The sequence below is a fragment of the Bacillus sp. Root920 genome (assembly GCF_001429445.1).
GTDB lineage: Bacteria > Bacillota > Bacilli > Bacillales > Bacillaceae > Bacillus > Bacillus safensis.
On sequence record NZ_LMJV01000001.1, the window covers coordinates 173,015 to 288,357 of the forward strand.

Annotated in this window: 95 protein-coding genes, 2 pseudogenes and 1 riboswitch (2 of these 98 running past the window's edge); of the genes and pseudogenes, 62 read left to right on the forward strand and 35 right to left on the reverse strand. The window is 41.9% G+C overall.

The features are described from left to right. The 3 genes in view from ASE42_RS00680 to ASE42_RS00690 are tightly spaced (at most 13 nt apart) and all read left to right on the forward strand, a layout consistent with a single transcriptional unit that may run on beyond the window. On the forward strand, positions 1–4,529 hold the 3' end of the coding sequence (locus ASE42_RS00680) for a non-ribosomal peptide synthetase (protein WP_056765100.1). 5,605 nt of this gene lie to the left of the window's left edge; only the last 4,529 of its 10,134 coding nucleotides appear in the window; its start codon lies off the left edge, out of view; the stop codon is at positions 4,527–4,529. A 13-nt stretch (positions 4,530–4,542) separates the two neighbouring features. After that, a complete protein-coding gene (locus ASE42_RS00685; protein WP_056765102.1) occupies positions 4,543–12,738 on the forward strand; it encodes a non-ribosomal peptide synthetase in 8,196 nt (2,731 codons plus the stop codon). A gap of 6 nt (positions 12,739–12,744) precedes the next feature. After that, positions 12,745–13,485: a thioesterase II family protein gene (locus tag ASE42_RS00690; RefSeq protein ID WP_034622976.1), complete on the forward strand. Its 741-nt coding sequence runs from the start codon at positions 12,745–12,747 to the stop codon at positions 13,483–13,485. A 30-nt stretch (positions 13,486–13,515) separates the two neighbouring features. Here the strand turns inward: ASE42_RS00690 and ASE42_RS00695 are convergent, their stop codons facing one another. From ASE42_RS00695 to ASE42_RS00720, 6 genes are all read right to left on the reverse strand, one after another. Then, entirely contained in the window at positions 13,516–14,055 is a 540-nt protein-coding gene (locus ASE42_RS00695) for a hypothetical protein (RefSeq protein WP_025092825.1), read from the reverse strand. A gap of 20 nt (positions 14,056–14,075) precedes the next feature. Further along, positions 14,076–14,609, reverse strand: coding sequence for a stage II sporulation protein M (locus ASE42_RS00700; RefSeq protein WP_034622973.1), 534 nt, complete (start codon positions 14,607–14,609; stop codon positions 14,076–14,078). Then, positions 14,566–15,255, reverse strand: coding sequence for an ABC transporter ATP-binding protein (locus ASE42_RS00705; protein WP_024427282.1), 690 nt, complete (start codon positions 15,253–15,255; stop codon positions 14,566–14,568). Before ASE42_RS00705 ends, ASE42_RS00700 begins: the two co-directional genes overlap by 44 nt. Positions 15,256–15,263: 8 nt before the next feature. After that, positions 15,264–16,688, reverse strand: coding sequence for a hypothetical protein (locus tag ASE42_RS00710; protein ID WP_034622970.1), 1,425 nt, complete (start codon positions 16,686–16,688; stop codon positions 15,264–15,266). A gap of 64 nt (positions 16,689–16,752) precedes the next feature. Next, on the reverse strand, positions 16,753–17,052 hold the full coding sequence (locus ASE42_RS00715) for a hypothetical protein (protein ID WP_024427284.1): 300 nt from the start codon (positions 17,050–17,052) through the stop codon (positions 16,753–16,755). 346 nt (positions 17,053–17,398) lie between these two features. Further along, positions 17,399–18,313 carry a DMT family transporter gene (locus ASE42_RS00720; RefSeq protein WP_034622968.1) on the reverse strand — a complete coding sequence of 305 codons (915 nt, stop codon included), beginning with the start codon at positions 18,311–18,313 and terminating at the stop codon, positions 17,399–17,401. Between the two features lie 130 nt (positions 18,314–18,443). Between ASE42_RS00720 and ASE42_RS00725 the strand changes: the two genes are divergently transcribed. Then, on the forward strand, positions 18,444–19,781 hold the full coding sequence (locus tag ASE42_RS00725) for a PLP-dependent aminotransferase family protein (RefSeq protein ID WP_056765105.1): 1,338 nt from the start codon (positions 18,444–18,446) through the stop codon (positions 19,779–19,781). Here the strand turns inward: ASE42_RS00725 and ASE42_RS00730 are convergent. The 3 genes from ASE42_RS00730 to ASE42_RS00740 form a co-directional block, all read right to left on the reverse strand. Further along, complete coding sequence (locus ASE42_RS00730) at positions 19,778–20,470, reverse strand: 4'-phosphopantetheinyl transferase family protein (protein ID WP_025092830.1); 693 nt, start codon at positions 20,468–20,470, stop codon at positions 19,778–19,780. The genes ASE42_RS00725 and ASE42_RS00730 overlap by 4 nt on opposite strands. A 92-nt stretch (positions 20,471–20,562) precedes the next feature. Then, entirely contained in the window at positions 20,563–21,153 is a 591-nt protein-coding gene (locus tag ASE42_RS00735) for a hypothetical protein (RefSeq protein ID WP_056765107.1), read from the reverse strand. A gap of 82 nt (positions 21,154–21,235) precedes the next feature. After that, positions 21,236–21,880, reverse strand: a complete 645-nt coding sequence (locus ASE42_RS00740) for a YczE/YyaS/YitT family protein (RefSeq protein WP_024427289.1) — start codon at positions 21,878–21,880, stop codon at positions 21,236–21,238. Between the two features lie 545 nt (positions 21,881–22,425). On the opposite strand from ASE42_RS00740, the gene ASE42_RS00745 reads away from it, so the two are divergent. The 3 genes from ASE42_RS00745 to ASE42_RS00755 all read left to right on the forward strand — a co-directional run bounded on the left by ASE42_RS00745 (position 22,426) and on the right by ASE42_RS00755 (position 26,546). Continuing rightward, a complete protein-coding gene (locus tag ASE42_RS00745; protein ID WP_056765110.1) occupies positions 22,426–25,596 on the forward strand; it encodes an isopeptide-forming domain-containing fimbrial protein in 3,171 nt (1,056 codons plus the stop codon). Positions 25,597–25,602: 6 nt separating this feature from the next. Further along, the gene (locus ASE42_RS00750; RefSeq protein WP_056765115.1) at positions 25,603–26,163 is read left to right on the forward strand and encodes a class D sortase; all 561 of its coding nucleotides are present in this window, start codon (positions 25,603–25,605) and stop codon (positions 26,161–26,163) included. Between the two features lie 98 nt (positions 26,164–26,261). Beyond that, on the forward strand, positions 26,262–26,546 hold the full coding sequence (locus tag ASE42_RS00755) for an AbrB/MazE/SpoVT family DNA-binding domain-containing protein (RefSeq protein WP_024427292.1): 285 nt from the start codon (positions 26,262–26,264) through the stop codon (positions 26,544–26,546). A 40-nt stretch (positions 26,547–26,586) separates the two neighbouring features. Here the strand turns inward: ASE42_RS00755 and ASE42_RS00760 are convergent, their stop codons facing one another. Genes ASE42_RS00760 through tcyA form a run of 3 tightly spaced genes read right to left on the reverse strand, consistent with a single transcriptional unit; the run spans position 26,587 to position 28,837 of the window. Continuing rightward, positions 26,587–27,330, reverse strand: coding sequence for an amino acid ABC transporter ATP-binding protein (locus tag ASE42_RS00760; RefSeq protein WP_024427293.1), 744 nt, complete (start codon positions 27,328–27,330; stop codon positions 26,587–26,589). Between the two features lie 12 nt (positions 27,331–27,342). Next, the gene (locus ASE42_RS00765; protein ID WP_024424286.1) at positions 27,343–28,035 is read right to left on the reverse strand and encodes an amino acid ABC transporter permease; all 693 of its coding nucleotides are present in this window, start codon (positions 28,033–28,035) and stop codon (positions 27,343–27,345) included. Continuing rightward, entirely contained in the window at positions 28,022–28,837 is an 816-nt protein-coding gene (tcyA, locus tag ASE42_RS00770) for a cystine ABC transporter substrate-binding lipoprotein TcyA (protein WP_024424285.1), read from the reverse strand. The genes ASE42_RS00765 and tcyA overlap by 14 nt, the downstream gene beginning before the upstream one ends. Positions 28,838–29,150: 313 nt before the next feature. Between tcyA and ASE42_RS00775 the strand changes: the two genes are divergently transcribed. Both ASE42_RS00775 and ASE42_RS00780 read left to right on the forward strand, forming a co-directional pair. Then, entirely contained in the window at positions 29,151–29,765 is a 615-nt protein-coding gene (locus tag ASE42_RS00775; protein WP_056765118.1) for a dienelactone hydrolase family protein, read from the forward strand. A 314-nt stretch (positions 29,766–30,079) separates the two neighbouring features. Next, the gene (locus ASE42_RS00780; RefSeq protein WP_024424283.1) at positions 30,080–31,513 is read left to right on the forward strand and encodes an amino acid permease; all 1,434 of its coding nucleotides are present in this window, start codon (positions 30,080–30,082) and stop codon (positions 31,511–31,513) included. A gap of 89 nt (positions 31,514–31,602) precedes the next feature. Here the strand turns inward: ASE42_RS00780 and ASE42_RS00785 are convergent, their stop codons facing one another. The 4 genes from ASE42_RS00785 to ASE42_RS00800 all read right to left on the reverse strand — a co-directional run bounded on the left by ASE42_RS00785 (position 31,603) and on the right by ASE42_RS00800 (position 35,879). Continuing rightward, positions 31,603–33,153 (reverse strand): MFS transporter, encoded by a 1,551-nt coding sequence (locus ASE42_RS00785; RefSeq protein ID WP_024427295.1) that lies wholly within the window; start codon positions 33,151–33,153, stop codon positions 31,603–31,605. A gap of 84 nt (positions 33,154–33,237) precedes the next feature. After that, a complete protein-coding gene (locus ASE42_RS00790) occupies positions 33,238–34,092 on the reverse strand; it encodes an SDR family oxidoreductase (RefSeq protein WP_034622954.1) in 855 nt (284 codons plus the stop codon). After that, entirely contained in the window at positions 34,086–35,183 is a 1,098-nt protein-coding gene (gene uxuA, locus ASE42_RS00795; RefSeq protein ID WP_034622951.1) for a mannonate dehydratase, read from the reverse strand. Before uxuA ends, ASE42_RS00790 begins: the two co-directional genes overlap by 7 nt. Positions 35,184–35,201: 18 nt before the next feature. After that, complete coding sequence (locus ASE42_RS00800; protein ID WP_024427298.1) at positions 35,202–35,879, reverse strand: GntR family transcriptional regulator; 678 nt, start codon at positions 35,877–35,879, stop codon at positions 35,202–35,204. Positions 35,880–36,228: 349 nt separating this feature from the next. On the opposite strand from ASE42_RS00800, the gene ASE42_RS00805 reads away from it, so the two are divergent. The 3 genes from ASE42_RS00805 (at position 36,229) to uxaC (ending at position 40,070) form a co-directional block, all read left to right on the forward strand. Then, positions 36,229–37,395, forward strand: a complete 1,167-nt coding sequence (locus ASE42_RS00805; RefSeq protein ID WP_025093649.1) for a Gfo/Idh/MocA family protein — start codon at positions 36,229–36,231, stop codon at positions 37,393–37,395. Positions 37,396–37,453: 58 nt separating this feature from the next. After that, entirely contained in the window at positions 37,454–38,551 is a 1,098-nt protein-coding gene (locus tag ASE42_RS00810) for a Gfo/Idh/MocA family protein (protein WP_034622949.1), read from the forward strand. An 82-nt stretch (positions 38,552–38,633) separates the two neighbouring features. Continuing rightward, entirely contained in the window at positions 38,634–40,070 is a 1,437-nt protein-coding gene (gene uxaC / locus ASE42_RS00815; RefSeq protein WP_056765121.1) for a glucuronate isomerase, read from the forward strand. A 67-nt stretch (positions 40,071–40,137) separates the two neighbouring features. On the opposite strand, the gene ASE42_RS00820 is transcribed toward uxaC, so the two are convergent. Then, complete coding sequence (locus ASE42_RS00820) at positions 40,138–41,631, reverse strand: peptide MFS transporter (protein ID WP_056765124.1); 1,494 nt, start codon at positions 41,629–41,631, stop codon at positions 40,138–40,140. 262 nt (positions 41,632–41,893) lie between these two features. Between ASE42_RS00820 and ASE42_RS00825 the strand changes: the two genes are divergently transcribed. The 10 genes from ASE42_RS00825 to ASE42_RS00870 all read left to right on the forward strand — a co-directional run bounded on the left by ASE42_RS00825 (position 41,894) and on the right by ASE42_RS00870 (position 52,940). Beyond that, positions 41,894–43,681: a right-handed parallel beta-helix repeat-containing protein gene (locus ASE42_RS00825; RefSeq protein ID WP_056765127.1), complete on the forward strand. Its 1,788-nt coding sequence runs from the start codon at positions 41,894–41,896 to the stop codon at positions 43,679–43,681. 197 nt (positions 43,682–43,878) lie between these two features. Next, the gene (locus tag ASE42_RS00830; RefSeq protein WP_034283773.1) at positions 43,879–45,204 is read left to right on the forward strand and encodes an LLM class flavin-dependent oxidoreductase; all 1,326 of its coding nucleotides are present in this window, start codon (positions 43,879–43,881) and stop codon (positions 45,202–45,204) included. Between the two features lie 17 nt (positions 45,205–45,221). Next, entirely contained in the window at positions 45,222–45,725 is a 504-nt protein-coding gene (locus tag ASE42_RS00835; protein WP_056765130.1) for a GNAT family N-acetyltransferase, read from the forward strand. Positions 45,726–45,747: 22 nt separating this feature from the next. Then, positions 45,748–46,542, forward strand: coding sequence for an amino acid ABC transporter substrate-binding protein (locus tag ASE42_RS00840; RefSeq protein ID WP_024427304.1), 795 nt, complete (start codon positions 45,748–45,750; stop codon positions 46,540–46,542). Positions 46,543–46,566: 24 nt separating this feature from the next. Next, positions 46,567–47,241 (forward strand): amino acid ABC transporter permease, encoded by a 675-nt coding sequence (locus ASE42_RS00845; protein ID WP_024427305.1) that lies wholly within the window; start codon positions 46,567–46,569, stop codon positions 47,239–47,241. Positions 47,242–47,253: 12 nt separating this feature from the next. Further along, the gene (locus ASE42_RS00850) at positions 47,254–48,000 is read left to right on the forward strand and encodes an amino acid ABC transporter ATP-binding protein (protein WP_056765133.1); all 747 of its coding nucleotides are present in this window, start codon (positions 47,254–47,256) and stop codon (positions 47,998–48,000) included. Positions 48,001–48,034: 34 nt separating this feature from the next. Then, positions 48,035–49,192: an amidohydrolase gene (locus ASE42_RS00855; protein ID WP_056765136.1), complete on the forward strand. Its 1,158-nt coding sequence runs from the start codon at positions 48,035–48,037 to the stop codon at positions 49,190–49,192. Then, positions 49,183–50,517 (forward strand): MmgE/PrpD family protein, encoded by a 1,335-nt coding sequence (locus ASE42_RS00860; RefSeq protein WP_056765139.1) that lies wholly within the window; start codon positions 49,183–49,185, stop codon positions 50,515–50,517. Before ASE42_RS00855 ends, ASE42_RS00860 begins: the two co-directional genes overlap by 10 nt. A 313-nt stretch (positions 50,518–50,830) precedes the next feature. Continuing rightward, entirely contained in the window at positions 50,831–51,523 is a 693-nt protein-coding gene (locus tag ASE42_RS00865; protein WP_024425529.1) for a response regulator transcription factor, read from the forward strand. Continuing rightward, the gene (locus ASE42_RS00870; protein WP_034622940.1) at positions 51,513–52,940 is read left to right on the forward strand and encodes a sensor histidine kinase; all 1,428 of its coding nucleotides are present in this window, start codon (positions 51,513–51,515) and stop codon (positions 52,938–52,940) included. Before ASE42_RS00865 ends, ASE42_RS00870 begins: the two co-directional genes overlap by 11 nt. A 38-nt stretch (positions 52,941–52,978) precedes the next feature. On the opposite strand, the gene ASE42_RS00875 is transcribed toward ASE42_RS00870, so the two are convergent. The 5 genes from ASE42_RS00875 to ASE42_RS00895 form a co-directional block, all read right to left on the reverse strand. After that, complete coding sequence (locus ASE42_RS00875) at positions 52,979–53,824, reverse strand: GAF domain-containing protein (protein WP_025093640.1); 846 nt, start codon at positions 53,822–53,824, stop codon at positions 52,979–52,981. Between the two features lie 165 nt (positions 53,825–53,989). After that, positions 53,990–55,366: an aspartate kinase gene (locus ASE42_RS00880; RefSeq protein ID WP_024425532.1), complete on the reverse strand. Its 1,377-nt coding sequence runs from the start codon at positions 55,364–55,366 to the stop codon at positions 53,990–53,992. A gap of 174 nt (positions 55,367–55,540) precedes the next feature. Further along, positions 55,541–56,977: an MDR family MFS transporter gene (locus ASE42_RS00885; RefSeq protein WP_025093639.1), complete on the reverse strand. Its 1,437-nt coding sequence runs from the start codon at positions 56,975–56,977 to the stop codon at positions 55,541–55,543. A 16-nt stretch (positions 56,978–56,993) separates the two neighbouring features. Next, positions 56,994–57,860: a TetR/AcrR family transcriptional regulator gene (locus ASE42_RS00890; protein ID WP_235566654.1), complete on the reverse strand. Its 867-nt coding sequence runs from the start codon at positions 57,858–57,860 to the stop codon at positions 56,994–56,996. A gap of 138 nt (positions 57,861–57,998) precedes the next feature. Further along, positions 57,999–58,373, reverse strand: coding sequence for a hypothetical protein (locus tag ASE42_RS00895; protein WP_117590485.1), 375 nt, complete (start codon positions 58,371–58,373; stop codon positions 57,999–58,001). A 126-nt stretch (positions 58,374–58,499) separates the two neighbouring features. Between ASE42_RS00895 and ASE42_RS00900 the strand changes: the two genes are divergently transcribed. Beyond that, a complete protein-coding gene (locus ASE42_RS00900) occupies positions 58,500–58,811 on the forward strand; it encodes an ArsR/SmtB family transcription factor (RefSeq protein WP_024427315.1) in 312 nt (103 codons plus the stop codon). 31 nt (positions 58,812–58,842) lie between these two features. Here ASE42_RS00900 and ASE42_RS00905 read toward each other — a convergent pair whose 3' ends face one another. Further along, positions 58,843–60,267: a PLP-dependent aminotransferase family protein gene (locus ASE42_RS00905; protein WP_056765145.1), complete on the reverse strand. Its 1,425-nt coding sequence runs from the start codon at positions 60,265–60,267 to the stop codon at positions 58,843–58,845. 109 nt (positions 60,268–60,376) lie between these two features. Here ASE42_RS00905 and gabT point away from each other — a divergent pair, with 109 nt between their 5' ends. Genes gabT through ASE42_RS00920 form a run of 3 tightly spaced genes read left to right on the forward strand, consistent with a single transcriptional unit; the run spans position 60,377 to position 64,472 of the window. Next, positions 60,377–61,693, forward strand: coding sequence for a 4-aminobutyrate--2-oxoglutarate transaminase (gabT, locus tag ASE42_RS00910; RefSeq protein WP_056765147.1), 1,317 nt, complete (start codon positions 60,377–60,379; stop codon positions 61,691–61,693). Between the two features lie 21 nt (positions 61,694–61,714). Next, positions 61,715–63,103 (forward strand): APC family permease, encoded by a 1,389-nt coding sequence (locus ASE42_RS00915; RefSeq protein ID WP_024427318.1) that lies wholly within the window; start codon positions 61,715–61,717, stop codon positions 63,101–63,103. Continuing rightward, positions 63,078–64,472 (forward strand): NAD-dependent succinate-semialdehyde dehydrogenase, encoded by a 1,395-nt coding sequence (locus ASE42_RS00920; protein ID WP_056765150.1) that lies wholly within the window; start codon positions 63,078–63,080, stop codon positions 64,470–64,472. The genes ASE42_RS00915 and ASE42_RS00920 overlap by 26 nt, the downstream gene beginning before the upstream one ends. Positions 64,473–64,516: 44 nt before the next feature. On the opposite strand, the gene ASE42_RS00925 is transcribed toward ASE42_RS00920, so the two are convergent. From ASE42_RS00925 to ASE42_RS00935, 3 genes are all read right to left on the reverse strand, one after another. After that, positions 64,517–65,113, reverse strand: a complete 597-nt coding sequence (locus ASE42_RS00925) for an NAD(P)H-dependent oxidoreductase (RefSeq protein ID WP_034622928.1) — start codon at positions 65,111–65,113, stop codon at positions 64,517–64,519. A 178-nt stretch (positions 65,114–65,291) separates the two neighbouring features. Next, a complete protein-coding gene (locus tag ASE42_RS00930; protein WP_024425541.1) occupies positions 65,292–65,906 on the reverse strand; it encodes a YcnI family protein in 615 nt (204 codons plus the stop codon). A 16-nt stretch (positions 65,907–65,922) separates the two neighbouring features. After that, positions 65,923–67,557 (reverse strand): copper resistance CopC/CopD family protein, encoded by a 1,635-nt coding sequence (locus ASE42_RS00935; protein ID WP_056765153.1) that lies wholly within the window; start codon positions 67,555–67,557, stop codon positions 65,923–65,925. A 507-nt stretch (positions 67,558–68,064) separates the two neighbouring features. Here ASE42_RS00935 and ASE42_RS00940 point away from each other — a divergent pair. The 6 genes from ASE42_RS00940 (at position 68,065) to ASE42_RS00965 (ending at position 74,596) form a co-directional block, all read left to right on the forward strand. Beyond that, positions 68,065–69,507 carry a PTS mannitol transporter subunit IICB gene (locus ASE42_RS00940; RefSeq protein ID WP_024427324.1) on the forward strand — a complete coding sequence of 481 codons (1,443 nt, stop codon included), beginning with the start codon at positions 68,065–68,067 and terminating at the stop codon, positions 69,505–69,507. A gap of 95 nt (positions 69,508–69,602) precedes the next feature. After that, positions 69,603–70,037 carry a PTS sugar transporter subunit IIA gene (locus ASE42_RS00945; RefSeq protein WP_012008933.1) on the forward strand — a complete coding sequence of 145 codons (435 nt, stop codon included), beginning with the start codon at positions 69,603–69,605 and terminating at the stop codon, positions 70,035–70,037. 1 nt (position 70,038) lies between these two features. Next, on the forward strand, positions 70,039–71,160 hold the full coding sequence (locus ASE42_RS00950) for a mannitol-1-phosphate 5-dehydrogenase (RefSeq protein WP_056765155.1): 1,122 nt from the start codon (positions 70,039–70,041) through the stop codon (positions 71,158–71,160). A gap of 99 nt (positions 71,161–71,259) precedes the next feature. Further along, entirely contained in the window at positions 71,260–73,008 is a 1,749-nt protein-coding gene (locus ASE42_RS00955) for a methyl-accepting chemotaxis protein (protein WP_056765159.1), read from the forward strand. Positions 73,009–73,314: 306 nt separating this feature from the next. Then, positions 73,315–74,157: an SDR family NAD(P)-dependent oxidoreductase gene (locus tag ASE42_RS00960; RefSeq protein ID WP_024425546.1), complete on the forward strand. Its 843-nt coding sequence runs from the start codon at positions 73,315–73,317 to the stop codon at positions 74,155–74,157. A gap of 43 nt (positions 74,158–74,200) precedes the next feature. Next, positions 74,201–74,596, forward strand: coding sequence for a MerR family transcriptional regulator (locus ASE42_RS00965; RefSeq protein WP_024427328.1), 396 nt, complete (start codon positions 74,201–74,203; stop codon positions 74,594–74,596). 322 nt (positions 74,597–74,918) lie between these two features. Here ASE42_RS00965 and ASE42_RS00970 read toward each other — a convergent pair whose 3' ends face one another. The 3 genes from ASE42_RS00970 to ASE42_RS00980 are packed head-to-tail and all read right to left on the reverse strand — an operon-like array spanning position 74,919 to position 75,874. Further along, the gene (locus ASE42_RS00970; protein WP_056765161.1) at positions 74,919–75,152 is read right to left on the reverse strand and encodes a DUF2651 family protein; all 234 of its coding nucleotides are present in this window, start codon (positions 75,150–75,152) and stop codon (positions 74,919–74,921) included. Positions 75,153–75,177: 25 nt separating this feature from the next. After that, entirely contained in the window at positions 75,178–75,471 is a 294-nt protein-coding gene (locus tag ASE42_RS00975; protein WP_056765165.1) for a DUF5316 family protein, read from the reverse strand. A 25-nt stretch (positions 75,472–75,496) separates the two neighbouring features. Further along, on the reverse strand, positions 75,497–75,874 hold the full coding sequence (locus ASE42_RS00980) for a VOC family protein (protein WP_025093624.1): 378 nt from the start codon (positions 75,872–75,874) through the stop codon (positions 75,497–75,499). Between the two features lie 184 nt (positions 75,875–76,058). On the opposite strand from ASE42_RS00980, the gene ASE42_RS00985 reads away from it, so the two are divergent. The 8 genes from ASE42_RS00985 (at position 76,059) to ASE42_RS01020 (ending at position 82,756) form a co-directional block, all read left to right on the forward strand. Next, on the forward strand, positions 76,059–76,328 hold the full coding sequence (locus ASE42_RS00985) for an excalibur calcium-binding domain-containing protein (protein ID WP_080652949.1): 270 nt from the start codon (positions 76,059–76,061) through the stop codon (positions 76,326–76,328). A 128-nt stretch (positions 76,329–76,456) separates the two neighbouring features. Beyond that, positions 76,457–77,212, forward strand: a complete 756-nt coding sequence (locus tag ASE42_RS00990; protein ID WP_082580641.1) for a Cof-type HAD-IIB family hydrolase — start codon at positions 76,457–76,459, stop codon at positions 77,210–77,212. A gap of 182 nt (positions 77,213–77,394) precedes the next feature. After that, positions 77,395–78,153, forward strand: a complete 759-nt coding sequence (locus ASE42_RS00995; RefSeq protein ID WP_056765168.1) for a LamB/YcsF family protein — start codon at positions 77,395–77,397, stop codon at positions 78,151–78,153. Positions 78,154–78,179: 26 nt separating this feature from the next. Further along, on the forward strand, positions 78,180–79,397 hold the full coding sequence (locus ASE42_RS01000; RefSeq protein ID WP_025093622.1) for an NRAMP family divalent metal transporter: 1,218 nt from the start codon (positions 78,180–78,182) through the stop codon (positions 79,395–79,397). A 5-nt stretch (positions 79,398–79,402) separates the two neighbouring features. Beyond that, the gene (locus tag ASE42_RS01005) at positions 79,403–80,194 is read left to right on the forward strand and encodes a putative hydro-lyase (protein WP_041106507.1); all 792 of its coding nucleotides are present in this window, start codon (positions 79,403–79,405) and stop codon (positions 80,192–80,194) included. 18 nt (positions 80,195–80,212) lie between these two features. Continuing rightward, on the forward strand, positions 80,213–80,959 hold the full coding sequence (gene pxpB, locus ASE42_RS01010; protein WP_056765171.1) for a 5-oxoprolinase subunit PxpB: 747 nt from the start codon (positions 80,213–80,215) through the stop codon (positions 80,957–80,959). Then, entirely contained in the window at positions 80,956–82,002 is a 1,047-nt protein-coding gene (locus ASE42_RS01015; protein WP_056765174.1) for a biotin-dependent carboxyltransferase family protein, read from the forward strand. The genes pxpB and ASE42_RS01015 overlap by 4 nt, the downstream gene beginning before the upstream one ends. Beyond that, positions 81,986–82,756 (forward strand): IclR family transcriptional regulator, encoded by a 771-nt coding sequence (locus ASE42_RS01020; protein ID WP_024427337.1) that lies wholly within the window; start codon positions 81,986–81,988, stop codon positions 82,754–82,756. The genes ASE42_RS01015 and ASE42_RS01020 overlap by 17 nt, the downstream gene beginning before the upstream one ends. Positions 82,757–82,789: 33 nt before the next feature. Here ASE42_RS01020 and ASE42_RS01025 read toward each other — a convergent pair whose 3' ends face one another. Then, positions 82,790–83,425: an FMN-dependent NADH-azoreductase gene (locus tag ASE42_RS01025; protein ID WP_024425558.1), complete on the reverse strand. Its 636-nt coding sequence runs from the start codon at positions 83,423–83,425 to the stop codon at positions 82,790–82,792. 406 nt (positions 83,426–83,831) lie between these two features. Between ASE42_RS01025 and ASE42_RS01030 the strand changes: the two genes are divergently transcribed. The 3 genes from ASE42_RS01030 to ASE42_RS01040 all read left to right on the forward strand — a co-directional run bounded on the left by ASE42_RS01030 (position 83,832) and on the right by ASE42_RS01040 (position 87,854). Beyond that, a complete protein-coding gene (locus tag ASE42_RS01030; protein WP_056765176.1) occupies positions 83,832–84,464 on the forward strand; it encodes a GDSL-type esterase/lipase family protein in 633 nt (210 codons plus the stop codon). A gap of 88 nt (positions 84,465–84,552) precedes the next feature. Then, positions 84,553–85,635, forward strand: coding sequence for a C45 family autoproteolytic acyltransferase/hydolase (locus tag ASE42_RS01035; protein ID WP_056765179.1), 1,083 nt, complete (start codon positions 84,553–84,555; stop codon positions 85,633–85,635). Positions 85,636–85,766: 131 nt separating this feature from the next. Then, positions 85,767–87,854 carry a BglG family transcription antiterminator gene (locus ASE42_RS01040; RefSeq protein WP_056765182.1) on the forward strand — a complete coding sequence of 696 codons (2,088 nt, stop codon included), beginning with the start codon at positions 85,767–85,769 and terminating at the stop codon, positions 87,852–87,854. A gap of 16 nt (positions 87,855–87,870) precedes the next feature. Here ASE42_RS01040 and ASE42_RS01045 read toward each other — a convergent pair whose 3' ends face one another. Beyond that, the gene (locus tag ASE42_RS01045; protein WP_024427340.1) at positions 87,871–88,479 is read right to left on the reverse strand and encodes a class I SAM-dependent methyltransferase; all 609 of its coding nucleotides are present in this window, start codon (positions 88,477–88,479) and stop codon (positions 87,871–87,873) included. A 156-nt stretch (positions 88,480–88,635) separates the two neighbouring features. Here ASE42_RS01045 and ASE42_RS01050 point away from each other — a divergent pair, with 156 nt between their 5' ends. Together ASE42_RS01050 and ASE42_RS01055 are read left to right on the forward strand one after the other, a co-directional pair. Continuing rightward, positions 88,636–89,505, forward strand: coding sequence for an SDR family oxidoreductase (locus ASE42_RS01050; RefSeq protein WP_024425561.1), 870 nt, complete (start codon positions 88,636–88,638; stop codon positions 89,503–89,505). Between the two features lie 294 nt (positions 89,506–89,799). Next, complete coding sequence (locus tag ASE42_RS01055) at positions 89,800–90,222, forward strand: pyridoxamine 5'-phosphate oxidase family protein (protein WP_056765186.1); 423 nt, start codon at positions 89,800–89,802, stop codon at positions 90,220–90,222. Between the two features lie 618 nt (positions 90,223–90,840). Here ASE42_RS01055 and ASE42_RS01065 read toward each other — a convergent pair. Then, positions 90,841–91,023, reverse strand: a complete 183-nt coding sequence (locus ASE42_RS01065; protein ID WP_056765191.1) for a hypothetical protein — start codon at positions 91,021–91,023, stop codon at positions 90,841–90,843. 13 nt (positions 91,024–91,036) lie between these two features. Beyond that, positions 91,037–91,255, reverse strand: a complete 219-nt coding sequence (locus ASE42_RS01070; protein WP_056765195.1) for a hypothetical protein — start codon at positions 91,253–91,255, stop codon at positions 91,037–91,039. Between the two features lie 158 nt (positions 91,256–91,413). Here ASE42_RS01070 and ASE42_RS01075 point away from each other — a divergent pair, with 158 nt between their 5' ends. Beyond that, on the forward strand, positions 91,414–93,663 hold the full coding sequence (locus ASE42_RS01075) for a hypothetical protein (RefSeq protein WP_235566656.1): 2,250 nt from the start codon (positions 91,414–91,416) through the stop codon (positions 93,661–93,663). Positions 93,664–93,739: 76 nt separating this feature from the next. Here ASE42_RS01075 and ASE42_RS01080 read toward each other — a convergent pair whose 3' ends face one another. Together ASE42_RS01080 and ASE42_RS01085 are read right to left on the reverse strand one after the other, a co-directional pair. Further along, positions 93,740–94,036, reverse strand: a complete 297-nt coding sequence (locus ASE42_RS01080; protein WP_008347156.1) for a DUF3817 domain-containing protein — start codon at positions 94,034–94,036, stop codon at positions 93,740–93,742. Between the two features lie 129 nt (positions 94,037–94,165). Next, positions 94,166–94,840: a GntR family transcriptional regulator gene (locus ASE42_RS01085; protein WP_056766804.1), complete on the reverse strand. Its 675-nt coding sequence runs from the start codon at positions 94,838–94,840 to the stop codon at positions 94,166–94,168. A gap of 153 nt (positions 94,841–94,993) precedes the next feature. Between ASE42_RS01085 and ASE42_RS01090 the strand changes: the two genes are divergently transcribed. From ASE42_RS01090 to ASE42_RS01160, 16 genes and pseudogenes are all read left to right on the forward strand, one after another. Further along, the gene (locus ASE42_RS01090) at positions 94,994–95,821 is read left to right on the forward strand and encodes an AraC family ligand binding domain-containing protein (RefSeq protein ID WP_056765201.1); all 828 of its coding nucleotides are present in this window, start codon (positions 94,994–94,996) and stop codon (positions 95,819–95,821) included. Beyond that, a complete protein-coding gene (locus tag ASE42_RS01095) occupies positions 95,811–96,743 on the forward strand; it encodes a DMT family transporter (protein ID WP_056765206.1) in 933 nt (310 codons plus the stop codon). The genes ASE42_RS01090 and ASE42_RS01095 overlap by 11 nt, the downstream gene beginning before the upstream one ends. Before the next feature lie 98 nt (positions 96,744–96,841). Then, positions 96,842–97,897 carry a tartrate dehydrogenase gene (locus ASE42_RS01100; RefSeq protein ID WP_056765209.1) on the forward strand — a complete coding sequence of 352 codons (1,056 nt, stop codon included), beginning with the start codon at positions 96,842–96,844 and terminating at the stop codon, positions 97,895–97,897. A gap of 72 nt (positions 97,898–97,969) precedes the next feature. Further along, on the forward strand, positions 97,970–100,156 hold the full coding sequence (locus tag ASE42_RS01105; protein WP_056765211.1) for a DNA topoisomerase III: 2,187 nt from the start codon (positions 97,970–97,972) through the stop codon (positions 100,154–100,156). A gap of 197 nt (positions 100,157–100,353) precedes the next feature. Further along, positions 100,354–101,436, forward strand: coding sequence for a glycosyl hydrolase family 8 (locus tag ASE42_RS01110; protein ID WP_056765214.1), 1,083 nt, complete (start codon positions 100,354–100,356; stop codon positions 101,434–101,436). After that, positions 101,417–102,268, forward strand: a complete 852-nt coding sequence (locus ASE42_RS01115) for a GGDEF domain-containing protein (protein WP_056765218.1) — start codon at positions 101,417–101,419, stop codon at positions 102,266–102,268. The genes ASE42_RS01110 and ASE42_RS01115 overlap by 20 nt, the downstream gene beginning before the upstream one ends. Continuing rightward, a complete protein-coding gene (locus ASE42_RS01120) occupies positions 102,258–103,970 on the forward strand; it encodes a DUF2334 domain-containing protein (RefSeq protein ID WP_056765222.1) in 1,713 nt (570 codons plus the stop codon). Before ASE42_RS01115 ends, ASE42_RS01120 begins: the two co-directional genes overlap by 11 nt. A gap of 37 nt (positions 103,971–104,007) precedes the next feature. After that, positions 104,008–105,231 (forward strand): glycosyltransferase family 2 protein, encoded by a 1,224-nt coding sequence (locus ASE42_RS01125; RefSeq protein ID WP_175579069.1) that lies wholly within the window; start codon positions 104,008–104,010, stop codon positions 105,229–105,231. A 4-nt stretch (positions 105,232–105,235) separates the two neighbouring features. Further along, positions 105,236–107,323, forward strand: a complete 2,088-nt coding sequence (locus tag ASE42_RS01130) for a cellulose biosynthesis cyclic di-GMP-binding regulatory protein BcsB (protein ID WP_056765226.1) — start codon at positions 105,236–105,238, stop codon at positions 107,321–107,323. 69 nt (positions 107,324–107,392) lie between these two features. Next, positions 107,393–107,537, forward strand: a riboswitch (cyclic di-AMP (ydaO/yuaA leader). Positions 107,538–107,649: 112 nt separating this feature from the next. Further along, positions 107,650–109,476, forward strand: coding sequence for an APC family permease (locus tag ASE42_RS01135; RefSeq protein WP_024425576.1), 1,827 nt, complete (start codon positions 107,650–107,652; stop codon positions 109,474–109,476). Between the two features lie 67 nt (positions 109,477–109,543). Further along, the gene (locus tag ASE42_RS01140; protein ID WP_056765229.1) at positions 109,544–111,265 is read left to right on the forward strand and encodes a pyruvate oxidase; all 1,722 of its coding nucleotides are present in this window, start codon (positions 109,544–109,546) and stop codon (positions 111,263–111,265) included. 233 nt (positions 111,266–111,498) lie between these two features. Next, positions 111,499–112,512 (forward strand): annotated as a pseudogene (locus ASE42_RS19140) (ribonuclease YeeF family protein); the annotation flags it as partial. 1 nt (position 112,513) lies between these two features. Next, a pseudogene (locus ASE42_RS19145) lies at positions 112,514–113,296 on the forward strand (T7SS effector LXG polymorphic toxin); the annotation flags it as partial. Between the two features lie 2 nt (positions 113,297–113,298). Further along, on the forward strand, positions 113,299–113,550 hold the full coding sequence (locus tag ASE42_RS01150; RefSeq protein WP_024427595.1) for a hypothetical protein: 252 nt from the start codon (positions 113,299–113,301) through the stop codon (positions 113,548–113,550). A gap of 195 nt (positions 113,551–113,745) precedes the next feature. After that, the gene (locus tag ASE42_RS01155; RefSeq protein WP_235566657.1) at positions 113,746–114,198 is read left to right on the forward strand and encodes a hypothetical protein; all 453 of its coding nucleotides are present in this window, start codon (positions 113,746–113,748) and stop codon (positions 114,196–114,198) included. A 349-nt stretch (positions 114,199–114,547) separates the two neighbouring features. Continuing rightward, positions 114,548–115,343, forward strand: partial view of an MFS transporter gene (locus ASE42_RS01160; RefSeq protein ID WP_041105811.1) — the 5' portion only. Its footprint extends 398 nt past the window's final position; the window shows 796 of its 1,194 coding nt (coding positions 1–796); its start codon is at positions 114,548–114,550; its stop codon lies beyond the right edge, outside the window.

The following is a 115,343-nucleotide window of genomic DNA, read 5'->3' on the forward strand; positions in this document are numbered from 1 at the left end:
CAGATGCACGCATTGATTATATGCTGAGGGATACAGGTATTCAGCTGTTACTGACAAAAAATGAATGGCTGAAACAAGTCTCGATCAGTCAAACCGAGCTCATTTGTCTTGATGAGGGGTATGAAGAGTTTTTATCAGAGGCAGAACTCAAGTCTGCTGCTTTAAAACCTGATGGACTCGCTTATATCAATTACACATCAGGATCAACCGGTCAGCCAAAAGGGGTTTTAATTCCGCATCAAGCGGTCATCCGGCTTGTATGCGAAACAGATTATGTCACCCTTAATGAACAAACGCGTATTTTACAAATCGCGAGCTTTTCCTTTGATGCCTTTACGTATGAAATATGGGGAGCCCTGCTCAACGGGGGAAGGCTGATACTGACCGATCGAAATACGATCTTATCAATGGATACACTGGCTGACACGCTGACATCTTACAAGATCACAACAGGATTTCTGACAGTGCCGCTGTTTAACCGATTAACAGAGGAACATCCAGAAGCTTTATGTGGATTCGATGCCTTATTGGTCGGCGGTGATGCTTTGTCAGCTGCTCATATCCGTAAAGCGCTGCCGTATTTACCTGAAGGCCTTTTAAACGGCTATGGACCAACCGAGAATACGACGTTCTCCTGTGTGCATCACATTCGGGCAGTGGATGAGGGGCAGGCAACAATTCCTATCGGTCAGCCAATTGCGTATTCTCAAGCCTATGTACTAGACGACCAGCTACAGCCGGTTCCGCAAGGTGTCATTGGAGAGATTTACGTAGGAGGTACAGGGCTTGCACTCGGATACCTTGGAGATGAAGAAAAAACATCGCAATCATTTATCCCGCATCCTTTCCAAGAAGGAGCGCGTTTATATAAAACAGGCGATATGGGCCGCTGGCTGCCAAACGGCATCATCGACTGCCTTGGAAGAATCGATCATCAAGTGAAAATTCGCGGACACCGCGTCGAATGCGGAGAAATTGAAGCTGCTATGCTGCGCTTTGAAGACATCATAGAATGTGCGGTCATTCCGCATCAGCATGAGAGTGGTCATAAGCGATTGATCGGTTATTTTGTCCAAAAGGGCAGCATGACCACGCAAGACATTCGCCATCAATTAAAAGAAATACTGCCAGATTATATGGTGCCAAGCCTATTAATAGAGCTGGAGGAACTCCCGCTCACACCAAATGGCAAGGTAGACCAAAAACGTCTCCCGCCGCCAGAGTGGAGACAGGAAGAAGTGGACAAACCGGCTGACAGGGCACTCAGTGAGGAAGAGCGTGTACTGGAAAAAGTATGGACTCAGCTGCTCGGTACGCCTTCGATTGGCGTACATGATAACTACTTTGAGCTTGGCGGAGATTCGATTATTGTCATACAAATGGTGGCGCGCATAGCACAGGAAGGCTATGTCATTCAGCCGAGAGATGTATTTGAAAAACAGACGATTTCACAGCTGGCACTTGCTATGAAAAGGTCAGATGCTGCTGCGTTCTATGACCAGTCACCTGTCACAGGAGCTGTTCGTCTGCTTCCAATCCAATCATGGTTCTTTGAGCAATCAATGACAAACCAAGATTATTGGAATTTATCAGCGCATATGGAATTCAAGCAATCCATACAGCTAAAGCAGCTGACACAGGTTCTCTCAAAAATTGTCGATCATCACGATATGCTGAGAGCGATGTATACAAAAACAGCAGATGGATCATGGATTCAAACCATTCGTGCGCCTGGCATCCCCCCTTGTGTCTCCTTCTTTGATTTGACGGGTGTTTCTCAGGAGGAAGCGCTGGAACAAATCCGCATGGAGACCGCCGCCTGTCAAGGAACGTTGTCATTAGAACGGGGAGAAGTCATCAAAGCCATTCTTTTTCACACAAGTGATGGCACGTCTGAACTCTTTATCGCTGCCCATCATCTTGTAATGGATGGAATCTCATGGCGCATCATACAGGAAGACCTATTAAATGGACTGAAGCAGCTTGCGGCAGGGCAGGAAATCGAGCTTGCAAAGAAAACTGCGTCCTATCAGCAGTGGGCAGATGCTCTTTATGAATATGCACAAACCGATCAATTACAAGAGCAGGTTCCTTTTTGGCAAAATATCATCAGTCAAGAGGAAGAGGGTTCTCCTTTTCAAACACCTGCGCTTTTCAATATAGAAGAACATGCAGAGATCCTGTCTATTCAATTGACGAAGGATCAAACAGATATTTTATTAAGACAGGCATCACAAGCGTACCGAACAGAGGTAAACGATTTACTCTTATCAGGACTCACACAAGCCGTTGGAAAGCCGCTGCTCATCACGTTAGAAGGGCACGGACGCGAGGATTTATTTGAACAGATGGATTTGTCACGAACAGTCGGATGGTTTACAAGCTCTTATCCTATTTTTATTCCTTTTATTCAAACCGATATTGAGAGACAAATCAAAGATGTCAAAGAAACCTTAAGAGCTGTGCCGCAAAAGGGAATCGGCTATGGCTTGCTTCAATATATGACAGCATCTCGTTTCCTCAAAAAGGTAGCGCCGCAAATGAGCTTTAATTATCTTGGACAGTTAGATCAAATAGACGGTGAAGCACATCTTTATTTAGCAGATGAACGAAATGGACTTGTACATGATCCAAAAGCAGAAAGACAGCATTTGATCGATGTGTACGGATATGTTGTGAACGGTCAGCTTCAGATGAATTTTATGATAAACCGTGAACTGCTTCAGTATGAAGAGGTGCGCCTGTTACCTGAGCGGTTCAAAGAAAAAATGGAGGATATTTTGACGCATTGTGTAGAGACAAAAGGCGGCTTTACGCCATCTGATTTTCCAATGGTTCAGCTGACGCAAGAGCAAATCGATGAGCTTCCAGACAATGTAGTGGATGTGTATCCACTATCTCCAATGCAGCAAGGGATGCTGTTTCATGCTCTATTAGATCAAGCGTCACAGGCGTATTTTGGTCAAGTGCATATGACACTCGAAGGCTTAACGGACGGCGCAGCCTATGAAAAGGCCTGGAATCTGCTTGTAGAGCGTCATTCGATTTTGCGGACAACATTTGCTTGGGAAGGGCTAAAGGAGCCTGTTCAGTTGATTCAATCAGAAGGAAGCATTCATCTCACTCAGCACGATGTGCGCCACCTGAGTGAAACGGATCAGAAGGAAGCTATCCAGCAATATTTGCAAACAGATCGTTTAAAGGATTTCAAACTAGAAGATACGGATGAACCGCTGATTCGTATTGCTTTATTCCATCGTGATGAAAACACATGCACGTTTATTTTTAGCTTTCATCATATTTTAATCGACGGCTGGAGCTTGTTCAGCTTTATTGAAGAATCCTTTTCTTTGTACCGCTCTCTTGTGGATGAACGGGAGGTGGATCTTCCTGCTGTCCGTCCATATAAAGATTTTATCGAGTGGCTGCAAAAGCAGGATCAAGAGAAGGCGCTAGAGTTCTGGAAAGGTTATATGTCAGGAGTAGAAGAGGCTACACCACTTCCAGGAGACGGCGGGCAGGCTTCGGATGAAGATGCAGGTGTTGATCAGCTAAGTATCAAACTAACGCCCGAGATGCAGGAGAAACTCGAAAAGATGACAGGCGCGCAGAAGGTGACAATGAGCACATTGATTCAAACAGCATGGGGGCTGCTTTTGCATCTTCATTCAGGATCAGAGGATGTTGTGTTCGGAGTGACAGTATCAGGCCGACCGGCGGACTTACCACAGGTTGAAAGCATGACAGGGCTCTTTATAAACACATTGCCGCTCCGTTTGCCGATTACGCCAGAGTGGACCATTTCCAAGCTGCTGGCACATACGCAGGACACAGTTTTTCAAATGCGGGAATTCGAATATACCGTACTGCCAGATATTCAGCAGCTGACCCACATCCCGAATGGAGATTCATTGTTTAACAGCATTGTCGTGTTTGAAAACTATCCGATTGAATCTATCGAGCCATACGGGGTACGCATTTTAGACATTGCAAGTCATGAAGAAACGAACTATGACCTGACCCTTGTGGCAGTTCCGGGAGATACGCTGGAGCTTCGGGTCACATACCGCTTCAATCAATATACAGAAAAGCAAATACAAGCGCTGATGCAGCAGCTGATCCACACACTTGAAGCGATGACAGAACAAATGGAGACACCCCTCTCTTCCTTCACGATCGTGACGAATGAAGAAAAAGAGCGGATAATCACCGATTGGGCGAAAAATGCACAAGTCAACGTGCTGTACCCAGATCAAGAAGAGGTCTATTCAGGTGTGCATGATCCTTCCTGTGAGACGGAAATATATGTCCTGAGCGAAGAGCATCAGCTCATGCCGGTAGGATTTTCTGGAGATATTTTTATCGGTGCAAAGGATATCAAAGCAATTTGCGGGGAGCTTGCCGATTGGATGGAGACGCATAAAATTCCGCATCCATTCAAACATCAAACTGGCGAATACCTCTATCCGACAGGGGATGTCGGCGTTTGGACTGAAGAAAACAAGATTCAGATTTTGGATTGGATGTAGGAGGAGAAGAACGATGCTAGTGAGTAGACGAAAAGGACATGCAGCAAATCATATCGTCAGAATCAACGGAAAACGGATGGATCTTAAAGCATTAGAGCAAGTCATGATGCTTCATTTTCCACTAAAGGAATGTGCAATCATTCCGAAGAAAAATCAAGAAGGCAGTCTATCGCTTGTGCTATTTGCACAGGCGAAGGACGCTTCGTTGACAAGAGAGCATCTGAAGAAAGGTCCGCTTCATCCTCATGAAGTGCCAGCCGCTCTCGTCTTATTACCTTCTTTGCCAAAGACAGAAAGTGGAGCAGTCGACAAAGAGGCACTGCTTTCAATTGAAATCATAGATCAAGAGGAATTAAGAAAGATAGAAGAGCGTACCAAAGCTATAGATGGAGTAGAGGAAGCGGCCGCTTTCATTGAAAGTCAGTCAGAAAAACGCATGCCCTATCATCTAGATGACCTGTTTCCTGATCGACAGCGTACTCAAGGGAACGAACCGATTTCGAAAAGTGAAGCGGGCGAAGCAAAACCATCATCTCTACATGAGAAGCCGCCCGCACTTGTGTATGGCGGAGATGTGATCAAAAAACCAGGCACGCCTGTCACACTGACAGAGGTGCTGATTCGATCAGCCTTTATGTCACCAGACCGCGGGGTGACTTATTTGAAAGAAGGCGGGCGTACGTTGACCCAAACATATCCTGAATTACTAACAAGCGCTGAACGGGTTCTGTCCGGCTTAAGGGCAGCAGGACTGACAAACGGTGATCAAGTGTTACTTCAATTGAAAGACCATCAAGATTTTATCACGGTGTTCTGGGGCTGTATTCTCGGAGGAATCATTCCGACCCCAGTCTCTGTGCCGCCTGTTTATGATGAAGTGAATCAAGGTGTGAATAAGCTGAAGGGCGTGTTTCAGCTGCAAAATGAACCTTTCATTATTACGAATGAAGCAAGTGCTGAGGACATTGCTGGGCTGCGTGAGACATTTGAAGCAAAGGTCATGCCTATCTTAACAATTGAAACATTGCTGGCGTATGAACCAGATGAACAGCATTATGAGCCGGAGCCGGATGAGCCTGTGCTGCAGCTGCTGTCTTCAGGAAGTACGGGTGTACCAAAGTGTATCCGTCATCATCATCAAAGCATTTTATCTAGAATTATGGCCTTTGAGCAGGTAAACGGCTTTACACATGAGGATGTGTCGCTTAACTGGATGCCGCTTGATCATGTTGGTGGAATTGTCATGTTTCATGTACATGACGTCTACCTTGGCTGCCAGCAGATAAGTCCATCCATCGATCAATTTATCGAGCGGCCGATGGTGTGGCTGGATTGGGTAGAAACATACGGTGTCACAAGGACATGGGCACCAAACTTTGCCTTTGCCATGATGAATGAATATGAAGACGACATTCGTAAGGGAAACTGGGACCTGTCCACTCTGACTTATATCATGAATGCAGCCGAAGCGGTTGTTCCGAAAGTCACACAGCGCTTCATGCACATCATGGGACAGCACGGATTAAGCCGTCATGCGATGGTACCTGCTTACGGTATGTCAGAAACATCCTCAGCCATTGTTCAGTCAAAGAAATTTATGCGGAACAGTGAACAGGATGGACAGCTGACGATTGATCAGACCTCGTTAACAAGTGAGATTGAATATGTGACGCACGATCATCCGAACAAGATGACGTTTACAGAAGTCGGCACGCCGATTCCGTCTGTATGGATTCGAATTGTAGATGAGCATCACGAGGTGCTGCCAGAAGATCAGGTTGGGCGCTTGCAGGTGAAGGGTCCAACAATTATGATGGGCTACTATCAAAATGAAGAAGCCAATCAAGAAGTTTTTGCGGAAAACGGCTGGTTTCACACAGGGGATTTAGGGTTTATTCATGAAGGGCGTCTCGTTCTGACAGGTCGAGAAAAAGACATCATTGTCATCAACGGCGCTAACTATTTGAATTATGAAATTGAAGCGGTTGTAGAAGAGGTGGACGGGGTCGAAGTCACTTTTGCCGCTGCGTACGGCATTTATAATCCCGAATCAAGCAATGACACGCTTGCCGTCTTTTTTGTCTCACAAAGGGATTCAATAGAGGAACAAATCGCGATGATTCAACAGATTAGAGAGGCCATCATTCGAAAAATCGGCATAGAGCCTGATCACATCATTCCGGTGAAAAAAGACCAATTTCCAAAAACGGAGAGTGGGAAAATCCAGCGTGCCCAGTTAGGCGCAGCACTAAAAGATGGAGCCTTCCGTGACATTGAACAAGCACTGGATCTTGCTTCTGAAAATGAACAAACACTCCCAGACTGGTTTTTCAAACGCATTTGGGCTAAGGAGCATATCGGTCCAACTCAGCCTTTTACTGATCATGTACTCGTTTTCGAGGATGAAAAAGGGCTGTATCAATCGCTTTACACACAATTTGAGCAAAAGAAACAGCCATATATTTCTGTGAGAAAAGGGCATGAATTTTTGCGTCTGTCCAAAGGGATGTACCAGATAAATCCGAGAATCAAGGGGGATTACGTCAGGCTCATTGCCGCACTTGAAGCAGATGAACTAAAGATCGGACGTATGCTCCATCTGTGGAATGTGTCAGACAAAGAAGACATCGTTGATCCTGCGCAGTTCAAAGAGCTGCATGCCAGCACCAATCAATCCATTTTGTACTTGTATCAAGCATTGAGACAAGCAAATAAAGAGCCCATCCGTCTTGTCGTTGTGACAAAAGGTGGTCAATTTGTGAAGCCTGAAGACGATCTTCATGTGGAGAAAACGCCGCTTGTAGGTCTGCTAAAAACCATTCCGCAAGAATGGGAAGGAGCAGAGGTGTCTCATCTTGATATTGAAGCGGAGAATGCAGAACAGGATGCCAAGCATATTGCGGAAGAATTGTCTGCGATTCATATAAAAGCAGAGGTTTCTTACCGAAATGGGGACAGATTCGTACCAAAGCTGGAAAAAGTCAATATGATCGAAGCGCCTCAAACAGAAGGTTTTTTAGAATATGAAGGTCTTTATTTATTAACTGGAGGACTTGGCGGGATTGGGTTTGAGCTGTCTAAGCAAATGCTCCAATTTGGCTTAAAGCTCATATTGATTGGACGGACATCTCTGGAAGACAGCTTGGAAAAGAAAGAAGCCTTCTCACAGCTTAAAGATGTTGGTGACGTCATTTATATCCAAGCAGATGTGACCAACTTACGTGACGTTGAACAGGCGATTTATGAAGCAGAAAAGCATTTTGGACAATCAATCCGGGGTGTGCTGCATTTGGCCGGTGCTGGTAATGTGTCTGAGCATTTTCAGCAGGCGGACAAGTATACACTGGCTCATACGTCAGAAGAGGATTTCACAAAAGAAATGTCAGGGAAAGCAGACGGAGCATGGGTCCTGCAGGAAGCCTTTAAGTATGATCCGACAGTACCGCTTGTCTTTTTTGGATCGGTCAATGGCTTTTTTGGCGGCACAACATTTGGGGCATACTCTGCGGCCAACAGCTTTTTAGATGGACTCGCGCATGCTCTCACCTTTCAAGAAGGAAGACGAGCGATCTCTTTGAACTTCAGTATGTGGGATAATCTCGGTTTGTCTAAGGGGCATACCGGAGCAGCTCTCACCGTTCGCAAAGGATTTCAATTGATTGGAAAGAAGCAAGGTCTCCATTCATTATGTTTAGGTGTCCGGCTCAATGAAGCGCATCTATTTATCGGTCTGGACGAAGCAAATCCAGACATCGCCGGGTATCTTCAGCCAGCTCCAATACCGGTCTTTGAGAAAAAGCTTTTTTACACCGTTCAGCCTGGCAAAGAAGTGCATGTTGAAGAGATCACGAGCGTCTCAAAAGGCAAATGGGACATTCAGCAAGTAAAGGAAATACCGAAAAAGCAAGATGGCTCTATTGATTATGAAGCACTCAAATTGAATCATGACAAAAACGGACAAAGCCTTGAAAAGCTATTGCCAGAAACGAAGACAGAGCAGCTTCTTGCCGCCATATGGGAGGACATTTTAGATGTAGATCGTGTGTATAAAGAGGATCAATTCTTCGACCTTGGCGGGCATTCACTAAAAGCGACTCAAACCATTTCCCGGATCAATCATGAATTTTCAATGAAGGCGCCTTTAAAAATATTATTTGAAAGTAAGCATCTGGCACATCTGGCGCAAATGGTTGATGACATCAAAGGGGCGCCAGCCGTTCAGGAAGCTAAAATTCCAAAGCTTGAAAAGCAAACAAGCTATGAACTGTCACATGCCCAGAAGCGTATTTGGTTCTTATCCACATTAGAAAAGAGCCATCATTACAATATATTAGGTGCTTGGAAGCTGACAGGACCATTACACGTTCAAGCATTAACAAAAGCGATTGGCCTTTTAACAAAGCGGCATGAAGCACTTCGGGCAGTATTTAAATCACTTGGCGGCAAGCCGGTTCAACTTATTCGCGAAGACCTTCCGCCATCTGTGACTGTGGCAAATTTCTCGTTATTTAATGAAAAAACAAGAGCGAGAAGACTCAAGCAGCTCATTCAGCAAGAGGCAGACCGCGTTTATGATTTAGAAAGAGGACCTCTTGCGCAGTGGACGATAGTAGATATGGGCAAGGAGGAGTATTATCTCCTTTGCGCGCAGCACCACATCATTTCAGATGCATGGTCACTCAGCCTGCTCATTCAGGAATTAGAAGTGGCATATGAAGCGCTGCTTGCAGATGAAACGCCGCAGCTCCCAGCCTTAGAAATCGAATGGACAGACTATGTACATTGGGAAAATGAACAATTAAAGCATCATCAAGAAGACCAAGCCTATTGGCTCAATACGTTACAAGGTGAACTTCCAGTGCTGGAGCTGCCGTTTGACCGTCCTCGTCCGCCGGTTCAAACATTTAACGGTGCTACAGAGCAAATCGTACTGGATGAACCGCTTATCCGCCGCTTGCAGGCTTTGTCCAAGCAGCAGGGCACGACATTGTTCATGACGATGCTGTCCGCGTACTACGTCCTGCTTCACAAGCTGTCCGGACAGACAGATATCATCATTGGATCGCCTATCGCGGGCCGGGATGCCAAGCAATCAGAGCAGCTCGTTGGGATGTTTGTGAATACACTTGCGCTGAGACAGGACGTCTCAACAGCAGAGACGTTTGCCGATCTTTTGGAAAACGTGAAAGAGATGACATTAAAAGCGTTTGAGCATCAGCATTATCCATTTGACAAGCTTGTCGATGACCTTTCGTTAGATAGAGATTTAAGCCGGTCCCCTATTTTTCAGGCGGCCATGGGGTATGTCACCGATTCGCTCGATGTAAACCTTAAAGGGCTGACAAGTGAACATGTGATGGTCCATCATACAGTATCTAAATTTGATCTCACCCTGCATGTATTTGAACAGGAAGAGCAGCTGTCGATTCAGGTGGAATACAATACGGATTTATTTGATCAAGAGACCATTTATCGTTATATGAACTATTATCTCCATGTGCTAGATGGCATGACGGCACAGCCTGAGCGTACATTTGCGGATTATTGCTTAATGGACAAAGCGGAACAGGCGGCGATGATTCTAGGCAAAAATCAAACGGAAACGCCATATCCAAAGCGAACGCTTCAAGAATTGTTTGAAGAACAGGTGCAGCGTGATCCGCATCGTATTGCCTTGTCCTATATGGATGAGCATATGACGTATGAAGCTTTGGATAAGAAGGCGGCAAAGCTTGCTGCTTACTTGCAGTCAAAAGGAATTGGACCAGGTTCCCTTGTACCGATGCTATTTGATCGCTCCTTTGACATGATTGTGTCGGTTCTAGGAATCATCAAATCTGGTGCTGCATATGTTCCGATGTCACCTGAATATCCTGATGCACGCATCCGTCTCATCGTTCGTGATACGCAAAGCGATGTGATCATCACCCAGTCTCATCTTGCAGATCGTCTAGTAGGCTTTACAGGTACAAGGATTATCATGGACAAGCCAATACCAGAAACAAATGCAGGTTATCAAAGAGAATCATCGATCATAGGTGAAGACCAGATCGCCTATGTCAATTACACATCAGGCTCAACAGGTACACCAAAAGGCGTGATGCTTCCTCATGCAGGAGTTGTCCGCTTGGTTAGAGAAACAAATTATATAAAGCTCGGTCCAGATGACAAAATGCTTCAGCTCTCAAACTATGCTTTTGATGCCTTTACATTTGAATTATGGGGGGTGCTGCTGAATGGCGGTCAGCTGATTCTGCTCCCAAAATATGCAGCACTGAATATGGAAGAATTAACGCAATTCATCAAAACGTATCAAGTGACAGCCAACTGTCTGCCAACCGCTTTATTTAATCGACTGGTAGAGCATGATCCGAAAAGTGTGGCAGGCTACCGCACATTACTCGTTGGCGGGGAAGCCATGTCTAGTGAGCATGCACGAAAGGCACTGCCGCATATGGAAGGTGTGCTCGTCAATGCTTACGGTCCAACAGAAAATACGACATTAGCCACAACACATCAAGTCACACACGTGCCAGCAGGCGCAAAATCAGTTCCAATTGGTGTGCCGGTGTCGAACTCAACTGTCGTCATACTGGACGATGCGCTCAATCCAGTACCAGCAGGCGTCAAAGGAGAAATTTATATCGGTGGAACTGGTCTTGCGAAAGGCTACCTTCATGATCCAGAGCAGACAAAGGAGCGGTTTATTGACAATCCTTTCCCTGAACTAAAGGGAGACAAGCTGTATCGTTCAGGCGACCTTGGTACATGGCGATCAGATGGCACCATTGAATACCTCGGCCGAAAAGATCATCTAGTGAAAATTAGAGGCTACCGAATTGAATGCGGAGAAATTGAGACAGCCCTGCTCAAGCATCCGCAAATCAAAGAATGTACAGTCATCGCCAAAACGTATGGCAGCTCAAAACGGCTGGCGGCCTACCTTGTGACAGATGGAGAAAATCCTGTTCCGGGCTGGAAAGCCTTTTTGCAGGAAAGCCTGCCAGGCTATATGATTCCAAGTTACTTTGTCGTACTGGATGAAATGCCGGTGACAACGAACGGGAAGGTTGATCAAAAAGCACTGCCAGAGCCAACAGAAACAATTTCCCTTTCCGATGATGACGACAAACCGGTCACCGAAACGGAGGAGCGGATTGTCGCAGCTTTCAAGGAAGTGCTTGGTGTGAAGCAAGTAGGTATGCATGACTCCTTCTTTGATCTGGGCGGCGATTCCATTATGAGTATTCAGGCTGTGGCCAAATTAAAAGAAAAAGGTGTTCGTGTTGATCCAAAATTGATTTTCATGCACCCGGCGCCTGCGCAATTAGCCGCCCATTTGGACGCAGTGCCAGAAGCCGCTGAGAACGTTGAAAGGTCTCCGAAGGACTACGTGATCGAGCTGAAAAAAGGCGATCCAGCCGAACCGAGAATATTCTTTGCGCCGCCTGCTGGTGGAACAGTGATGGGCTATATTGATGTTGCTAAGCTCATGACACATCAAGGGGCTGTGTACGCCTTGCAGTCTCCTGGCCTATATGAGGATGAAGAGCCGCAATTCCTCCATTACACGGAGCTTGTAACCCTTTTTATTGAAGCTATTGAGACGTTCTACCGTCCGGGCATTGACTATCTCGCAGGGCATTCAATGGGCGGGCATCTTGCCTACGGAATGAATCAGCGGCTCTGCCATGCAGGAAAAGCACCGAAAGGACTCATCATTTTAGATACGGTGCCAGTGCTAAGAGATGAGGCAGATCAGGCACTTCATGCCGATATGAACGAAGAAGAAGTAAAAATGCTCGCACTTGTCCTTGGAATGGGGAACCTGGTCGGCATTCAGCCAGAAGCTTTACAAGGATTGAGCTTCCAAGAAGTGAAGCAGAAAATACTCAAAGAGGCAGAAAAGGATGAAGTTGTTCATCAATTCATGAATGATCAATATTTAGATAAATATTTGCAAATGCAAACGCATAATACGATCATGTCACAAGCCATTGAATTAGAAAAAGAACCATTCCCTGTGCCATTTTATATTGTCCAAAGCAGTGATCACGCAAGCGATTTCCAGAAGAAGTTCGCAGATTGGGAGGCTTATACGAAAGAGTCGTGCTCGTATTACCACATCAAAGGCGACCATGTCACCATGATGAAAAGACCGCAGGCAGATGAACTGGCACGGATTCTTCAAACGATTATAAAGGGGTAAAGACGTATGAATCAGTTATTGAAAACCTTTGAAAAAAAATCAGATCTCATTCAGCTTATTTGTTTTCCTTTTGCCGGCGGATATTCCGCCTCATACCGTCCGCTCTTTGAACAGCTAAAAGACGTGGCCGAAGTCACAGCAGCAGAGCCCCCAGGGCACGGCACCAATCTCATGCCGCTTGAATCAAGCATTGACCGGCTGGCAGAGCTGTATAAAGAAGGACTTACGGACAAATTGAACCGCCCATTTATTCTGTTTGGACATTCAATGGGAGGGCTTGTGGTATACAGACTAACCCAGCTGCTAGAAAAGGAAGGAATTTATCCTGCAGCAGTGGTGATCTCAGCCATTCAGCCTCCGCAAACAAAACGGCAGATGCTGACGCATTTATCCAACGAAGCATTTGTACAGCATATTGCCGAAATGGGCGGGATTCCAAAGGAATTACTAGAGAACAAACCAATGATGGATTACTTTACACCGTCATTGCGTGCAGACTACAAGGCACTAGAAACCTTCCAGCACACAGATCAATCGATTATCAACACACCTGTTTATTTATTCAATGGAAAGCAAGATGAGAAATGCATGCAGGATGCAAGCGGCTGGTTAAAATGGGCAAAAACCATCGAACGCACCAATTTCGATGGAGGCCACATGTACATCAACACACACCTCGAGCCATTTGCAGAGCAGATGAGACAGGTGATTGAGCTTACAGCCAAGCAGCAATTGATCAAGAATTAAGAAAAAACGACCCATCAATAGGGTCGTTTTTTACTGAGGAATAATACTTGAAAACGCTGATATAGCTAATGAAAATAAGAATAATAAAACGAATGGGAGGTAAAATTTATAACTTCTATTTTCTTGATCTTTTAAGTAAGAATAGCACCACACACTAAATGCGACTATAACGAAAATGTTGATGTTCCATAAAAATGGAAGTGTAATCGTGCGTTCAGCATTAGATACCTTAAATAGGTATAAAATAATAACAATCAAGTTGCCTAGTAAAATGTAATAGTAAGCTAATATCCCTTTTTTAAAAATATTTTTATAGGAATCTTTTATTCCAAAAATAATAAAACTTAAAAAAATGACTAATGAAAAAAATAAAACTTCAATCATTGGCTTGAATATTTCTCCAATCACAGCAAGTGAAATACCTATCCACTTACTAACTTCAATTACATCTTGATTCCCTTCAAGTTGTAGCTCTAGTAGATTTTTATTTATTTCATCCATTTTTAATATAGAAAGGATGAAAGCTATTATACCAGAAAGCATACATACTAATAAAATGTGTTTTTTCATAATAGCACCCTTTAACAATATCAAATTTTTATAAAATAAAATTCAATCATCGAAGCAATAAATAATAAGAAAACACCGGTTATAAGCTGACTAGCATAGATTTTCCCTTTTGTTTTAAATGAAATTTTGTTTTTAGATATGATATATCCTATAATCTGTCTTGATATATCAAAAGAGACAAAATAAAAAAGGAACAAACCGACAATCTCCATCGGAGCGTGGAAAATAATATAGTATAATGCTATATCAAATCCATATATATAGGTATACGATATAAAAAATGCACCTAAGAAAAAACCATTTAGAAAAATAATCATGCTAGATAACAAACCTAAACTAACTATTCCAGATATTAATATTAGGAGTGACACAAAAAGATTATTAAAAAAAATGTCTAGATAGCTATGAATCTCAATGTTGTTTTTAAAATCTATACTATCTATAAATGTTGAAGCAAAAATACTTAAACTAAAACCTCCTAAAAATAATATGATAAAAACTGAAAAATTTTTAAGATAATTTTTCAAAAAATTTCTTTTCGAGCTGATCCTCATGAAAAGTCACTCCTGAAGATTTTTTTTCTGAGTGAATAATACTACCATTATCAATAAAAAGGATTTCATCACATAAGTCTGCTGCAAATTGAATGATATGTGTGGAGAGCAAAATGATTTTGTTGGCATCTCTGAAATTTCTTAAATGTTTTTTCATGTCAGCCATGTTAGTAGGATCAAGCCCTGTAAATGGCTCATCTAATAAAATAATGTTTGGATGATGTAATATTGTTAATATAAAAGACATTCTTTGTCTCATACCTCTTGAAAGAGCAGAGGAACGGCGGTGAATTTGTTCTTCTAATCCATATTTGCTCAATAAATCCTTGATTTGTTCATTTTCTAAAGGTTGTTCTACAAGCATAGATTGATATTTTACAAGTTCAAAACAGGTTAAGTTTTCAAATAGAGTTGGATCGTCTTCCATATATCCGACAGAAGAAAAATTTTGCTTACTATGATTTATTAATATTTGACCTTCATCAGGATTTATCAATCCAGCTACCATTTCTAAAATAGTCGTTTTTCCAGCACCATTTTTACCTAATAGTCCGATAATTCTACCCTCTTGGAAATGCATCTCAGGGATCATAACTTTAAAGTTAGACTCTTTGTACTCTTTAATTAGACCTTGAATTGATAACATACAATCCCTCACTCAAATAATGTTTTAAATGATTTGTAGTTTTTGTTGATTGTTCTATCCCAAAATTTAATCATTAAAAATAAAATGATGAATGAACAAGCAGCCATAACAGAATTTGTTAAAATGAAATATACTGTGCTGTATGAGGAAATCACTGATAAAGCTAGAATAAATCCATAACAAATATTTAAAGTCAATTTACTAAGAGAACTTGGAACTTGATAAACAAATTCCCAATTAAAATAAGGAAATACAACAGTAGAACCGACAGTACAAATACCGACGAGAATGCAAGTGTTTATTAAAGTAATCATCACGTAAAAAGGCTGATCTAGTTTTAATACAAAGCTTGAAAAAATGATATATAAAATACAAAAAAACAAGTGTAATATAATAGATAAAATTATCTTATTTTTAATTTTATTTTTCACTAAGTTAGGTAGATTCTGTTTTAAAGGAAGAATGGGTCCATCAATATCAAAAGAGACATATGGTTGTATTGCATTCGATATAATAATCATTGGAAAAATCACACTAAAAATAAACAAAAAATCATTTTCTATATTCAATGTTTCAAGTTGATTTGTATTAACACCATAAAGAATTAGACCAAATAACCCCCCAGATAAGGTTAATATGAATAATAATACTGACCATTGAATAGGAGGATTTCTCATGAGAAGCGTAATTTCATAAAACAAAATATGATTAAACTCTCTAGATGTTCTTTTTCGTTTTTCTTTTAATTTTTTTTGGGAATTAAAAATTGGTACATTACGAACATTTTTCTTCCAATTCATCAATAACAATAAACTAATGAATGTGAAGGTTAAAATAAAATATATTGAATAACTAGATAAAGAATTTGTTAATAAATTGAATCTAAATACAGTGAATACCCATAGAGCAATGAGGCCTGTAGTTATATAACCAATGCTCGATGAAATTGAGAAAAACTTTGGATTAGAAAGTAGCAACAAGACGTGTAATCTAAGTAAGTAACCTAAAATAAAAGAAGTGGCGGCGAGAGCTGCTATTGTAAAAGCTCCCTCATACCCATTTATAATTAAGTTTGCTAAGTAGGACCCTAATATGAAGAATAATACACCCACAATAGTGCTGAAAAACTTACTCATATCTTTGCCGAAAATGTATTGATCAAGATGAACTTTTAAAATAGCCATCTGTTTTTTATCAGAGGAGAAAAGTATTCTCATCAAACTCTTATCAATATTAACTGTAAACATAAATATAAACAGCGATAAATAAATTATTGATAAATTCTTAACGAAAAAAGGAGTTAATATACCTAGTAATAGTGGTGTTATTATGTATAAAAAAGCAAAAAATACAAAAATGAGAGCATTTTTTCGATGATGTCTTCTTAAATCATTGATTAACAAGATTTTTGTATATGTTAAATATTTATGCATTTACAACACTTCCATTTTAAAGGTGTATAGAGAAGGCTGTTACACCTTCTCTATTAAATCTTTTTTAGAAAGAAATAGCGTATTTCACTCCGTATTTTCTAGCATAACTAATGACCAGAGAAGCAATAGCACCAAGTCCAAAAGTACCTAAGACAGCAGCAACAGCACCCACTGTACCTGCAGCATTTAGAATTGCACTAACAGAAGTTATAGCCCAGCCAGGTATTTGAGGATAGTTTGCTACTAGATTTGCAAAAGGTGTAACTGGTTCAAGAGTCAATAAAATCATAGTTGTCAAAGTTAGAGTGAAAATAAGACTCAAGCCTACAATTGCAAAAAATCTATTTTTTAAACTCAATTCCATAATTAACACCCCCTCCCTTGCTTATATGCCCATATTATACAAAAAAAGGATATTTAATAAATGGGTTTTTTATACTGTATTTTATTTCTCTGTAACGAAAGATTTAGTAGTAGTTTGATGGAATATGAGAAAAGGTAGTAAAATCACTCGAGAATTAATAGCCCATAAATCTATTTTTTATATTGATAATGACATTACTTCAGTAACTAGCTATGAAATACAAGGTGAAATCACTTATTATATTAAATATGATATTTAATTTGGACGAAAAAAGAAGCTTATACAAGACTATCAATAATTAATAGGACATAAGAAAAGCGGCTCTTTTTAAAGAGGCCGCTTTTTCTTATGAATGCTGTTTCTTCACCACATTCCCGCCAATCACCCCGCCAATGACCAGCACCCCTCCGAGGAGATGATACCAATCAATCGTTTCGTGTAAAATGAGAACCCCGGCGGCGACCGTGATAAACGCGGATAAATTGTTAAAGATGCTGACCTTTGCCGCTTCAAGCTGCGAGAGTGCATAGTTTGATAAATACGCCGTGAGAAGCGATGAAAGAATACCTAAAAAGAGCATCGACCATACAAAGGATGCTTCTGTAAAAGGACTGAAAAACTGAGGCAATGACCCATTGATCGAATGCCGAATAAGCGCAGCGGCATTAAAAAAGACAAAGCCAAAGAAGGTCATCACAAAGGTGAGTTCGATCACATGGAAGCGTTTTGTAATCACTCTGGCAAACACACTATATGCACTGGATGACAAGGCTGAAAGTAAAATCAGCACATAGCCGATGAAGTGAGAATGCTTGACATCGATTCCCTTCATGACAAAGAGAAGCATCACCCCGCACACAGAAAGAAAGGTAAACAGCACTTGTATCCATGTCGCACGTTCCTTTAAAAACCAGGCTGCCAGCAGCATTGTCAGAATGGGAATCGTCGCTTGAATGATGCCAGCCTCTGAAGAAGATGTATACATCAATCCCCACACTTGAAAAGCAAAGAACAAAACAGGGTAAAGCAAGGAAAACGGTACGATATAAATGAGATCACGCCATTGAATGGATATGCGATACTTTTTTCGTAGAAACGGATACAGCAATAGAGCGGCTGCAAAAGAAACAGTAAAGCGGTGTGCCAATAAATCGATTGGGTTTGCTGATTCTAATGCTATTTTGACAAACAAAAAGGAAAAACCAATGATAGAGGCGTATGCGACCGCGGCAGCATACGCTTTTTGTTTTGACATATTCATAACGTGACTCCTTACATGAGCATGCATGCTTCAAATGAATTGACCGGTTCTGTTCTTCTATCGTAATCGGATCATCTAACGTGTACAATAAGAGAACATGATATCTGTACCGGTACAAGGAGGAAAAGGCGTGAGGAAATATGATCAGCTTGTCTTGAGTTTAAAAAGAAAAATGGATTCTGGTGAGTACAGTGCTGGGATGAAAATTCCATCCATTCGCCACTTAGCGGCTCAATATGCAGTGAGTAAAAGCACTGTCATCAAAGCGCTGGACACATTGGAGCGTGAACATCTGCTGTATTCTGTAGAAAGGAGCGGCTATTATGTCGTGAAAACGAAGCAATCAGCAGGTAAGCAGGACGGCACATGGATTGATTTTGCTTCATCTGCACCTGATCCCGTTGTGTTTCCATATGTCGATTTCCAGCACTGCATCAACCAAGCGATCGATTTATATCAAAATGACTTATTTATTTACGGCACAGCCAACGGCTTACCATCCCTGCTGCCAGTCATTTCAAAACGATTAATGGATTATCAAGTGTTTGCTCATCCAGAACAGATCGTCATGACCTCTGGTATTCAGCTCGCGTTATCCATTTTAAGCACCATCCCTTTTCCGAATGGAAAACAAACCATACTAGTCGAACAGCCGGGGTATCACTTATATCTCCAATATTTAGAGAAAAACCAATTGCCTGTGCGCGGAATTCAACGGACGGAAAAAGGGATCGATCTGATCGAATTAGAACGTATCTTTCGAGAAGAGGAGATTCGTTTTTTCTATACGATGCCAAGATTTCAAAACCCGCTTGGAACGAGTTTATCAAAGCAAGAAAAAAGAGCGATTGCAGCCCTTGCTGAGAAATATGATGTCTACATTGTTGAGGATGATTATCTAGCAGATTTAGAATTCGACACAAAAAGAGACCCGATCTATTCATACGATCAGGCAGGAAAGGTTATTTATTTGAAAAGCTTTTCTAAAATCATTTTTCCGGGGCTGCGAACAGGAGCTGTCGTCTTACCTGAAGAACTGATTACACCTTTTAGCGAACACAAACGGCTGATTGATATCGACAGCTCCATGCTGTCCCAGGCAGCCTTAGAAATCTATTTAAAAAGCGGGATGTTTGAGCGGCATAGAGACAGGATGCGGGCGAGCTATCGAAACCGCTCCAAGCAGCTCGTGGCAAGTTTAAAAAATGATCAGAGCGCTTATCAGCTGGGAGAACAGGAGCCGGCTACCCATACACATGTACGAGTCGACCGGTCGATTTCCATGAACCAGCTCATTCAGCAGCTGAAAAAGGCATCTGTTTCCATTCAGCCAATTGACCGCCATTACCTGAAGACTTATCAAAAGGACCCCATTCTTCAGCTGAACATCTGGCAGGTGAAAGAAGAGCAGATCACACGTGGAGTCGATCTATTAAAGACGGTATTTCAGCAAAGCACGCGTTATTAAAGACGGGACAGCACATCACTGCAAGTGATTTTCTCTACACTTTCAGCCGCAGCAGACTTTCGTGTGCATACCGCCATTTGGTAGGCAGGGTCAAGTGAATAAGTTTGAACAAAGCAAGGTGCTTCATGATCAGGTAATGTCAACGCAGCCTGTCCATCCTCTGACAGACGGGCTGTAAAGGACGAAAGCCCATAGGATAAGCCTTTTCCAGTCAGCTTGATAAAGGCCTCCTTCATTGACCATAGATGAAAGAAATACGCTTCCTGCCGTTCTGCCGGCTGTGAGAGTAAATCCTGATACTCATCCGCTGAAAAAAATCGTTTGGCAATCGCGAGATCAATGGGTTTGATTTCCTCAATATCAATGCCAACAGGTGCATCATCTACTGCGCAAACGACCCAATCGCCAGAATGAGAAAGATTAAAATGAAAAGAAGGTAGCTGCCGGACAACAGGTTTGCCATTGCCCTCAGTTTCAAAAACGATCTGATCCATAGGCAGATCGTACATATCATGGATCGTTTGACGAACCAGCACCTCACCTAACAAGGTTCTTCTTGCATCGATCAAAAAACGAAAGCGTTCAGCCGCAGCACGCTTTTCAGATGAAACAAAGGGTTTCAGCCGCTCTATTTGTTGTTGTGCATCAATTTCATCTAAGTGTTGTAATTGGATAGCAAATATCTTCATAACGAACCTCTAATTTTTTACATTGATTGTACCATTGAAGAGTGCCGCGTAAAAGGGTCCATTAACGTAAAGAGGCAGCGAGCCTCGCTGCTTTACGTCTGTTTCACGATGTGAACACCATTCGGATCAGTTGTATCAACTCCATCATCATCTGTCATGACCACGTTAAGCAGGGAAAGCTGTTCACCTTTTTGCCAGTGAATGGGCTGATGCAAAGGTGATAGCAGCTGATCCACTTTAGTTGTCTGTGACAAATCAGGAACAGCAATTGTCATAGCGTGCAGCGCATCGTTTCCCGTTTCAATGACATCTGTACGCCGCTGTAACTCAAGCCTTAAACGAAGAGGTGTCGAAAGAAACGTTCTCCGTTCCCCAGCTTGGATTGGCCAGTTTAGTTCTTTAGCTTGTGCAAGCAGCTGATCATATTCTTCGTCTGAGACAAGAAAGCCGATGTGATCAAAAAGGACTTTTTTGCTACAGCCAAAAGTGATATTGATCTGGCCTTTTCTCATTTCGATGATTCGAAAGGTCGGCTGCTCTTCTCTAAAATCTTCCCAAGTGAGCGGGGGATGAAAGGAGCCACTTTTTGTGAAACGACCTTTTACCTCAAAGCCTAGCGAACGATATGCTTGCTCTGTCTCTTCAACAAATGGTGTCCAGTAATGATAGTGGAAAAGCTGCATAGGTCTCATCTCCTGTGTGTGAATATTCTGTTTATTTATTTTAGCACAAGAAAAGCCATTCTAATTATAGAATGGCTTGTTCTCATCTAGTCAGGGTTTGAACAGGTTTTTCGGCTGTTTTAGTAATGAGCAGCTCCAGAAGCCGTGTTGATTGAGGCAAGGAGAAACGAAGGACAAGACCTGTGAAGATCGCAGTCAAAATCGTTCCAATGCCAATCGGTCCACCGAGCATCCATGCAAATAAAAGCACTGTTAACTCAATGCCATTTCGAACCCACTGTACGTTCAGTCCCGTTTTTGCTGAGATGAGCAGCATTAATGAGTCCCGTGGCCCAGCGCCAAGATTAGCTGAAACATAAATGCCAACGCCATATCCAGAAACAACAACACCTGTAATAAATACATATAAGGCCGGTAAATATCCGTGCGGCGCAGGTAATATCGCATTAAAGAAATCAATAAACACGCCAATCAGCACCATATTCAGTAAAGCGCCGATCTTTGGAAATGATTTCGTAAAAATAGAAGTCAGTGTCACAATAAGTGCACCAATAATAATGGACCATTGTCCAATTGTGAGTCCAAAATGCTGAAACAGTCCGTAGTGGAAAGCGTCCCAAGGACCAATCCCAAGGATCTTCCCTTTCACTGTCAGCGATAGTCCAAAAGCTAGTACGATCAATCCAACAAAATAAAAAAACCAACGTAAAAGATGTTCCCGCTTCAAAAGCATTCCCTTCTTTCTTAAACACTCGATTTCCATCGTAACATACTCTCACACCCCTTTAAATGGCTTAGCCTAATTGTAATCGCTTACTTCAAAAATAATTTTTTCGAATTGTAAAGGTCAAAACGGCAAAACAAGCAGTATGACTTTCGGATTGTTTTTTTTGACAAACCAAGCCATTAATTTCCTATCTTTAAGAAAAAAAGAAAATAATTCAATATATTTTGCCAAAAAAATAATCTACACCCAATTAAAGAATATTTATCTTTAAATAGAAAGGATTGTATGTAATTCACATCATAAGACCTGTTTATAAAGATAGATATATGAGGGGATTTAAGATGAAAAAAGGCTATTTTTTTGGAAAAAACATAGACAGATCAAATGACGAGAGGTGTATAGTTCTAAAAGTCTATTTTTGTCGAAAATAGTCATTTAGTCATGTTGAGGCATTTCGAAAGTTACTGATATTCTTTACCAAAGTGTGGGAGGTGAACTGGTACATACCTTTATGATATGAAGCAGGGAAAAGAGGAGGTCAAAGAATGAATATATTGAAAAGAACGAGTCAATTATTTCTTATATTGGTGCTGATCGTTGGAAATTTATTAACGGTCTCACCAGCTGTTACGAAAGCCGCTGGGACGGTGGTTGTCAATAACACGGATTCATATATTATTGGGAGTAGACCGCTAGTTCTTCAGCAGCTTGATGGAAATAATCCAACAAATGTAAAAGCTAGTGTACAGGTGAAGGGAATCGATATAGGTGCAGTGAATGGTGTTGCTGTAAGTGATCGAGAAAATGTTGTGTATGCATTTGCGAATAGCACTACCCCTACTCTATATAAAATAAATGCGACATCAGGACAAGCAGAGAGTGTAGCCCAATTACCAGAAGGTGCTTCTAATGCCGTTGTGTATCAAGATAAATATATATATTCTTACGCTTCTAATGGTGAGTATTTCCTTGGAACATACGATTTAGTTACGAAGAAAAAAACGGCCAAAAAAATTGTAGGCTATGACATTGGCTCTGGCGTTGGCGGAGATCTTGTCGTTGATAAGGACGGCTATCTTTGGTTCGCATCAAATGGCAGTGGAGCCATTGCGCAAATGAACCCTGATACAGCAGAGGTCATTCGTGTCATTCCGATTAAAAATGCGGATGGTAAAACGATTGAAGGAGGCGTTCGGGGGATTAGCTTTTTGCCAAATGGACAAATGCTATTACAGTCAGGGTTAAATGAATCCATTGGTCATTCAACTCTTTTTACACTTGATGCGAAAACATTAAGTACAACATATATGGGCACTGTAGGTGATTCATTATCTTACGACTTAGCATCACGAGTAAAGCCAGAATTTGATCCATATCCTCCAGAGCTTGAATCTGAAAAATCAGTTGTCTTACAGAAAAAAGCAGAGGGTAACACAGATGAGAAGCATCCAGAAGTAGGCGACACGTTACTTTATACAATTAAAACAAAAAATACTGTGCAATATGGTATTGTCAAAAATCTGATCATATCTGATAACCTGCCAAGCAGCTTAACGTATGTTTCAGGGTCGCTTAAGGTGGATGGAACAAGCGTAACAGATGCAAAAGATCAAGACAAAGGTGATTATACAAACGGCACTGTTTCAGGTCAAATAGGTGACGTGAAAGATACCGATTGGCACACAGTGACATTTGAAGCGACGGTAGGCAAAGGTCAGGCAGGCAAAGATATTCAAAATACCGCGAATGTCAAAGGGGAAAACACACCACCGGACAAACCAACAACAAACATAGAAATTTACCCGCGTGACCCAAAGCTTGAATCAGAAAAATCAGCCGTCTTACAGAAAAAAGCCGAAGGTAACACAGATGAGAAGCATCCAGAAGTAGGCGACACATTACTGTATACCATTCAAGCCCGTAATGCTGTTGAAGACAGCGTCATTGAAGATCTTGTGATTTCTGACAAGTTACCTCAAGGGTTATCATATGTACCAAATTCTCTACAGATAGATGGAAATCCAGTCACAGATACAAAAGATGATGACAACGGTGATATGACAGACGGAACTGTCATTGGAACGTTCGGTGAAGTGAAAGATGCGAAATGGCATACAGTGACGTTCGAAGTGACGATTAACAAAGGGCAGGCAGGCAAAGACATTCAAAATACAGCCAATGTCACAAGCGGCAACACACCGCCAGATGAACCGACAACGAATGTAGAAATTTATCCGCGTGACCCGAAGCTGACCTCTGAAAAATCAGCCGTCTTGCAGAAAAAAGCAGAAGGTAACACAGATGAGAAGCATCCAGAGGTTGGTGACACTCTTCTTTATACAATTAAAACAAAGAATACGAAAGAAGACAGTCTCGTTGAAAACTTAGTGATCTCAGATGAACTGCCGGAAGGATTGGCGTATGTACCGAATTCACTACAGGTGGATGGAGATACAGTCACAGACGCAAAGGATGACGATAACGGAGACTTTACAAACGGAACCGTTTCAGGACAATTTGGCGACATTAAGGATACAGATTGGCATACGGTGACGTTTGAAGTGACGGTTGAAAAAGGACAATCTGGTAAAGACATTCAAAATACAGCCAATGTCACAGGCGGCAACACACCGCCGGATAAGCCGACAACAAAAACAGAAATCTATCCGCGTGATCCAAAGCTTGAATCAGAAAAATCAGCGGTCTTGCAAAAAAAAGCAGAAGGTAACAAAGATGAGAAACACCCAGAAGTAGGTGATACCCTTCTTTATACGATTAAAACAAAGAATACGAAAGAAGACAGTTTGATTAAAGATTTAGTGATTTCAGATCAATTACCAAAAGGACTGAAGTATGTCACGGGATCTCTTCAGGTTGATGGAGAATCTGTCACGGATGTAAAAGACGATGATAGCGGAGACTACACAGATGGAAAGGTTACAGGTTCTTTTGGTGATGTGAAGGATACGGACTGGCACACGGTGACGTTTGAAGTAACAGTTGAAAAGGGACAGGCTGGTCAAGACATTCAAAACACAGCCAGCGTCACAGGCGAAAACACACCGCCAGAAGAGCCAACAACAGAAACAAAAATTTACCCTCGTGACCCAAAACTAACATCAGAAAAATCAGCGGACATTCAAAAGAAGGCAGAGGGCAACACAGATAAAAAGACACCACAGGTAGGCGATACCCTTCTGTATACAATCAAAACAAAGAATCTTGAAGAAGACAGCATCGTCAACAATCTCGTGATTTCCGATGAACTGCCAGAAGGTCTTCAATATGTCGAAGGGTCATTAAAAGTAGATGGACAAGCTGTTACAGATGCAAAAGATGACGACAACGGAGATTACACAAAAGGCAAAGTAATTGGTCAATTTGGCGATATCAAAGATAACGATTGGCATACCGTAACGTTTGAGGCGAAGGCTGTCAAAGGATCTGAAGGTAAAACCATTCAAAATATTGGAGTCGTGAAGGGTGAGAATGTAGATGAACCAGACAAACCTGAAAACTTAACGACAGTAGAACCACCGAATGTGCCAGAAGTGCCAGCAAATCCAGATCAACCTTCTGATCCACAACAGGATACACCTGGACATCATCTTCCGAATACTGCAACTGCGATGTACAACCTTTTACTAGCAGGATTTGCACTCGTATTAATAGGTGCAGCCCTGATTTTTTGGAATAGAAGAAAAAGAAACGGATAACCAGTCATGTTTCAAAAATTCATCTCAGCGATAATGATCATAGCAGGGCTTTGTCTTGCGATTGTAGGATATTTGAATATCGTTGATGGACAAAAAGAAGTAGATCAGTCATTTCAGTCTGCACAAGCAGCCATTCAGCAAAAGGGGCAAACAGATTCCCCTTTTGCGCCGCAGACTGGTGAAGCGATTGGGCTTTTGCACATCCCAAAGCTAAAAGCTGAGTTACCGATTGTAGAAGGAACAGAAGCAGATGATTTAGCAAAAGACGTTGGTCACTTTCATGACAGTTATTTTCCAAACGAGCACGGACAAATCGTTCTATCAGGGCATCGTGATACGGTGTTTAGACGAACAGGAGAACTTGTGAAGGGAGATCAATTGATTATTGAGCTTTCATATGGACGTTTTGTCTATGAAATCGAGAAAACAAAGATAGTGAAGAAAGATGATCAAACAATTATTACTTTACAACAGGAAAAGGAAGAACTTGTCCTCACCACATGTTACCCTTTTTCCTATATTGGTCCTGCACCAAACAGATATATCATATATGGGAAGCGTATTTAGTCACTGGAACAGCCTGCAGATTAACCGATTTGATCGCTTAATCCCTTCATAAAGAGGGAATCTTTTATATCATATCTAGAGATGCAGGAGGGGGCAATTTGTTAAATAACGATTATGTTAAATATATAGATAAATTTGGAAGAATCGTCCTGCCGACAGAGATGAGAAAACGGTTGAACATTCATCCGCAAGATTTTATGGAGATTTATCGAGAAGAAGACCAAATTGTGATGAAGCCGTATTGGCAGGACAAACCTTGCATCGTAACAGGACAAGTGACGTGTTCCAATAAGGTGCTATCCGGCGGGCTGGTTATCAGTCCAGAGGGAGCGAGACTGCTCCTGCAAGATTTACTGGCACTTCGCCTGCAAAAAGAGATATAAAAAAAGGCTGTCCTCACCACGTGAGAACAGCCTTTTTTCATCATACTGGATTTAATATCCGGTTTAAGAATTGTTTTGTTCGTTCTTCCTTTGGTCGTTTGAAGATTTCTTCCGGGGGACCTTGTTCGACGATGACGCCGCCATCAATAAAAATCACTTCGTCTGCTACTTCTTGGGCAAACTTAATTTCATGTGTGACAACTGCCATGGTCCAGCCTTCCTTCGCTAGATCCTTCATGACCTTTAAGACTTCCCCGACAAGCTCAGGGTCAAGCGCAGAGGTTGGTTCATCAAAAAGCATGAGCTCTGGCTGAATGGCAAGTGCACGGGCAATCCCGACACGCTGCTTTTGACCGCCTGAGAGCTGGAATGGATACAGATCCTTTTTATCTTCCAGACCGACCTTTTGCAAGAGCCGAATGGCTTCCTTTCGAACCGTTTCCTTTGGACGGCGCTGCACCTGAACAGGACCTTCCATCACATTTTCAAGCACTGTACGGTGAGGAAACAGGTGATAATCCTGAAACACCATTCCTGATTTCCGGCGTAACTTCAGGAGATCAGCTGATTTATTTTTTTTCGAAAAATCAATCGAGAAATCATCGAAGGTAAAGGAGCCGCCATTTGGTATTTCAAGTGCATTTAAACAGCGAAGCATCGTTGTTTTTCCTGAACCAGATGGACCGAGAATGGCCACAACCTGCCCTTTGTTGATCGAAAAATCAATCGACTTTAAAATTTCGTTTTCACCAAAGGATTTCTTGAGACCTTTGACTGTTAGCATGTCGTTCCCTCCTTACCTTGCGACATATCGATCAAGTCGTTTTTCAATTTGATGCTGAACGAGCGATAGAATGAAGCAGAATACCCAATAGATGAGGGCTGCTTCCATATAAATAAACAAGATTTGATCCAAGTTCGCCGCAGCAATTTCCTGTGATTTACGGAACATCTCTGCCACGAGAATTTGGGAGGCAAGGGATGTATCCTTCACTAAACTAATAAATGAATTAGAGAGCGGTGGAATCGATACACGCACAGCCTGCGGTAAAATCACGCGGACGAGCGTTTTGCGATGCGTCATTCCGATTGAATAACCAGCTTCCCATTGTCCTTTTGGAACAGACAGGACAGATGCACGGATAATTTCAGACGCATACGCACCTACGTTTAAAGAAAAAGCAATAATGGCACTTGGATATGGATCAAGTGTGATATTAAATGTCGGAAAGAAATAGAAAATAATAAACAATTGCACAAAAAGCGGCGTTCCGCGAACGGCCGACACATAGATGGAGAAAATCCATCTGAGGGCTTTAATCTTAGACATTCTAGCAAGAGCTGTCACAAGCGCGATAAAAATACCAATAATAAAGGCAATGATGGCGAGGGGAATTGTATAATAAATCCCCTGCATCACCATTGGCCAAAAAGATTGCTGAAGAAGATCCCAAGGAATGACGACTCCTAGGATATTATTTTGTAACATCTTCACCAAACCATTTCTTAGAAATCTTAGCAAGTGTACCGTCTTTCTTCATTTCTTTTAATGCGCCATTCACTTTGTCAACGACTTCGCCGCTGCCTTTTCTGAATGCGAAATACGTTTCTTGAGGATCTCCTGTTTCAAATGCAACTTTTAGGTTTTTGTTACCGCTTGTTTTCAAGTAATTCAATACAGCCAATTTGTCATTGAACGTTAGATCAGCACGTCCTTGCTGAATCAATTGAATGGATTGTGCAAGACCTTCAACGCCTTCAATCTTAGCGCCAGCATCTGTTGCTAATTTATTGTAGTTACTTGTTAACGATTGTGCTGCTTTTTTGCCTTTGACATCAGATAGTTTCTTGATGTCGTTGTTATCTGATTTTGTCACAACAATAGCTTGAGATGTCGTGTATTTATCAGAGAAATCATATTGATTTTCACGTCCAGTTTTCCCAACTTGGTTTGCTACCACGTCAAAACGTTTTGCATTCAGTCCAGCAAACATACTGTCCCATTGTGTTTCTTTGAATTCAGGTTTTAAGTCAAGACGTTTTGCTACTTCTGTGATGACTTCTACATCGTAGCCAGTTAATTTATCTGTCTTTTTGTCATGGAAGGTGAAAGGAGCATAAGTTCCCTCTGTTCCGATGGTTAATACACCTTTATCCTGAATGGATTTCCAAAGGTCTCCTGATTCCTTAGACCCAGATTGTTTATTCGCGTTGTCGCTTGCACCAGATCCACATGCCGTGATCAATGCAACACAAACGCCTAAAATAATGGCAAAGAACATTTTTTTCATTTTATTCCCCACTTTTCTTGTTGGTATTTACAACATATGATCTTACAGAGAAGCAACCTAAAAGTAAAGCATTTGAAACTAGCTTGAGCGAATCTCACCAACTTTATGCCCTCAAACGGTCGAACGGACAAACGATAGAACTATACCCAAGTTAAAAGGTGAATAAAACCAATCACAAGTTCAAGATGATTAAGATGATTTGATTGGAGGAACGTTAGATAAACGATTCGGGTAAAATATGCAATGATCATCCCAACGAAATTTTCCAATCGATTCAATTGACTTCTAAGAAACAAAAGGGAAGTGTGAACATTTGCATACATCGAAACAAAAACCTGTCATGATCTTAATACACGAAATATACGGAATAAATGATCATATGAAGAGTATGATCCATTATTTCGACACAGCTGGTTTTGAGGTTTATTGTCCTCATTTATTGGGACAGGCGAAGCACTTCCCTTATGTCAGTGAAAATGAGGCTTACGACTACTTTATGAATAAAGTTGGTTTTGATAAGCCGGTAAAGAGTGTACTGAATCTGGCAAAAGAGTTAAAAACGAAGAATGCCGCGATAGACATATTTCTGCTAGGTTTTAGTGTGGGGGCAACAATTGCCTGGCGATGCAGCCAAAATGATCAGCTGTTTAGAGGAGTTATTGGATTTTATGGTTCAAGGATCAGAGATGACGTCGATCTTGTGCCCGCCTGCAAAACGCTGTTATTTTTCCCGGAGATCGAAGCATCCTTTCATCCAAGGGAGATTGCGAGTGTTTTGGAGAAAAAGGAAAAGCTTTGCGTGACAATAGTAGAGGGTGAGCATGGATTCGCCAATTCATATTCTGCGGCCTTTCACGCTGAATCTAAAAATCGCTGCTTTCAGAAAATAGATGAATTTATCAAAGTGTGTTTGTTAAAAGCAGAATGACTTGTGACTAAAGTGATCATAAGAACTGTCTAAAATGAGACTTGAAAAGAATGAAACGAAACCAGTGTGCAACGATAAAGTTTCAAGCTGGTTTTTTTGTGCAATATTTTAGATATATCGCATCCTATCAAATGACCAGATCCACCACATAGTTGTGCGAACATTACTAAAATAAAGACTTTGAGACAGTGACCATAGAAGGAAGCATATTTATTATAAAAGATGTATAATTAGTAGGTTGTTTTGAAAATGGAATGAATCACATGGAGACATGTTTTGATAACAGAGCATCTTAGAAGAAGGAGGGCATCATTGTGGATGTTGGACAAAATCAGCCTGAACAATTGAAAAGGGCGATGACCTCCCGCCATTTATTTATGATTTCACTTGGCGGTGTCATTGGGACAGGCTTTTTCTTAGGAACGGGCTATACGATTGGACAAGCAGGGCCAGTCGGAGCTGTTCTTTCATATATTGTGGGCGGATTGATCATGTATTTAACCATGCTGTGTCTTGGTGAGCTGTCGGTTGCACTTCCTGTGTCGGGGTCGTTTCATACGTATGCGACGAAATTTGTCAGCCCGGCAGCGGGTTTTGCTGTCGGCTGGATTTATTGGCTCGGCTGGGCAGCAACGGTCGCCCTTGAGTTCTTATCAGCAGGGCAGCTGATGAGGCGCTGGCTCCCGCAAGTGGATGTGTGGATTTGGTGTCTCATATTCGGACTCTGTCTTTTCTTATTAAATGCCCGGTCAGCGAAAGCGTTCGGGGAGTCGGAGTTTTTCTTTTCCACCATTAAGATTATTGCGATTTTACTCTTTATTGGCGTAGGTGGAGCGGCGATGTTTGGGTTTATTGAAACAACAAGCGGTGAACCCGCCCCATACTTCAGCCATTTTGTGAGTGACGGGCTGTTTCCAAATGGCCTGCTCGCTGTTGTGGTTACGATGATAACAGTAAATTTTTCGTTTCAAGGAACAGAGCTGATCGGGATTGCGGCAGGTGAAAGTGAAAACCCTGAGAAAACCGTTCCCCGCTCGATTCATCAGACCGTATGGCGTACACTCGTCTTTTTCGTCTTATCGATTTTCGTCTTAGCGGGTATGGTGCCTTGGAAGGAAGCTAGTGTGCTGCAAAGCCCATTTGTTACTGTGTTTGAGAGAACGGGCATTCCTTTTGCGGCAGACATCATGAACTTTGTCATTATCATTGCTTTATTATCTGTTGCGAACTCTGGCTTGTATGCATCAACGAGAATGCTGTATTCCTTATCGAAGGAAGGAATGGCAGGAAAAGCGTTTAGACGCGTCAATCAGCGCGGTATTCCGATGAATGCCTTACTGCTCACGTTCCTGTTTACAGGGATTTCGCTGTTATCCGGGTTTTTTGCAGAGAAAACGGTATTTGCCTGGATCGTGTCCATTGCCGGCATGAGTGCCCAGACAGGCTGGATCACGATTACATTATCACAGCTGCTTTTCCGTAGAAAATACTTGAAAGCAGGCGGAAAGCTGGAAAACTTAAAATTTAAAACGCCTCTTTATCCGGTGCTGCCAATCATTGCGATCACACTGAATACCATCGTATTGGTCAGTCTTGCCTTTGATCAAGAGCAGCGCATCGGGCTATATGTCGGTGTACCGCTCATGATCATTGGGTATATTGTCTATCACCGCTATGTGAAAAAGCATCAGGCACAAAGTGAGCCACTGAAGCTGCAAATCCATGGAGATGATGAGATCCGGTTTTAAAATATAAAAACACTAAATGTAAGATATTTAAAAACACCTCTGATATCAATCTGAAGGTGTTTTTTTTGAAGTGCAACTAACAACAAAAGTTAGTTCATATCCTGTTTAAAATCTTGTTGTTCAAAATGTTGGCGCTTATTCTGATATCCTACGTTATTATTACCCCAAAGCTTCTCGTAATCCCATCCTGTTAGCGCTTTCAAAACACTTCTTGTTTCATCATCAGCCTGTTCCATTGAACCATTATTCTTTAACCTATTAATTTCATTAATCATAATGGAATGAGTTTTCTTAGATAATTTAAATTTAAATGAAATAACTAAACTAATCCCGACTAGCCCTACAGTTCCGAAAAACAGAATACCTACAATCCCATTTATTGCTGTCGTAGACTGTGTCGTCGCACTTGCAACAAATCCACTTTCCTGTAAAATAACTCCTACCAAAAATGTGGCTAAAGCTGTAGTACTTTTGCGTGTAAACGTCATAATACCTGCAAATATTCCTTCTCTTCTTTTACGAGTGACCATTTCATCTACATCAGGAATGAAAGTGTAAATATTCCATGGTATATAATATAACCCACTCTTTCCGATGCCTAAGATAACAGAGAAAGCATACAGCGCTATAATCATATAAGCTGGTTGTGTGAAGTATAAAAATATATAACCGCTGATACATGTAATAATCGCAATATAAGATATTTTCAAAGATGGCGCAGGACCTATTTTAATCACGAGCCAACCAAACAATATTGTACATACCATTTGAAGTAATGAACCAATAGATAATAAATCGGCTGCCAGCACTGCATCTTTATTTAAAGAAAACACAACAAAGTAGACAAAGACAGCGTTTAAAATATCCATGGCCGTAAACGAACAAATATACATCGTGAGGTGCTGACGGAAACTTCTTATTCTAAAAGTAGATGTTAAGTCAATGATGACTTTTTTGATGGATTCTATAGCAGGTACTTTTTCTACACCATCAGGTTCTATCATGTCTTCTTCTATTTTACGTTCCCATGTTGTTCTATGTGTAATTAATAATGCAGCCATAAAAATAAAGGTGAAGATAATCCCATTGTAAAGAAAAACTTGAGGTGAATCTTTTCCGAATATTTCGAATAATCTGCCTGGAATAAAGGTAGCTAAAAATGTTCCTAGTCCTGAATAGATTAATCTTATTGTTGAGAGCTTGGTCCGTGCATTAAAATCATTCGTCATTTCAGCTCCAAGAGTTTCAAATGGAATTAATACCATTGCTGCAAGGAATTCTAACAAAATATAAACCGTTAAATAGTACCAGTAATTCATATCAGAAATCCAAAGAAGGGAATAAATAATCATCAAAGGGCTTCCAACTAGCAAAAAGAACCTGCGTCTTCCAAATTTTTTCCCAAGTTTTGTACGACCGAAATTATCAGTGATATGGCCCATAATTGGGCTTGCTATCGCATCAATAATACGAGCAATTGCAATAATAGATCCTGCTTCAACAGGGGTAAGACCGCAGTATGTAATGAAAAAATATAACATCCATGCGCCTATTATAGCGAATGCTCCCCCTCCAAATAAATCCATTGTTCCATAACCAATATAATTTTTGAGTGTTAGTTTCCTGTTCTCAGTCTGCATTCTTATTTCTCCTTTCCAAGCCTACTTATAAATTTAAAAAAACATATAAAATAAAGATGTATGACAAGGAAAAAAATAAAAATATTAAACACCTGAATACGCCATAAAACCTCCATCAACAGGAATTGTCACGCCGGTAACAAATGCTGACATATGATCATCAACAAGCCATAATAGGGTACCAAGAAGATCTTCTGGCGTACCAAACCTTCTCATTGGTGTGTTCGAAATAATCTTATGAGACCTCTCTGTATAATCTCCTTCTTCATTTAGGAGAAGGTTTTTATTTTGTGAGGTTAAAAAGAAGCCCGGTGCAATGGCATTTACTCTAATTCCTGCCTCAGCCATATGAACAGCTAACCATTTGGTGAAATTTTCAATTGCTGCTTTTGCCGCGCTGTAAGCAGGCACTTTGGTCATTGGAGAAGGGGCACTCATAGATGACATGTTGATGACAACTGCTCCCTTTTGATGAACCATATGTTTAGTGAAAACTTGTGTAGGAATGAACGTCCCCATAAAATTTAAATCAAATACATTTTGTACACTATCTGTACTTAAATGAAAAAAAGTATTTACCTTAGGATTAGTAAGATCTTCTGTTTGAAATATTTCGTTGGTTGTATTTGCACTGGAGTGGTTACCACCAGCTCCATTTATCAATATTGTACAATTGCCTAATTCCTCTGTTACAATCTTCTCGGCTTGTTCCACACTATCTTTATTCAGAACATCACATTTAATCGCAATCGCTTTCCCACCCATAAGGTTAATTTCTTCGGCTACCTTTTCGCCCTTTTCGACTGTTCTATTTAAAATAGCCACAGACACGCCATGTCTAGCAAGTTCCTTTGCCATGGCGCTGCAAAGTACGCCACTTCCTCCTGTTATGACAGCTACTTTACCAGCTAAATTTTTATTTTCTTGTATGTTTACCATGTAGCTTCCTCCTTTGCTTCTTTTCGTACAGACTGTTTATTTTTTAAAGCATCCCAAGCTCCCCACAAATACATAATTCCAAGTGCTCTATCATAAAGACCATATCCAGGCCTGCATTGTTCATCCCAAATGTGTCTTCCATGATCGGGTCTGCAATAACCTTTGAATCCGCTTTCATAATAAGCATGTATAATGGCTGAAACGTCTACTGATCCATCTTTTGATCGATGCGATGTTTCAACAAAGTCCCCGTTATCATATACACGTACATTTCTTATATGAGTAAATGGTATTCTATCAATAAATTCGTGAATCATAGAAACTAAATCATTTTCTAAATTTGCTCCTAAAGATCCTGTACAGAGCGTTATACAATGAGATGGGCTGCTATTTAGTTGTAAAATTTTTCTGATGTTTTTTTGGTTAGTTACTATTCGCGGTAGACCAAAGACAGGCCAAGGTGGATCGTCAGGATGAATAGCCATTTTAATATCATGAAGTTCTGCAATTGGAATAATCTGATCTAAAAAATATTTCAAGTTGGCCCATAAATCATCTTCTGTTATATTTTTGTAGGCTTCAAAAAGTTGGTGGAGGTGATTTAACCGCTCTGGTTCCCAACCTGGCATGGTTAAACTGGAGTTCTCACTAATTTTATTTACTAATTCTTTCGGATCAATATCTTTAATTCGACTATGTTCATAAAATAGAGCTGTAGATCCATCAGAAAGTGTTTTATTTAAGTCTGTACGGATCCAATCAAAGACAGGCATAAAGTTATAACATATGACTTTAACACCTACCTTTGCTAGCTTCTGAATTGTTTTCTTATAATTTTCTATGTATCGATCTCTAGTTGGAAGTCCGAGCTTAATGTCTTCATGAACATTCACGCTTTCAACTACTTCAATATGAAGGTTATGTTTATCAGCTAATTTTTTCATTTCTAACATTCTTTCTATTGGCCACTCTTCTCCTACGGGCACATCATGCAGTGCCCAAACAATTCCTTCCACTCCTGGAATCTGCTTTATTTGTTCCAGTGTGATCGTATCGTTTCCTTCTCCAAACCATCTGAATGTCATCCTCATCTACCATCACCCCTAATGTTATTTAAAATAATTTGGATATTCTTTCTTCAATAATTCTTTATCAACAAGTGCAATTTTCAAATGCTCTTCCATGATTTTTTCAGCTTTATCAGCATCTTGATCTTGTATAGCTTTGAATATATCCACATGTTGGGAAAGAATATTATCCCAATTATAATCTGTTACTAGCCTTAACATGCGGCTCCTATTAAAGTGTACATTCATCTGTTGAATAACTAACCATGTTTTTTCTTTTTTACATCGTTTGAAAATAGTTCTATGAAACTCCTCATCTAATTCAAACATTTTTTTATAGTCTTTTTTCTTAACGCAAATTTTTTGCATACTTAAATTCATATCTAAATCATTAATCAGCTCTTCCGAAAATTCCTGACAGGCTAGTCTAATCACTGCCTTCTCGAGATGTTCTCGCATAAACCGTGCTTCCTCCACAAGGTTCAAATCAATTAAAGAAACAAAAGTACCTCGTTGAGGATAGATACTTAATAATCCTTCTTGAGATAATTTTAAAAAGCTTTCTCTTACAGGAGTTCGACTAACATTAAATTGAACGGATATTTCTTTTTCAGAAATATTTGTCCCAGGTGGAAGCTTCAGGCTTAATATTTGATCTTTTAGCATATTGTAAACTTGTTCCCTCGTAGAGAGGTTTTGGTTTTTAAAATCAATATTCATTATTCTAATCTCCTTTCTCTAACATACTACCATACAAGTAGATTAGAATGGTAGACATTCATTTCATTTTTCTGAATACTTTCACTGTAAGCATCTCTTGATGATTCCACTATGTAAGCCATAATCAATCATAAAAGTGCGGGATATTAAAAAGAAAATTCAAAAAACTATACAAAATTCAAAAAGATTAAGTTATAATGTTTTTGAGCTACCATACTAGTATAACTAGAATATTAATAAAACGAACGGTACTCTGATCTATCAGCTAGGTGAATTATTCAGTTTTTTGAAAGCGCTATCTCATTATTAGAAGTGAAAATTTATCTTATTGCAGAAGGGAAAGATTGATATGTCCAACATCGCCATTATAGGAACTGGATCTATTGCAACTGCCCATATCGAGGCTTATCTTGCAATGCCTGAAATCAGTAAAATTGTAGCTTTAGCTGATATTTATCCTGAAAAAGCAATGTCTGCAGCAACAAAATATAACCTGGAAGCACGAGTTGTCGCTAACTACCAAGAATTATTGAATGATCCTACGATTGATGCCGTTTCCATTTGTACACCTCCTTATATGCACGCAACCATTGCCATCGATTTTCTTAAAGCAGGCAAACATGTTTTAGTAGAAAAACCTATGGCTTCTTCTCTAAAAGAATGTGACGAAATGATAAAAGCATCTATTGAAAGCCAGAAGCTTTTATCCGTTGTTGCTCAAAACAGGTTTATGACGCCCATTATGAGATTAAAACATGTCCTTGATCAAAACCTAATTGGAAAAATCGCTCATACTCAAGTTGATTCTTTTTGGTGGCGTGGTCATAGTTATTATGATTTATGGTGGCGCGGTACATGGGAAAAAGAAGGTGGAGGTTGTACACTTAATCATGCTGTCCATCATATTGATATGTTGCAATGGATGTTAGGATTGCCGACTGACATTTTTGCAGCAACTAGTAATACCTTGCATGATAATGCAGAGGTTGAAGACCTTTCTATTGCTGTACTTCGCTATGGAAATGGCAGCTTAGCACAAGTAACCAGTTCTGTTGTTCATCATGGAGAAGAACAACAATTGATTTTTCAAGGTGAAAAAGCTAGAGTATCTGTCCCATGGAAAGTAAATGCTCAAATAGCTAAAGAAAATGGGTTTCCTCAAGAGAAAAATGATGAGGATTTAGAAAATCGTATTCAGGAAGCTTTTCATCAATATCCGGAATTACTATTTGAAGGGCATAAAGGACAAATAAATAATTTTTTAATGGCTATCAAGGGTAACCAGAAGCTTTTAATTGATGGAACAGAAGGAAGAAAAACACTAGAACTTATTACAGCCATCTATAAATCTGCAAACCAAGGTGTTCATGTGAAGCTTCCTCTTTCAGCAGACGATCCTTTTTATACACGTGAAGGAATGCTCGCGAACGTTAAGCATTTTTATGAAAAACAAAGCAGTGTAGAAAATTTTTCAGACGATACGATAACCGTTGGAGGAAATTACGAGAAACTATGAGTCTAACGTTATTAAATTATTAAAAATAAACTGGAAGCTAGCTAGAGGAGGAACAATCATGCAGAAAAGTGATGGAATGAATTATGCTCCTAAGGGAAAAAGTGCCCCTGTTGTTACAGAAGGACAATTCGTCATGGCGGCAATAGGTCTTGATCATGGACACATCTATGCAATGTGCAATGGATTAACTGAGGCTGGGGCTACATTAAAATGGGTTTATGATCATGATCAGAAAAAAGTACAAGAATTTTGTAAAGCATATCCGGAGGTACAGGCAGCCAAAAGTGAGAAAGAAATTCTCGAAGATCCAGATGTTAGGCTCGTGGCAGGCGCAGCCATTACATCTAAACGCTGTGATTTAGGGCTGCGTGTTTTAGATCATGGTAAGCATTACTTTACCGATAAATCACCTTTTACAACGTTAGAACAATTGGAGCTTGCTCGTAAAAAAACAGCTGAAACGGGACTTAAATGGGCTGTTTATTATAGTGAACGTTTGCACGTGGAGAGTGCCGTATTTGCTGGTCAATTGATTGAACAAGGAGCCATTGGAAAAGTGGTACAAGTTCTTGGAACTGGCCCACATCGTAGTAATGTGGAAAGCAGACCAAGCTGGTTTTTCGAAAAGGAATATTATGGAGGTATTCTATGTGATATTGGCAGTCACCAAATTGAACAATTCCTTTTCTATTCTGGCGCAAAAGATGCAAAAGTTGTACATAGTAAAGTGGGCAATTATAAGCATCATCAATATCCAGAATTAGAAGACTTTGGTGATGCTACTTTGATTGCTGATAATGGGGCTACAAACTACTTTAGAGTAGACTGGCTGACTCCTGATGGCCTTAGCACTTGGGGGGATGGGCGCACATTCATTCTTGGAACAGATGGGTATATTGAAATTCGCAAATACGTAGACATCGCAAGGGATAAAACAGGAGACCATTTATACTTAGTAAATCAACAGACAGAGCAGCATTTTTCTCTAAATGGAGAAGTAGGATTCCCTTACTTTGGTGAACTTATTTTAGATTGTTTAAACGATACTGAAAATGCTATGACTCAAGAGCATACTTTTAAAGCCGCAGAACTATGTTTAATTGCACAACGAGACGCAATCTATGTAAATACGGAGGTTGAATTAAGTAAGATTTAAAAAAGTGAGGTGTTATTTTTGTTAATAACACCTTATTTCATTTAATTGAGATTTTCTAAACATAAGTATAGAGGTGACGATATTGTCTACATTCCTAAGCGAAGATATGATGCTTAATCATGAAAGTTCAAAAGTTCTTTATCATGATTACGCGAAAAATATGCCAATCTATGATTTTCATACGCATTTAATGGCTGATGACATTGCTGCTAACAAAAAATATGAAAATATGACTGATATTTGGCTTAATGGAGATCACTATAAATGGAGGGCGATGCGATGGTTAGGCGTAGAAGAAAGATTGATCACGGGGAATGCAAGTGACAAGGAAAAATTCTTAGCTTGGGCGCAAACGGTTCCATATACAATAGGAAACCCTCTTTATCATTGGTCACATTTAGAATTAAGTCGTTATTTCAATATAAATGAGTTGTTCTCAGAAAAAAATGCACATCAAGTTTGGGATATTTGTAATGAGAGATTAAATGAAAGTAACATGTCCACAAATGGAATTTTAGAAAAATTTAATGTAAAAGTTGTGTGTACGACTGATGATCCAATCGATACTTTAGAACTTCATCAAATCATACGTAAAGATGTAGGAATTAAAACTAGGGTCCTACCTACATTTAGACCGGATCATGCTTTAAATATTGAACAATCGAATTTTGTGAACTATATAGAAAAATTAGGTGATTCAATCAACGGCGCTGTTTTAACATATGAAAACTTTATCGCTTCATTACATTCGCGAATTGATTATTTTCACGCGAATGGATGCAGAATTTCTGATCATGGTTTTGAAATATTTCCATTTTCACCAGCTACTGAACAAGAAGTGTCTTCTATATTTGTACGTGCTCTGCAAGGAAAAACACTATCCCTAGAGGATATCAATAAATTTAAAACAAACACTCTTCTTCACCTGAGTAAAAAATATCATTCTCTTCATTGGACCATGCAATTACACATAGGTGCTTTAAGGAATAATAACACACGAATGTTCAAGTTAACGGGGAAAGATAGTGGGTACGACTCTATGTCTGACTTCCACCTAGCAAGACATTTAAATGGTTTTTTGAATGAATTAGACAAAGACAACCTTTTACCTAAAACCATCATCTATAATTTAAATCCCGCTCATAATGCGATTGTGGCCTCTACTATAGGGAATTTTCAGTCTTCTGATGCCAGAGCAAAAATTCAATTTGGGTCTGGGTGGTGGTTTAATGATCAAAAAGACGGCATGCTAGATCAAATGAAAACATTATCTAATATAGGTTTGCTTAGCACTTTCGTAGGGATGCTTACAGACTCAAGAAGCTTTTTATCGTTCCCTCGCCATGAATATTTCAGAAGAATCTTATGTGATTTATTTGGGACTTGGATAGAAAATGGTGAGCTTCCAAGGGATTACGAATTTATAGGAAAAATAGTCAAAGATATTTGTTATCACAATGCCGTGAATTATTTTAATATTGAAATAAATGAGACAGTACCAATGAAAACGAATGAATAATGCAGTAAGATAATGATTATAATTAAAGTAAAAAACTGGACATGATGTACTCATGCCCAGTTTTTTATTAATGAACGCCTTTCATCGCTTTCTTAATCACTGGTGTCAGTAATAGCATCACAACGCATAAAACGATGGCAAGGAATCCGATGATACCGAAATAGACGGTTTCCGGCACTTTATCAAACAGTTTGACTACTTGCGCATTGATCGCCTGTGCCATTGCATTTGAAAGGAACCAAAGGCTCATCGTTTGCGCTGAGAAGGCAGCAGGGGCCAGCTTTGTTGTCGCTGACAGTCCAACTGGTGATAAGCAGAGCTCTCCGATCACGACGAGGAAGAAGCTCAGAACGAGCCATAATGGGCTCACAAGTGTGTTCGGACCAGACATGTATGCAGGAATGATCATGATGATGAAGGATAACCCTGCAAACAGAAGACCGAGTGAGAATTTAATCGGGGTAGACGGCTGTTTCTTCCCAAGTCTGACCCATAACCAAGCAAACACTGGAGACAGCAGCACAATAAAGATTGGGTTCAATGATTGGAACCATGAAGACGCTAGTGTCATCCCAAGGAAATTCAAGTTTGTTCGTTGATCTGCATATGTTGCTAAAATGTTTGAGCCCTGCTCTTGAATCGCCCAGAACATCACGGCAGCAAGGAACAATGGAATATAAGCGAGAACCCTGGATTGTTCCACTGCGCTCGTCTTTTTACTGAAATACATGACAATGAAATAAACAATCGGAATGAGTACACCAAGGGCACTGACAAACCAAGTGAATAGATTAATTGTGAGTGCGCCTGTTTGAATGCCAATGACAGCAAAAACCGCAAGCAAAATCACAACCAATGATCCGTAAATTTTGAAGTTCTTACGTTCGGCAGCTGATAATGGATTTGTCACATAAGTGCCGGCAAGACCAAGATTCGGTTTTTTTGTGACCACAAATGTAATAAGTCCAACAAGCATCCCCACGGCAGCGAGTGAGAACCCGAGGTGGAAATTCACTTTTTGACCGAGTGTTCCGACAATTAATGGGGAGATAAAGCCACCCATGTTGATCCCCATGTAGAAAATACTAAATCCAGAGTCCCTGCGCGGGTCTGTTTTTGTATACAGGTCGCCAACAATGTTTGAAACGTTTGGCTTGAGAAGACCTGTCCCGATAATAATCAGTCCCATACTAATAAAGAGCGCTGTTGCTCCGCTTGGCAAAGCCAAAATCACGTGGCCAAGCATAATAAAAACTCCGCCATAAAACACCGTACTGGACGAACCAAATACCCGGTCGGCGAGCCATCCGCCAATCACTCCTGACATATAGACAAGCGCACCGTAGACAGACATGATCGAATTGGCTGTCGTCTGGTCAAAGCCTAGACCGCCTTTTGTCACCTCTGTGTACATATAATAAATAAGCAGTGCACGCATGCCATAATAGGAGAAACGCTCCCAAAATTCAGTGAAAAACAGTGTGTAAAGTCCTTTAGGATGTCCAAAAAACCCTTTTTGAGGAACACTTTTAACAATTTTATCGTGATCAATTGTAGACATGGCATAGATCCTTTCTTAAAAAAAGAGATATGAGAAAAATGATATTCTTGTATAGTTCTTGTGTCAATATAAAACTATTCTAAAACAGGAAAATGTTAGTTCAATAGGCGTAAAGACTCAAAAAATTGAAAAATTCTTTGAAGTGAAAATTATCGGAAAGTTATTCCAAAAGAATTTATTTAAAATTTGAAGGAATGTACAAGCAAACCTTTACCACATGCATAGGATGACAAGAGAACATGTGTGAAAAGGAGTGATTAGGTTGGGGGAATTGAATGAATCTGATCTAAAAAAACCAGTTGTCAATGTACTAGATTTTGGCGTAATTGCTGACGGGAAAACGGATTGCACAGCTAAGCTCAATGAATGTTTAGAGTGGACAAAAGCACAGGGATATTCCCATATCTGGCTGCCGAGCGGCACATATTTAATCGATGCGGTGTACAGAGGTGATCCATTTTTTCCTTTCCGAGGTGCAGGTATACGGGTGCCAAGTCATATATGCATTGAGATGGCGTCAGACGCTGTAATAAAGGTGAAACCAAATGATTCATGGGGGTATGCAGCTTTTTATATAGGAAAGGTTGAGCATGTGACCATTCGAGGCGGGCGTATTGAAGGGGATCGTCATGAGCATGTATACAAGCCGCTCCCCGCTGAACGAAAAACCCATGAATGGGGCTTTGGGATATGTATTGAAGGTGCCTCCCATGTAGAGGTCAATCATGTCCAAATAAAAAATTGTACGGGAGACGGCATCATTGTCAGTCCCCACGGTTTGTTGACAGAGGGGGAACCATACTCGCCTGCTGCATCTATTGATATTTCTGGCTGCACCATCACAGATTCGAGACGCAACAATATTTCGATTACAGGCTGTGATGGGGTTATTGTGGAGGACTGTCTCTTGGAAAGAGCAGGAGTAAATGGGGTCGAGCCGAGAATGGGTATTGATATTGAAGGCTATGGAGAAAATGCCGTTAATATGGAGGAGCCTCTGAATATTCAGATTCGCAACAACATCGTCAGAGGAGGGGCAGCGAGCTCCATCTATAACTTTAACGGTTATGGTGTGATCATTGAAGGCAATCATACAGATAGCAGTATCTCCTATGGTTTCTCCACCGAAACGATCATTGCCAACAATATGATTCGTGCAGTGGGAGGGGGTGTGACAAAAGCAGGGATTACGAGCTTAGGCGTCTCACTTGGTCAAACGGAAAACAATGTGGTGATTATTGGCAATATGATTGAGGGGTTTGAAAAAGGGATTGATGTGAGGGGAGACAGTGTTCACATTACAGGCAATAAGATTAGTCTTTTTGAAGATGCGGCTGTGTCCGTTTATATGGCGAATCGTATTCTAATAGAAGGAAACCATATTGAATCAGGAACGAATACCGGAAAAAGAAGCGCCTCGCTGCGTATCTATCAATCGGATAGTGTCGTCTTTTCAAACAATACGGTCTACTCTGTTATCGATGCGGCCGTGGTGAGAGGAACGAATATTCTCATCCAGCACAATCAATTCAAAGAATTCAGCAGAGGAATCTGGGTGCAGGAAGGGGAAGTCGGGATCAACGGCAATCACTTTATTCAAGAAGGACATCCGGAGCTAGATTCTTCCTATACGATCAGTGTCACCGAAAATGCAAAGGCTTTCATCTGGCAGAATCGCTTTAAAAACTATCAAAACTACGCTGTATACAGCAGCACGACGGGGGCATTAGAGATTAAAGATAATTCCTTTGAAGAAACATCCTTATATGTGGTGATGTATATTAAAAATGGTTCGCCACAAATTGGAGATAACCGTTTCTATTTAAATCGATCGATCGGACAGCCGACGGCGATCTTTATTGACCAGGCCGCCTCAGCCCGTGTGCTGCGCAATAACATCATCAATCTATCTCCTCAAAAAGCGATTGCTGTCCGCACCGCAAATTCCACTCATTCTGTCATCGCTCACAACATGCTGGAACGCAGTCAATTGTTGACACATACCACAGACCGGCTCATCGGAAATATTGAGATTGATACACCATCATGAGCGTTTGAAATCCCTTATTTTGGAGGTTCAGAAGGCGGTTGACAATCCTGTAAAAAGGGCATATAGTAATAATTATTTTTCATTTTTCGCAACATTTGCCCTTTTTTTATTAATAAAACCGATTAATTCAATCAGAAAAATGTATCTTCTAAGACTTCAGTTTGATACATGTAGGATATAGAAAGGATGAAGAACAAGTGTCACAGCCGAAAAGGAAGCTCAAGCTAGGCGTATTCATCGCAGGAACTGGACATCACGTTGCCTCTTGGAGACATCCGAATGCAGTACCAGATGCAGCCATGAACCTAGATTATTTTAAACAATTAGCGAAAAAGGCAGAGGAAGGAAAGCTGGATTTGCTCTTTTTAGCCGACAGTTTATCCATTAATCAAACCTCTCATCCGAACGTATTAACGAGATTTGAACCGCTCACGCTGCTTTCATCGATTGCTGAGTCTACTTCAACCATTGGTTTAGCAGCAACAGCTTCCACTACATACAGTGAGCCTTTCCATATTGCAAGGCAGTTTGCCTCCCTTGATCATTTATCAGGCGGAAGAGCGGCATGGAATGTGGTCACATCTTCTATTGAAGAAACAGCGAAAAATTTTAGCGGAGAAGAGCATTTAGCACACCATAAACGATATGAGCGTGCAGAAGAGTTCGTCGAAGTCGTCAAAGGTCTCTGGGATTCTTGGGAGGAAGACGCCCTTGTCAGAAACAAGGAAACGGGAGAATTCTTCGAATCTAGTAAGCTTCATGAGCTCCAGCACAAAGGTGAGTTCTTCTCAGTAAGAGGTCCTCTCAACGTATCACGCACGCCGCAAGGGCAGCCCGTGATCATTCAAGCAGGATCTTCTGAAGATGGCCAAAAGCTTGCAGCAAAAACAGCAGAACTCATTTTCACTGCACAAAACGATCTTGATAAAGCGAAGGAATTTTATCAAAGCTTGAAGGGGAAAGTAGAGGCTGCTGGCCGTGCTAGAGAGGACGTCAGCATCATGCCGGGTATCTTCCCGATCATTGCTGATACAGAGGAAGAAGCCCAAGCGAAATATGAAGAATTACAGGAGCTGATTGTTCCTGAGATTGGACTGAGCATTCTGCAAAATTACTTAGGCGGGATTGATCTGTCTCAGTATCCTTTAGACGGGCCGCTTCCAGAGATTGATCCGAGCACGTCAAATGCGGTGAAAAGCCGTTTTGATCTCGTGATGAATATGGCGAGAAAGGATAACCTGACCATTCGCCAGCTTTATCAATCGGTTGCCGGCTCACGCGGTCATAATATTTTCATTGGAACGCCGCAGCAGCTGGCAGACGTGATGGAAACATGGCTTCGTGAAGAAGCAGCAGACGGCTTTAATGTCATGCCGCCGCTCTTGCCAGAAGGGCTGGATGTGTTCGTAGACCGCGTCGTCCCAATCCTTCAGGAACGAGGCTTATTCAAAACCGATTACACAGGACAAACCTTACGAGAAAATCTTGGATTAACAGAGCCAAAAAATCGCTACACGACATAAGGGTGAGGTGACTAACGTTGGGATACACGTTTCGTCTGGCAACAGAGGCAGATATAGAGGCGCTGCTTGAACTGACAACAAGAGCCTACGAGCCAATTCGTGAGCTAGGCATCCAGTTCCAAGCAGCACATGCTGATTTCGCTCTCGTTCAGAATAATGTACAAAAGAATCTTTGCTATGTGATGGAAGAAAACGGAGAGCTTCTATCCACCTTATCACTCCGTATGCCTTGGGGAGAGCAGCCAGGACCATTCGGCGTCCCTCACATCTGGTGGTTTGCCTCAGAACCAGCTGCCAAAAAAGGCACAGGCTCAGCCTTGCTGGAATGGGTTGAAACCGAAGTGCTAAGGGATACACTGAAGGTGCCGTACGTGTCGCTCGGTACAGCTGATAAGCATCCATGGCTCATAGAGATGTATGAGCGTAAAGGCTATGTCAGAGCAGGAGAAAAAGATTTAGGCAAAGGTCATATCACGGTTTATTTCAAAAAACAATTAAGATCAGATATCACACAACAATAAGACGAAAGAAGGGTTTTCGAACATGAAAAACAAAAAGTGGCTAGTCGTTCTATTTGCAGCAATGCTGGCAGTTTTAGCAGCTTGCGGCGGCAACAATCAGAGTGAAGGCAAAGACGAAAAGGTGTTAAAAGTAGGCGCTACAGGACAAAGCTATCCGTTTGCTTATAAAGACAATGGCAAGCTTGTCGGATTCGATGTTGAAGTAACAGAAGCCATTGCGAAAAAGCTTGGCTACAAACTAGACTGGCAGCTGAGTGAATTCAGCGGACTGATGGGACAGCTGACGTCTGGTAAGCTCGATACAGTGTCAAACCAAGTTGCCATCACAGACGAGCGTAAACAAACATTTAACTTTACAGATACGTACGCTTACGCAGGAACACAAATCATCGTGAAAAAAGACAACAACGACATCAAAGGTCTTGACGATTTAAAAGGAAAAACAGTGGCGGCGGTTCTTGGCTCTAACCATGCTAAAAACTTAGAGAGCAAAGACCCTGACAAGAAAATTAAGATTAAAACATATGAAACGCAAGACGGCGTATTAAATGAAGTGGCAAATGGCCGCGTAGATGCTTATGTCAACGGACGCAGTGTATTACTTGCTCAAATTGAAAAAACAGGTCTGCCGCTGAAAATCGTAGGCAACCCAATTGTGTATGAAGAAGTAGGCTATCCATTTGCGAAAGATAAAAAGCATGACAAACTAAGAGAAGAATTTAACAAAGCCATCAAAGAATTAAGAGAAGACGGGACACTTAAGAAATTGTCTGAGAAATATTTCAAAGACGATGTCACAGTGCCAATTAAAAAATAACGACAGCGGCGGTGAAGAGCAGACATGAACAAAATTGATTGGCAGTATATGGTGACGGTGTTTCCGACATTGCTTCAATACTTGCCGATAACGATCTTCATGGCGATTGTCTCCATGGTATTTGCCATTATCATTGGTGTGGTATTCGCTCTCATTACGAAAAACCGGATACCTGTTTTATACCAATTTGCCAAGCTGTATATTTCTTTCTTCAGAGCGGTTCCAACCTTGGTTCAGCTCTTTCTCATTTATTTTGGTCTCCCGCAGCTATTCCCTGCGATGACCTCAATGGATGCTTTAACAGCGGTCATTATCGGATTAAGTATTAAAAACTCAGCATACTTAGCAGAAATTTTCAGAGCGGCTCTGAACTCAGTGGATGAAGGGCAGCTTGAGGCATGCTTATCTGTCGGTATGACAAGATGGCAGTCTTACGTTAGAATTATTTTCCCGCAGGCCATTAGAAATGCAATTCCAGCGACGGGGAATACCTTTATCGGTCTTTTAAAAGAAACATCTCTTGCCTTTACGATTGGTGTGGCAGAAATGTTTGCACAAGGGAAGATGATTGCATCGGCGAACTATAAATACTTTGAAACCTATTTAGCCGTAGGGATCGTGTATTGGGTGATGACGATCATTTATAGCTTCCTGCAGGACCTGTTTGAACGAAAAATCAGCAAACCTTACCGGAATTAAGGAGGTGTGGACATGATCAAGCTCACCAATTTGAAGAAATCATTCGGCGACCTTGTCGTCTTAGACGGAATCAATCTCGACGTGAAAAAAGGGCAGGTTGTGGCCATTATCGGACCTTCTGGCTCCGGTAAATCCACCTTGCTGCGCTGTTTAAATTTATTAGAAACACCTGATGAAGGCACGATTGAAATTGGTGATGCAAGGCTCGATGCGTCCAAATATTCACGTAAAGAAGCCCATCACCTGCGTCAACAAACGGCCATGGTGTTTCAAAGCTATAATTTATTTAAAAACAAGACAGCACTGCAAAACATAACAGAATCACTGCTTGTGACGAAAAAAATGACGAAGCAGCAGGCGAATGAAATCGGTATGAAACTGCTGAAGCAGGTAGGGTTAGAGCAAAAGGCTGACAGCTATCCAGTCACATTATCTGGCGGACAGCAGCAGCGGATTGGGATTGCCCGTGCGTTAGCGGTTGATCCACATGCGATTTTGCTGGATGAACCAACGTCAGCGCTTGATCCAGAGCTTGTCTCAGGTGTGCTTCAAGTCATTAAATCCATTGCGATTCAAGAAACAACAATGATTATCGTCACACATGAAATGGCGTTTGCAAGAGAAGTGGCAGACCATGTGATTTTCATGGCGGATGGTCATATTATCGAGCAGGGGACGCCAACTGAGCTATTTGATGAAACAAAGAATGAACGAACGAAACGATTTATCCAAAAAGAAGCAGCGGCTGAAGAAGCATAAGCTGCTTTTTATTCTTTAGAGGGGTGAGTGTCTAGTGAAATCAATAGGAAATGAAGCTTTAAACAAACGTTTGATCAACATTCGCCGAGCGCTTCATGAGCATCCAGAGCTGGCGTTTGAAGAATATGAAACGACAAAGAAACTGCGCCACTGGTTAGAAGAGGAAGGAATCACTGTACTTGATATCCCAGCCCTTCGAACAGGCGTTGTCTGTGAAATCAAAGGAGAACAAGAGGGGCCGACAATTGCTTTGAGAGCCGATATTGATGCACTTCCGATTGAAGAGGCATCTGGCGAATCATTTTCTTCAAAGGTACCGGGTAAAATGCATGCATGCGGTCATGATTTCCATACAGCTTCTATTTTTGGCGCGGCTCTTTTATTAAAAGAGCGGAAACACGAGATCAAAGGAACGGTGCGTATTTTGTTCCAGCCGGCTGAGGAAGTTGCTCAAGGGGCGAAACACGTCATAGAGGCAGGCGTTTTAGATGGAGTCGATGCGATTTTTGGTATGCACAACAAGCCTGACCTGCCAGTTGGCACGATTGGCATTAGAGAAAAAGCATTGATGGCGAGTGTGGACCGGTTTGAAATCGATATTAAAGGAACGGGTGGCCACGCCGGTATTCCAAATCACACGGTAGACCCCATTGCCATCAGCGGGCAGATCACAAGCGCCCTTCAGCAAATAGTCAGCCGCCGCATCAGCTCCTTGCATCATGCGGTTGTCAGTATCACACGTATCCAGGGCGGTACATCATGGAATGTCATACCCGACCGTGTTGAGATGGAAGGAACCGTTCGGACGTTTGAGCCTGAAGTAAGAGCGATGATTCCAGAGCTTATGAAACAAATCGTCAGTGGAATTGCAGAAGGATTTGGAGCAGAGGCTGAAGTAAGATGGCATCCTTATTTGCCATCTGTCATGAATGATGAGCGTCTAAAAAAGGTAGTAGAAGAAACGGCTGGCTCACTTGACTTACATGTCGTGCAGGCAGAGCAGTCACCGGGCGGAGAAGATTTTGCTCTTTATCAAGAACGCATTCCAGGCTTTTTTGTATGGATGGGGACTAGTGGTACGAAGGAGTGGCATCACCCTGCGTTTACATTAAATGAAGACGCACTTCCAGTTTCCGCTGCCTTCTTTGCTGAGCTTGCCGTTCGGGCATTGGAGTCTCGATCATGGAATTAACAAAACATCTGGCAGAAGCAGTGCTTTCTGCTGATCCGCTGCAAGATGAGCGGGCCATTCAAATGGCTAGAAATGGCCTGTTAGACGCGGCAGCATCAGCGCTTGCTGCGAAAGAGGATGAAGGGATCCAAAAGCTGATGCAGCTTGTTGAACAGGAAGGCGGAGCCGCTCAGATTCCTGTCATTGGACAAGGAAAGAAGGTGAGCCGCCAATCTGCAGCAATGCTGAATGGCTACCTCATCCATGCCCTGGATTATGATGATGTGCACTCAGATGTGAGAGGACATCCGAGCGCGGTCATCATTCCAGCGCTGCTATCACAGCTGACAGACGGCAAAGGGTATGGCGAGCGGTTTTTAGCTGCCTACATCACAGGTGTCGAAGTGATGGCAAGACTTGGCGAATCCATCGGTAAGGCGCATTATGAGCGGGGCTGGCATAATACAGGAACACTCGGAGCCATTGCGGCAGTGTGTGCGATTGGCTATTTGAAACAAGTCTCCAAGGAAGAACTGACGAAAGCAATCGGCTTTGCCGGAGCGCAATCAGCCGGAATGCGAAAGCAGTTTGGCTCTGATATGAAACCATTACAAGCCGGCTTAGCTGCTAAAACAGCCGTTTGGTCTATGGATTTAGCTTGTTCAGGTTTTGGCGGGAATGACTCGGTTCTTGATGGCGCGCTTGGTTTCTTTTCACTCTATGGAGATCTGGAACTTGCGAAAAGCCGTTTGCTAGAGGGCTATGGTTCTACATGGCGTATCGTTTCGCCGGGGCTGTGGTTCAAAGTATATCCATTCTGCTCAGCAGCCCACCATGCAGCAGATGCGATCCAATCCTTAATGAAAGAGCGGTCTTTCTTGCCGGAGCAGGTAAAACAGGTCGATGTCATATTCCCGCCAGGCGGAGATGCGGCGCTTATTGAGCGGACACCTTTAACCGGGGAAGAAGGACGATTCAGTGTCGAATACGTCATCGCACTTGCAGTGTTTGGACAGACGCTTACGCTGGATGCCTTTACGAAAAAAAACATTCCATCAAACATGCGGACATGGATGAAGCGGGTAAGCAGAGGATATGATCAAACGACAGAACCCCATCCCAATGCTGTTCCAAAAGGACGCTTTACGATTGTGAAGCTCACCTTAACTGACGGCACCACCATGAGCAAGCGGGTTGATATTCCGCAGGGAGCACCAGGCTGTGCGTTATCGAAAGAAGACATCATACAAAAGTTAAGCAGCGTCACAAGCGCATCTCAGGCACAGCAGATTTTACAGGCGGTTGAAGAGGAAAACAACGCTGCTTATTTGAAGTTGCTGGCATGATAAAAAAGCTCATCGATATAGTGATGAGCTTTTTTAAATAGATCTATCCTATAACTGTCAGGAAGTTCTTTCTATAAATATATGTAAATGACGCTGTCCTATTTCAACTAACATCTTGACCATCTTCTGCAATGCCATCATAAAAAAACCTCATGTGATTCTCCGCAGTATTAGTTCTTTCAAAAAGTATGAATAAAAGATGACCAAACGATGATAAGTTCATAAAAACAGTGGGAATCCAATTGAGATTTGAAAGGGAACATGTAAAATAAAGCTACATAAAGAAAAACAATGGTAGCAGCGGAGGCTGATCATGAAAATATTAATGATTGAAGATAATCAGAGCGTTTGTACAATGACGGATATGTTTTTTCAACGAGAGGGATTTCAAGCGGAATTCGTTCATGATGGATTAGAAGGATTGAATCGCTTTAAGCAAGAGGAGGATTGGGATCTGCTCATTTTAGATGTCATGCTTCCTTCGATGGATGGTCTGACCATTTGCCAAAAAGTGCGCCAGATCAGTGACATTCCGATTATCATGCTGACAGCAAAGGAAACTGAATCTGATCAGGTGCTTGGTTTTGATCTTGGGGCAGATGATTATGTGACCAAGCCCTTTAGTCCACTCACCTTGATGGCAAGAATTAAAGCGGTGAAACGACGCTTTGCTCATACAACTACTCAAGAAAAGGTGAATGAGGGCGAACGGCTGGAGACAGCACATTTTCAGTTGGATAAAAAAACGAGAGAAGTTTTCCTGGATGGAGAGCGAATAGAGAACCTCACACCGAAAGAATACGATCTGCTGTGCTTTTTTATTCAGCATCCTCGGCAAGTATTTTCACGAGAACAATTGCTTGAGCAAATTTGGGGATACCAATTTTATGGAGATGAACGAACGGTAGATGTTCATATTAAACGGCTGCGTCAAAAAATTGGGGACGGGCCTAAGCCCTTTTTGTATACAGTATGGGGCGTAGGGTATAAGTTCGATGAAGATTAAATATTTTTATCAGCTGCTGATCAGTCACCTTGGGTTATTGCTCATTGCCATTGTCATTATCAGCACCCTTTTATCTCATTTTGTGAAAGATATTGCCTATCAAAACAGAGTGAATGAAATGAGCTCCTATGGGAATGAAATCTTGCAAGATTATAAACGACTCCCTAAAAGCGAGATGACCTTTCGTCTGCGGCCATTTGAAGATATTCTTTCGACGAGGCAAATTCGTTTTTTCGTGTTTGATGAAAAAGGAGATATTCTGTCTCAGCAGCAAGTGATGCCGCCGCATGAAGTATTATTGACAAAGGATTTATGGGCCAAACTCTCAAAAGGAGAGCAAATCATTGTGAAGCGAAGTGATTCACGCCGCCTTGATCAAGAGGCATCACTTGTGGCGCTCCCTGTCATGGAGGATGGAAAGCTAAAGGGCGGAGTTGTCCTTATTGCCCCGATTCAAGGCGCTGAACAGCTCATCGCCCAAATGAATCGTTATCTGTATATCATCGTATTTGTGGCGCTGACGATCACCTTTATTCTCAGCCTGTTCCTGTCTAAATTTCATGTGAACCGCATCAAAAAGTTGAGAGAGGCGACTGAAAAGATTGCGCAAGGTGATTACAACATCAAGCTTGAAAACAAACACCTTGATGAAATTGGCACACTTGGTGAGGATTTTAATATGATGGCCAAGCGTCTTCAGCAATCAAGAGAGGAAATTGACCGGCTCGAAAAGCGCAGACGTCAATTCATCGCAGATGTGTCTCACGAATTGAAAACACCGCTGACCACCATTCGAGGACTGGTGGAATGGCTGAACACTGCGGATGTGTCAGCAGAAGAGAAAGAGAAATGCTATGCCTTAATCACTGATGAGACAAAACGTATGTTGCGCCTCGTCAATGAAAATATGGATTATGAGAAAATTAGATCGAATCAAATTACCCTTCAGAAATTTCATTATCCACTCATTGACACATTTGAAGTGATGAAAGAGCAGCTGAGCCGAATCGCCGAAGAGAAAAACAATCAGCTGATCGTGGACGTTGATCCCGAGCTAAAGGTTTATGCAGATTATGACAGGCTCATTCAAATACTTGTCAATATCACAAAGAACGCGATTCAATTCACAGAAGACGGCCGTATTTACTTAAGAGGAAAACAAGAAAATCAAGAGACGATCATCGAAGTGGAAGACACAGGCATTGGCATTGCGCCAGACGAAGTCAAACACATATGGGAACGTTTTTATAAAGCGGATATCTCAAGAACGAATACACCGTATGGAGAATACGGATTGGGCTTGTCTATCGTGAAGCAGCTTGTGGACCTGCATGAAGGGCATATTGATATGAAAAGTGAAAAAAACAATGGAACGACATTTACCATACGACTGCCGTTTCCAAAAGAAAAAGGCTAAAATGAAGTTCATCTTAGCCTTTTTTGGTGAATCACCACTTATTCATTTTTGGTAAACGTCAACCCAATATGAGCAAGTGCCTGCGGCAAGTCTTTCCGGATGGTGATGTCTTTAAACGATATATTGGATTGAATCGCACTTAAAGCAAGGTCTTGCTTAATACCTGTTAAAACTGCCGAAATTCCTAAAAGTCTCAGCGTTTGTGCGTAGCTGACCAAATATTGAATGCTTTGTTCATTCAGGCTTTTGGTTCCCGATACATCAATGACCAAATGAGAGAGCGACAGCCTGTAGCTTTCCTGTAAAATGGTTTCTAAAATATGCTGAGCACGTGTCTCTTCGATATCACCAAGCAGAGGAAGCACAGCGACACCGTCAACAACTGGTACGATCGGTACAGACAATTGCCGAATTTGCCGGTTGGCACGGTCTAGTTCGAGGACATAGCTTAATAATGAAGCCATCGTTTCAAACATATACACATGCTCTTCTGTGAACTGCTTCGGCCTCAAATCAAGTCCGCAAATCGTTCCGTAGTTCGTCCCATCTGTGAAATTAATGGGAACTCCAATAAACGAGCCGCCTTGAAGATTTTTCGTAACCTCTAAGTATTTAAAACGGTCATCCTTCGAAATGTCAGGAATCACAAGTGTATCCCGATGATCGACCACAAGCTTGCAAAATGTCTTTTCGTAAGGAAGTTCTTCTCCTTCTTCAAGAAGCTGCTCGTCATGATTTAGCACCTTTACAATTTGATTGGTGTTTTGATCATTTTTAGCAATAAACAGTGTATTCACATCAATGAATTGACTCATCATGTTTAAAATACTAGTAGAAGCATCATGAAAATTGCGAAACTGTTTTAATAGTTGTTGACGAGGCATTGTTTTAGGACTCCTTGTAGCTCCGATCATAGGCTCGGAACGGATAGTTGATTTGTCTCTATCATACAAAATCAAACAAGAAATAGATACACTTTAATGCGCAAAAACACTCTGATCGTCGAGATGAAAAAAGACTGCCGATCCAAAGATCTGGCAGCCTTCTGATTAAAGAGAGACAGGGACAGTAGACATAGAGAAAAATTCCTCATACAAGGCTTGAACAGCTTCTTTTTCTTGAGCCGCTTTGACGCCAAACATCATGCTGACCTCTGAAGAGCCTTGATTGATCATTTCAATATTGACCTTCGCTTTTGACAGCGCCTTTGCCGCTCTTGCTGTTGTGCCAACATTATGACGCATCGCTTCTCCTACAACCATAATCAGCGAGAGATTTCGCTCTAAAACGACCTCATCTGCATCAAGCACGACCTTCAAGCGGTCTAGCAGCTCCTCTTCGATATGCTGCTCCTCCAGCTGATCCTGACGTAAAATAATGGTCATATCATCAATGCCAGAAGGAACATGCTCATACGTAAGCCCATACTCTTCTAGTGTTTGCAGCACCTTTCGTCCAAAACCGACTTCTCTGTTCATCAAATATTTACTAATGTAAATACTGCAAAATCCATTGTCTGAGGCGATTCCAACAACAGGTCCATTTGTATGGTCCCGCTGATTTACGATTTTTGTCCCTTTTGCCGACGGGTTGTTGGTGTTTTTAATCTGAACCGGAATGCCTGCACGGAAGGCAGGAATAAGTGCTTCATCATGGAACACAGAAAAACCAGCATAGGACAGCTCGCGCATTTCCCGGTATGTCAGCTCTGTAATCTCTTTTGGTTCATGAACAATCGTTGGATTGACGGCATAGACAGCATCGACATCTGTAAAGTTTTCATATACATCTGCCTTCAAACCGTTCGCCAAAATGGAGCCGGTAATATCGGAGCCGCTTCGCGAAAAGGTGACGATGTCTCCCGCGAGACTAAAGCCAAAAAAGCCAGGGAATATAATAATGCCAGAGCGCTCTCTTAATTTGTACAAATGATCATAAGACTCCGGCAGAACTTGTGCTTGGCCAGGCTCATCGCTCACAAACAAACCAGCTTCCTTTGGATTCACATAATGAGCTTCTACACCCTGGTGGCGGAAATAGGCGGCAATGAGCTTAGCGTTATTGTCTTCACCGCTTGCTTTAATGGCATCAAGATAGCACTCAGGGCGGGATGAATCAGCCTGTAATAATGTGTCTAGATCTTGCCTGATGGTATCGATAATGTCTTGACCTAATCCGAGTTCATCCGCTATTGAGGCATACCTCTCAATGACTGCTTCCTTTAAATCATGTGCTTCGCCTAAACGTAAATATTGTTCACCGCAGCTAATTAATAGATCGGTGACCTTTGTATCCGTTGAATGCCGTTTTCCTGGTGCGGAAACAACGACTGCTTTTCGAGCTGGATCTGCTGTTACAATGTCAAATACCTTTTGCAGCTGCTTGCCAGATGCAAGTGAACTGCCACCAAATTTAACGACCTTCAATGCATACATCTCCTATAGTAAAAATTTTCTCACAAATTGAATAGTTCCTATTATCAACTCTTTTCTTTAAATTATCAAGGTTTTTCTTCACTAGAAATACAAATGTGTTTACAGAGAGGACGATATTGTATGAGTATATGAAAAAAGAGCCGGCCATATGCCGAGCTCTTTTTCTTATGAAGAAGACGAGGAGGAAGATAGCTCCTGCTTCATCACTTTATTCTCACGTTTTTTTTCCTTTAAGAAAAAGGAGAGGACGAGTCCAATGACGGCAATCAGACCAGAAATGAAGAATGACGTATTCATTCCATGAACGGCCGATTTTAATGGATTGGCCAATTCTGCATTTGCAGCAGAGCTGCTCATGATAGAGACAAGCACAGCCGTTCCAATGGAACCGCCTACTTGTCTCATCGTGTTATTCATCGCTGTCCCATGAGGGATCAAATGAGGCGGTAAAGAGTTAATACCTGCGGTTGTCAGCGGCATCATGATCATCCCAACCCCGATTAACCGAAGCGTGTAGGCGACCGTAATGAGGGCGATCGATGAATCAAGGGTGAGCAGCATAAATGGCAGGGTGGTAACGGTGAGTATCGTAAATCCGCCTAATGCCAGCCCTTTTCCGCCGACTTTATCAAAAATCCGTCCAATAATCGGTGACAGGAGTCCCATGAAGAGAGCACCTGGCAATAAGATAAGCCCTGTATCAAGTGCAGACAGCCCTCTGACATTCTGCGTATAAAGCGGCAGAATCGTCTCTGTCCCAATCAATAAAGCAAAGACAAGCATGCCGAGGAAGGTTGTTAAGCTAAAGATCGCAAATTTAAATACGCCAAACTCCAGCATCGGTCTTGTTAAGTTCGACTGGCGCAGGATAAAGAAGAACAAGCTCACGGCGCCGACAATCAGCGAAATGAGAACAGTCGCACTCGTCCATCCATACGTGCCGACACTAGAGAATCCGTAAAGCAGCCCGCCGAATCCGAACGACGACAAGATGACAGATAAGACATCTATACGTGTTTCTCTTTGCTGCGTCACATTTTTCATTAAGAAGAAAGCAAGAATGAGATCAATGATACCGATTGGCAGAACAATATAGAACAAGAACTTCCAGCTGAAGGAATCAACAATCCAGCCGCCAAGTGTTGGTCCAAGCGCAGGTGCGAACGAGATGACAAGTCCGACCATGCCCATTGCCTGCCCGCGTTTTTCTTTTGGGAAAATGGTTAAAAAGATCGTTTGCATCAGCGGCATTAAAATCCCTGCACCGGCTGCCTGTACGATACGCGCTGCAAGTAACACCGGGAAATTCGTTGCAAATGAAGCAAGAATTGTACCGGCTGTAAAGATGCTAAGTGCCGTTAAAACTAAAGAACGGCTTGAAAATTTCTCAATGAGGAAAGCCGTAATGGGGATGAGAATCCCGTTTGTCAGCATAAAGGCTGTTGTAAGCCACTGTCCTTTGCTGACCTCAATATTGAAATCTTCCATGATATGCGGGATCGCTGGAATGAGAAGCGTTTGGTTTAAAATCGCAACGAATGCCCCAACGAGGAAAATCCCAACAATCACAGATCGATTATACGATGTAGTTGATTGGTTCATGTTATCCCTTCTTTATCTATAAAATGATGTTTTTCAGCTGTGACACGTTTTGTGATAAAACGCTGTTTTTGCCTAAATAATCGAGCAGTGAGCTGACTAAAAAGGTTCTCGGTTCATCCTTTGATAATTCTTGATTGAGCAGCTCATAAGCAGAGAGGAGATCGTCTTTTTCTTCTCCGTTTGACAGTGTGTGAAGCTCTTGTTTGATCTTCGTTAAGTACGAGATGACAAGTTTTTCTTCATCATATCCGTCCTGTGAGGAAAACAAATAAGAGTCCATGAGCTGATCTGTTAACACAGGCTCAATTGAGCAAGGCTTTTTCGATACACGGTCCATCACACCGATAATCATCTCAGCAGCATTTTCTAATTTGATGTTCTTGTGCTCAATCGCCAGCATTAAGATGAATTCTCTCATTAATCCATTGAGAACAATCACGAGATCCCAGACATAAGGAGCGACAGATTCACCATAGGTGCTCAAAATAATGTCTTTGTGCCGCTGCATGATAATGGAGCGTGTCTCGCGTAAGTGTTTAATGACAATAGGCGAATGCTGAGAAAAAGCTTCAAAGGACAGCATGTTCAAAAATTTATGATTCTCTTTAAACTCTTCAAGCTCAAGCTTGATCTTCTTTGTGAATTTTTCCTTTTTGGACAGCGTCGTTTCTGAATGAATGATGCGGGAAATCTCTCTCATTTTGCGCTGATTGTATTTAATCAGTTCTAGTAGAAGAGCTTCCTTTGAATCAAACAGTTTATAAATAGACGCTTTTGATATTTTACAGGCATCGGCAATTGACTGCATGGAGACACTCATATAGCCTTTTTGAGAAAATAATTTCTTTGAAACCCGCAAAATCTCTTCTTGCTTTTCGTTCATCTTCATAAGTCCTTTCCGAATCGGCAAAACCATATGGTCACAATGGAAACCGAGTGGTCACTTTTGCTATGATAACAAAACCAATGACCCATGACAAGAAAATGAACTTAAAAAAATACCCGTCTGCATGACAGGTATTTATCCTTCCGCATGTGCGGTATATATTTTTGTTTTGCCGTGAAGTTCGACGACCAACATGTCTTCTCTCTCTTTCACAGAGTAAATAGCGGTCCCTTTTTGCAGCCTAGAAGCTGTACCATGTTCAAAATTTTTGACGGCTGTTTTCTGAATGACACCTACTTGCTGATGTTTTGTGACGTGTAAGGATGTCGTCCAATCTACATTTGTTTCATAGACCGTTCCTTCCCATTGAAATAAATCTGCCTGCTGATCCATAGCTAATAACTCTTCAGCACTAGGTGGTTTTGACTGAGAATATTGGACGGACTGGCAGGCGCAGAGGAAGATCGCGAGAATCATCATCAATAAACTCATCCATATATTATGTTTCAAAATGGGTTCCTTCCCTTCAGACAGTCTCATGAATAATGGACGTTTGTGAAGTCATATCGTTACTTGACTAGTCAGCTTCAGGTGAATGAGATTGTATGTTGGCACTAAATACGATACATTTATTGTATGACGAATCCAAACCATCCAAACAAAGAAGATATGAGATTGATTTCTGTGCTGCACGCATTGGCTGATCCAATCCGGTTAGAAATTGTCCGCTGCTTAGCGGAAGCGGGGGAGAGGACATGCGGCACGTATGAGATGAATATTGCCAAATCTACGCTTTCCCATCATTTCAAAGTGCTGAGGGAGGCAGGCGTCGTGAAAGTGAGAATTGACGGGAAGCACCGTTACTATTCTTTAAGAAAAGAAGACATCGAGACCGCTTTTCCTGGACTCATGTCATCGATTCTAGCTGTAGATAAAGAACGGTGGTAAGCCAGCTGTCTATGAAGAGCAGCTGGCTGTTTTATTTCCCAAAAATGGCGTCATACAGCCGTTTCACTGCCGGCTGAATATCCTCTTGCTTCATATGTGAGAAGCCGAGGACGAGCGGGACAAAGCCTGGCTGATGCCCCGGCAATTGCTCATCAAGGGTAAAACGATCCATTCCGTACATTTTCAGCTTTCTTTCTTTCGCTCGCTGTAAAATCTCATGCTGCGTTCGATTTGAGCGGAACTCTGCGATAAAATGAAGCCCGGCATTTTCTCCAATAATCCTCACATTGTCAGCAAAAACCGTATTGAGCTCTTCAATAAGCTGCTTCCGTTTTTCCTCATATAAACCATTCATTCTTTTAATATGCCGTTGATACGCCCCATCTTTTATAAAATGAAGAAGGGTGTATTGTGTAAAAAGATTAGCTGTTTGAATGAAAAAATGCTGTTCCTCCTTATAGCGTCTCAATAAATGCTGAGGCAGCACCATATAGCTTAGCCGCAAGCCGGGCAGCAATGATTTTGAAAAGGTGCCCATATAAATGACTTTGTCATATCGGTCAAGACTTTGCAGCGCCGGAATGCTGTCTGTGCCATATTTAAATTCACTGTCATAATCATCCTCAATGATATAACGGTCTGGCTGATCGGCTGCCCAGTTTAACAGCTGAATGCGCCGGGAAATCGGCATAATCACCCCTGTTGGAAATTGATGTGAAGGGGTAATGATTAACACATTTGGCTGTTTCTTATGAATGTCGCTCATCTGCACACCTTTTTGATCAATGCCAATCGTTTCAATTTGGTGATGATTGTTTTTCAGCATTTGAAAGAGCCGGCGGTAGCCAGGGTTTTCTAACCCATATATTTGATCGGCCGGAAGAATGCTTGATAACGAATGGATCAGTGACTGTGTGCCTGCACTTAAAATGAGCTGTTCCGGATAGCATTTGACCCCTCGTGCAAGTCCGATCAGCCGCGCAATCGTTTCCCGCAGTTCATACACACCTTGTGGATGCGGAAGCTCACCGAAGGCTTCTTGGTGAAGGTGGATCGCCTTTTGTTCACTTTTCAGCCAGCTTTTAAATGGAAAGTTCGCTGTATCGACGGAGATATGTGAAAAGGAATACCAGTCGTCTCGTGCAATCGGTTCTTCCTTTAAATCTACAGGAAGAGAAGAGGGTTTTAGCTGACCAGATTCATGAAATGTTTCTAGTGATTCCACGAAAAAACCTTTGCGTTCAACCGAATATAAATATCCCTCAGCAAGCAGCTGCTGATAGGCGCCATTCACTGAATTAACGCTAACGTTTAATGTTTCGGCTAACTCTCGTTTAGATGGTAATTGATCATGCGGCTGCAGGTTGCGATTTAAGATTTCTTCTTTAATTTTCATATAAATTTGATGATAAATATATCCGTTTTGTCCTGTTTGGTCTAGTTGAATTGTCAGCATCTCACCATTCCATCCTCTCTGGTACCATGAAAAAAATGATATTGGTACTTTCTATCATACCAAAAAATATTCAGAATAATAAAAAAGGATATAAAGGGGATGGATGACAATGAGTCAAACGACAACAAACCGTTTTTCAACCGAAGAATGGCAGGGGAAAAGAGATCAATACGTCGCAAGAGGCGTGAGTAATGGCAACCGTCATCTTGCAGCGAAGGGGAAAGGAGCCGAGCTGTTCGATATTGATGGGAAACGATTTATCGATTTTGCAGGCGCCATTGGCACATTAAACGTAGGACATTCACATCCAAAGGTCGTGGAAGCGGTCAAAGCACAGGCAGATAGCCTGATTCACCCAGGATTCAACGTGATGATGTACGAATCGTATATCGAATTGGCAGAGAAGCTGTGCCATCTCACACCAGGGGGTCATGATAAGAAAGCCATTTTTCTTAATTCAGGTGCAGAAGCTGTTGAAAATGCGGTGAAAATTGCACGTAAATATACGAAAAGACAGGCTGTTGTGTCGTTTACAAGAGGTTTTCATGGCAGAACGAATATGACAATGAGCATGACAAGCAAGGTCAAGCCATATAAATTTGGCTTCGGACCATTCGCATCTGAGGTGTACCAAGCACCGTACCCTTATTACTATCAAAAGCCTGAAGGCTTAAGTGATGCTGCTTACGACGAGTACATCATTGATCAATTCAATCAATTCTTCGTCGCAGCCGTTGCACCTGAAACTGTTGCTTGTGTGGTCATGGAACCAGTCCAAGGGGAGGGCGGATTCATTGTGCCATCGAAGCGTTTCGTTCAGCATGTTGCTTCATTCTGTCAGCAGCACGGGATTGTCTTTGTTGCAGATGAAATCCAAACTGGTTTTGCGAGAACAGGGAAATACTTTGCGATTGAGCACTTTGATGTGGTACCGGACTTAATTACTGTGTCAAAATCTCTTGCAGCTGGCTTACCGCTGAGCGGAGTCGTTGGTAGAAAAGAAATGCTTGATGCGGCAGATCCAGGGGAGCTTGGGGGAACATATGCAGGAAGTCCGTTAGGCTGTGTAGCTGCACTGGCTGTCCTTGATATCATTGAAACAGAACAACTGAATCAACGATCTGAACATATTGGGCAAGTCATTGAGGACAAAGCAAATGAATGGAGACAGGCGTATCCATTCATTGGGGAAGTCCGCCGGTTAGGGGCAATGGCGGCGATTGAAATTGTGGAAGATCAAACAACGCGTACACCGGATAAGAAAACAGCCGCAGCGATTGCAGCATATGCAAATGAGCACGGGCTGCTTCTTTTAACGGCAGGGATTAATGGGAATATCATTCGCTTCTTAACACCACTTGTCATCACAGATGAGCTGCTTCACGAAGGACTAGGGATTATCGAGGACGCCTTCAAAGCACGCTAAACAACAAAGGGGGATGGTTGTATGCAAAAACAACAAATGGCAAAAACGATGTCGCAGTCTGACGTGCTGTTTTTGTCCATTGGTGCAATGCTTGGCTGGGGCTGGGTTGTACTTTCGGGAGATTGGATTTTAACAGCTGGATTTTTAGGCAGTGTGATTGCTTTCATTATAGGCGGGATTCTCGTCATCTTTATCGGACTTACGTATGCTGAACTTTCGTCTGCGATTCCAGAGACAGGCGGAGGGCTCGTTTTTGTCCAGCGGGCATTTGGGATGAAAGCAGCGTTCGTCTCAGCATGGGGCGTATTATTTGGTTATGTGTCTGTGATTACGTTTGAAGCTGTCGCCTTGCCGACCGTCATTGATTATGTGATTCCAACACAGCATGCTGGCTTCTTATGGAATATAGGAGGATGGGACGTTTATTTCACATGGGTATTGATTGGATCTGGCGGGGCATTGTTTTTAACAGCGCTGAATTACATTGGAGCGAAGCCTGCTGCCATTTTTCAGTCCGTGTTCACAGTGGCGATTATTCTGACAGGTTTTCTCCTTTTAGGCGGCGCAACATTTAATGGAGATTTTGCAAACCTTGAGCCGATGTTTCAAGGCGGGGTTGGGGGGCTTATGGCGGTGTTAGTCATGATTCCCTTTTTATTCGTTGGGTTTGATGTCATTCCGCAAGTAGCGGCGGAGATTAACGCACCAAAAAAAATCATTGGGAGAATCTTGATTATCTCCATCGTGAGCGCAGTCGTTTTTTATCTGCTTATTGTCTTTGGGGTAGCTGCTGGAATGTCAAAAGGACAGCTTGAAGCCTCTTCATTAGCAACAGCAGATGCGATGGTTCAGCTTCTCGGTCATCAAGCGTTTGGAACAGTGCTTGTCATTGGAGGGGTAGCAGGAATTGTGACGAGCTGGAATGCTTTTATTATCGGTGCAAGCCGTATTCTATATGCTATGGCGGAAAGAGGTATGATTTCCAAATGGTTTGCGTATATTCATCCAAAGTATAAAACACCGACAAATGCCATTTTATTTCTTGGAGCTTTAGCTTTTTTCGCTCCATTATTAGGGCGCCCTGCCCTCGTATGGATTGTCAATGCGGGCGGTGTCGGGATCATCGTCGGGTACTTAATCGTGTCCATTGCCTTTATGAGGCTTCGCAAAACAGAACCTGAGCTGGAGCGTCCATACAGCATTAAATATTGGCGGACGACAGGTGTTTTAGCCATCGGACTGAGTCTTCTTTTCCTTTCATTTTACTTTCCAGGAATGCCGGCTTCCTTATCGTGGCCAGCTGAATGGATATTGCTTTTAGGTTGGGTACTCATTGGGTATATACTATATGTAATGAATCCAAGAACGAAGGAGACGGTAGAGCATGACAAACGAACTCAGAGTGTATAATCCTGCAACAGGAGAAGAAATTGCTTCAGTTGCTCAGCATACAAAAGAACAGATCGAAGACGCAATTTCCCGTTCACACAAAGCATTCAAATCATGGGCAAAAACGTCAGCGCATGAACGTGCCAATATCATTCGCAAGTGGTTTGATCTGATGATTGAGCATAAAGAAAGGCTTGCGAAAATCATCACAGAAGAAAACGGAAAGCCGTATCAAGAAGCATTAGGAGAAATCGTCTATGCGGCTGGTTATATTGAATGGTACGCAGAAGAAGCAAAGCGAATCTACGGCAGAACCATCCCGTCACATACGACGAACAAACGGCTTTTCGTCACAAAACAGCCAGTTGGTCCTGTTGCTGCCATTACTCCGTGGAATTTCCCTGCAGCGATGATTACGAGAAAGGCAGCTCCTGCGCTTGCAGCAGGCTGTACGTTTATTGTAAAACCTGCTGAAGACACACCGCTGACAGCCATTGAACTAGTAAAATTAGGTCATGAAGCCGGCATTCCGGAGGATGCACTGCAATGGGTTGTGGGAGATGGCAAAGAAGTGGGTGAAATCTTCACAGATAGTCCATTGATTCGAAAAATCACGTTTACAGGCTCAACGCCCGTCGGAAAGCATTTAATCAAAAACAGTGCCAGCACAGTCAAACACGTATCAATGGAGCTTGGCGGTCATGCTCCGCTCATCGTAGACAAGGATGCGAATCTTGAACTAGCTGTCAAACAGGCAGTGGCATCTAAGTTTCGGAATGCAGGACAAACCTGTGTCTGTGCCAACCGTTTAATTGTGCATGAAGACATTCATGAAGCATTTGCGCAAAGCTTCAGCAAAGAAGTAGAAAAGCTGAAAGTAGGTAATGGCTTTGAAGAAGGCATATCTATTGGACCAATTATCAACAAGCGCGGCTTTGATAAAATTGTCGGTCAAATTCAAGATGCAGTGGATAAAGGGGCGAAAGTTCTTGTCGGCGGCGATACGCATTTCGACGATGACAAATCATATTATTTTGTCCAGCCAACGGTTCTTACACATGTGGATCCTTCGATGAACATCATGCATGAAGAGACCTTTGGTCCAGTGGCACCAATTACGACATTCAAAACGTTAGACGAGGCAATTGAATTAGCCAACGATACACCTTTTGGCCTTGCAGCTTATTTCTTTACAGAAAATTATCGGAACGGACTCTACATTTCAGAACATCTCGATTATGGGATTATTGGCTGGAATGATGGCGGTCCATCGGCTGTTCAAGCACCTTTTGGCGGTATGAAAGAGAGCGGAATTGGCCGAGAAGGCGGCATCGAAGGAATCGAACCTTATTTAGAAACAAAATATGTATCCATTGGGTTAGACGAATAAACGTGAAAAAGACTGTCAGAGGGATCTCGGCAGTCTTTTTTATGTTAAACAGCCGGCGGAAAAAGCTGATCCACCGTTTCTTTCGTTTCTTTCAAAATTTCATGTATGTAATCTGCAGATGCCTGCTCCATGCTGCTGAACAAAAGCCGTTCGACAGGCTGAACGCCAATAAAATTGAAGACTTCAGTATCGGTTGTCATGTGATGAGAGGAGCTGAAGACTTTATTGGAATCAAGAAAAGTCCTCGGTGCATCATGCGTGTTGATAATGACACCTTTTTTGTGTCGAAGCAGATTTTCAATCTCTCCATCCTCACTGATCTGATAAGCAAAACCTTCAGAAAACACGCGCTCTACATATCCTTTTAGCATGGCCGGCAAGCCTGTCCACCATATTGGAAAAATAAACGTCAGCACATCCGCTTGCTGAATCAGTGTCTGCTCTCTTTGAATAGCGATTGGGACATCACCGCATTTGATGGCAGCCTTTTCTGCAATGGTGAGCTCTGGCGGAAAACCTAGGGCATAGACATCACGAACAGTCACTTTATGACCATTGTTCAATAGAGTGCTCACAACAAGATCTAATAAGGTTTGATTTAAGCTTTGCTGGGGATGAGCAAATATAATTACATGGTTCATCTCATAGCCTCCTATGTGGTCATCTGTCTCATTATGTCACGCCGCTTTATCCTATTCAATCCTATATTGGTAATAACAAGTTGGGAAAATGGAAAATAATTGATTTCTAATAAAAGTAAACAGTCTGTGATGCAAGAAAAAACGATCGTTTCTGAGAAAACGATCGCTCATACAGCTTTTATTTCTTTCTAAAAGCAAGTCCAAGTGCAATCAGTGCCACGACTAGAGCAGCAATGGACAGACCAAGGACAAGTGGTGAGGAAGAAGCAGAGGCTGTTTCAGAGGCCTTTTCTTCTTTTGGTTTTTCCTGGCCATGTGAATCCGTTACAGTATTAGATGCCACAATGTTTGTGATGGAATGAGGTTTATCAGCATCTTTATCGCCAGTCCATTCAACGACTGTTCCATCCTTATAATATTGATACGCATCCCAAGCAGCTTCACCTGCTTTTTCAGGGTTTTTCGCTACAAAAACGAATTGCTGGAATTGTCCAGCAAGCACACCTTTACCTGTTGCTTCCCAAGTCACTCTTGTTACCTTGCCATCTTTCTCTTCAGTTGATGTTTTCCAGCCAGGTACTGGCTCATATTGCTGGAATTCTACGCCTTTAGGTATTGACAAGACAACCTTTGTCGTCGGGCTGTCACTCTCAGAAGGAACCTTTAATGTATAGGTCTCCCAAGCATTTGTCGCAGATGTATCAGGCTTGACTGTTACGTGCGCACTCACAGGAATTGCTAATAAAAATGAAGCGAGAAGCATTGGTAATAAAGCTTTAACGTATTTTTTCATATGTGATGAACTCCTTTTAGTTTCTTCTAATAAATGTGGTATCGATATTCTTAAAAGAACCAGTTAACGCATGGATTTCAATTTTCCATGTGCCTTTTTCATTTAATAAGAGATTTTCAGCAGAGAAATGACCATTTTTTAATCGTTTCAGCTGAAATTCACTCGGTGTCTCATCACCGAATAAAGCCACCTTATGGATCTTGGCTGTTACAGATTGAATATCAGTGATCGTTTCGCCATTCTTCTTTGTAAATGCCACTTCGAATGAGTTTTTCCCCGGGGCATTCGGAGTAATGCTCAAGGACACAATATCACGATGCTCGACCTGATTTGCACCAAAGAAGGGCTCAGGTGCAGGCGGAGGAGGGCTAGGAATATTGGTAAAGACAGCTGTTAATAACAAAATGGCGATCCCGATCATCCATTCGGCTCGTAAGGAAATGCTGCGTTTCTGCTTCTTTTCCCATCTCAGCATTAAGTAATGCATAAGCCCAAGAAGGCCCATGATGATAAATAAACCAAGCTTGATTAAAAAGGTGCGTCCGTATGCTGATTGGAAAAGAGCGTCAAACGATTGCAAAATAAAGATGGCATTCACAAATCCGGAAAACACAATGAGTCCAACAGAGAGCAGTGCCCAAGGATGAAATGCTGCTAGCGTACTCCGAATGAGCGGCTGATCTTCATTTGGCAGTTTCTTCATTAATAGAAGGACAATGGCTGTTAAACCACCGACCCAAATCGAAGCAGAGACGAGATGGATGAAATCAAGTGATGTTGTGAGTATTCTATTGTCTGTTGCGGCTGGATGTCCGATTTGTGCCTTCAGCCAAAGGAGCACTGTGAAGAGGAGCAGTGGAAACAGCCAAACCCGAAAAGAAGAGAAGTCCCCTTTTCTCACCGCTACAATCGTCCAGATGGTGAGAAGAACAAATGATGCCATAAGCATCATCCACAGACTACCGCCAGAAGTGGACGCAATCGTTTCTTGTAAAAGCGAAGGCTGAAATGCCCCCCAAAAGGACACATCTGCCGCTGATTTTGTCTGAATCGGCAGCTGGAACACAAGTGCTCCGCCCATCATCATCAATGACACGGTCAAAAGCCGCTTCATTCGTTTCGCCAATGCAGGTGAAATCGCAGTCTTAAACCAAAGCAGTCCAAACAAAATGGTCCCAAGGAATAAGCTGAATGACGTATAAAGAAAGGCTTTATCAATAGTTGAGGCCACATCAATGGATTCATTCGTTTGACCTTGCTCTAATTGGTCAAAACCGCCATCCGCTTTTCCAATACTAAACGGAATCATGCCAGAGACAGAGTGTCCGTCCGCTGATACCGCATTCCACTGGATGGTGTAAATTCCTTTTGGTAAATTCTTTTTCAAAGCCGCTTCCATGATCTTTTGATCTTTAATGACCGTATCTCCTTTATCCACACGATCACCTTTTGCATTTAGCACCTTAATGGCATGAAATCCGCTTTCAATCCCTTCACTAAATGTGATCGAGACTGAAGGAGGCTGCTGATCCAGTTCTTCATTTGCCGCTGGGTTTGAGCTCACGACGTATGCGTGAGCAAATGCTTCCTTTGGAATGAAAAAAGCGAACATGACCATAAGAAGCAGAAGCCACTTACTATTTTTAAACAAGGTGAATAACCGCCTTTCTACCTATGAAAATGTCTCATGTATCAGAAAGAAAGCGGCAGTAAACTGTGAGTCACAGAAAAAACCGCTCTTCCTATTGTACCGCCCTCTCTAAAAGGTAAACGAAACAAACAGCAAGATGGTTCACTTTTTCTGTGTCATGTCTGCGCAGACATTTCTTAATTGAATAGGTTTGATCAATTATAAGCCTATTCGATTTAAGAAGAGGAAACAAGAAGAGACCATTTGAAAGTTGTGAAATTCCCATGAATTTTGCTTCAAAACAACAGCAGATCAACCTTTTCTCCCCTTTTGTATTGGGATCTGAAGGTGATGTCACATCATTTTTCAATTTTGTCACACACTATGTGACAAAGTGACATTTAGTTTCAATTGAAGAGAAAGTGAAAGCGTTTTACGATAGGCATAAGGGCTTCACTGAATCTTGTTCTTATATCTTTTGACCTATAAAGCCCTAAATAAAGGGAGAGAAGAAAGGAGTTTTCATAGATGCAGGAAAAAAGCGGATTTCGCGTAAAAGTACAGCGCTTCGGAAGCTATTTAAGCGGTATGATCATGCCGAATATTGGAGCGTTTATCGCTTGGGGACTCATCACAGCATTGTTCATTCCAAGTGGTTATTTTCCAAATGAACAATTAAATACACTTGTTGGACCAATGATCAACTACTTGCTGCCGCTCTTAATCGGTTACACAGGCGGGAAGCTCGTATATGACCATCGAGGCGGGGTACTCGGTGCAACCGCTACGATTGGGGTTATTGTCGGTTCGGACATCCCAATGTTTCTAGGCGCAATGATCATGGGGCCGCTTGGCGGTTATCTCATTAAGAAAATCGACCAGCTGTTCAAAGACCGAATCAGATCAGGCTTTGAAATGCTGATTAATAACTTTAGTGCAGGTATTCTAGGTGCCATTTTAGTCGCGATTGCTTTCTACGCCATCGGTCCAGTGGTACTAGGCCTGAATAAAGCCCTTGCGGCAGGTGTAGATATCATTGTCAATGCACATTTACTTCCGCTGGCAAGTATCTTCATTGAACCAGCGAAAGTATTGTTCTTAAACAATGCCATTAACCAAGGGATTTTAGGTCCATTAGGAGTAGAGCAAGCGGCGAAGACAGGCCAGTCCGTTCTGTTCTTGCTTGAAACAAACCCAGGGCCAGGTCTCGGTGTTCTTCTAGCTTACATGTTCTTTGGAAGAGGGACGGCAAAGCAGTCTGCACCGGGTGCGATTGTCATTCAATTTTTAGGGGGAATCCATGAGATTTACTTCCCATACATCTTAATGAAGCCAAAGCTCATTTTGGCTGTTATTGCTGGGGGAGCAAGCGGCGTTCTGACCTTTACACTGTTAAATGCAGGCTTAAAGGCTGTGCCGTCACCAGGAAGTATCATCGCTCTTATGCTCATGTCACCAAAAGGCGGCCACCTTGCCGTTCTAGCAGGTGTTGTCGTGGCAGCGGTCGTATCGTTCCTTGTCGCTTCTGTCATTTTAAAAGCGTCAAAAGCAGTGGACGAAGACTTAACAGCAGCAACAGAAAAAATGCAAGACATGAAAGGCAAGAAAAGTGCAGCAGCAGCTGCTCTTACAGCACAAAAAGAAGGTGCTGAAGCAAGCGAGCAAGCAGCATCTCCAGATGAAATCAATCCAGATAACGTGAACAAAATCATCTTTGCCTGTGATGCAGGAATGGGCTCAAGTGCGATGGGCGCATCCGTCTTAAAGAATAAAGTCAAAAAGGCAGAGCTTGATATTGATGTAACAAATACATCCATCAGCAACATCCCAGATGATGCCGATGTGGTCTTTACTCATAAAGATTTAACAGATAGAGCCAAGGCAAAACTGCCAGGAGCTGTCCATATCTCAGTTGATAATTTCTTAAACAGCCCGAAATACGATGAGCTGATTGAGAAATTGAAAAAATAACATGACGAAACGGGTTGAGTCCAATTTTTCCTAATTGAACTCCCCGTTTTGGTTGTTTTCTGATTTTCTATTCTAAAAAAGGTGTGTGATCTTTCATGAAACAAGTACTTTCAAAAGACAATATTTTTCTAAACGAACAAGCGGGCTCTAAAGAAGAAGCCATTAAAAAAGCAGGCGAAGTCTTAGTGGCAAACGGTTATGTCACAAGTGATTATGTGGACAAAATGTTTGAAAGAGAAAACATTTCTTCTACATTTATGGGCAATGGAATTGCCATTCCTCATGGAACAGAGGATGCGAAAGCGGCTGTCCTTCATTCAGGAATTTCCATTATCCAAATTCCAGATGGCGTTGAATATGGCGAGGGGAATATTGCTAAAGTTGTATTTGGTATCGCTGGTAAAAACAATGAACATCTCGATATTCTTTCTCAAATTGCGATTGTCTGTTCAGAGGAAGAAAACGTAGAGCGTATCATTCATGCAAAGGATCAGGATGAACTGATTGCCATCTTTAACGAGGTGAACTAACATGAAGGCACTTCATTTTGGAGCAGGAAATATTGGCAGAGGGTTTATCGGATCTTTGTTAAAAGCATCAGGCTTTGAGCTTGTTTTTACCGATGTAAATGAAGCGGTGATCAACGAGCTGAATGAAAAAGGAGAATACACGGTTGAACTCGCAGCACCAGGGCAGCAGCAAGAAGTGGTTGGTCCTGTGTCAGCCATCAATTCCGCAAAAGATCCAGCCGCATTAACAGAGGCAGTTGCAACAGCTGATCTCATTACAACAGCTGTTGGACCAGCTGTTTTGAACATCATTGCTTCATCGATTGCTGAAGGTTTAAAACAGAAAAAGCCTGATCATATCATCAACATTGTGGCATGTGAAAATATGATTGGCGGCAGCTCTCATTTAAAGGAAGCTGTTTTCTCTCATTTAACAGCTGATGAACAAGAAGCGCTGTCACACACAGTTGGTTTTCCAAACGCAGCGGTTGACCGCATTGTCCCCATTCAGCACCATGAGGACATTTTGAAAGTATCAGTCGAGCCATTTTTCGAGTGGGTCATTGATGAGACAGGCTTTATTGGAGACGTTCCTCAGATCGATGGAGCGACCTTTGTACAAGATTTGACGCCTTATATTGAGCGTAAGCTCTTTACTGTCAACACAGGACATGCACTAGCTGCTTATGTCGGGTACGAAAAAGGCGTGCAAACGATTAAAGAAGCTGTCGATACACCAGAGATTCGTCAAGTGGTCGAAGGTGCACTTCACGAAACGGGCAGTTATTTAATCGACACATATGGTTTTCAAAAAGAAGAACATGATGCGTATATCCAAAAAATCATCAAACGATTTGAAAATGCCTTTATCTCTGATGAAGTCACGCGCGTCGCACGTTCCCCGCTTAGAAAGCTTGGAGCAAATGACCGTTTAATCGGTCCAGCGAAAAAAATCAGACAGCCACAGTATTTAATTAAAGGCATTGTGGCAGCTTTGGCTTACGACTTTACTGAAGACGAAGAAGCTGTTCGTCTGCAGGCATTACGAAAAGAAAAAGGCATTGAAGGTGTGCTGGAAGAGGTATGTGGACTCTCGCCAGCAGACGATCTTTATCAAGCCATTCTTAAAGAAACAGCCCATTAATCAGAAAATCCCTTTCCAACGTGAGAAAGGGATTTTTTCTATGACTTTTTTAATACTTTTCCCTGCTTGACGATATATAAAGTAAGGGGGAATTTGTACATGAAAAAGAAAGCGTTTGCGTCAAGGAGTGTCTTTTTTCAATTAATGTCTGCCATTATCGTGATCACGATTTTAACGGGTGGACTTGTTGGAACAACGGGATATTTGTTAGCGAAACATGTATTAATTGATGCAGGGAAAGCAGATTTAAAGCACATCGTCAGCGGAGCGATGGCCACACTTGAACAGTTGAATGACCGTGTGGAGAAAAAAGAACTGACGCTTGAGCAGGCGCAAGAACAAGCCCGGCTTTACTTGAGCGGACCCAAAAATGACAACGGGAAGGGATACCAATTTCAAAAATCAGATTTTATCTATAAAAATAAAGGCTATCTGATCGCATATGGCACTGACTATTCTACCCAGGTTCATCCGGTCAACGACATTGGCGTCATTCCAGATAACACGACCAATCGTGAAAAAATGGTCGCTGGCGCTAATGCAAAAGGTGAGGATGCACACTATGTGACCTATATGGATAAGGACGATGCAACCGGCGAAGAAAAAGAAAAGCTCGCCTATATGAGCCAGTTTACGCCGTGGAATTGGAGTGTAGGTATCGCTGTCTTCCAAGACGAATTTTATAAAGAATTAGAGCAGATGAAGCTCTATATTATTCTCATTACAGCAGGTGTCGCCCTTCTGAGTCTAGGTGTCTTTTATTTAGCTGCTCGAGGAAAAGTCAGACTGCTGAAGCAAGTCACTGCTGCTTCAAAGGAAATTGCGGCGGGGAATATTGAACGCACAAACTTAAAGGAAACAACGGATGAAATCGGCCAGCTGGCAAAAGGCTTTAACCATATGTCAGGAGAGCTCAGAACACTGGTGAGCGGTTTACAGGAAACGAGCAGTCAGCTTGTTGAATCAGCGACAGATTTATCGGCGATCTCTGAAGAAACCTCAGCCAGCAGTGAAGAAATTGGACGAGCCATCGGAGACATTTCGACTGGAACACTTCATCAAGCATCCGATCTTGAAGTAGCCAATCAACAAATGACCCAGTTTAATCAATCTATTGAGAATGTTAAAGAACAGAGTGATCAAATTAAACGGATTTCCGACCAATCAAGTCAATCATCACAGCAGGGCCAGCAAATCGTACAGCAATTAAAACAATCGAATGAACAATCGATTCAGGCATCTCAAGGCATTAGAGCAGGAATCGAGCAGTTAAGTACAAAAGTACAGGATATCTCTCAAATCACAGATACGATTGAAAGCATTTCAAATGAGACGAATTTACTGGCACTGAATGCAAGTATTGAGGCAGCACGTGCAGGAGAGCATGGCAAAGGCTTCTCAGTTGTGGCGAGTGAAGTGCGGAATTTAGCTGAGCAGACAAAACAATCAGCCGTTCAAATTCAGCAAATGATCCAAGGCATTAAAGAAGAAACGACAACAACAGCTGGTATCATGTCTAACACAATGGATCGTTTTGCCGAGCTGGATGAAGCGGTGCATGCAACAGAACATGAATTCAATGCCATCTCAACATTGATTTCACAAACCATCGTTGAAACAAACGCGATGGCAAAAGAGCTGAATACATTGCTGGAGCAAAACGACCTCATCACAAAAGCGATGCACGGCGCAGCACATGTTTCTCAAGAAAATGCTGCGGCGATCGAAGAAATCACTGCATCCACAGACGAACAAGTGACAGCCATCTCAAATGTGGCAAAAGCAGCAGAAAGGCTCAATGAACTTAGCATGCGATTAAATCAGGACATTGCACGTTATCGTCTATAAATCATTTTGACGATGTATCACTTGTCAGGTACGATGAAGTTAATCAAAACCTTGCTCACGCAAACAAAAGGAGTGTTCCGGTCATGAAAAAGAAGATATTGATGTTCTTACCTTGTGGCTATGGATACTCATTTTGGTTTTATTTTTCATTAATACAAAAAGCTATCCATAATAAAGGATAGCTTTTTTTAAGGATACGAATATAAATCGCTTATGGAAATATATTAAACAAATTTCCCTTGACTTGGTGTTCACTCCAAGTAGTAATCTGTGTTTACTATCGGAAACACAGAAAGGAAGAATAAAATGAACGAACAAAATAAAGTGGTATTGATTACAGGAGCCAACTCTGGGATTGGATTGGAACTGACGAAAAAGATTCTATCTCAAGGATGGGAAGTAATTGCTGTAATTCGTTCTGACTTTCCAAATGATCAACCAATAATTATTGATGCTCTTAAAAAGAAGCTATTAAGAGTATATAAAGCTGATTTAGCCGAATTCTCCAGCCTTAGAAACGTACTTAGCCAGATTAAGAAAAGCGAGACCAAAATTGACTTGATTTTTAACAATGCAGGAGTCAGTTTTGCTGAATACAAATATTCCAAACAAGGGCGTGAAATTCATTTTGAAGTTAATACATTAGTGCCTTATATCGTTACAATGGAACTTAAAGAACTGTTACTACATGGGCAGGAGAAAACGATCATCAATACGTCTTCCAATTCTTTATTATTTTTGAAGCAATTTGACTTAAATACAGTAATCGATCCTAAGACAATTCCATTTAAAAAGATTATAGGTCCATATGCGAACAGTAAATTAGCCCTTTCCTTGTGGACGAATGGAATTGCTCCGAAGCTATTGACCGAGGGAATAAAAATTCGCAGTGTCTGCCCAGGGCCAAACAGGACGAAGTTGACCAAAGGAAAAAGAATGCCCAGTTATATTCTTCCCATAAGGAACCTTATTTTTTCTCCTCCAAGCAAAGGGGCATCTCGCTTATATGAAGCTGCTTTCAATTTCAACAACGAAATTACCGGGATTTTTGTAAACAAGGGCAAAGAAACTGCAATCAAATTCTCTGGTTATGAGGCACAAGTACTTAATCAACTGATTGATATTTACCAAAACGAGTTTCTCGTTTAGATTTTAATTAATCTATCTGTAAACAAAATTAGTAGGTGATGATTTGAATGCTTATTCTATCAAGCAAGCTTCCAAGAAAACCGGATTAACTGAAGATGCGATCCGCTATTATGAAAAAATCGGATTGCTTCCTTATGCAAAAAGAAAACGAAATGGACATCGAATATACGATGAAGAAGACATAGAGCTAATGGACCTGATCATTTGTCTGAAAAAAACAGGAATGTCATTAAATGAAATGAAAAATATTTTACAATATCCTGTAAAATATAAACTTAGTTCTGTTCCCGAATTAAAAAGAACCCTTTTAGAATATAAAGAAAAAGTGATGAATCAAATACACGATCTTCAACGTATTGTGGAGTTTATTGATTCTAAGCTAGAAAACGATGAGACCCTTTTTCGGCCTCAAAAAAATAAAGGTAACAAAAACGCTTAGTGTATGACTGGTATTTTACCTGTAGTTTAGGTATGGAGCTACCCCTTATGGGCTATTACTTAATATTTTGTTTAAATCAATAAGATGCTTCAATATAAGAGTATTTTAGTGTAAATTAGCACTTAAATGAAATGAAAAATAGCTCCTAAAGTGATAGTCTGGGACCATCTATATCCTCAGTGGGATACAATCTTTAAAACAGCTTACCCATCAATGACGGTTGCTTATGTATCAGCTTTAGGATGGCCTGAGCTGAAAATTGAAATTGAACTATGGTGTGCGGATATATGATTTAAAAAAGAACAGTTTCCACTGTTCTTTTTTACTTGAGCCGCTTTGTAATCCATCCAGCAAAGAATGTAAAGACGGTATAGACGATGACCCAAATGAGAAAGGATTCATTCCCGTCAATATAAGTGAACATGAAGATCATGCTCGCTAACAGCACAATCAAAGTAGGCACCCAAACATTCTTTAAAAAGATCGTGCCCAAAATGCCAATCAGCACAGAGAGAATAGGAAAGCCAAATACAATGAATAGAATAAAAACAGCCATATTGCGAACTCCTTTTAACAAGTGTTTACATCAAAACATAAAAGACTGACGCAGCCATGTGTGGAAGTGCAAAAATGATCACAAGAACAGCCGTATCAAGGCGCCACATGCGGTGTTCGTTTGTTTCAGAATGATAGGCTGCTCGTGTCTCTTCTCCACTTGTCCAAGCACCCATTAGCACCCCAGACATCACGACCCCAATAATTGAGATGCCGCCACTGAAAAACCCAATCCATTCAAGGTGCTGCAACAGGATAGCGGCGCTGCAAATCACAATCATTGAGCAAACACCGGCGAAAAAAGCATGTTTTTTTCTCATTCTGGTTCACTCCCTTCAAAGACAATTAGGAGACCGCATCACATATTTCAATGAAATGACCATCAGGATCAGACACATAAGCGACTGTTTGACCCCATGGTTTTTTTGCAGGTTCTTTGATGATCGAAACTCCTTTTTCCTTCATTGATGCAATCGTTTGCTCCACATCATCCACAACAAAGCCAATTTCAAACGTGTGAGACGCTTGATTTGCTCCAGGGACAGGCAGTCCGAGTGCTTCTTTGACATCCTGGCGTGAATTAATTGATAACGTCACGTCTCCAGTGTCAAACTCAACATAGGATTCAACCCTCAATTTTATTGGGAAACCAAGTACATGCTGATAGAAATGAATACTTGCCTCCACATCGTTTACATATAAAATGGTATATTTCATTTTCATGTGAAAAACTCCTTTCTTCATATACGTGTCAAAAACGGAAAGGTTTCCCACTCATTGTACCATATAGGATATAAGGTGTATTTCGTTCCAAAAAAATCAAAATATTTAGCTCAATAGTCTTGAAAAACAAAAAGTGGTGACATATGATAAAAATGTAAAAATAGAAAAAATAGGGGGATCTTACATGTTGAAAAAAATCATGGTGGCTGTCTTGTCTTTAGGACTTTTGCTAAGTTTTACACAAGTCGACACCCACACAGCAGATGCAAAAACGGTCAAGTCTTACAAAAACTGCAAAGCGCTGAACAAAGTATATAAAGGCGGCGTAGCAAAAAGCAAAAACACGAAAAACAAAGGCGGAAAAACAAAATACAAGCCTTATGTATCTAAAGCACTTTATCAAAAAAATAAGCACCTTGACCGCGATAAAGACGGCATTGCGTGTGAACGCTAAGCACATGTTAAAAAGACCTGCAACAAGGTCTTTTTTCTATGGGATCAAACTCGTCCCTTTGTGCCTTCTTCCTCTTTATATTAAAATAAAGATAGTTTCAAAAATCGATACAAAGTGGGGTACTCAATTTGTCAACACAAGCTCATAAGAAAGACATCCGATTGATTGCCATTGATATGGATGGCACGCTGTTAAACAGTGAGCACATCATTCCAGAGGAAAATAAACAAGCCATTAAAGAGGCTGAAGCAAAAGGAGTCCATGTGGTCATTAGCACAGGGCGGACACTGATGACATGCCGAGAGCTGGTTGAGCCGCTCAAGTTATCGTCTTACCTTGTGACAGCAAACGGAAGTGAAATCTGGGATTCAAACTTCCAGCTGATCGAACGGGATCTGCTGCATCCTGATCATGTCCAAATGATGTGGGATTTAAAAAATAGGTACAAAACCGATTACTGGGCTTCAACTGTGGATAAGGTGTGGAGAGGTGAATTCCCAGAACGAATTCATGACCATGAATGGTTGAAATTTGGCTTTGATATTCATGATGATGACGTTCGTGTGGAAGTCCTCAATACATTGAAAACAAATAAGCACCTAGAGATCACAAACTCAAGTCCAACGAATATTGAAGTCAATGCAGCCGGCATTAACAAAGCGGCAGCTCTTGCAAAAGTAGCAGAACGCATTGGCTGTACGATGGACAACGTCATGTCACTTGGCGACAGCCTCAATGATATGGCCATGATTCAAGAAGCCGGATTAGGCATTGCGATGGGAAATGCCCAGGAAGTGGTGAAAGAGGCCGCTGATTGGATTACGGCTCCTAACACAGAACACGGTGTGGCAAAAGCCATCCAACATTGGGTGCTGTCTAAATAAGGTGCATTTCATGACAGAAAAAGTGAGAGGACTTTGCCTCTCGCTTTTTTTGTTTTCTCCTAGTTCGATTGTTATATTTTCTGACAATTTCATGTGCAGTCTATCCAAAGTTGGTATAATCAATATAAATTCGAATATTCGGACTTTATATTCCGTATTTCGGAACAACAAGGAGGGATTCTATGTATCAAGTGGATATCAACTGTGATTTGGGAGAAAGCTTTGGTCAATACACAATCGGTGCAGACGAACAAATCTTAGAATATGTTACCTCAGCCAACATTGCTTGCGGTTTTCATGCAGGAGATCCAACGGTTATGAGAAAGACGGTCAGAATGGCACTGGATAAAGGGGTCAAAATTGGTGCACATCCTGGTTTGCAAGATTTGGCCGGCTTTGGCAGACGTCCAATGGCTATCTCCGCAGAGGAAGCCTATGATCTTGTCATCTATCAAATTGGCGCTCTATCAGCCTTTCTCAAGGCCGAGGGCGGTACGATGCAGCATGTCAAACCACACGGCGCCCTCTACAACATGGCGGCTGAAAATACTGAATTATCTGAATCGATTGCGCAGGCTGTGTATGATGTGGACCCAAACCTTGTGTTATTTGGTCTGTCAGGCAGTGAACTTGCGTTAGCAGGTGAACGAATAGGTTTGCAAGTGGCACATGAAGTGTTTTCTGATCGGACGTATCAAACAGACGGGACGCTGACATCGCGCCGCGAACCACATGCACTCATTGAAGAGGATGAACGGGCCGTCCAGCAGGTTGTTCGTATGGTGAGAGAAGGCAGGGTTCGTACAGTTCAAGGAGAAGATATCGAGCTCAAAGCAGATACGGTCTGCATTCACGGAGACGGCAGCCATGCGCTTCAATTTGCGAAGACCATTACAGCGAAGCTAAAAGAAGCCGGGATTCATCTCAAGGCCTTTCAATAAAAATCGTCATCAAAGGGGGAAACAGCATGAAAACAGAGAAAGTCAAACAAATGAAGGCACCAAAGGGGAATCGGTCTATGCTGATGGGCGCTGCCTTTTTAATGGCGACGTCCGCGATCGGACCGGGATTTTTAACACAAACAACCGTCTTCACACAGCAGCTTGCGGCTAGCTTTGGGTTTGTCATTTTGATCTCAATTTTATTAGATATTTTTGCACAAACAAATGTATGGCGCATCATTGCCGTTTCAGAAAAACGAGGTCAGGATATAGCGAATATGGTGCTCCCGGGTCTCGGCTATGTGCTGGCCTTTTTGATTGTCATTGGAGGACTTGCCTTTAACATCGGAAATATCGCTGGAGCTGGTCTCGGTTTCCAGGTAATCTTCGGAGTCGATCCGCGAATCGGCGCAGGGATCAGTGCTGTGATTGCCATTCTCATCTTTGTGATCAAAGAGGCTGGGAAAGCGATGGACCGTTTCACACAGGCAGCTGGTTTTGTCATGATTGGCCTGATGCTGTATGTGGCGATTTCAACAGCGCCGCCAGTTGGAGAAGCGGCCGTGAGAACATTTGTCCCAGAGACGATTGATATTTTATCCATTGTGACACTTGTGGGAGGAACGGTAGGCGGCTATATCGTCTTTGCTGGCGGGCATCGCTTGCTGGATGCAGGTATTAAGGGGAAGGAAGCACTGCCGCAAGTGACGAAAAGCTCTATTTTCGGTGTGTTAATTACATCTGTCATGCGTGTAGCACTTTTTCTTGCCACATTAGGAGTTGTCTCAAAAGGCTTGCAGATAGATCCATCCAACCCGCCTGCCTCTGTTTTTCAATTAGCTTCAGGAAATATCGGATATAAAATGTTCGGGATTATTATGTGGGCTGCGGCGATTACCTCCGTCATTGGAGCAGCATACACATCTGTTTCCTTTTTTAAAACCTTCTCACCAAAAATTGAGCAAAACCAGCGTGGTATCATCATTGGCTTTATTGCCCTCTCGACCATTTGTTTTATTACGATCGGAAGACCAGTGAACATCTTGATATTAGTTGGAGCAATCAATGCATTGATTTTGCCGCTCGCCCTTGGCACATTACTCGTTGCGGCGTATAAGAAAGACATTGTCGGAGATTATCGTCATCCATTCTTTTTGACAGTGACTGGTGCATTTGTTGTGGTCATTATGGCGATGATGGGCGGCTATACCATCATTAATGAAATCCCGAAACTATGGAGCTGATTCAGATGAATACTTATCAAACATATGAGCCATCACAGATGAGAGAATTGATTCGCGAAAAAAAGATCACAGGCCCAACGGCTGGCTTTGCAGAAGGGTTTGCTCAAGCCAATTTAATGATTGTCAAAAAGGAACTTGCCTTTGATTTTCTTTTATTTTGCCAGCGGAATCCGGCTGCATGTCCCTTGCTTGATGTACTGGACCCAGGTGATCCAGTGCCAAGACGGTCGGCGCCTCAAGCGGATATTCGTACGGACTTTCCTAAGTACCGTATTTACCGAAAAGGGATTCTTGAAGAAGAGGTGACAGATATCACGGCTTATTGGGAGGATGATATGGTTGCCTTTCTCATTGGATGCAGTTTTACGTTTGAGCACGCGCTTATGCTGAATGACATTCCTGTCCGCCATATTGAAGACGGTCATAACGTACCCATGTATCAAACGAATATAGCTTGTGAAAAAGCAGGAGTCTTTCATGGCCCGATGGTGGTCAGCATGAGACCCATTCCGGCGCATCAAGTCACAAGAAGTGTTCAAGTGACATCTCGATTTCCATCAGTCCATGGAGGACCGATCCATATAGGGGACCCAGCGGTGATTGGCATTTCCGATGTGAATCAGCCTGACTTTGGAGAGCCGTCTGTGATCAAAGAAGGAGAAGTCCCGGTGTTTTGGGCATGTGGTGTGACGCCGCAAGCCATTGTCATGCATACAAAACCCGACATTGCGATCACTCATGCACCCGGGCATATGTTCATCACAGATCGAAGAGATCAAAAGCTCGGTGTACTGTAGAAAGAGAGGTGTCCTCAAATGGCTTTTTCAACGATAAAAGATTCCATCACCTATCACCCGTTGGGAGATGCAGCGATCGTCATCCAAGCAGGAGCTGACATACGTGAGGAGATTCATGCACGTGTTGAGCAGCTGTTTGCATGTATTGAACAGCACCCATTTGAAGGGTATGTAGAAGCAGTTCAAGCCTTTACAAACGTGACTGTTTTTTACGAGCCTTATACCGTACATCAATCGGCCCAGCTGCAAACACAAGACCTGTCTCCGTATGAATGGGTCAAAGGCTATATTGAACAACTTCTTGAAGACAAATGGCAGGAGGGAGTTCAGGTAAAGCGCCGCATCGTTGACATTCCAGTCTGTTACGGGGGAGCGATGGGCCCTGATTTAGAAGAGGTTGCCCGTATCAATGGTTTAACGCCAGAAGAAGTCGTGCGTATTCACACTGCCGGCACGTACCTTGTCTATATGATTGGATTTGCCCCAGGGTTTCCGTTTTTAGGCGGGCTGTCTGAAAAGATCGCAGCACCACGCAGAGAAACACCAAGGATGTCCATTCCAAAAGGCTCTGTTGGTATTGCAGGAAAGCAGACAGGCGTTTATCCAATTTCCACACCCGGGGGCTGGCAGCTCATTGGACAAACCCCGCTGCCGCTTTTTCGCCCAGACGAGGAAATTCCGAGTCTATTGAAAGCAGGGGACGAGGTCAGATTTGTCCAAATGTCTGAAAAGGAATTTTTCAGCATGAAGGAGGCAGAACGTTGAGTATTCATGTCATCAAGCCAGGAATCTACACAACCATTCAAGATAAAGGGCGGCAAGGCTATCAAAAGTATGGTGTTTTAACGAGCGGCGGCATGGACCCGCTCTCACTTAGAATCGCCAACATTCTCACTGGCAACCAAGAAAACGAAGCCGTGCTGGAAGTGACGTTGATGGGGCCGGGGCCTGTGCTCACATGTGAGAAGGATCAGCTCATTGCAGTCACTGGTGCTGATGTAGAGATTGATATTGATGGAGAGCGGGCACCATTATGGAAGCCGCTCTTTGTTCGATCAGGAAGCACGATCACCTTTGGTCTTTGTAAGAGAGGCTGCCGCGTTTATCTTGCTGTAGCAGGTGGATTTGATGTGGAACCAGTCATGCAGAGCAAAAGCACCTATGTCAGAGCAGGGATCGGTGGACTGAAGGGACGACCGCTTGAAAAAGGCGATGTTCTGCCTGTTGGAGAGCCGTCTCTCGTAGCGGATCATTTGTTTGATAGGCTGAAAAATAAAGTGAAACAGGCGGGATACGGCGCACCCGATTGGACAGTGAGTCATGATCATTTTTTACCGCTGCGGAAATCACCAGTGATTCGTGTGCTGGCAGGCAGGCATCTTTCTCATTTTCAAGAAACATCTCAAACCGCGTTTTTTGAGCAGCCTTATCAGGTCACACCCCAATCAGATCGCATGGGCTGCCGGCTAAAGGGAGAGCCGGTTCATTTAAAAGAAAAGCTGGAATTGATCTCAGAAGCTGTGGCCTTTGGATCTATTCAAATTCCACCCGATGGCCAGCCGATTATTCTGCTGGCAGATCGGCAGACGACAGGCGGATACCCGCGTATTGGAGAAGTAGCGACTGTTGATTTGCCGTTTATTGCACAGGCGATGCCTGGGGCAAAGCTGTATTTTGAACAAATAGATCATCGGGATGCAGAGCAGGCGTTATTTAAGCAAGAAGCAGAACTGAGGGAGCTGGCCGCAAGAATCAAGCTGGAAGCATTCTCGTTTAGAAAAGGTGAAGAAGATGCAAAACACAAATAAAACAGTTGTGAAATCAATGGAGATTTTGCGGCTGTTTATCGCTCACGATCAATTAACATTAAATGAAATGATCGAGCTTTCCGGTATGCCGAAAACCTCTGTCCATCGCATGGCGAGCTCTTTAGCCGATATGGGACTGCTAGAAAAGCAAGAAACAGGTGTTTATCGATTAGGCTTAATGTTCCTTGAATACGGTCAGCTTGTGGCGGACCGCCTTGATATTCGAAGGATTGCAAGACCATTTATGGAAAGCTTACGCGATGAAGTAGGAGAAGCTGTACAGCTCATTGTTCGTGAGGGCGACGAAGCCATTTACGTGGAAAAGATTGAAGGTACGCAGCCTGTTCGTCTCTACACCGCCGTTGGCAGACGGTCTCCCCTATATGCGGGTGCCTGTGCGAGAAGTATTCTCTCCTTTTTGCCAGAGAGCGAGAGACTTGCCTATATTGACTCAATTGAGCTGGGGAAGATCGGAATTGGGACCATCACAGATAAAGAGGTTCTAAGAAACATGCTGGAAGAATCAAATGCGAGGGGATATACGCTAAGCTATTCTGAGCTTGAAAACTATACAGCTGCGATTGGAGCTCCTATTTTCAATCATCTGGGGGAAGTGGCAGCAGGTATTAGCATTGCAGGATTTGAAGCGGGATATCAAAAAGAACGCTTACCTTACTTAATTAAACAGGTGAAAAAAGCCGCCAGTGATATTTCGAGAGAATTAGGCTTTTCTGAACAAATAAAAAGCCAATGACCGTAAAGATCATTGGCTTTTTGTGTGCAGTTATTAGAAAGTTTTTCCTAAAGCTTTCGCACGTTCGATTGCATCTGCTTTAATTTGCTCTGCTTTCGCAGGCTCAGCATTGTGACCTTCAACGATAAGACCTTCGAAAGAAGGAATTCCGAAGAAGTTAGCGATTGTACCAAGGTAACGGTGACCTGCTTCAAGTTCAGCAGCAGGACCCTCAGAGTAGTATCCGCCACGTGCTTGGATGTGAAGAGCTTTTTTGTCTGTTAATAATCCAACAGGACCTTGCTCAGTGTATTTGAATGTTTTACCAGCTACAGCAACAGAGTCGATGTATGCTTTAAGAACTGGTGGGAATGAGAAGTTCCAAAGTGGTGAAACAAATACATATTTGTCAGCAGAAACGAATTGATCACTTAATTCGTTTAGACGAGCAACTTTCGCTTGCTCTTCAGCTGAAAGTGTATCGAAACCAGCGCCAGATTGAAGTTTGCCCCAGCCAGCGAATACATCTGCATCAATGTGAGGGATGTTTTCTTTGTACAAATCGATATGTACAACCTCGTCACTTGGATTTGCTTCCTTATAAGATTCGATAAATGCCTTAGCAGTAGCCATACTGTAAGAAACTGTTTCATCATGCGGATGTGCAGTGATGTATAAAACTTTTGCCATGTTCATTCAATCCTTTCTGTTTCGGTTATTTTTTTAGCGTATCCCAAAGGTACACTGAATATGTGGCATCTTTAATCATATTGGAATGCTATGAAAAAGATGTAACAAGCACAGTTACATGAAAACTGATATTTTCATTGTAATCACTATGTAGTTTGAAGTCAAGGTAAAAAGTCTCGAAATCAAGATAAAAAGTTTGTAAATTTTTCTGGAACGCGTAAACACGCAGTTTTCAGCGCAAAAAGCCTACTCTTATTGAACAAAAAATTGATCGATATCGCAAGTAAAGAGTTTGTAAAGGCGCTGCATCTCAAAAAAAGATGGATGCCCCTAAGTCATCTGCTACAAGCATCTGTTCTCCGGTTTCGTATATATAAGAGAAGGCAGGAGAGAGTGAGGGATAAGAGTGGGACGATCCTATGTTGCGATTGGAGATTCCTTAACAGTTGGGGTGGGGGCACGTTTATTTGGCGGAGGATTTGTTCAGCGGTTTTGGTGGATGCTTGAAAAAAAGACGCATGTACCTGTTGAGTTGTCCGTATTTGCAAAATCAGGGTTAACGACTGAGCAGATTTTACAGCTCTTCAAACGGTCAGAGGTGAGACGTTCGATTGCGGCAGCTGACATCATCACCATCACAGGCTGTGGGAATGACCTTGTTCAAGCTGTTCAGCAGTATGAGGAAGGTGAAGATGAAAAGAAACTGCTGCAAGCAGTCATACATTGTCAGGTGAATTTTAGCAAGATGATTCAAGAAATCGCTCAAATTAAAAGAGGGCAGCATCAGCCCTACTACGTGTATTTCATGAATTTATATAATCCATTTCCGCAAATACCAATAGCCGGGCGGTGGCTTCAGCAATATAATCAACAGCTTCGTTTGCTTGCTGCGAATCCGCATGTAGAAGTTGTGGATGTGTACCGGGCGTTTGAAGGACATGAAAGAGCCTACTTATCGATTGATCAATTTCACCCGAATCCTAAGGGGTATGAAGCGATGGCAGAAGCATTGTTTAAGGCATACTGTAAACAGCTGTAATCCGTGGGATTGCAGTTTTTTTCATCCTTTTCAATAAATGACGGTTTCGATATGATAAAAGAAATGAAGGCGAAAGAGGTGTGCAGGCATGGAGGAAATCAGTGCATTTTTTCAAAAGATGACAGGAACGGCTTATGAAGTAGGAAAACAGCAGGCTGTCTGGCTTAAGGAGAACCCGTTGCTAAAGACACAATATATTCGAACAGAACCGGTAACACAACAGGCTGTGAAAGAAACGAAGCAGCTGATCCGTCCCTTTCTTCCTCAATTAGATGAAGAGATTGCTGGGTTTTGTGATGAAATGCAATTAGATGAGCGTTATTTGACCTTTTTCTATTCATCTCATCTTCAGCCAGGCTGTTCCCACTGTGTGAGGCAGGGGAATATGGCGGCCGGTCAACAAACGGTCATGCTGCGTAACTATGATTTCTCCCCGATTTTTGATGATATGCGTCTTGTGACGACACATGTGAAAGGCTCAGTATATCATACAGGCTCGTCGCTGCTGTTGTTTGGCAGATCTGATGGAATGAATGAGCATGGTCTTGCTGTGACTTTCTCTGCTTGCGGTCCGCCGGTTGGCAATGAACCCGGTTTAAAGCCTCCAGCCGCCGCCGGTTTGCAGGTGTATCATGTGATTCGCTCTGTTCTGGAATCCTGTCCAACGGTTGAGGAAGCCATTCGCTCTATCGAGGAAATGCCCGTTGCCTCAAATGTTCATATCATGCTTGCCGATCGAAAAGGAAAGGCGGCTGTGATTGAAATCATTGATGGTCAAAAAAGGGTGAGAAGACCGGAGAGAGGTTATATTGCTGCAACGAACCATCCGGTAGCTGATCAAACAGCAAAAGGGATGACCAAACATCATTCTGTTGTCAGATACGATATGTTAATGGAAGCTTTAAAAGAGCAACGATCAAGTGATTCTCTTTTGAAACTGTTCCAGTCAGAATATCCTGATGGTTTGACTGTGCACAATTATGAGGAGCTGTTTGGAACGATGCGAACCGTGATGTTCCGTCCAGAAGAAGGCACAATCGATTATTGCTTTGGCTCTCCCGTATACAATCCGACTTATTCTTTAAAAGCTGGGGGTTCACTGCCTTTTCAAAAACAAAAGGTTCAATTTCATCAAAAGGATTATGGGCCTTCATTTTGGAGAAGTGTCTGATGAAACCCTTGTTTTTAATTTTGTCATAGCCGCTGTGCCAAATTCAGATCAACTTAAGATTGCAGCGCTCGTTGAAAGCGTTTTATATTAAGGTGTGACAATAGACCTATTTATGCAGAAGGAGGCATTTCATGTACATAACGGCACGAGAACAGAAAGTCATTAAATACATCATTCAGCAAAATCGTTATGTCACCATTCGTGAGATAGCCGATTCTGTTCAGGTAAGTACTAGAACGATCCATAGAGAACTAAAATCTATTAAACCAATATTGAAAGATTATCATCTTTCATTAGATAAACAACCGGGAAAAGGCTTGAAGGCAGTCGGCGAACAGGAGGATAAACAGCGGCTTCTTGCTCATATGTCAAATGAGGATCAAATCGAATATAGCTCAGATGAACGAAAGCTCTTAATTCTATGTGCGCTGCTTGAAGCGAAGGAACCGGTGAAATTATACACACTCGCAGCTGACTTGCAGGTAACAAATGCGACGATCAGCTATGATTTAGATGAACTAACGGAGTGGATTGCTCCATACGGTTTGCAGCTTATCCGCAAGCGCGGGTACGGCATTGAATTAAAAGGGCCGGAGGAAGCAAAACGAAAAATTGTCGGCAATCTCATTGTTGACCGGCTCGACATTCAATTATTTTTAGAAACGATTGAAATGAATATCAAACATCGAACGAAAGCAACGGAAAAGGTGTTTGGCGTTGTCAGCAGAGGACAGCTGCTAAAGGTAGAAAGGCTGCTCTTTCATTTGAAAGATCGACTGTCACTCTCATTATCTGATAGTGCCTATATTGCACTTGTTGTTCACTTAACCTATGCCATCGAACGTATTCAGCTTGGGGAAACCATTCGAATGGAAGAGGAAGAGCTGCTGGAATTAAAGCGGACGAAGGAATTTGAATCATCACTTCGAATGGCAAGGGCGCTTGAACGCATGTTTAATGTGGAGATTCCTGAAGCGGAGGTCGGATATATGACCATCCATCTTCGCAGTGCAAATCGCAGCTTTGGGGCAGAATACCGTATTGATGAAATTGAGCTGGATATAGCGCTGAGAACGAAAAAGCTCATTGATTTTATTTCAAATAAAACCGGCTATCATCTCAATGAAAATGATTCATTGTATGAGGGGCTCGTGTCTCATCTTGAGCCTGCCATGAACCGTCTAAAGGAAAAGATGAGAATCTATAATCCGCTCACACAACAAATAAAAAAAGACTACTTTTTGCTGTTTATGGCGATTGAAGAAGGAGTCGAGCGTTTCTTTCCAGAGATTGAATTTCCAGAGGATGAAATCGCCTTTCTTGTGCTTCACTTTGGCTCAGTGCTTGAAATCAAAAAAGAAGAAACAAAAATTCATGCGCTCGTTGTTTGCTCAAGCGGGATTGGTTCCTCGAAAATGCTCGCCTCCCGGTTGAAAAAAGAATTGCCGGAGATCGCCAAATTCGATCTATCCTCCTTGATGGAGCTAAAGGAAATCGATGCATCAAGCTATGACATGATTGTCTCGACCGTTCCAATCCCATATGAGCATATCGATTACATTATGGTCAGCCCCCTTTTAAACGAGGATGATGCCATGCGTGTGAAGGCTCATATTAAACGGAAGATTCCTTATATCATCGAGAAAAAAAGAACAAAAGAATCTCCTAAAGAATTGGTGCAAGAAACCGTGGATATGATGGCGGTTGCAGAGCAGGTGGCGAATTATATGTTTGTGATTCGCAGCATTCTGTCCCATTTTACCATCGAAAAAAGAAAGACGATGCCGCAGCATGATGAAACCATCAGGCAGCTGCTTTGTCAGCTTGAAGAGGAAGGGTGTATCATACATGCGGATGATGTAGCGGGCGGCCTTTTGGAACGTGAACAGCAAGGCGGCTTAGGCATACCTGGCACTGAGTTTGCTCTTTATCATTTAAAGCATGCATTCATCAAGGAACCAATCTTTCATATTTATGATCTTGATCAGGCATATGAGGTTAAAAGCATGGATGGCGGGCAGCAGCAGATGTCACGAATGCTCATGATGCTGGCGCCGCAAGAGCTTGGCAAGGAAGGGTCAGAAATGTTTAGTCTGATCAGTTCATCCATCATTGAAAGTGAAGAAAGCATGGCGCTTTATGGACAAGGAACAAAGGAAGACATTGAACTGAAATTACATCAGCTTTTCTATCAATTTGTCAAAGAGGCAAAGTGGTAAGAAAAAGGCCGAGAGCTTAGTCGCTTCTCGGCTTTTTTGCTGTGACACAGACGGCAAGGGTAGGACGAATTTCTTCATACTCAATAGAAAATTGGTCAAACCCGGCAAACTGCAAGTCGTTTAATATGTTTTCACCCATCTCTTTTGTCCGATTTGCATCAGCTCCTTTTTCTCTTGGCTGCATCACAATAACGAGTGTTCCGCCTGGTTTCAAGGTGTGATAAAGATTGAGTAAGCCCGTTTTTGGATCATCCCAAATCGTAAAATTGTTAACAGACAGCACTTTATCATACTGCTCTCCGGGAAGACGTGTTTTCTCGATTTTTCCGACATACAGCCGAACCTGTTTGTCTTTTGCCCGTTTGCTGACGCGTGACTGTGCTTGCTCCTGCATGGTGGAAGAAGCATCAAGCCCATCAATGTGAAGATCTTGATAATGCTTGAGCATATGTTTAATACTGTAGCCGGGTCCATAGCCAATTTCTAAAATGTTTTCACCATCTGTCAAATCTAAGTGGCGGATGGCCCACTGATTCAATGCTTTATTTTCATTTGCCATAATGAGTCCAGCAATGCTTCCGAGCCAGCCTTTTGGTCTGCTAAAGGTTTTCGAAATAGACAGCATGTGAGAACGCTCCTTTTTGATGATCATGTAACCGATTTTTCCCCTCTTCAAACATGCTGATTTTCGGGAACACATCTGAATAGCTTCATGATGTTTGAGTGAAAAAATGAGGTGGTAATGAAAGGATACATCAACAAATCAAGGAGGAGCTTACACATGGATTTACGTGAATATTTAACAAATGGCATTCCGCGCCAAACGCAGGATCAGCAGCCAGGCAGTGAAAGAGAAATGAATCCAGCGCCGATCTTTGAGGATGAATCATATCAAGGTTCTGGCAAGCTAAAAGGAAAAGTGGCACTGATTACAGGTGGAGATAGTGGAATTGGACGGGCAGTATCTGTTGCCTATGCAAAGGAAGGTGCACATGTTGCCATTGTGTATTTAAATGAACATGAGGATGCAGAGGATACGCAAAAACGTGTAGAACAAGAAGGCGTTAAATGCTTAACGATTGCAGGAGATGTCGGTGACGAAGCCTTTTGTGAGAAAGCAGTAGAAAAAACAGTTGAAGCCTTTGGTCAATTAGACATTTTAGTAAATAATGCGGCTGAACAGCATCCGCAAGAACGTATTCAAGATATTTCGAGTGAACAGCTTCACCAAACCTTTAGAACCAACTTCTATTCCTATTTCTATTTTACGAAAAAGGCACTGGATTATTTAAAACCGGGAAGCTCCATCATTAATACAACATCAATTAACCCATATCGGGGTAACCCAGTGCTGATTGATTATACGGCGACAAAAGGAGCCATCAACGGCTTTACGCGTTCTATGGCACAATCGCTTGTGAAAGATGGGATTCGGGTGAACGGTGTAGCGCCAGGTCCAATTTGGACGCCGCTCATTCCATCTACATTTGATGAAGACAGTGTGGAAAGCTTCGGCGCAGAAACCCCAATGGGAAGACCAGGACAGCCTGTTGAGCATGTCGGCTGCTTTGTCCTGCTGGCTTCTGATGAATCGTCTTATATGACAGGACAAACACTTCATGTAAATGGCGGTTCCTTTATGAATACATGATCTACCGCGGCACCGCCCAGCTTTGATTGGGCGGTGTTTTTAGTATTTCTTGCGATTTTTCTGCACAGATATGACAGACCATACGATAATGCCTACAACAACTGCCGCAATGACAAGTGAACTTAAATGGAACATCGTTTCATGATGCATGTTCAATTTCTCCCTTCATTGAACCTGTTTTCTATAGCATCAGCCAGAAGGTCGCTTTTTATGAAAAACACATTTCTTTGTTTAATGAATGGGCTGTCGTGGAAACCTACGAATACGGATGAAATTTTGAAGGAGTGAAACGATATGTCTCAAGAAGAATTAAAACAAAAGGTATTAAACCTATTAGATGAACAAAAGGTCGGGACACTAGCGACTGTTGAGCAGGATAAGCCGCATACCCGCTATATGACTTTTTTCCATGAAGGGCTGACGTTATATACACCAACGAGTAAAGAAACACATAAAGCAGAAGAAATTGAAAAAAAACCGAATGTTCATATTCTTATTGGATATTCAGGCGAAGGATTCGGTGATACTTATGCAGAGATTGCAGGCACCGCCACATTAACCGATGATCGGGAACTGATCGACCGTCTTTGGTCTGATGAGATGAAGAAATGGTTTAAAGGAAAAGAGGATCCGAATCTAGTGATTCTGAAGATTGAGCCAACCTCCATTCGTTATATGAATGAAGGAAGCCGTACACCAGCAGAATTATCACTTTAACACTTGCGTAAGCAGGGGGAATGTGTTATAGTTTTATATTAGTGTTGAAATAAGCAAATAAATAAAGAAAGTAAACTTTCTTTTTTCTATGACATAATGAGAAGCAATAGAGCTTCTACTTGATAAGAACGAGACGCTGTCAAAGCGAACAAACTTATTCTTTTCCTTCTGCACCCGCCCCCTATAAAAGCGGAAGAATGGAAAAAAGACGTTTTGATTTACAATTCACACTGGCGCGGCTTCGGAGCCGTAAGGACGAATGAGAGGTAGGGCTTTCGTTGTCTTGTTATCCAGAACTTCCATGGCGTTTACTTTCAAACGTAGGTTCACTCGGAACACATATGACACACTGATATGATCGAATCTTAATTCATACACTCCGTAACGGAGATTAAACATTGATTATTTATTTGCATGAAAAGAGTAAGGAACAGGCTGCCATCTATTTGGCAGCCTTTTTCATTGGGTCAAACAATAGGAACCCGAAACCAATAAGCCAAAGAAAAGGGAAGATGAAGATACAAACCAATCGCATAGCGTCCGCCCCAAAAGGGTTTGACATTAACAGCAGACCGATAAATGCACAAATAATCAGAGTGAATAAAGCGAGCTTCATGATCATTTACTTCGTCCTTTCTTCTGATACTGCCAAATCCGCTCAATAAAAAAGAACATGACCGCAAACAAAATAGAAAACATGAACATGTCCAGCAGTGTCACGCCTCTATTTGGGTGCACAAGACCAAACCAAACGAATTGCAGCACAAAAGAGATCGCAAAACATAGAATCAATTTTTTCATCATTGTCCTCTTTTCACTTCTTTTTTTGACCCTTAAGCCACATCAGCCAAATGATGAAGGAACCAATCACACATGAGAGCAAAGTGACAGGCGGCAAGGTGTGCCAGCTAGTCAGCCCCTTTACAAAACACATATAAAAAAAGAAAATGGAAATGGATACGAGTACCCATTGCTTGAACCAGCGAGGGACACGCAGCCAAGCTGCTAGAATGATTGATGATAGCTTATCCAATGAGATAACTCCTTTTTTGAATCTGATTGGATTTTATCGTAAACAACAAAGTTTGTAAAATATGGATTTTAGAGGCTTTGATGGTATTCTTCTAGCATGAAACATTTTCGCTGTACTGACGTATAAGTGAAAGGAACCTCATGAAAGGAAGCGATCAAGTGAAAAGAGTACCAGTCATCTTCCTCAGATATATTGTCTTCTTTATTCCAGCGATCATTCTCAGTGTCTTGGTGTGGAACCATTACCAAGATGATTTGTCAGATGGGAAAGTAACAGAGTATGACGTCAAAGGAATGTTTACATTTGATGAAGGAAAACGAGTGGTGAGTGCTGTATCAAAAGACCAGCAGCTCCATTTTGCAATGTATGATCCTCAATCAGGAAAAAGAATCAGTGAATGGACCACAGAAAGTGATACGTTTCATGAAATGCTGCCATCCATTCAAGGAAACAATCTCTTACTGGCTTTAAAAAATAAAGACGGAAAGCTGTTGATCGAGAAACTAACACCAAGCGGAAAAAAGAAAGAGCTCGTTCAAAATAACCTGCAGATTCCCTCATTTTTAAAAACGAATACATACCAATGGAATGGACGGCTCGTATTTACAGGAGAAATGGAAGGCGCTGCTGCGGTCATCGGTGAGCTGAAGAATGGTCAGTTTCATGTGCACAATCTGAACGACCTAAAGCTGCCAGCAAGACCCGTTTCCATCGATGTCGTCATGAATTCTTTTAGAGGGCAGACGCCAATTCCTATATTTGAAGTAACTTTGAAAAATGATCAGAAGGCGTATGTCAGCGGAATCTCAAACGAGAAGCATCAGCTTGGGGTTTATGTCTCCAAAAACGCTGAACCGTTTAGCCTCATTAAAGATAAAGTGGAGAAGCAGCTAGCAAAAACAATCGGAACATCCCAAAACTTTGCCGTCGCTGTCGAATCTAACTATCCAAAAAGACCAAGGAAAGTGAATGCAGATGGAGGGCTTGGTGAAGTCGTCCCAACACCAAAACCGATTTATCAAACCTTTATCTACCAGCTTAATGAAGAAGAAGTTCTTCTTGTAGGCTCTACAGCAAAGGACGAAGCAAAAGGCAAACTGACTGGTTATATTTATAACCATCGCACGAATAAGGTGACGTCTGTCAGCAAGCTTTTTCAGTCGTTTTCATATGAAAATTTAAACCGAGAAGGACTATTTTTCCATAAAAATGTGAAAAGTGATTGGATCTATTATTCATTCGAAAATCAATTAACGGGTGCATTTGAGACGAAAAGCAAACAGCTAAAGGAATTTCCTTTGCAGAAGGTCATCTCAATCGAAAACGCAAGCCCTGCTCACCAAACATCATTTGACACCTTTATGCAATATGTCATGAAAGGCGGACCGCTCATTCTCAACTGGGCAATATGGCTGTTTATTCCATTGCTGTTATTTGTACTAGCCATCTTCCTGCCGCCGATTTTGAGATTGGTGAGAAAGAACAAGATTAAGGACAGTGTCACATTAGAAGCCAATATTGTGTCTGTTAAAGAAACGGGCACCTACATCAACGAACAGCCAGTTGTCAGCATGCGGCTTCAATTTGAATATGAAGGGCAGCGTATAGAAAAGACGGTTAAAACAGTAGTATCCTACACCCAGATACCACAGCCAGGCCAGCGTATCGCCATTCTCTATAATCCGCAGAAGAAAAAGGCGATGCTCTTAAAAGAAGGTGACTTCTCGCAGCCAAGTGAGCCAAAGTTCATCAAAGGCGCTGTTTTAAGAAATATAGAATCATATGGAACCGTAGGACGAGGCACTGTCTTATCACTCACATTTGAATTGGATCAGAAAACGTATATCATTCCAATGATTCAAGCCGCTGGTTTTGAATTTACAACAGGAGAAAAAGCCGATCTCGTCGACATCAACGGCCAGCTCAAAATAGCTGCCTATGGCTATGAAATTCGGAATCGATCGGGGAAAGATGTGACGTTAACAGGAACGATCCAGCGTGTGAAGCAATATCCAATTGCCATCCATGAACAAAAGCCTATTCAGCTCGATGTGACGGTTACAAACGGAGATGAGTCCATCACAAAAACGGTCAGCCAGTTTATCCCTGATCATATGCAGGTCGCAGCGGGCACTCAAATCACGATCCAGACAAAGAAAGAAGAGCTGGATAGAGAAATGGGTCTCATGCAAGAGAAACAAGGAAGTGCAAAAGTGACCAATGTTGAATTTGCGGGCGTCATCGGCAATCTGCCGTTAGCGATCATTCAGGTTGAGAGAAATGGCATGGTGTATGAAGTGAAACAGCCAATTGATCCAATCACTAGCGTCTTGCCTGGTGATGAATTATGGGTGGCGTATCACGACATGACGCGTCGAGCAGCCATTGTGAAATATGCATCAATATAAAAAAGCGTTCCTTTATCAGGACGCTTCAGCGTGAAGAACTAGGGGCTAAAACGAATGTCGTTTCAGCCCTTTTTGATTAAGCTTTTGTATCATATTGGCGGAGCACCTTATCGTAGGCGAAGTTACCGAAAGGAATGAAAGCCGCAAAAAAACCAGCGATGGACCATTTCAAATGCCAGCGAACTTTAAAAGTCACATATGCCAAAATGAGCATATAGATGACAAACAATGCGCCGTGAAGAGAGCCTACAATAGTGACTGCCATCGGAATATCCGCAAAATATTTTAGAGGCATGGCAATTAAAAGAAGGGTTAAAAGAGACATACCCTCAATAAAACCCGCCTGTCGAAGACGGCTAATACTTGTATGCATATACAAATCCTCCTGTATAAAAGCTAGTTTCTCATCTTCTAATATAAACGAAAGATCGTCTGGACATGCTGAAATCTACGAAAAATTCAAAATATGTTCATGGAATGCTTAAAAAATGGGAAAAGTCCTTTACTCTTTGTTTGTTTTAGAGAGTACTTGCTTTAAGTGCATGACATCATGTAATAAATGCTCCCTCATTGCTTGAACCGCTTCTCTGGAGCGGCGCTCTTTTATTTCAGAATAGATGGCTGTATGCTCCCTTTGAATGGTTTCAGCACGGGCCCCGCCGCTAAAATGGAAGATGCGGCAATAGTGAATGAGTGCATTCACGTGATTCAATTGTTTGGATAAACGGTCATTGTGACTCGCTAAAATGATTTTTTGGTGAAAGGCTTCATGTAACTGGACGATCTCTTTAGATGGCAGCTGCTGCTTGATCGCTTCGCCTGCCTGCGTGAGAACCTGCTCAATTTCAGCCATTTCTCTTTGCGAGGCTTCCTTACAGGCAAGCTCAACAGCAAGTGTTTCTAAGGCCGCCCGAATTTGATAAAGCTCCTCAACATCTTTTTCTGTTAACGTATAGACGGAATAGCCTGAGCGATGATCCGCGATTAAAAGCTCGTCTTTCTCTAACAGCCTCATGGCCTCTCTTACCGGTGATCGGCTTACGCCAAATTGCTTGGCAAGCTGTGTTTCATTGATGCGCTCCCCTGGTTGAAACTGGCCATCAAAAATCATTTGCTTCAGCTGTTCATAAAATTGTATGTGATACGGTGCTGGTTTTTCCAACTCGAATGAATTCATTCCATCGTTCCCTCTTTTATACATCATCTTTTGTCTCATGTTATCCAAGTTCTTCCCTCTAGGCAAGCCTGCATCGAAAAGTCAATATCGTACAATCCAAGAGAAAAAGGGTGTGCTACACTTATGATCAGTTCAGTGAAAAGAGGGATCGACATGAACACACAAGAGGAACGAACTGTACATTTTGATCAAAACTTGCAAATAGAAGCGTATCGCTTTCATGGCATTATGCAAAAATTCCCGAATCATTTTCATACATATTATGTGATTGGATTTATTGAAGATGGTCAAAGACGTTTGATCTGTCAAAATCAAGAATACATCATTGAAAAGGGTGATATCCTTCTTTTCAATCCGTATGATAATCACGCATGTGAACAAATTGATCACAGGACACTCGATTATCGCTGCTTAAATATTGAAGCAGAGGTGCTAGAGAAGGTCTTTCAGCACAAACCGCATTTTAAAGCCCCTGTGTTTTCACAAAGTGAACTAACAAAGCCATTATATGATCTACATCAAATGATCACAGAAGAAGCTCCTGCTTTGAATAAACAGGAAACCTTCTATTTCTTTATGAAACAATTGATTGAAGCCTATGCTGATACATCAGAGGAAAAAGCATCACCCGCACGTGCCAACGAACAAAAAGTCCAAGACGTACAGCAATATATCGAAACACATCTCACGGAAAATATCTCGTTAGATGACTTAGGTGAGCTTGTGTCCATGAACAAATATTCATTGCTGCGTGCTTTTACAAAGTTCAGAGGCATCACGCCGTATCGTTATTTACAGACAGTCAGGGTGAACTATGCGAAGGAGCTTCTTGCCCAAGGAGTAAAGCCTGTAGATGCGGCTGCCTCTGCTGGATTTTCTGATCAAAGTCATTTGAGTCATTTCTTTTCAGAATTTATTGGGCTCACGCCAGGACAGTATCAGCAAATTTTTGCAAAGCAGGTAACTGCTGATGAAAAATAAACAGCTGCTTGGTCATTTGGCGGCCATGTTCACCATTTTTTTATGGGGATCTACCTTTATCTCTACCAAAATATTATTAACGGCTTTTTCTCCAACAGAGATTTTATTTTTCCGTTTTTTTATAGGGTACTTGGCTCTGATGATCATCTATCCAGTCACCATGAAGGTGCGAAGTAAAAAGCATGAAGGGATGTTTGCGCTGGCAGGTTTATGCGGTGTGGTCTTATATTACTTTTTAGAAAATGTCGCACTTACTTATACATTCGCTTCGAATGCAGGTGTCATCAGCTCCGTTGTCCCCTTCTTCTCCTTTTTATTGGCTTATTTTTTATTAAAAGATGAGCCGCTGCACAGCCGGTTTTTCATAGGCTTTTTCATCGCAATGACGGGAATCGTGCTGATCAGCATGAATGGAATGACCACGTTTCAATTGAATCCACTCGGTGATGCGTTAGCTTTAACGGCCACCATCGTTTGGGCATTCTATTCCATTTTATCGAAGATGATCAACCAATATGGCTACCATATCATTCAGGTAACAAGGCGTGTCTTCTTTTACGGACTGCTATGGATGATTCCACTGATCTGGCATTTTAAAATTCGTTTAGATTGGGAACGATTGACGAATCCATCGTTTGCCTTCCACTTGCTGTTTTTAGGCGTCTTTGCATCTGCTATTTGTTTTCTGACATGGAGCTTTTCCGTGAAGACGATCGGTGTGGTGAAATCAAGTGTGTATATTTATGGAGTGCCCATTATTACGATGGTCATTTCAATAATCGTTCTTCACGAGAGATTGACCCCCATGTCTGCGCTTGGAACGGCACTGACCTTAGGAGGTTTGCTGCTTTCAGATAAAAAAAGTACGGGAAAAAAGAAACAGAAGCCCCGTATGCTGATGCAGGATAAAAAGGCGCTTTGATCAAAAAAGCGTCTTTTATCCATTGTAAGAACAGACACTCTCTAGTAAACTCGAATTAAATGGTCGACGGTCGACCGATGACGAAGGGGGAAAAATCAATGAAGCATGTTTCGATTGCAGCAATACCAGGAGACGGGGTTGGAAAGGAAGTTGTACCTGAAGCCATCCGAGTTTTGAAAGCGATATCAGATGTGCATGGCGGTCTGTCTTTCACCTTTCAGGATTTTCCGTGGAGCTGTGAATATTATTTAGAGCATGGCGAAATGATGCCAAAGGATGGATTGGAACAACTGAAAGCCTTTGACAGCATTTTCTTAGGGGCAGTCGGAGATGCCAATTTAGTGCCGGATCATGTATCGCTTTGGGGATTGCTGATTAAAATTAGACGTGAATTTGAGCAGGTGATTAACGTGAGACCTGCAAAACAGCTGAGCGGTATTCGTTCCCCGCTTGCTCAGCCAAAGGATTTCGATCTTCTTGTTGTAAGAGAAAACGGTGAAGGTGAATATAGTGAAATCGGAGGCCGCATCTATCAAGGGGAAGATCAGATTGCCATTCAAAATGCTGTTTTCTCCAGAAAAGGGACAGAGCGAGCCATGCGCTTTGCTTTTCAATTAGCAGAAAAAAGACGAAAGCATGTGACAAGTGCAACCAAATCGAATGGAATCGTTCATACAATGCCATTTTGGGATGAAGTGTTTCAAGACGTAGCAAAGGATTATCCAGAGGTGACAGCAGACTCGCAGCACATTGATGCGCTCTCAGCCTTCTTTGTGACAAGACCAGAGAAATTCGATGTGATTGTTGCCAGCAATTTATTTGGCGATATTTTAACTGATCTTGGGGCTGCGATTATGGGAAGTATTGGCGTGGCGCCTGCCGCCAACATCAATGTGAATGGCAAATATCCATCCATGTTTGAGCCTGTACACGGATCAGCCCCAGACATTGCAGGAAAAGGAATCGCCAACCCAATCGGTCAAATTTGGACCGCTAAACTCATGCTTGATCATTTCGGTGAGGAAGAACTGGGTACACACCTGCTTGAAATCATCGAGTCAGTCACAGCAGACGGCTTTTTAACGGCAGACATCGGCGGGGCTTATCAAACACAAGAAATCACAAACGAAATCATCACGCGCTTGAAGAAATAATCCGTCATTAGAACCACATCTCCACGTCTGCTATAATAAAAGGATGGATAGAAGAAAGAGATGTGAAATCTAGTGTCAAAAACAGTTGTATTAGCAGAGAAACCTTCAGTAGGACGTGACTTAGCACGTGTGCTGAAGTGTCATAAAAAAGGAAATGGTTTTTTAGAAGGAGATCAATACATTGTAACGTGGGCCCTTGGCCATTTGGTCACACTGGCTGATCCAGAAGGCTACGGAAAAGAATTTCAATCCTGGCGTTTAGAGGATTTGCCGATCATTCCAGAGCCGCTAAAGCTTGTCGTCATGAAAAAGACAGGCAAACAATTTCAAGCAGTAAAAGCACAGCTTGCAAGAAAAGATGTAAAAGACATTGTCATCGCAACAGATGCTGGACGTGAAGGGGAGCTTGTCGCAAGATGGATTCTTGAAAAAGCGCATGTGAAAAAGCCCCTAAAACGACTATGGATCTCATCTGTTACGGACAAAGCCATTCAAGAAGGCTTCAAACGACTAAAAGACGGCAGAGAATATGATAATCTGTATCGCTCAGCGGTTGCACGTGCAGAGGCAGACTGGATTGTAGGGATCAACGCAACAAGAGCGCTGACGACCAAATTCAATGCACAGCTTTCCTGCGGACGGGTACAAACACCAACGATTGCCATGATCGCCAAACGAGAAGAAGACATTCAGCAATTCCAGCCAAAGCCGTTTTATGGAATGACTGCACAAGTAGATGGACTTACCTTGACGTGGCAGGATGCCAAAACAAAGCAAAACCGCACATTCCAAGAGAATGTCATAAAAGAGCGTTTGGCAGGCTGCAAAGGAAAACCAGCAGTGATCGATGCATTGAAAAAAACAGCGAAAAAAGCTTTTGCTCCAGGTCTGTACGACCTCACTGAATTGCAGCGTGATGCGCATAAACGCTACGGCTTCTCAGCGAAAGAAACCTTGTCTACGCTTCAGCGGTTGTATGAGCAGCATAAGCTTGTGACATATCCGCGTACAGATTCACGATTTATTTCAGCGGATATCGTTCCTACATTAAAAGATCGATTAAAAGGAATGAATGTCAGACCGTACGCTCAGCATGTGAACCGCATTTTACAATCAGGCGTGAAAGCGCACAAAGGCTTCGTCAACGATGCAAAAGTGTCAGATCACCATGCGATCATTCCAACCGAGGAAGAGCTGTATCCTGGTGCATTAAGTGATAAAGAGCGTAAATTGTATGATCTTATTGCCAAACGATTCCTTGCTGTACTCATGAATCCTTTTGAATACGAGGAAACAACGGTGATCGCCAAAATAGGCAGTGAAACATTCACAGCAAAAGGAAAAACCGTGCAATCAGCCGGCTGGAAAGCCGTGTATGATGAATCCTATGAAGACGAGGAATCAGCCGAAGCAGATCAGCATCTGCCGGTACTCTCCGAAGGGCAATCACTTGAAGTGCGCCAGCTGAAAGAAACAAAAGGAGAAACGAAACCTCCTGCTCGTTTTAATGAAGCAACCTTGCTATCTGCTATGGAGAACCCTGCGGCATTTATGCAAAATCAGGAAAAGGACTTAGTGAAAACCCTTGGTGAAACAGGCGGACTAGGGACAGTAGCCACAAGAGCCGATATCATTGAAAAACTGTTCAACAGCTTCTTAATCGAGAAAAAGGGCAAAGATATTTTCATCACATCGAAAGGGAAGCAGCTGCTCTCCTTAGTGCCTGAAGGCTTAAAGTCTCCAGCTTTAACAGCGGAGTGGGAACAAAAGCTTTCTAAAATCGCAAAAGGACAGCTGAAGGCTTCTCAATTCATGAGTGAAATGAAGTCCTATGCAAAACAAGCCGTATCTGAAATCAAACAGACGAACCAAACCTTTAAGCATGACAATGTCACTGGCACCCATTGTCCGGATTGCGGAAAACTTATGCTGAAAGTGAACGGAAAACATGGCACAATGCTCGTGTGCCAAGACCGAGAATGCGGCCACCGTAAAAATGTGGCGAAGAAAACAAACGCACGCTGCCCGAACTGCCATAAAAAGCTCGAGCTGCGCGGAGAAGGCGATGGCAAAATCTTTGCTTGTGTGTGCGGTCATAGAGAAAAACTGTCTGTTTTCGAAAAACGTAAATCACAATCCAATCAAAAGAGAGCCAGTAAGCATGATGTGTCTAAATATATGAAGAAACAAAAGAAAGTGGAAGAACCAATCAATAACGCACTGGCTGAGCAATTAAAGAAATTAAAATTAGATCAATAGTATTATAAAAACCCATGCGGAAACGCATGGGTTTTCCAATGTAATCAAGCATATCGACATACTGTTTTTCTGAAAATGGGAATGTCTATGCGAAAAGACTCGTAATTTGGTATAAAATATTTATTTAAATTTAAACAGAAACAATCTATAATAAATCGTTGGAATGCTAAGAGAACGGGAGTTGAAAGGGGACACGAATGGTTACAGCCATACATCGCACGGCTATTGTTTTACTCATTGTTTTTTTATTAGGCGGATGTACCTGGGAACAGCAGAAGGAATCAGCTGATCCAGTATCACCACAGCCTGTATTGCCTGGAGAATATTTTATTACTCATCACCTCATGACAGATCAAGGCATGATTCGCACTTCATTTGCAGAGCAGCATATCTACTTATCTGAATCGCTTGGGCTTTGGATGGATTATCTTGTTCGAAAAAAAGACCAAAATTCTTTTGACCAACAATTTGGTGTCCTGCAAGATGAATTTTTACTAGACCATCATCTTCTCAGCTGGCAAATCGAATCTGATCAAAAAAGTAAGGCCAATGCCTTAGTTGATGATTTACGGGTAGTGGCGGCACTTCAAAAGGCAGATCGTTTATGGAAGAATGCAGCGTATCAAACCACAGCAAAAGAAATCGCACAAGCGTTAAAAGACAAGAATATGTATAGGGGCATCTTGTCCGATTATTATGATGCATCAACAAATCGAACTTCACACACAATCACACTCTCATATTTAGACCCAAAAGCAATCAAAGAATTGGAATCCCTCAAAATATTCACGAAACAAATGACGAGTAACCAATTGACCATTCTAAAACAAGCACCGAGAAAAAAAGGATTCTTTCCTAAATCCTATGACATAAAGAAAAAAGCCTATTCATTTGATCGAGAAATCAATATGATTGATCAACTCTATACGGCTTTACATGCCGATCGTGCAAAGGTGAATACGTCCGCGATCATGAAATGGCTTAAAACGACTTTTAAAAAAGAAGGAAAGCTGTACGGTAGATATAAACTGAGCACATTGCAGCCATCAGTGACGTATGAATCGCCTTCTGTATATGCGCTGGTCATCTTGTATGCTCTTAAACGAAACGAACCGGAATTCGCAAAAGAGGTGTATGACCGCATGAAAGAATTACAAATTCAAGATCCTCTCGAGGATTATTATGGAGGGTACATGAACGAAAAAGACACACACTCATTTGACAACTTATTGCCTCTCATTGCAGAAAGGGAGCTTTTTAATGAATCGGTTATTCAGTAATACGTATCGTTTATATTATTCTCTGCTCCTCACGTTTGCAGGTCTTATTTTATTTATGGGCTACCTTGGTGTACATGATGCAGAGAGCTTTTTGATGATCACACTGACTTTTGTCGTGTTAGGATGCGGGATTTTATTTGGCATCTTACCAGCATTAATTTTTACCTTGCTGATGCTGTTCTTTATAGGAAGTGCTATGTTCTTTACAGAGCTTGGCCACACAAATCCCTTCTTTTCCAATCAAACATTGCAGGATGTGGTGGTTTGGGGCGCAGCTCTTCTCTTTTTCGCGATTTCAGCAGGAAGCTTGCATGAGCGAATCAAGACGATGCGTCACACCATAGAACAACAAAAGCAGGCGATGAAACAATTTGTGGCGATTGACTCGACAACTGGATTTGACAATGCAGATCGGATGAAGCTGGAATTATCCGAGGAAATGAAACGGGCAGAACGCTACAAACAGCCATTCGTTTTTATCCTTCTTCATATCCATTATGCAGCGGAATTCAAATCATTATATGGAGAAAAAGAAATGCAGCACCTATTTCAGCAAACAAGTATCAAGATTCGCGAAAGTGTCAGAGAAACTGATAAGAAATTTCGATTATCCGAAGAACGAATAGGATTGCTGCTTACTCACACACCAGAAGAGAATGTCTCTGTCGTCCTTGAGAAGCTAAAAGATAAATTGCAAAAGCATGTGCTGTTAAACGGCCGTGAAGTCACCTTGACTTTTCATGTCTGTCATTTAACAAGCAGTTCGGATTATCGTACGCCAGAGCAATTTTTAGAAGAACTAGAAAAAGAGATGATGATGAATGAACTTTAATTCTATAATGAAATGCTGTTTGATGATCGCTCTTTTTTTCATTCTTTCGTTTCAATACATGGCTTCAGCCGACGCGCTTGCCAAGCCAGATACCCTGATCGTTTATTCAACAGAATCGGGAGAAGCGACTCCAGCAGTGCATATGCTGGATCTACTCGCCGGACATTTTTCCAAACAGACGACGATTGTATCTGATGAACATTTGGCTGAAAAGAAGATCAGCAAATTTCAGCAAGTTATCTATCTAGGGGAAATAAAGAGAACCTTACCGAAACAGGCCATTCGTGTAATGAACGAAGCACAGAAGATCATAGCCATTGGATACAATGCGGACCAGCTGCGCCCATTTTCCAAGCTTACTTTTCATAAACAAGAACACACGAGTCAAATCAAATATACAGATGATCCCACTTACCGTCAGCTAGAGAAAAGGATCATTGCGTTAACGGTTCAAGGGGCAGACTTGCAAAGTGAATTTCTCTTGAAGAAGCATGAAGCTGATCTTCCATTTGTGATTCAAACGAAAGAAGGTGCGGCCTATATCGGAATCTTAGATGTTGTGCAGCACAGCGAGCTTCTTGCAGAGGTGTTAGAAAAACACCTGCCTTCTTCTGATCAGCTGACCACAAAGTACTTAAAGCTTGGGAACATCAGTCCTGTCACTGACGAGAAAAAACTGCTTGAGCTTGGGCAATACGTAACGACTCGGCATGTTCCGTTTCTGATAGCGGTAACCCCTGTTTGGGTGGATCGAACAACAGGTGATGAAGTGACACTGAGTGACCGCCCGAAGCTCGTAAAAGTGTTAAAACAATTGCAAAGTAATGGAGCCAGCATTATTCTTCATGGATTTAGCCGTACGTATCGAACAGAGGATTCTGGTCAGGACTTTGAGTTCTGGGATGCAAAGAATGATCAGTCCATTACGTCAAATGACCCAAAAAAAGCCGAGAAGAAGCAAAGTGAAAGCCATTTTTCGAATGAAAAAGACTTCCATGCTTATACGAGATCGAATCAGCAGCAAGAAACCATCTATACAGAAGAAAAACTGACAAAAGGTATTGAGTTTCTTGCGCAGCAAGGTCTCTATCCACTGGCATTCGAGGTGCCGCATGATGCCATATCTCAACAGGGCTATGAAGTGATATCAAGGCATGTGTCCAGTCTGTTTGGACAGGTACAGCTGTCGGACCATACGTGGAAAACAGCCGGTGCTCCACCACTCGTGACGAAACCCGCCATGCTTCATGGTATGACCTTATATCCTCAGCAATCAGTAGAGCCAGCGTCTGACCAAGAAGGTTCAAATATTTTAATAGAACAAAAGATTCAATCCATCCAGCATCTTCAATCAGCCGCAATCGGGCTGTCCTATGATGTGGAATCCGGAATAACTGGATTGCAGAAACTAATGACGCTGATGGATGCAATTCCTTCTAGTGAATGGCTGGATTTAAAGAAAACAAAACAAACAGTCCAAACACCACATGTACAAATCAAAACATCAGGGAATGGACATATTCAAGTAGAACAATCCAATAGAGCAGAAACCAAAACAGTTAAACGAAGCGGCATGGAAAATATGCTGCGAATTCTAACAGTCGTGGTGATGCTGTTTATTGCGGCATTTGCTTTTTACACATTGTATTTAAGGCTGACAATGAAAAAACGAATTTTTAAGGAGAGAAAATTAGGTGGCTGATGTCTTATTTTATCTTTCATTAATATTGATTTGGATCATGCTCCTATACCACATGTTTCTCATGCAGGGCGGCTTTCAGCACTACCTGACCTACGAAAAAGTGCTGCCTGAATGGACGAAACAAGGGAAAGAGCTGCCGACCGTCAGCATTCTAATTCCTGCTCATAATGAAGAAGTTGTCATCCGGCAAACGCTAAAAGCAATGGTCCAGCTATCCTATCCTAAACATCTTCTTGAAATCATTGTGATTAATGACAATTCCTCTGATGGCACGGGGGACATCGTGCAGTCATTCAGTGAGCAATATGATCATGTCCATATGATTGAAACGAAGCCGCCATTTGCAGGAAAGGGAAAATCCACTGCACTGAATGAAGGCTTAAAGGCTTCAACAGGAGAAGTCATCTGCGTATACGATGCAGATAACATGCCTGAACAAAAGGCCGTCTATCATTTGGTTCTTGGTTTATTGAATGACCCGAAGGCAGGCGCTGTTGTCGGGAAATTCAGGGTTATCAATGCAGCCAAAAATCTCCTGACCAAATTTATTAATATTGAGACCATCTGCTTCCAATGGATGGCGCAGGGCGGAAGATGGAAGTGGTTTGGTATTGCGACAATACCAGGCACCAACTTCGCCATCCGCCGGCACATTTTAGAAGAGCTTGGCGGCTGGGATGTTCATGCGTTGGCTGAGGACACTGAATTAACGATTCGAGTCTATAACCTTGGCTATGTCATTCGATTTTTCCCGGCTGCGATTACATGGGAACAAGAGCCTGAGACATGGAAGGTCTGGTGGCGGCAAAGAACGCGCTGGGCACGAGGCAATCAATATGTTGTACTCAAATTTTTAAAGCAGTTTATGAAGCTGAAACGAAAACGAATGATTTTCGATTTGTTTTATTTCTTCTTTACGTATTTCTTATTTTTCTTCGGTGTCCTGCTCTCAAATGGCATCTTTATCGTGAACCTATTTGTTGACCTTCACTTATCTGTAGGAGCTGTTGCACTGATCCTGTGGGGATTGGCCTTCTTCCTCTTTCTAACAGAAGTGATGATTACATTAAGCATTGAGAAAACAGAGCTCACCAAACAAAATATACTCATTGTGGCACTCATGTACTTCACTTATTCTCAAGTATGGATTGCGCTAGTCGTGTACTCCTTATGTGTAGAGGCAAAGAGCCGATTATTCAAACAAGAAGTGAAATGGTACAAAACCGAGCGTTACGATCAACAACAAAAGAAAAGCGGGTGACAAATTGAAATCGGTAAAATGGATGATTTTTATATTGATGATATCCCTTGCCATTCAGCCTTTTTTCATGGCGGGTCAAGCAATGGCGCAATCAAATCGAGTACAAGTGAAAGATGACTGGATTCGCTCATCTAAAGGAAGCCAGACAGAAACGCTGCATTTATCAGAAGATGTAGTGACCTTGTATGGACAAGAAGACCGCACTGAATTTTCCTATCAAATAGAGAAAGAAAAAGTAGAGTCTAGCATCCTTACATTGAATATAGAGGCTTCACCATTACTCATTTCGCCATCTTCGTTCACTGTCATGATCGATGGAGAGATTGAAAAGACCATTCCCGTATCAGGGAAAAACCAAAAGAAATCAATTCAAATCAAATTGAGCAAATCGCAATTGAAAAAAGGTTCTCATCAAATTCAGCTCGCATTTTATGGCGTGTTAAAAGAAGGTGTGTGTATCAACCAAGAGACACCTGCCAACTGGCTGAAAGTATATGCTGAAAGTGAGCTGGCTTTCAAAGGAACTCAAACGAAAGACGTGACGTTAGACAGCTTCCCTTCACCTTTCATTCAAACAGGTGATCAGAAAGAACAAACAGATATTGTGATTCCAAATTCACCGGAAGCAGCTGAATTAGAAGCGGCTATGAAAGTATACCGTACGTTGAAAAACAAAGACCGCCAAGCAGACCTCAAAATCGTCCAAGAAAAGGACCTCAAGAAAATCGCGCATCCAACGATTGCTGTTGGAGCAAAAGGAAACTGGGAGGGACGAGTGAAATCGATCGAGCAAGCTGCGAAAATGAAAACAGCAAGCAATCAGCTCACATTAGCGGTGAGAACCTTGTCAGGAAAGGAAAAAGAACAGCCTATTTTATTTGTCACTGCTAAGCAGCCAAAAACAATTGCTGAAAAAATCAATGTCCTAACTCAACCAGAACTGACTGGTCAGCTCACTGGTAGCGATTTACTGCTTCAAAAGGTTACGGCTAAAGCATCAAAACCATCTCATCAAATTCGTTTAAAAGATTTCGGTGGAGAGGATGTCACAGTTGGAACCAAGAAAACGTCGTCTGAACATTACTATTATCCGAAGGCATTGATCGCTAATCAAAAATCAGGTGCAAAGCTAAATCTATCATTTAAAAAATCTGATATAGCGAACAAAGCGGAACGCTTAACAGTCATGATCAATAACGAACCGCACGATGTACCATTAACAAAACTAGGAAACAAAGATGAGAATGGATTCTATCATGTGTCAATTCCAGTAGATTCACAAGTACTCCAAAAGAACGAATATATTGATTTGCAATTTGTTACTACAGGCTTTAAAAACATGGAATCCTGCAGACATACGGATGAAGAAGGCTGGATTTACATTGATAAGAACAGCTCTCTTCAAATACCAGAAGGTACGACTAGTGATACACCGGATTTAGCCGCATGGCCGCTTCCTTTCACATCAAAAACGCAGCAAGGAAAAACATTGATCGTCATTCCAGATCAAATCAAGCAAGAAACGATCAATCAAATGGCGATGCTGACAGAATCATTTAGTCAGCCGGAAGCTGCCCAATATCATTTGATCAAAGCTTCAAATGTGACAAATGATCAATTGAAAGATCACTCTCTCATTTTCATCGGGGGCATTCAAACGTTCTCTCTTTTAAAAGAAAAGGCAGACGATCTCATCGTTCCAGTGAAAAAGGATCAGTATGATGTATCCTCCTTTGGCATGATCAACGAAACGACTGCTCGTATCGTATGGACGCAGCCATCTGTATGGAATAAAGAACAGACAATGACCGTCTTTTCAGGAATGAATGCAGCTGACGCTGATCTTTCACATGAAGTGCTTCATTTCCTGCAAACAAATACGGAAACGGCAACAGTCGCAATCGGGAGCAAAAACAAAGACATGTTCTCTAATCATCAAACGGTCAGCAGCACAACAAATGATCTCCAAAAAGATGAAAAGCAAGGCATCGATGATTCTTGGATTTACTTTGCATGTATCGCTGCGCTGATTATTTTTGTGGTCGGGCTGATTATTTATTTCGTGCGAAAAAACCGCAAAAAGACTGATTGATAAACGATCAAAAGACCTTGAAAAAATGTCTTTACTTTGGTGTCAAACGGGAGTATGATCTCTTTTATAAAAGACCAATCGCTGAATCATTTCAATGAGCGGGGGAACCATTAGTGGTGCAGGACACCACGTGGGGTGAATCCTTTTTAGGTAGGGCAAAGTCTCATGCGCCCGAATCCGTCAGCTAACCTCGTAAGCGTTAAAGAGAGCAAAGACCAACCTGTGATCTAAACAATAGACGCAGGGGCATTCTATTGCCTCTGTGTCTTTTTGGCGATCCATCTTTTGTAACTTAAATCGTTTGACACTAAAGGAGCGGGCATCACATGTACAGTTTGATGAAGCGTATTTTAATTGGGAAACCATTAAAATCACAGGCAGCAGGAGAACAAAAGCTATCAAAAATCAAAGCGTTGGCATTATTGTCATCAGACGCATTGTCATCCGTTGCATATGGTACAGAACAAATCTTGATTGTTCTTTCAGTCGTTAGTGCAGCAGCATTTTGGTACTCACTCCCGATTGCAGGTTGTGTATTAATTCTTTTAATGGCGTTAATTTTATCTTACCGCCAAATTATTTATGCTTATCCAGAAGGCGGAGGGGCTTATGTCGTCTCTAGCAGAAACTTAGGTGAAAAGCCAGGACTGGTCGCTGGCGGATCATTGCTTGTAGATTATATTCTGACTGTAGCAGTGAGCATATCAGCGGGTACTGATGCCATCACATCGGCTTTTCCGGCACTATATCCATATCATGTGTTGATTTCAATTGTATTGGTCATCTTAATTATGGTGCTCAACCTTCGTGGATTGACAGAATCAGCATCTATTTTGGCCTATCCCGTATACTTGTTTGTATTATCACTCCTTATACTAATTGGAGTCGGAGGCTTTAAATTATTAACAGGAGGCATCCCGCCAGCACCTGAGCATACAGCGATCGGCACACATGTACCTGGCATTACATTATTTCTTTTATTAAAAGCATTTTCGTCTGGCTGTTCAGCACTGACTGGGGTAGAAGCCATTTCAAATACCATTCCATCCTTTAAAAAACCAGCTGCACAAAATGCAGCGAGAACATTATTGATGATGGGTGGATTACTAGCTGTTTTATTTGTGGGTGTGACATTGCTTGCGTTTGGTTTTGGCATCTCACCAAAGCCAGAAGAAACGGTTGTATCACAAATTGCATCAGATACATTTGGACGTACATTTTTCTATTATGTCATTCAGGCTGTCACAGCTTTAATCTTGATATTAGCGGCAAACACCGGCTTTTCCGCCTTTCCTTTATTGGCGGTCAACTTAGCAAAGGATAAATATATGCCGCGCATGTTTACTGTAAGAGGGGATCGACTCGGTTACTCTAATGGCATTATCTTTTTAGGTGTAGCTTCTATGCTGCTCATTTGGTTGTTTGATGGGAAAACGGAACACCTCATTCCGTTATATGCTGTCGGTGTATTTATTCCATTTACCTTGTCACAGACCGGCATGTGTGTGAAGTGGATTCGTGAAAAACCGCAGGGCTGGAAAACGAAAATGCCTATCAATATAGTCGGAGCACTGATTTCTTTCACGGTTCTCATGATTCTCATTTTGACCAAGTTCCATCTTGTATGGCCAGTATTTGTTTTCATGCCAATTGTGCTATTGATCTTTCATTCCATAAAAAAGCATTATCTGTCAGTCGGAGAACAACTGCGTTTAATGAATGAAACAGAGCCTGTTGAGATTAAAGGAAATGTGGTTATCGTGCCAATAGCAGGAGTAACACGTGTCGTTGAGCAATCTGTTCAATATGCAAAATCCTTATCAGAGCAAGTCATAGCAGTTCATGTATCTTTTGATAAAGAAAAAGATAAGAAAATTGAAGCGGATTGGGAAAAACTGAACAGCGGTGTGCGGCTTGTGATATTGCATTCGTCTTATCGAAGTCTTATTCATCCGCTTGATAAATTTCTTGAAACGGTTGAGGCTAAAGCAAATGCGCATCAATATAAAGTGATGGTGCTTGTGCCTCAATTTATCCCGAAAAAAAGATGGCATACGATCTTGCATAACCAATCTGCCTTTTTATTAAGATTCCGTCTATTATGGAAACGGGATATTGTGGTCGCCACCCTTCCATATCATTTTAAAAAGTAGCAGCAAGTTGAAACGTTTGATCAAAAGGGTGCGGTGGTATGGAGTAAGAAAAAAGGAGTTTTCTCACATGCCGCAAAGAACCGCAGGAAAAGAAGTAACAGCGCTACTGGAAGAGTGGGGCGTAAAACATATTTATGGAATGCCCGGCGACAGCATAAACGAATTGATTGAAGAGCTTAGGCATGAATCAAGCCAAATACAATTTATACAAACGAGACATGAAGAAGTGGCGGCACTCTCAGCGGCGGCTGATGCCAAACTAACAGGTAAGCTCGGTGTCTGCTTATCCATCGCTGGACCGGGTGCTGTCCACTTATTAAATGGACTATACGATGCAAAAGCAGATGGCGCACCCGTTTTAGCAATTGCAGGGCAGGTTGCATCGAATGAAGTAGGAAGAGACACATTTCAAGAAATCAAATTAGAGCGGATGTTTGACGACGTCGCTGTCTTTAATCAGCAGGTACAAACAGCAGAATCTCTGCCTGATTTATTGAATCAAGCCATTAAAGCAGCTTATACCCATAAAGGGGTGGCTGTTCTCACCGTATCAGATGACTTATTTTCTCAAAAAATTAAGCGTAAGCCAGTTTATACATCTCCTCTTTATGTTGAGGGAGAGGTACGGCCAAAGAAAGATCAACTGCTAAAGGCAGCACAGCTAATTAACAATGCGAAGAAGCCAGTCATCTTAGCAGGTAAAGGATTACGAGATGCAAAAGAAGAGCTTCTTTCATTTGCAGAAAAGGCTGCTGCACCTATCGTCATCACACTTCCTGCAAAAGGGGTTGTGCCAGACAGGCATCCATACTTTTTAGGAAACCTAGGTCAAATTGGAACGAAGCCAGCTTATGAAGCGATGGAAGAGTGTGATCTCTTAATTATGCTTGGAACTTCCTTTCCATATAGAGACTACTTACCAGAGGACACACCTGCCATTCAACTGGATATTAAACCAGATCAAATCGGTAAAAGGTATCCAGTAGACGTAGGAATCGTGAGTGACAGCAAGAGTGGTTTGCAGGAACTGACCTCCTACATTGAATATAAAGAGCAGCGTGGTTTCCTTGAAGCTTGTACAGAGCATATGATGAAATGGCGAGAAGAAATGGATAAGGAAAAATCCGTTGCCACATCACCGCTTAAACCGCAGCAAGTCATTGCTAGACTAGAAGAAGCAGTTGAAGACGACGCCATTCTTTCTGTAGATGTAGGGAATGTAACCGTATGGATGGCCCGCCATTTCGAAATGAAACAGCAGGATTTCATCATCTCCAGCTGGCTTGCCACAATGGGCTGTGGTTTGCCTGGAGCGATCTCTGCTAAGTTAAATGAACCGAATCGTCAAGCGGTTGCTGTCTGCGGCGATGGTGGCTTCACAATGGTTATGCAAGACTTTGTGACAGCGGTAAAATATAAACTGCCGATCGTTGTTGTGATCTTAAACAACAACAACCTTGGAATGATTGAATATGAACAACAGGTAAAAGGAAACATCAATTATGGTATAGAGCTGGAAGATATTGATTTTGCTAAGTTCGCAGAAGCATGTGGCGGCAAAGGAATCTCCGTGTCATCACATGAAGAACTAGCTCCGGCTTTTGATACAGCCCTTCAATCTGATAAACCCGTCATTATTGATGTTGCTGTCACCAATGAACCGCCGTTACCTGGGAAAATTACGTATACACAAGCAGCCGGTTTTAGTAAGTACTTACTGAAAAAATTCTTTGAAAAAGGCGAGCTGGATATCCCTCCACTCAAGAAAAGTTTAAAACGCTTTTTCTAAACAAAATGTAGTCGGTCCTCTCAAAAGAGGACTGATTTTTTTGTGAGGAAAGGAAAAAATATATCAATTATCACTTGTTTTATTCCCTCTATAAATATATGGAAATTATTTTTTGTAACTTAAAGCCTATTTTTCCAATTCGCTGAGAAAGGTAAAATAGACTTTATGATCAATAATGGAGGGAGTGACTTCTTCTGGGCAAGATACTTGATGCAAAAGCACTAACAAGTGCCATGGACACAAGGGCCAAACACTACCAGGAACTCCGCGAACAAATGGTAGATTTAAAAAAGGCATTACAAGGTGTGGCCAACCTCGGTGATGATTTCACTGGGAAAGGTGCAGATAATATTAAAAGTTTCTATAAAGAGCTCGCTGGAAATGTAGACATGTTTATCAGCTTCATTGATAAGCAAAAAGCCTTTCATGAAGGTGTTCCTGGGACACTGGATGATACAAACTTTGGCGGCGATACCTTTGTAGAAGAACACTTTTTAGACAACGCAGTATATATGGGCATCAAAAACGCCAAAAGCATTGTAAAGGATCAAAAAAAGGCACTCAAAACGATTTTTCAAGACATTGATGACCTCATTTCCCTAGAGGTATTTGATAGCCAAACCTTTGATGAAAAAATAGAAGATGCGGAAGATGAACGAAAAAAGACGGTCAAAGAACTAAGAGAGCTTGATCAAAATTTAAAAGATGAATATGCTTTGTCAGAGACGGAGCAGCAAGCTACAATGGCATTGTACGCTGAAATGATGAATGCGACAAATGACGGAAAAGCGATTTCGCCTATAATATGCTTTGTCAGAGACGGAGCAGCAAGCTACAATGGCATTGTACGCTGAAATGATGAATGCGACAAATGACGGAAAAGCGATTTCGCCTATGAATTTTGATAAGAAAGCGTATCAAAATAGCGACATCTACAAGGCAAAAAGCGATATTGAGAAGCAAACTTCTGAATATCTGAAAATCAAAAAAGAACAAGAAGAAGCCCGCGAGATCGCAAAGGAACAAGAAGCCCTCGCCAACCGCTCTTGGTATGAAAAAGCACTCCATTATGGCGGAAATATTGTCAATGAACTAACGGGTGTGAATGATGCAAAACGTGCCGCAACAGGTGTTGATCCAATCACAGGCGAGGAACTCACCGCAGGACAGCGAGTCGCGGCAGGCGGCATGGCAGCCGCAGGCTACATCCCAATCGTCGGCTGGGCAGGCCGCATTTTCAAAGGCGGNGAGGAACTCACCGCAGGACAGCGAGTCGCGGCAGGCGGCATGGCAGCCGCAGGCTACATCCCAATCGTCGGCTGGGCAGGCCGCATTTTCAAAGGCGGAAAGGCTGTCTATAAAACGACTCAAGCCACATCAGCCGCAGTCAGGGCAGTCGATATCTACAAGACATCACAAAAATCCTTTGACGCCTTAAAAACATCGCAAAAAGGATTATATGGCCTCATTGCCACCAACGGCTTCAGCGAAGCGATTACAGGCCGAGACATGTTTGGAAATAAGATCTCCAAAGAACAGCAGGAAGCGAGTATGAACGCGGCGCTTGGAATGTTTTTGCCGTTTGGGGCGAAAGGGTTTCATGGTAAAATAGGGTTTAAGAGTGCTGATAGAGTTCAAACTGGTGGCAGGGAACTTTCAATAGATGCATATCTAAAACAACTTGATAAAGCAGAAGAAATGTATGAGTCTTTTAGAAAGACAAAAGCTGATATAAAGCCTATATCTAAGAATACTGGAATGCCCGAACACAGGATACAAAGAATAAAGGAGCATTTATTTATAAAAGAGCATATAAAAGAACATGGGGTTGGGCGTTTTGACTCAGATTATCAAATAGCACAAGCCTGGGATAGATTACAAAAAGGTACTTATAAAAAGAATGATATTGACTTGTTAAATCACGAACTTTTTGAATCAAAGTTTGAAGGGATATTCAAGACAGATTACAGGACCGCACATGATAAAACAGTTGAATCTGGGCGTCCATGGTATCCACCAAAGGAGGAATAAAATTGGCTTCGTATGTTTTATTATTAAAGGAATATGAGGATGAAGAAACTGTAGTTTACAAATTTGGACCTAATGAAGAGGTAATGGGTAAGATAGAGTTAAGTAAAATAACTAGGAAGTTTAGAGAGTTAGAAAGCTTACCAGATCAAAATATTCCCAATGAGTTTTATTTTGATCGAGCGGCTCAAAGGTTAGCAGTATGCCTTGTAAGAGAAGGTGGCATATTTCCAGAAAAAACGGCTTTTGAATCTTAGTACCCACAAAAACCTTGATGGATAGTATCCTTTCAAGGTTTTTTTATTAAGGAAAACAAAATTCATCTTGGTTGAAAGGATAATTAAATAAAAAAGATCGTACTTTTTTGATTGTGTGATACTTGAAAGGAGACATTTTAAAAGATCAAATATAAACGTAAAATTTTGTTGGATTTAAAAAGAAAGGTAACTAGTATGAATAATAACCAAAAAACAAAAATCGAAACCTTAAAAAGAAAAAACAGAAGACAGCATTTAATGAACAAATTAAGCTATATGACACTTCCAGAACACCCCTTTTTAGACATCGAAGAAAATCAATTGTTTTGTCAGAAGGTGTTTGCTTTCCTACAGTCGAGAGAACATAAAATCGAAATACATGGAGAACACTATCAAGAGCATATTGAAAAGTCTGTACAAATGTTAAAGGAATGGGTCAGCCAGGTGAAAGTAACTCCTTCACAAGCGCGATTCATGTGTTTTCGAGAGCATGAAATTGAAGCACTTAAAGTGAATGTGAATGAAGTCTTTATTCTTTTAAATCACCTTCTTGAACAAACAAAATTTTTAAGTGGGTGTGGGGATTTTATTTTTGGCAGAATATTTCCGTTTTGGATTATGCATAGAGAGAACCGAATATTTTTATGAGCTAAGTATTTGGGGGCTGTAAGAATGAACGATGAACAGAATTGAGACATCATTTAAGGAGTGGAATGAACCACTCCTTTTTTTATCGATGGTGTCATACGCTTGATCAATGAATTCCCTTCAAATTTAAGCAATTCACTATCTTTACCTTTCGCATTCGTATAAAATAAGAGCAGTGAAAAATTGAAGAAATGCTTGATACATGAAGGGCGTGTAAGCTGTGAGCTGCATGACATGATGAGATGTATGAACGTGAAGGCTGCAAAGCTGTTCTTCCTCACATATGAGATCTTGTAAGCGTAACCATTATTTGTCACTTCATTGCGATGGTGTTGAGGGGTGTGTCAGGATGAGGAATCCGTATGTGAGAACGGCTTCTAGTCTGTATATTAATTATTTTTTATTAGGTATGGTCAATATTATTTTGGCTTCAAATATGCCATTTTTAATCAAACAATTGGATACCAATAGTGCGGGAATTAGTTATATGATTTCGGCGCTTGGCATTGGCAGGGTGCTCACGTATGGTTTATCAGGCGTACTGTCAGATCGTTTTGGGCGAAAACCGGTCATTTTGGTTTCTGGTGTGCTGATGGCGGTGTTCCTCATCGGAATCCCATTGTCTCCGAATTATCAAATCGCGTTTGCGTTTGCGATTTTGGCAGGGGTCGCGAATTCGGCAATGGATGCAGGAACGTATCCTGCGTTAATGGAGGCGTTTCCGCAAAACTCGGGATCTGCGAATGTGATGGTGAAGGCCTTTATCTCCATTGGGGCAACCATTTTGCCACTGGCGATTTACTTTTTAGCAGAGCATGATTTGTTTTATGGAATGGCATTTTTTGTTCCTGCTCTGATCTATCTTGTGAATGTTTTGATGCTGTGGACCTTGCCATTTCCGAATCATCGCAAGGTGGAGCAAGTCCAGGTAACGGAGTATGACGGACTTCCGCGCTTCTCGACAGAGCCTACATTTTGGAGGGAAGGGGTCGCACTCATTTTGATCAGCTTTACGTCAAATGGACTGTATGCGCTGCCGCAAATTTGGCTTCCTACGTACGGTGAGGCCATCTTAGGGATGGCACCGGGCAGTGCTGTAAAACTGCTCAGTTACTATAGCATGGGCGGGCTGCTGTCTGTCGTGA

Excerpts from the sequence above, each read along its gene's own strand:
- ASE42_RS00685 (WP_056765102.1), top strand. The coding sequence starts at position 4,543 with ATGCTAGTGAGTAGACGAAAAGGACATGCAGCAAATCATATCGTCAGA.
- ASE42_RS00690 (WP_034622976.1), top strand. The coding sequence starts at position 12,745 with ATGAATCAGTTATTGAAAACCTTTGAAAAAAAATCAGATCTCATTCAG.
- ASE42_RS00695 (WP_025092825.1), bottom strand. The coding sequence starts at position 14,055 with ATGAAAAAACACATTTTATTAGTATGTATGCTTTCTGGTATAATAGCT.
- ASE42_RS00700 (WP_034622973.1), bottom strand. The coding sequence starts at position 14,609 with ATGAGGATCAGCTCGAAAAGAAATTTTTTGAAAAATTATCTTAAAAAT.
- ASE42_RS00705 (WP_024427282.1), bottom strand. The coding sequence starts at position 15,255 with ATGTTATCAATTCAAGGTCTAATTAAAGAGTACAAAGAGTCTAACTTT.
- ASE42_RS00710 (WP_034622970.1), bottom strand. The coding sequence starts at position 16,688 with ATGCATAAATATTTAACATATACAAAAATCTTGTTAATCAATGATTTA.
- ASE42_RS00715 (WP_024427284.1), bottom strand. The coding sequence starts at position 17,052 with ATGGAATTGAGTTTAAAAAATAGATTTTTTGCAATTGTAGGCTTGAGT.
- ASE42_RS00720 (WP_034622968.1), bottom strand. The coding sequence starts at position 18,313 with ATGAATATGTCAAAACAAAAAGCGTATGCTGCCGCGGTCGCATACGCC.
- ASE42_RS00730 (WP_025092830.1), bottom strand. The coding sequence starts at position 20,470 with ATGAAGATATTTGCTATCCAATTACAACACTTAGATGAAATTGATGCA.
- ASE42_RS00735 (WP_056765107.1), bottom strand. The coding sequence starts at position 21,153 with ATGCAGCTTTTCCACTATCATTACTGGACACCATTTGTTGAAGAGACA.
- ASE42_RS00745 (WP_056765110.1), top strand. The coding sequence starts at position 22,426 with ATGAATATATTGAAAAGAACGAGTCAATTATTTCTTATATTGGTGCTG.
- ASE42_RS00750 (WP_056765115.1), top strand. The coding sequence starts at position 25,603 with ATGTTTCAAAAATTCATCTCAGCGATAATGATCATAGCAGGGCTTTGT.
- ASE42_RS00760 (WP_024427293.1), bottom strand. The coding sequence starts at position 27,330 with ATGCTAACAGTCAAAGGTCTCAAGAAATCCTTTGGTGAAAACGAAATT.
- ASE42_RS00765 (WP_024424286.1), bottom strand. The coding sequence starts at position 28,035 with ATGTTACAAAATAATATCCTAGGAGTCGTCATTCCTTGGGATCTTCTT.
- tcyA (WP_024424285.1), bottom strand. The coding sequence starts at position 28,837 with ATGAAAAAAATGTTCTTTGCCATTATTTTAGGCGTTTGTGTTGCATTG.
- ASE42_RS00785 (WP_024427295.1), bottom strand. The coding sequence starts at position 33,153 with ATGCAGACTGAGAACAGGAAACTAACACTCAAAAATTATATTGGTTAT.
- ASE42_RS00790 (WP_034622954.1), bottom strand. The coding sequence starts at position 34,092 with ATGGTAAACATACAAGAAAATAAAAATTTAGCTGGTAAAGTAGCTGTC.
- uxuA (WP_034622951.1), bottom strand. The coding sequence starts at position 35,183 with ATGAGGATGACATTCAGATGGTTTGGAGAAGGAAACGATACGATCACA.
- ASE42_RS00800 (WP_024427298.1), bottom strand. The coding sequence starts at position 35,879 with ATGAATATTGATTTTAAAAACCAAAACCTCTCTACGAGGGAACAAGTT.
- ASE42_RS00805 (WP_025093649.1), top strand. The coding sequence starts at position 36,229 with ATGTCCAACATCGCCATTATAGGAACTGGATCTATTGCAACTGCCCAT.
- ASE42_RS00810 (WP_034622949.1), top strand. The coding sequence starts at position 37,454 with ATGCAGAAAAGTGATGGAATGAATTATGCTCCTAAGGGAAAAAGTGCC.
- ASE42_RS00820 (WP_056765124.1), bottom strand. The coding sequence starts at position 41,631 with ATGTCTACAATTGATCACGATAAAATTGTTAAAAGTGTTCCTCAAAAA.
- ASE42_RS00840 (WP_024427304.1), top strand. The coding sequence starts at position 45,748 with ATGAAAAACAAAAAGTGGCTAGTCGTTCTATTTGCAGCAATGCTGGCA.
- ASE42_RS00845 (WP_024427305.1), top strand. The coding sequence starts at position 46,567 with ATGAACAAAATTGATTGGCAGTATATGGTGACGGTGTTTCCGACATTG.
- ASE42_RS00850 (WP_056765133.1), top strand. The coding sequence starts at position 47,254 with ATGATCAAGCTCACCAATTTGAAGAAATCATTCGGCGACCTTGTCGTC.
- ASE42_RS00860 (WP_056765139.1), top strand. The coding sequence starts at position 49,183 with ATGGAATTAACAAAACATCTGGCAGAAGCAGTGCTTTCTGCTGATCCG.
- ASE42_RS00865 (WP_024425529.1), top strand. The coding sequence starts at position 50,831 with ATGAAAATATTAATGATTGAAGATAATCAGAGCGTTTGTACAATGACG.
- ASE42_RS00870 (WP_034622940.1), top strand. The coding sequence starts at position 51,513 with ATGAAGATTAAATATTTTTATCAGCTGCTGATCAGTCACCTTGGGTTA.
- ASE42_RS00875 (WP_025093640.1), bottom strand. The coding sequence starts at position 53,824 with ATGCCTCGTCAACAACTATTAAAACAGTTTCGCAATTTTCATGATGCT.
- ASE42_RS00885 (WP_025093639.1), bottom strand. The coding sequence starts at position 56,977 with ATGAACCAATCAACTACATCGTATAATCGATCTGTGATTGTTGGGATT.
- ASE42_RS00890 (WP_235566654.1), bottom strand. The coding sequence starts at position 57,860 with ATGAACGAAAAGCAAGAAGAGATTTTGCGGGTTTCAAAGAAATTATTT.
- ASE42_RS00900 (WP_024427315.1), top strand. The coding sequence starts at position 58,500 with ATGACGAATCCAAACCATCCAAACAAAGAAGATATGAGATTGATTTCT.
- ASE42_RS00905 (WP_056765145.1), bottom strand. The coding sequence starts at position 60,267 with ATGCTGACAATTCAACTAGACCAAACAGGACAAAACGGATATATTTAT.
- gabT (WP_056765147.1), top strand. The coding sequence starts at position 60,377 with ATGAGTCAAACGACAACAAACCGTTTTTCAACCGAAGAATGGCAGGGG.
- ASE42_RS00915 (WP_024427318.1), top strand. The coding sequence starts at position 61,715 with ATGCAAAAACAACAAATGGCAAAAACGATGTCGCAGTCTGACGTGCTG.
- ASE42_RS00920 (WP_056765150.1), top strand. The coding sequence starts at position 63,078 with ATGACAAACGAACTCAGAGTGTATAATCCTGCAACAGGAGAAGAAATT.
- ASE42_RS00925 (WP_034622928.1), bottom strand. The coding sequence starts at position 65,113 with ATGAACCATGTAATTATATTTGCTCATCCCCAGCAAAGCTTAAATCAA.
- ASE42_RS00930 (WP_024425541.1), bottom strand. The coding sequence starts at position 65,906 with ATGAAAAAATACGTTAAAGCTTTATTACCAATGCTTCTCGCTTCATTT.
- ASE42_RS00940 (WP_024427324.1), top strand. The coding sequence starts at position 68,065 with ATGCAGGAAAAAAGCGGATTTCGCGTAAAAGTACAGCGCTTCGGAAGC.
- ASE42_RS00945 (WP_012008933.1), top strand. The coding sequence starts at position 69,603 with ATGAAACAAGTACTTTCAAAAGACAATATTTTTCTAAACGAACAAGCG.
- ASE42_RS00950 (WP_056765155.1), top strand. The coding sequence starts at position 70,039 with ATGAAGGCACTTCATTTTGGAGCAGGAAATATTGGCAGAGGGTTTATC.
- ASE42_RS00955 (WP_056765159.1), top strand. The coding sequence starts at position 71,260 with ATGAAAAAGAAAGCGTTTGCGTCAAGGAGTGTCTTTTTTCAATTAATG.
- ASE42_RS00960 (WP_024425546.1), top strand. The coding sequence starts at position 73,315 with ATGAACGAACAAAATAAAGTGGTATTGATTACAGGAGCCAACTCTGGG.
- ASE42_RS00970 (WP_056765161.1), bottom strand. The coding sequence starts at position 75,152 with ATGGCTGTTTTTATTCTATTCATTGTATTTGGCTTTCCTATTCTCTCT.
- ASE42_RS00975 (WP_056765165.1), bottom strand. The coding sequence starts at position 75,471 with ATGAGAAAAAAACATGCTTTTTTCGCCGGTGTTTGCTCAATGATTGTG.
- ASE42_RS00980 (WP_025093624.1), bottom strand. The coding sequence starts at position 75,874 with ATGAAAATGAAATATACCATTTTATATGTAAACGATGTGGAGGCAAGT.
- ASE42_RS00985 (WP_080652949.1), top strand. The coding sequence starts at position 76,059 with ATGTTGAAAAAAATCATGGTGGCTGTCTTGTCTTTAGGACTTTTGCTA.
- ASE42_RS00995 (WP_056765168.1), top strand. The coding sequence starts at position 77,395 with ATGTATCAAGTGGATATCAACTGTGATTTGGGAGAAAGCTTTGGTCAA.
- ASE42_RS01000 (WP_025093622.1), top strand. The coding sequence starts at position 78,180 with ATGAAAACAGAGAAAGTCAAACAAATGAAGGCACCAAAGGGGAATCGG.
- ASE42_RS01005 (WP_041106507.1), top strand. The coding sequence starts at position 79,403 with ATGAATACTTATCAAACATATGAGCCATCACAGATGAGAGAATTGATT.
- pxpB (WP_056765171.1), top strand. The coding sequence starts at position 80,213 with ATGGCTTTTTCAACGATAAAAGATTCCATCACCTATCACCCGTTGGGA.
- ASE42_RS01020 (WP_024427337.1), top strand. The coding sequence starts at position 81,986 with ATGCAAAACACAAATAAAACAGTTGTGAAATCAATGGAGATTTTGCGG.
- ASE42_RS01025 (WP_024425558.1), bottom strand. The coding sequence starts at position 83,425 with ATGGCAAAAGTTTTATACATCACTGCACATCCGCATGATGAAACAGTT.
- ASE42_RS01035 (WP_056765179.1), top strand. The coding sequence starts at position 84,553 with ATGGAGGAAATCAGTGCATTTTTTCAAAAGATGACAGGAACGGCTTAT.
- ASE42_RS01040 (WP_056765182.1), top strand. The coding sequence starts at position 85,767 with ATGTACATAACGGCACGAGAACAGAAAGTCATTAAATACATCATTCAG.
- ASE42_RS01045 (WP_024427340.1), bottom strand. The coding sequence starts at position 88,479 with ATGCTGTCTATTTCGAAAACCTTTAGCAGACCAAAAGGCTGGCTCGGA.
- ASE42_RS01050 (WP_024425561.1), top strand. The coding sequence starts at position 88,636 with ATGGATTTACGTGAATATTTAACAAATGGCATTCCGCGCCAAACGCAG.
- ASE42_RS01055 (WP_056765186.1), top strand. The coding sequence starts at position 89,800 with ATGTCTCAAGAAGAATTAAAACAAAAGGTATTAAACCTATTAGATGAA.
- ASE42_RS01065 (WP_056765191.1), bottom strand. The coding sequence starts at position 91,023 with ATGAAAAAATTGATTCTATGTTTTGCGATCTCTTTTGTGCTGCAATTC.
- ASE42_RS01080 (WP_008347156.1), bottom strand. The coding sequence starts at position 94,036 with ATGCATACAAGTATTAGCCGTCTTCGACAGGCGGGTTTTATTGAGGGT.
- ASE42_RS01085 (WP_056766804.1), bottom strand. The coding sequence starts at position 94,840 with ATGAATTCATTCGAGTTGGAAAAACCAGCACCGTATCACATACAATTT.
- ASE42_RS01090 (WP_056765201.1), top strand. The coding sequence starts at position 94,994 with ATGAACACACAAGAGGAACGAACTGTACATTTTGATCAAAACTTGCAA.
- ASE42_RS01095 (WP_056765206.1), top strand. The coding sequence starts at position 95,811 with ATGAAAAATAAACAGCTGCTTGGTCATTTGGCGGCCATGTTCACCATT.
- ASE42_RS01100 (WP_056765209.1), top strand. The coding sequence starts at position 96,842 with ATGAAGCATGTTTCGATTGCAGCAATACCAGGAGACGGGGTTGGAAAG.
- ASE42_RS01110 (WP_056765214.1), top strand. The coding sequence starts at position 100,354 with ATGGTTACAGCCATACATCGCACGGCTATTGTTTTACTCATTGTTTTT.
- ASE42_RS01115 (WP_056765218.1), top strand. The coding sequence starts at position 101,417 with ATGAATCGGTTATTCAGTAATACGTATCGTTTATATTATTCTCTGCTC.
- ASE42_RS01120 (WP_056765222.1), top strand. The coding sequence starts at position 102,258 with ATGAACTTTAATTCTATAATGAAATGCTGTTTGATGATCGCTCTTTTT.
- ASE42_RS01125 (WP_175579069.1), top strand. The coding sequence starts at position 104,008 with ATGCTCCTATACCACATGTTTCTCATGCAGGGCGGCTTTCAGCACTAC.
- ASE42_RS01135 (WP_024425576.1), top strand. The coding sequence starts at position 107,650 with ATGTACAGTTTGATGAAGCGTATTTTAATTGGGAAACCATTAAAATCA.
- ASE42_RS01140 (WP_056765229.1), top strand. The coding sequence starts at position 109,544 with ATGCCGCAAAGAACCGCAGGAAAAGAAGTAACAGCGCTACTGGAAGAG.
- ASE42_RS01155 (WP_235566657.1), top strand. The coding sequence starts at position 113,746 with ATGAATAATAACCAAAAAACAAAAATCGAAACCTTAAAAAGAAAAAAC.